77 protein-coding genes are annotated in these 86637 nt (G+C 62.2%); 37 read left to right on the forward strand and 40 right to left on the reverse strand.

Features of this window, described 5'->3' with window-relative positions:
* The 3 genes from ACFWEM_RS32915 to ACFWEM_RS32925 all read right to left on the reverse strand — a co-directional run.
* Positions 1-3261 (reverse strand): isopeptide-forming domain-containing fimbrial protein (locus tag ACFWEM_RS32915; protein ID WP_378539837.1); only part of this gene is annotated, 3261 nt, incomplete at its 3' end.
* Positions 3262-4230: 969 nt separating this feature from the next.
* On the reverse strand, positions 4231-4977 hold the full coding sequence (locus ACFWEM_RS32920; protein ID WP_378539838.1) for a glycoside hydrolase family 25 protein: 747 nt from the start codon (positions 4975-4977) through the stop codon (positions 4231-4233).
* A 56-nt stretch (positions 4978-5033) separates the two neighbouring features.
* Positions 5034-6371, reverse strand: coding sequence for an amylo-alpha-1,6-glucosidase (locus ACFWEM_RS32925; RefSeq protein WP_378539839.1), 1338 nt, complete (start codon positions 6369-6371; stop codon positions 5034-5036).
* Between the two features lie 110 nt (positions 6372-6481).
* On the opposite strand from ACFWEM_RS32925, the gene ACFWEM_RS32930 reads away from it, so the two are divergent.
* The 3 genes from ACFWEM_RS32930 to ACFWEM_RS32940 all read left to right on the forward strand — a co-directional run bounded on the left by ACFWEM_RS32930 (position 6482) and on the right by ACFWEM_RS32940 (position 9678).
* The gene (locus ACFWEM_RS32930) at positions 6482-7180 is read left to right on the forward strand and encodes a haloacid dehalogenase type II (RefSeq protein WP_378539840.1); all 699 of its coding nucleotides are present in this window, start codon (positions 6482-6484) and stop codon (positions 7178-7180) included.
* Between the two features lie 72 nt (positions 7181-7252).
* Positions 7253-8164, forward strand: a complete 912-nt coding sequence (locus ACFWEM_RS32935) for a cation transporter (protein ID WP_378539841.1) — start codon at positions 7253-7255, stop codon at positions 8162-8164.
* A gap of 119 nt (positions 8165-8283) precedes the next feature.
* Positions 8284-9678 carry a DUF222 domain-containing protein gene (locus tag ACFWEM_RS32940; RefSeq protein ID WP_378539842.1) on the forward strand — a complete coding sequence of 465 codons (1395 nt, stop codon included), beginning with the start codon at positions 8284-8286 and terminating at the stop codon, positions 9676-9678.
* Positions 9679-10652: 974 nt separating this feature from the next.
* Here the strand turns inward: ACFWEM_RS32940 and ACFWEM_RS32945 are convergent.
* Entirely contained in the window at positions 10653-11654 is a 1002-nt protein-coding gene (locus ACFWEM_RS32945) for a PHP domain-containing protein (RefSeq protein WP_378539843.1), read from the reverse strand.
* 60 nt (positions 11655-11714) lie between these two features.
* Here ACFWEM_RS32945 and ACFWEM_RS32950 point away from each other — a divergent pair, with 60 nt between their 5' ends.
* Positions 11715-12125: a TIGR03668 family PPOX class F420-dependent oxidoreductase gene (locus ACFWEM_RS32950; RefSeq protein ID WP_378539844.1), complete on the forward strand. Its 411-nt coding sequence runs from the start codon at positions 11715-11717 to the stop codon at positions 12123-12125.
* Between the two features lie 144 nt (positions 12126-12269).
* Positions 12270-13019 carry a cyclase family protein gene (locus ACFWEM_RS32955; RefSeq protein WP_378539900.1) on the forward strand — a complete coding sequence of 250 codons (750 nt, stop codon included), beginning with the start codon at positions 12270-12272 and terminating at the stop codon, positions 13017-13019.
* Here the strand turns inward: ACFWEM_RS32955 and ACFWEM_RS32960 are convergent.
* From ACFWEM_RS32960 to ACFWEM_RS32975, 4 genes are all read right to left on the reverse strand, one after another.
* The gene (locus tag ACFWEM_RS32960; RefSeq protein WP_378539845.1) at positions 13008-14582 is read right to left on the reverse strand and encodes a diguanylate cyclase; all 1575 of its coding nucleotides are present in this window, start codon (positions 14580-14582) and stop codon (positions 13008-13010) included. The genes ACFWEM_RS32955 and ACFWEM_RS32960 overlap by 12 nt on opposite strands.
* A gap of 149 nt (positions 14583-14731) precedes the next feature.
* Positions 14732-15610, reverse strand: a complete 879-nt coding sequence (locus ACFWEM_RS32965; protein ID WP_378539846.1) for a metal ABC transporter permease — start codon at positions 15608-15610, stop codon at positions 14732-14734.
* A gap of 3 nt (positions 15611-15613) precedes the next feature.
* The gene (locus tag ACFWEM_RS32970) at positions 15614-16345 is read right to left on the reverse strand and encodes a metal ABC transporter ATP-binding protein (RefSeq protein ID WP_378539847.1); all 732 of its coding nucleotides are present in this window, start codon (positions 16343-16345) and stop codon (positions 15614-15616) included.
* Complete coding sequence (locus ACFWEM_RS32975) at positions 16342-17268, reverse strand: metal ABC transporter substrate-binding protein (RefSeq protein ID WP_378445174.1); 927 nt, start codon at positions 17266-17268, stop codon at positions 16342-16344. The genes ACFWEM_RS32970 and ACFWEM_RS32975 overlap by 4 nt, the downstream gene beginning before the upstream one ends.
* Before the next feature lie 77 nt (positions 17269-17345).
* Here ACFWEM_RS32975 and ACFWEM_RS32980 point away from each other — a divergent pair, with 77 nt between their 5' ends.
* Complete coding sequence (locus ACFWEM_RS32980; RefSeq protein ID WP_378539848.1) at positions 17346-18023, forward strand: SDR family oxidoreductase; 678 nt, start codon at positions 17346-17348, stop codon at positions 18021-18023.
* A gap of 139 nt (positions 18024-18162) precedes the next feature.
* Positions 18163-19071 (forward strand): TIGR04222 domain-containing membrane protein, encoded by a 909-nt coding sequence (locus ACFWEM_RS32985; protein ID WP_378539849.1) that lies wholly within the window; start codon positions 18163-18165, stop codon positions 19069-19071.
* On the opposite strand, the gene ACFWEM_RS32990 is transcribed toward ACFWEM_RS32985, so the two are convergent.
* From ACFWEM_RS32990 to pdhA, 5 genes are read right to left on the reverse strand one after another with little or no spacing between them, the layout of a single operon-like run.
* Complete coding sequence (locus ACFWEM_RS32990) at positions 19006-20106, reverse strand: Glu/Leu/Phe/Val dehydrogenase dimerization domain-containing protein (RefSeq protein ID WP_378539850.1); 1101 nt, start codon at positions 20104-20106, stop codon at positions 19006-19008. The genes ACFWEM_RS32985 and ACFWEM_RS32990 overlap by 66 nt on opposite strands.
* A 25-nt stretch (positions 20107-20131) precedes the next feature.
* Positions 20132-21511: a dihydrolipoyl dehydrogenase gene (gene lpdA / locus ACFWEM_RS32995; protein WP_378539851.1), complete on the reverse strand. Its 1380-nt coding sequence runs from the start codon at positions 21509-21511 to the stop codon at positions 20132-20134.
* On the reverse strand, positions 21511-22734 hold the full coding sequence (locus ACFWEM_RS33000) for a dihydrolipoamide acetyltransferase family protein (RefSeq protein WP_378539852.1): 1224 nt from the start codon (positions 22732-22734) through the stop codon (positions 21511-21513). Before ACFWEM_RS33000 ends, lpdA begins: the two co-directional genes overlap by 1 nt.
* The gene (locus ACFWEM_RS33005; RefSeq protein WP_378539853.1) at positions 22731-23735 is read right to left on the reverse strand and encodes an alpha-ketoacid dehydrogenase subunit beta; all 1005 of its coding nucleotides are present in this window, start codon (positions 23733-23735) and stop codon (positions 22731-22733) included. Before ACFWEM_RS33005 ends, ACFWEM_RS33000 begins: the two co-directional genes overlap by 4 nt.
* A 2-nt stretch (positions 23736-23737) precedes the next feature.
* Positions 23738-24865 (reverse strand): pyruvate dehydrogenase (acetyl-transferring) E1 component subunit alpha, encoded by a 1128-nt coding sequence (pdhA, locus tag ACFWEM_RS33010; protein ID WP_378539854.1) that lies wholly within the window; start codon positions 24863-24865, stop codon positions 23738-23740.
* Positions 24866-25019: 154 nt separating this feature from the next.
* Here pdhA and ACFWEM_RS33015 point away from each other — a divergent pair, with 154 nt between their 5' ends.
* The 3 genes from ACFWEM_RS33015 to ACFWEM_RS33025 are packed head-to-tail and all read left to right on the forward strand — an operon-like array spanning position 25020 to position 26684.
* On the forward strand, positions 25020-25490 hold the full coding sequence (locus ACFWEM_RS33015; RefSeq protein WP_378539855.1) for an Lrp/AsnC family transcriptional regulator: 471 nt from the start codon (positions 25020-25022) through the stop codon (positions 25488-25490).
* Between the two features lie 46 nt (positions 25491-25536).
* Entirely contained in the window at positions 25537-26361 is an 825-nt protein-coding gene (locus tag ACFWEM_RS33020) for a DUF692 domain-containing protein (protein WP_378539856.1), read from the forward strand.
* Positions 26358-26684 (forward strand): hypothetical protein, encoded by a 327-nt coding sequence (locus ACFWEM_RS33025; RefSeq protein WP_378539857.1) that lies wholly within the window; start codon positions 26358-26360, stop codon positions 26682-26684. The genes ACFWEM_RS33020 and ACFWEM_RS33025 overlap by 4 nt, the downstream gene beginning before the upstream one ends.
* Here the strand turns inward: ACFWEM_RS33025 and ACFWEM_RS33030 are convergent.
* The 8 genes from ACFWEM_RS33030 to ACFWEM_RS33065 form a co-directional block, all read right to left on the reverse strand.
* Complete coding sequence (locus tag ACFWEM_RS33030) at positions 26673-27467, reverse strand: family 1 encapsulin nanocompartment shell protein (protein ID WP_230816233.1); 795 nt, start codon at positions 27465-27467, stop codon at positions 26673-26675. The two genes, ACFWEM_RS33025 and ACFWEM_RS33030, sit on opposite strands and share 12 nt — an antisense overlap.
* Positions 27464-28522 carry a Dyp-type peroxidase gene (locus ACFWEM_RS33035; protein ID WP_378539858.1) on the reverse strand — a complete coding sequence of 353 codons (1059 nt, stop codon included), beginning with the start codon at positions 28520-28522 and terminating at the stop codon, positions 27464-27466. Before ACFWEM_RS33035 ends, ACFWEM_RS33030 begins: the two co-directional genes overlap by 4 nt.
* A 68-nt stretch (positions 28523-28590) precedes the next feature.
* Positions 28591-29547: an SMP-30/gluconolactonase/LRE family protein gene (locus ACFWEM_RS33040; RefSeq protein WP_378539859.1), complete on the reverse strand. Its 957-nt coding sequence runs from the start codon at positions 29545-29547 to the stop codon at positions 28591-28593.
* 33 nt (positions 29548-29580) lie between these two features.
* Positions 29581-30537, reverse strand: a complete 957-nt coding sequence (locus ACFWEM_RS33045; RefSeq protein ID WP_378539860.1) for an alpha/beta fold hydrolase — start codon at positions 30535-30537, stop codon at positions 29581-29583.
* 1 nt (position 30538) lies between these two features.
* Positions 30539-30913 carry a nuclear transport factor 2 family protein gene (locus ACFWEM_RS33050; protein WP_276117230.1) on the reverse strand — a complete coding sequence of 125 codons (375 nt, stop codon included), beginning with the start codon at positions 30911-30913 and terminating at the stop codon, positions 30539-30541.
* Positions 30914-30978: 65 nt separating this feature from the next.
* Entirely contained in the window at positions 30979-31659 is a 681-nt protein-coding gene (locus tag ACFWEM_RS33055; protein WP_378539861.1) for a hypothetical protein, read from the reverse strand.
* Positions 31660-31713: 54 nt separating this feature from the next.
* Positions 31714-33144, reverse strand: a complete 1431-nt coding sequence (locus ACFWEM_RS33060) for an APC family permease (RefSeq protein ID WP_378539862.1) — start codon at positions 33142-33144, stop codon at positions 31714-31716.
* A 98-nt stretch (positions 33145-33242) separates the two neighbouring features.
* Positions 33243-33965, reverse strand: coding sequence for a FadR/GntR family transcriptional regulator (locus ACFWEM_RS33065; RefSeq protein ID WP_133728195.1), 723 nt, complete (start codon positions 33963-33965; stop codon positions 33243-33245).
* Between the two features lie 215 nt (positions 33966-34180).
* Between ACFWEM_RS33065 and ACFWEM_RS33070 the strand changes: the two genes are divergently transcribed.
* The 5 genes from ACFWEM_RS33070 to ACFWEM_RS33090 are packed head-to-tail and all read left to right on the forward strand — an operon-like array spanning position 34181 to position 39150.
* Positions 34181-34987, forward strand: coding sequence for a gamma-glutamyl-gamma-aminobutyrate hydrolase family protein (locus ACFWEM_RS33070; RefSeq protein WP_378539863.1), 807 nt, complete (start codon positions 34181-34183; stop codon positions 34985-34987).
* Positions 34971-35744 carry an SDR family NAD(P)-dependent oxidoreductase gene (locus ACFWEM_RS33075; protein ID WP_378539864.1) on the forward strand — a complete coding sequence of 258 codons (774 nt, stop codon included), beginning with the start codon at positions 34971-34973 and terminating at the stop codon, positions 35742-35744. Before ACFWEM_RS33070 ends, ACFWEM_RS33075 begins: the two co-directional genes overlap by 17 nt.
* Positions 35741-37117: a glutamine synthetase family protein gene (locus tag ACFWEM_RS33080; RefSeq protein ID WP_378539865.1), complete on the forward strand. Its 1377-nt coding sequence runs from the start codon at positions 35741-35743 to the stop codon at positions 37115-37117. The genes ACFWEM_RS33075 and ACFWEM_RS33080 overlap by 4 nt, the downstream gene beginning before the upstream one ends.
* A gap of 31 nt (positions 37118-37148) precedes the next feature.
* Positions 37149-38612, forward strand: coding sequence for an aldehyde dehydrogenase family protein (locus tag ACFWEM_RS33085; RefSeq protein ID WP_378539866.1), 1464 nt, complete (start codon positions 37149-37151; stop codon positions 38610-38612).
* Between the two features lie 19 nt (positions 38613-38631).
* Positions 38632-39150: a hypothetical protein gene (locus ACFWEM_RS33090; RefSeq protein WP_378539867.1), complete on the forward strand. Its 519-nt coding sequence runs from the start codon at positions 38632-38634 to the stop codon at positions 39148-39150.
* A 67-nt stretch (positions 39151-39217) separates the two neighbouring features.
* Here ACFWEM_RS33090 and ACFWEM_RS33095 read toward each other — a convergent pair whose 3' ends face one another.
* The 4 genes from ACFWEM_RS33095 to leuS all read right to left on the reverse strand — a co-directional run bounded on the left by ACFWEM_RS33095 (position 39218) and on the right by leuS (position 45571).
* A complete protein-coding gene (locus ACFWEM_RS33095) occupies positions 39218-40723 on the reverse strand; it encodes an MFS transporter (protein ID WP_378539868.1) in 1506 nt (501 codons plus the stop codon).
* 286 nt (positions 40724-41009) lie between these two features.
* A complete protein-coding gene (locus tag ACFWEM_RS33100) occupies positions 41010-41579 on the reverse strand; it encodes a hypothetical protein (protein ID WP_378539869.1) in 570 nt (189 codons plus the stop codon).
* A 619-nt stretch (positions 41580-42198) separates the two neighbouring features.
* Positions 42199-42579, reverse strand: a complete 381-nt coding sequence (locus ACFWEM_RS33105; RefSeq protein WP_378539870.1) for a hypothetical protein — start codon at positions 42577-42579, stop codon at positions 42199-42201.
* Positions 42580-42724: 145 nt separating this feature from the next.
* A complete protein-coding gene (leuS, locus tag ACFWEM_RS33110; protein ID WP_378539871.1) occupies positions 42725-45571 on the reverse strand; it encodes a leucine--tRNA ligase in 2847 nt (948 codons plus the stop codon).
* A 101-nt stretch (positions 45572-45672) separates the two neighbouring features.
* On the opposite strand from leuS, the gene ACFWEM_RS33115 reads away from it, so the two are divergent.
* Entirely contained in the window at positions 45673-46167 is a 495-nt protein-coding gene (locus ACFWEM_RS33115; protein ID WP_378539872.1) for an SdpI family protein, read from the forward strand.
* A gap of 5 nt (positions 46168-46172) precedes the next feature.
* The gene (locus ACFWEM_RS33120) at positions 46173-47132 is read left to right on the forward strand and encodes a DUF1648 domain-containing protein (RefSeq protein ID WP_378539873.1); all 960 of its coding nucleotides are present in this window, start codon (positions 46173-46175) and stop codon (positions 47130-47132) included.
* Here the strand turns inward: ACFWEM_RS33120 and ACFWEM_RS33125 are convergent.
* Positions 47101-47796, reverse strand: a complete 696-nt coding sequence (locus ACFWEM_RS33125; RefSeq protein ID WP_378539874.1) for a FadR/GntR family transcriptional regulator — start codon at positions 47794-47796, stop codon at positions 47101-47103. The two genes, ACFWEM_RS33120 and ACFWEM_RS33125, sit on opposite strands and share 32 nt — an antisense overlap.
* Before the next feature lie 162 nt (positions 47797-47958).
* Here ACFWEM_RS33125 and ACFWEM_RS33130 point away from each other — a divergent pair, with 162 nt between their 5' ends.
* The gene (locus ACFWEM_RS33130; protein WP_378539875.1) at positions 47959-49128 is read left to right on the forward strand and encodes an MFS transporter; all 1170 of its coding nucleotides are present in this window, start codon (positions 47959-47961) and stop codon (positions 49126-49128) included.
* Between the two features lie 4 nt (positions 49129-49132).
* The gene (locus ACFWEM_RS33135) at positions 49133-50113 is read left to right on the forward strand and encodes a bile acid:sodium symporter family protein (protein ID WP_003942582.1); all 981 of its coding nucleotides are present in this window, start codon (positions 49133-49135) and stop codon (positions 50111-50113) included.
* A gap of 266 nt (positions 50114-50379) precedes the next feature.
* Here the strand turns inward: ACFWEM_RS33135 and ACFWEM_RS33140 are convergent, their stop codons facing one another.
* Together ACFWEM_RS33140 and ACFWEM_RS33145 are read right to left on the reverse strand one after the other, a co-directional pair.
* On the reverse strand, positions 50380-50985 hold the full coding sequence (locus ACFWEM_RS33140) for a YqgE/AlgH family protein (protein WP_378539876.1): 606 nt from the start codon (positions 50983-50985) through the stop codon (positions 50380-50382).
* A 54-nt stretch (positions 50986-51039) separates the two neighbouring features.
* On the reverse strand, positions 51040-51735 hold the full coding sequence (locus ACFWEM_RS33145; RefSeq protein WP_378539877.1) for a TetR/AcrR family transcriptional regulator: 696 nt from the start codon (positions 51733-51735) through the stop codon (positions 51040-51042).
* A 134-nt stretch (positions 51736-51869) separates the two neighbouring features.
* Here ACFWEM_RS33145 and ACFWEM_RS33150 point away from each other — a divergent pair, with 134 nt between their 5' ends.
* The 4 genes from ACFWEM_RS33150 to ACFWEM_RS33165 are packed head-to-tail and all read left to right on the forward strand — an operon-like array spanning position 51870 to position 56440.
* Positions 51870-52811, forward strand: a complete 942-nt coding sequence (locus tag ACFWEM_RS33150; RefSeq protein ID WP_378539878.1) for an NAD-dependent epimerase/dehydratase family protein — start codon at positions 51870-51872, stop codon at positions 52809-52811.
* 53 nt (positions 52812-52864) lie between these two features.
* Entirely contained in the window at positions 52865-53488 is a 624-nt protein-coding gene (locus tag ACFWEM_RS33155) for a TetR/AcrR family transcriptional regulator (RefSeq protein WP_378539879.1), read from the forward strand.
* The gene (locus ACFWEM_RS33160) at positions 53472-55109 is read left to right on the forward strand and encodes an acyl-CoA dehydrogenase family protein (RefSeq protein WP_378539880.1); all 1638 of its coding nucleotides are present in this window, start codon (positions 53472-53474) and stop codon (positions 55107-55109) included. The genes ACFWEM_RS33155 and ACFWEM_RS33160 overlap by 17 nt, the downstream gene beginning before the upstream one ends.
* A 23-nt stretch (positions 55110-55132) precedes the next feature.
* Positions 55133-56440, forward strand: coding sequence for an MFS transporter (locus ACFWEM_RS33165; protein WP_378539881.1), 1308 nt, complete (start codon positions 55133-55135; stop codon positions 56438-56440).
* Here ACFWEM_RS33165 and ACFWEM_RS33170 read toward each other — a convergent pair.
* The gene (locus ACFWEM_RS33170; protein WP_378539882.1) at positions 56424-57875 is read right to left on the reverse strand and encodes a CCA tRNA nucleotidyltransferase; all 1452 of its coding nucleotides are present in this window, start codon (positions 57873-57875) and stop codon (positions 56424-56426) included. The two genes, ACFWEM_RS33165 and ACFWEM_RS33170, sit on opposite strands and share 17 nt — an antisense overlap.
* A 111-nt stretch (positions 57876-57986) precedes the next feature.
* Here ACFWEM_RS33170 and ACFWEM_RS33175 point away from each other — a divergent pair, with 111 nt between their 5' ends.
* The 5 genes from ACFWEM_RS33175 to ACFWEM_RS33195 are packed head-to-tail and all read left to right on the forward strand — an operon-like array spanning position 57987 to position 66310.
* Complete coding sequence (locus ACFWEM_RS33175) at positions 57987-58574, forward strand: NUDIX hydrolase (RefSeq protein WP_378539883.1); 588 nt, start codon at positions 57987-57989, stop codon at positions 58572-58574.
* Positions 58571-60925, forward strand: coding sequence for a DUF6049 family protein (locus ACFWEM_RS33180; RefSeq protein ID WP_378539884.1), 2355 nt, complete (start codon positions 58571-58573; stop codon positions 60923-60925). Before ACFWEM_RS33175 ends, ACFWEM_RS33180 begins: the two co-directional genes overlap by 4 nt.
* A complete protein-coding gene (locus ACFWEM_RS33185) occupies positions 60922-64866 on the forward strand; it encodes a lipid II flippase MurJ (protein ID WP_378539885.1) in 3945 nt (1314 codons plus the stop codon). The genes ACFWEM_RS33180 and ACFWEM_RS33185 overlap by 4 nt, the downstream gene beginning before the upstream one ends.
* Positions 64867-64913: 47 nt before the next feature.
* Positions 64914-65540 carry an RNA polymerase sigma factor SigM gene (gene sigM, locus ACFWEM_RS33190; RefSeq protein WP_378539887.1) on the forward strand — a complete coding sequence of 209 codons (627 nt, stop codon included), beginning with the start codon at positions 64914-64916 and terminating at the stop codon, positions 65538-65540.
* A gap of 53 nt (positions 65541-65593) precedes the next feature.
* On the forward strand, positions 65594-66310 hold the full coding sequence (locus ACFWEM_RS33195; RefSeq protein ID WP_378539888.1) for a hypothetical protein: 717 nt from the start codon (positions 65594-65596) through the stop codon (positions 66308-66310).
* 9 nt (positions 66311-66319) lie between these two features.
* On the opposite strand, the gene ACFWEM_RS33200 is transcribed toward ACFWEM_RS33195, so the two are convergent.
* Positions 66320-66886, reverse strand: a complete 567-nt coding sequence (locus ACFWEM_RS33200) for a helix-turn-helix domain-containing protein (protein WP_020909857.1) — start codon at positions 66884-66886, stop codon at positions 66320-66322.
* A 98-nt stretch (positions 66887-66984) separates the two neighbouring features.
* On the opposite strand from ACFWEM_RS33200, the gene nox reads away from it, so the two are divergent.
* From nox to ACFWEM_RS33220, 4 genes are all read left to right on the forward strand, one after another.
* Complete coding sequence (gene nox, locus ACFWEM_RS33205; protein ID WP_378539890.1) at positions 66985-68196, forward strand: 4,4'-dithiodibutanoate disulfide reductase; 1212 nt, start codon at positions 66985-66987, stop codon at positions 68194-68196.
* Between the two features lie 133 nt (positions 68197-68329).
* Positions 68330-69337, forward strand: a complete 1008-nt coding sequence (trxB, locus tag ACFWEM_RS33210) for a thioredoxin-disulfide reductase (protein WP_347872409.1) — start codon at positions 68330-68332, stop codon at positions 69335-69337.
* A gap of 38 nt (positions 69338-69375) precedes the next feature.
* A complete protein-coding gene (gene trxA / locus ACFWEM_RS33215; protein ID WP_003942530.1) occupies positions 69376-69699 on the forward strand; it encodes a thioredoxin in 324 nt (107 codons plus the stop codon).
* A gap of 128 nt (positions 69700-69827) precedes the next feature.
* The gene (locus ACFWEM_RS33220) at positions 69828-71018 is read left to right on the forward strand and encodes an N-acetylmuramoyl-L-alanine amidase (protein ID WP_020909860.1); all 1191 of its coding nucleotides are present in this window, start codon (positions 69828-69830) and stop codon (positions 71016-71018) included.
* A gap of 21 nt (positions 71019-71039) precedes the next feature.
* On the opposite strand, the gene ACFWEM_RS33225 is transcribed toward ACFWEM_RS33220, so the two are convergent.
* The 10 genes from ACFWEM_RS33225 to rpmH all read right to left on the reverse strand — a co-directional run bounded on the left by ACFWEM_RS33225 (position 71040) and on the right by rpmH (position 79795).
* Positions 71040-71723, reverse strand: a complete 684-nt coding sequence (locus ACFWEM_RS33225; RefSeq protein WP_283305626.1) for a GNAT family N-acetyltransferase — start codon at positions 71721-71723, stop codon at positions 71040-71042.
* Positions 71724-71978: 255 nt separating this feature from the next.
* Positions 71979-73019, reverse strand: coding sequence for a ParB/RepB/Spo0J family partition protein (locus ACFWEM_RS33230; protein WP_378539893.1), 1041 nt, complete (start codon positions 73017-73019; stop codon positions 71979-71981).
* Position 73020: 1 nt separating this feature from the next.
* Positions 73021-74022 (reverse strand): ParA family protein, encoded by a 1002-nt coding sequence (locus tag ACFWEM_RS33235; protein ID WP_003942510.1) that lies wholly within the window; start codon positions 74020-74022, stop codon positions 73021-73023.
* Between the two features lie 81 nt (positions 74023-74103).
* Positions 74104-74784 carry a 16S rRNA (guanine(527)-N(7))-methyltransferase RsmG gene (rsmG, locus tag ACFWEM_RS33240; protein ID WP_019746204.1) on the reverse strand — a complete coding sequence of 227 codons (681 nt, stop codon included), beginning with the start codon at positions 74782-74784 and terminating at the stop codon, positions 74104-74106.
* Between the two features lie 1276 nt (positions 74785-76060).
* A complete protein-coding gene (locus tag ACFWEM_RS33245) occupies positions 76061-76936 on the reverse strand; it encodes a GNAT family N-acetyltransferase (RefSeq protein WP_378539894.1) in 876 nt (291 codons plus the stop codon).
* 236 nt (positions 76937-77172) lie between these two features.
* Complete coding sequence (locus ACFWEM_RS33250; RefSeq protein ID WP_003942504.1) at positions 77173-77736, reverse strand: protein jag; 564 nt, start codon at positions 77734-77736, stop codon at positions 77173-77175.
* A gap of 20 nt (positions 77737-77756) precedes the next feature.
* On the reverse strand, positions 77757-78863 hold the full coding sequence (yidC, locus tag ACFWEM_RS33255) for a membrane protein insertase YidC (protein ID WP_378539897.1): 1107 nt from the start codon (positions 78861-78863) through the stop codon (positions 77757-77759).
* 4 nt (positions 78864-78867) lie between these two features.
* Positions 78868-79248 carry a membrane protein insertion efficiency factor YidD gene (gene yidD / locus ACFWEM_RS33260; protein WP_007729147.1) on the reverse strand — a complete coding sequence of 127 codons (381 nt, stop codon included), beginning with the start codon at positions 79246-79248 and terminating at the stop codon, positions 78868-78870.
* Entirely contained in the window at positions 79245-79625 is a 381-nt protein-coding gene (gene rnpA / locus ACFWEM_RS33265) for a ribonuclease P protein component (protein ID WP_003942450.1), read from the reverse strand. Before rnpA ends, yidD begins: the two co-directional genes overlap by 4 nt.
* A gap of 26 nt (positions 79626-79651) precedes the next feature.
* Positions 79652-79795 (reverse strand): 50S ribosomal protein L34, encoded by a 144-nt coding sequence (gene rpmH / locus ACFWEM_RS33270; RefSeq protein ID WP_003942540.1) that lies wholly within the window; start codon positions 79793-79795, stop codon positions 79652-79654.
* Positions 79796-80575: 780 nt separating this feature from the next.
* On the opposite strand from rpmH, the gene dnaA reads away from it, so the two are divergent.
* The 5 genes from dnaA to ACFWEM_RS33295 all read left to right on the forward strand — a co-directional run bounded on the left by dnaA (position 80576) and on the right by ACFWEM_RS33295 (position 86628).
* Positions 80576-82138 (forward strand): chromosomal replication initiator protein DnaA, encoded by a 1563-nt coding sequence (gene dnaA, locus ACFWEM_RS33275; RefSeq protein WP_003942491.1) that lies wholly within the window; start codon positions 80576-80578, stop codon positions 82136-82138.
* A gap of 584 nt (positions 82139-82722) precedes the next feature.
* A complete protein-coding gene (dnaN, locus tag ACFWEM_RS33280) occupies positions 82723-83907 on the forward strand; it encodes a DNA polymerase III subunit beta (RefSeq protein ID WP_007729165.1) in 1185 nt (394 codons plus the stop codon).
* 44 nt (positions 83908-83951) lie between these two features.
* Complete coding sequence (gene gnd, locus ACFWEM_RS33285) at positions 83952-84860, forward strand: phosphogluconate dehydrogenase (NAD(+)-dependent, decarboxylating) (protein WP_378539898.1); 909 nt, start codon at positions 83952-83954, stop codon at positions 84858-84860.
* Complete coding sequence (gene recF / locus ACFWEM_RS33290; protein WP_378539899.1) at positions 84861-86090, forward strand: DNA replication/repair protein RecF; 1230 nt, start codon at positions 84861-84863, stop codon at positions 86088-86090.
* Complete coding sequence (locus tag ACFWEM_RS33295) at positions 86083-86628, forward strand: DUF721 family protein (RefSeq protein ID WP_003942471.1); 546 nt, start codon at positions 86083-86085, stop codon at positions 86626-86628. Before recF ends, ACFWEM_RS33295 begins: the two co-directional genes overlap by 8 nt.
* Positions 86629-86637 lie beyond the last annotated feature (9 nt).

Genomic DNA, 86637 nt, shown 5'->3' on the forward strand with positions numbered 1-86637 from the left:
AGGATCCACCGGCGGAGTCGTACCCGGAACAACGAAGTTGTTCACGAACACCCCACCGACCACATCGGCATTGACCTTCACCGAATACGTCACCGTCTTCGTTTCGCCGGCCGCCAAGGTTCCCGTCACCGAGAAACCATCAGTGCCCGACATCGTCGCAGCCAACGGAGCCTCAGCCGTCAAACCACTGAGAACACCCTTGTCCACAACCTGACGCAGATCATCGAAGTACGCGACCTCACCCGCACCGTTACCGGTGTTCGAGAACGTGAGCGTGTACTTGATGTCCTGACCGGCAACAACATTCGTTCCCGATGCCGGATCAGAAGACTTCACCACAGCAATCTTCGGTGCCAAGACCGGGTGCTCGGTCGTGACCGGCGGAGGAGTGATCTCCGGACCCGTCGGCGGCTTCGCAGTACCCGTGACCTTGTTGTTGATCAGTGTGCCACCGGCAACACCGTCGTTGACCTTCACCTGATAGGTCAGAACAACCGACTTACCGGCCTCGAGAACACCAGTCCACGAAAGCGTCGTGCCCGAGAGGGTCGGAGCAGCAACAGAAGCACCGTCGACTACTGCCTTCAGTGAACCGTCCACCAGAGCAGCGTTGTCGAGAACCTTCGACAGATCATCGGTCAATACCACCGGATCAAGCGTTGTCTTACCGGTGTTCGTGCCCGTTACGGTGTACGTGATCGTCTGACCAGCATTGACACCGGTACCCGAGGCCGGATCAGCAGTCTTCGCGACAGTGAAACCGGGAACAGAGTGATTCGTCTCCACCGGAGGAGGAGTGATGTCCGGACCCGTCGGCGGCTTCGCGGTGCCGGTGACCTTGTTGTTCAGAACCGTGCCCGCGGCAACACCGTCGTTGACCTTCACCTCGTAGGTGAGGACAACAGACTTGCCTGCTTCGAGAACACCGGTCCACGAGAGCGTGGTGCCTGACAGTGTCGGAGCAGCAACAGGAGCACCGTCGACGGTCGCCTTCAGCGAACCGGGAACGACAGCAGCATTATTGAGAACTGCACCCAGATCATCATTGATCTTGACGGGATCGAGCTTCGTCTTGCCGGTGTTGGCGCCGGTGACGGTGTACTTGATCGACTCGCCGGCCTGAACCGTAGAACCGGAAATCGGATCAGCAGTCTTCTCCAAGGTGAAGCCGGGAACCGAGTGATTCGTCTCCACCGGAGGAGGAGTGATGTCCGGCCCGGTCGGCGGCTTCGCGGTGCCCGTGACCTTGTTGTTCAGAACCGTGCCCGCGGCAACACCGGCATTGACCTTCACCTGATAGGTCAGAACAACAGACTTGCCGGCCTGAAGATTCGCGGACCACGACAAAGTGCTGCCCGACAGAGTCGGAGCAGCAACAGGAGCACCGTCGACGGTCGCCTTCAGCGAACCGGGAACGACAGCGGCGTTATTGAGAACCGCACTCAGATCATCAGTGATCGTCGCGGGAGTCAGGGCCGTCTTGCCGGTGTTGGCACCAGTGACGGTGTACGTAATGGTGTCGCCGGCCTGAACCGTCGAACCGGAAGCCGGATCCGCCGTCTTGGTCAGCGTGAAACCAGGCATGGGATGTGTCGTGCAGAGATTTGTTGCAGGATCACATGTTGTGGGAGGAGTTGTAGTCCCCGGAACCAGATAGTTGTTCAGGACTTTGTTGCCGCCATCTTTGACAGTGACGGTGTATGTGACTGTCCCCTTGCCGCCAGCCGGCAACGTGCCGCCGACCTTGATCTTGTCGGTGCCATTCAATGCGGCGGTGAGTCCGCCGGTTGCGGCCCCGAGCGCGACAGTTCCGTCGTCGATGACGTCAGCGAGGTAGTCCGTGTAGTCGATCGTCGCCGGAGCAGTTCCGGGATTCTCGAAATTCAGAGTGTAGGTGATTGTTTGACCGATATTGACCGTCTCACCGGTAGGTGGTGACGACGACTTCTTCACGAGAACCGGGGTGTTCTTGACCTTGCAGTACACGTTGTCACCCGGTGTAAGTGCTGCCTGCGCAACGTCACCGACCCTGAGTGACTGGGTCACGCCGTTCACCTGGCAATCCCATGACGTCGCGTAGTTCGCGGTCTTGGTCGCCGAGGTAGTGGGCTTCTCCCAGAACGTGACAGGAGTAGGTGTCGTATCTGCGAGGAGCGTCCGCCAGCCAGTCGACGCCGTCGTATCAGTAGCGCCGGTTGTGGTGCTCTTGATCTCGGTAGCTGCAGCGGCGCCCGCATCAGCGTGGTGTCCGGTGCTCATGCCGATAGTGAAATCGTCACCGGGGGTCACGCGCGTGAGGTCCTTGTCGATCTTGACCTTCGACAGCAGCACACCGAACGCCAGACCCTGACGCGAGGTGTCCTGAACGGTATTTCCGAAAGTGGCTGCGAAACTTGTCGGAGCAGTCGATGCGACGACCAGCGTTCCGGGCGAGCGTTCTTGGCCATTGACGTAGTTCCACGAATCGCATCGCACAGTGGTGGCGGGCATAGCTGTCAGCCCACCGTCGCAGGCCTGAATTCCGGGGTAGCCAGGAGCATCGGCACCGACGGTACGTGCAATCTGACGCAGAGACTTGTCCGAACTGAAAGTGAGGAATTCACGGTCGTTAGTACGGTTCACATTCGCGTCTGTCGACTCAGCGTCGGCTGCTACGAGACCGTAGTTGTTGACAGGGCCATTCGGCCCCGTCATCACGATGTTCTTCAGCGACACCGTTCCGCCAGACTGTCCATTCACGGACGACGTCTGGTAGATCGCCGGCTTGATCGTCGTCGGCACACCCGTGTACGCGGAAGTTCCCAACGCCGCATAGCTCAACGTGGGGAAAGCTCTAGTTTCGATTCCCTGGTGAGTCTTACCCGCTACCGAGTCGGTGAGGAAAGCCTTGAAGCTGATCTTGTAGCCGTCGGTGAGCTGGATTTCCATCGACTGCCCGGCCGCAGAAGCAGCCGTGGTCGCATTGAGCGTCGACATATCGATCCAGCAGATGTTCTGCGAGAACGGACCGGTACCAGGGGCGCTGAACGCGCAGCCCTTTGCCGGCTGTTCGTCAGGAAGAACAGCGGCGCGAGCCGGTGCCTGAGCCTGTACGGGACCGCCGAGCGTGGTAGCCGGTTGTGCGGACGCAACGACCGCCGTCGCGCCGGAGATACCGAGAATCATCGCGATGGCGGTCCATACCACCGTCCACGCTCGCACCCAGGGCGGTAGCCCTGCGGTGAAGATGACCGACCTAGTCGGCGGTAAGTCGTTAGGCATTTCTTACTCCCCAGGATGTGCCTGATCGATGTTCAGTGGACTGAGATGCGAGAGCGCTGGCGCGAACTCCCGATTGATCGGTTGGTTCGGGTCGATGTGCCTGCATTCGGCTGATCAACCTCGCACCGGACGCTGCTGCCGGTCCTGTCATTCGAGCTCCTCTTCGGAAACACCTGTGTGTTGGAAGAGCCGCCCTGAACAGGACCTTGGCCCTCGAAATCCATGCAAATCGAGAGCAACCTTCCAGTTATCTGCATCAAGATAACAGATAACCGGGAGCTTGCCCATCGAAAGCGAGACAAAGCGGACCGTTTGACGTTTTCGTTCGTAGATCGGACAAGCTGCGTCGAGCGGAGTTGTTCAGACGGACAATTCGGCCGATTGGGCACACCACTGTGACGCTTACGTTGATTTCGACGTTTTGGCTGAACAGACCGGACGATCGACAACCGCGAGCGGAAGTTAAATCTGGACAAATGACCAATATCTATAACGCCTGTTTGGCGCATCGCATCGACTCAAACAAGGAGCAGACGAACGGAACCGAATAGGGCCCCGGCGACCGCGCAGCCCCCGAAATTCAATGAACTGACTCCGATCGAGCCCAGCCACGGCGGCTGGTAACGAAGCGCGATGAAGTCCCGATATTTGAGTAGCAACGCGCCGAATTTGATAGAAACCGGACGGCCACCCTCGATTCGGACCGAACCTCAAGTCCTTTTTCGGCTTTTTCCCGCGAGGAAGTTTTGCTCGTTTTCCGACGCAGTTACTTTTTAATCACGCTCAGCTGGTCGGATGTTCAGCAACCCGGCTACCCTTCGGCAGAATTCTCGTAACCGGAGAGCAACAACCGGACTAACCAACCAAGCGTCGTAAAGACGCCAAAAAGGGCCCTTCCACATGCGCCGAGATGGATACTTCGAGGGCAGAAGGGCCCGAAACGGGCAAAGCGAGGCCTAGCAGCAGAATCTAGCTGCTACCGAACCCCACACTGTTGGCGTAGCGATCGAAATCGCCCTGGGCTCCGCTGTAGACGTTGATGTCGGTATTCCCATTGATACCGGGGATGCGTCCGGTGCTGGTGTACTGCCAGAAAGTCCAGTTGGACCAACCACCGGGTAGCGGCCCCGGGGCGTTCTGCCCGTTGTAGTCAGCGATCCACAGCGGGTAGTGGTTGAACTCGGTGGTGTTGGCCATCTGAGTGCGCCAGAAGTTGGGGTACGTGTAAATGATGGGCTGCCGCCCGGTAAGTGCCTGGACTGTATTGAGGTAGCGATGAGTCCAGTCGATGACCTGTCCGGCGGGCAGTCCCTTTGCGTCCTCGAGATCCAGAACGGGCGGCAGGTCACCAGGTCCGTTGATACCCAAGACGATCGCCGAGTAGAAGGCGGCCTGAGCTTCGGGGGATTGTCGAACATCCGCATAGTGGTACGCCCCGCGTGAGACGCCGGCAGCACGCATGACCAGGCAATCTTGGATGAAGTACGGATTGACGTAGTTGAGCGACTCGGTGGCCTTGACCATCGCGAACTCGTGCCCTGACGCCTTGACCTGGAACCAGTCGATTCCGGTTCCGTCCACGTGCTGCCACGAAGAGACGTCCGGGCCGCGGGGAGCGTCGGCAGCGGCGAGGCCAGGTGCCGTGATCGCGATGGCAGCAGCCATCGCGATCGGAGTGAACTTGCCCAGTGTCCTGACGATCCGTCGCTCGGCCATTTCACGAGAGTAAGGTCGACTAGTCCGTTTTGTCCGCTAATTCAGGGAATGTTCACTCAACCGAGCCAGTCGAGAACGGCCGCCGCCGTCCACGACTGTTGCATACTCCCCAACGGTTCTCCGGTGAAAGGCTCGTAGTACTCGGCAAATGTGCCGTCGCTGGCCTGTCTCAACCCCTCAGAACGCAAGACGTGCGATCGCTCGGCCCAACCCCGGCGCGCGAACGCCCACGAGAACAACCACGTGATGACCGGCCACACCGGGCCACGCCAATACTCGCGCGGGCGAAAATCACCGGAAACCGGAGACGTGGACGGCGGAACGGCAAAACGCATGTCCGGGTGCCCGCAGAATTTAGGCCCCTCGAAAGTGCGCAACAAAGCGCGCTCGGCATCGCGGCTCAAACCGCCGCACAGCAACGGTGCAAACATCGCGATGGTCTCGGTATGAACCCATCGCCCGATGCGAAGATCGAAATCCTTTGCTGCACCAGATCGTTCATCGGTGGTGGCAATCACGCCCTGCCGGAATCGATCTGCCCAACCGCGCAGATCACGGACGTCGGAGTTCGGCCGCGAATGCTCCTCACCGATAGTTGCCAAGACGTCGCATGCCATCGAGAAGACTGCACTGACAAACACGTCCTCGACGGCAAAACTCATGGCCGTGGCGAGCTGAGAGTCCTCGTACCGCACGGCCTTCATCTCTTCGAGAAGCCAAAGGTAGCGGTCGTATTCGTGATCCGTGGGACGCTGAGACAGGTCCGTCACCACAGCGAGATCAGCACGCTGATACGCAGGCACTTGTCCCGCAACAACATTCGCGTACGCCAGATCCCACCGCGGAGAGTTGTCCATCCCAGATTCCCACCCGTGATAGAGCGCGATACGGCCGTTGCCGTCGAGATCGCGGGCCTCCGCCAACCACCGGTGCCACCGAACCAGATCGCTCCAGCGCCGGTCGAGGAACTCTTCTGCGACCGCACGCGTCGTACGTCCGTGCCGACGCGAATGATCGAGAATCCGCTGCACCGCGATCGCGTGAACGGGGGGTTGGGTGATTCCCGACGTAGCGGTTCCCAGAGGCGCGTGCGCAGCCAAGGCGTTGACGTCCCACCGCGTCGGGCCGGGGAAGTAGCCGTCGACACCGTTCGCGAACACGATGTGCGGAATCATTCCGTTCTTCCACTGAGCCGAGAGCAAAGTATCGAGCTCTACTACCGCCCGTTCGACGCTGAGCGGCGCCAAACCCACCGCGACGAACGCCGCGTCCCAGCTCCACATGTGGGGATACAGCTTCGGGGCGGCGCTGGTCATCGTGCCCAGGTCGTTTCCGCGCAGCAGGTAGGCAGCTCGGGCGGCGAGCTGAGTCGGGGTGAATCCGCGGTCGGCCATAGATGTCTATTTTGCGACGCGTCGAGCCTTTGCGCTCACCGAGCACGAATCGGGCGCGGCAACCGCGCTAGGGTGGCATCACCGTCAGGCGATCTCGGGGTGGAGGCCTTGTGCGCGAGAAGATCAAAGCACTGCTGTTCGACGTGCAGGGCACAGCAACAGATTTTCACAGCACTCTCTGTAGAGAGGCCCGTCGAATCACCGACGCCGACGTCGACTGGTCGCGATTCGTCAATCTCTGGCGCGCTGAATACTTCGCGAACACCTCCGAGGTCGACGACTCCACGGGCGAATGGGTGACAGTACATTCGGTGTACCGCGAGGCTCTGCGCAAGCTGTTGGCCCGCGAGAACATCGAACTTTCCGATGCCGAACAGGAAGAACTCACCACCGCCTGGAAATTCCTGGACCCGTGGCCCGACACTGTCGCCGGCCTGACAACCCTGCGCCAGCAGTACACAATCGCTGCTTTGTCCAACGCTGACGTGAATGCCGCAGTCAGCATCTCCCGGCACGGAAATCTGCCCTGGCATGCCGTCTTCACCGCCGAGATGGCCGGCGTGTTCAAACCCGATCCGAAGATCTACCACCTGGCTGCTCGATACCTCGGCTACGACCCGGCCGAGATCATGATGGTTGCCAGCCACAAATACGACATCCGGGCGGCCAAAGCTCTCGGATTCCGCACCGCCTTCATCGCCCGACCCCTCGAATTCGGAGCCGAGGGCAATCCCGATGTGGCTTTTTCCGACGAGTTCGACATCAACGCCGAGGACTTTCTCGATCTGGCAGCGCAATTGGTGCTCTGATGCCGTGCCCGCGCGTCGTTGCTGGTATTCCTACGTGAAGGAATATCGAAACGGACAGGCGGTTTGGAATTCATGGGCACCAAGGAAGACAGCGCTACCCGCGAACGCAAGGCCCTGCGGTACTCGCTCGTGGTCGCGACGGCGTTGGCTGTACTCGCCGCATTCTGGGGCTGGATCTCGCAGTCCCAGGTGATCCTGCTCGACGGTGTGTACGCCCTCATCGGAATGGTGCTCACGGCGCTGTCGCTGCGGGTCTCGCGGATAGCCGACTCGGGCCCCACCGCACGCTTCCCCTTCGGCAAAGAGGCGTTGATTCCCGTAGTCATCGCCGTCCAGGGCATGGCATTACTGGCGACGCTCGCCTACGCCGCAGTCGAGGCAGTTCGTGTCATCCTCGCGGGCGGGGCCGACGTCACCGCGGGATCGTTGGTGGCATACGGCGCTGTCAGCGCAGTGGTGTCGATCGTCATCTGGCGCTACGTCGGCCAAGTCGACCGCACGTCGGATCTGCTGGTCGCCGAAGCCAGGCAGTGGGGAGCATCGGCTGCCTTCAGCGCGCTGGTTGCCGTCGGCGCTGTCGTCGCAATGATCTTGGGCCGCACAGATTTTTCCGACGCCGACCGATACGTCGACTCCGTCTTGGTCCTCCTCGGCTGCGCGATGTTGGTCCCACAACCGTACGCACTTCTGCGAACCGCACTGATCGAACTCCTCGAAGGCGCTCCCGGAGAACAGGTTCAGACCCGAGTCCGCGAAGCCATTACCGCCGTCCGCGCCGAATTCGGTTTGGACGAACCGACTCTCACGATGAGCAAAGTCGGTCGCAAGCTGTATATCGAAGCGACGTTCATGGTCGCGCCGCACAGCTGGGACATCGACGGTGAAGACGCGGTACGACGCTCGTTCGCCGCCAGCCTCGCCGACCTTCCCTACGAACCATGGCTGAACATCGAACTGACCACAGATCCGGCACTGATGCTCTAGCGACGGAATCTGCTCTCGAACAACAGAATCACGTCCATGCGATCGTCTTCGCCTTCCGAAACAATTCCTTGACTCGAAAGTTTGTTCGAGTAAGATGGGAGATGGAACGGGGGGTTCTCATGACGATCAACATCACCGACGACGCTGTCACTGGCAATGATGCTGTCACCGACGTGGTCAACAGCTCCGCAGTGGGTGTGCGCGCACGATTGTGGCGGCTGCACCCCACCGACGTCCGCGAAATCGCCATCGCTGCATCAGCGGAAATCCTTCGCCTGGAAGCCATTCGAGTAGCCGCCCTCGACACCTTGACGTTGAACCCAGACGAACAAGTGCTCTGCTACCGCGGCACCGGAGAATGGCTCGCACACCACACCATGCTGCAAATCCCCGCCGGCAGAAGAATCGCAGCCCTGGGAAAAGCCCTACGATCATTTCCCGAGATCGAGAACCAATTCGATGCCGGTGACCTCACTTTCGAACACGCAGCACTGATCGTGGCATTCTGCGAATCCCCACCCAAGGCAATGCCCGAAGCCGCACTACCGTACTGCCGCGACACACTCCTCGCCGCAGCATCCGGAACCGAAGCAACCACCGTCAAACTGCGCTACGCCATAAGCGTCCTCGAGCACATGTTCGAATCCGACGACCCACCGCCAAGCGAAGACACCGACCGCAACGAACTCCGCATCTCCCCGACCCTCAACGGTAGAGTCGCCGTCCGAGGCGATTTCGACGGTGTAACCGGCGAAATGCTTCTCTCCGCCCTCTCCAGCCTCTCGATGCCCACCCCCGCCGAGGACGGCACACCCGACAAACGATCCGCCGCCACACGCAACGCCGACGCCATGGCAGAACTCATCCGGCGCTACCTCGACAACGCGGCCACCGGCATCGACGGCGGCCAACGCCCACACCTGAACGTGCACATCAACGCCAAAGACTTGGCCTACCACCGTGAATGCGCCTCCACCACAGGCCACTCAACAGGTGATGCCTCGACACCCGACCCGTCCGACGGTGACGACCTCGACACCCTGGACCTTGGCATGCCAGATCTCGACAGGCAAGATCTCGATGTCGGGCACATGCCCTGGATGGGACCGCTGAGCGTCGGCCGCACCCGCATGATCGCCTGCGACTGCATGCTCTCTAGCGTCCTCCTCGACGAGAACGGTGCCCCACTCGACGCCAGCCCACTGAAAAGGCTTGTCACCGCGGCGCAACGAACCGCACTGATCGCCCGAGACAAAGGGTGCGCCTTCCCCGGCTGCGACTGCGTCCCCGCCTGGACCGACGCGCACCACATCAAACACTGGGCCAAAGGAGGACCAACCGTCATGGACAACCTGGTCCTACTCTGCCGATCCCACCACACCCTGATGCACCGAAAACCCGGATTCACCGGACAATGGGAAATCCGAATGGGCACCGATCACCTGCCCTGGTTCATCCCACCACCGGGCATCGACCCGGACCAGAAACCCCGCCGCTCCACCACACGACTCTGAACCCGGAGGTCACCGAGCAAACGCCTCGGTGACCCATTCCGGCGTGCTTCGGTAGCCGGAAAGGGCGCTGCGGCGACATCCATCCAACTCCACAATCACAGGAGTACCGCCCGATCCGTCAGCCCGTAGGAGGGTTGATGATGCTGTCACAGTCGCGATCTGATCACAGGGTGGAGCGATAGGAGCAGCGGCTATGGCGGCAACCGCGTCTCGACTCTCCGCTTCGGACAAGCGAATAACGTCCACGCCTGTCTGAGATTCATGCCGGCACACGGATAGTCCTGCAACATCAGCGACAGGCGTAGCAAGCTCATTGTCGAGCGGGTCATAGCCTTCACCTCGCTCGAACTGCTCGCGTGCCTTGTCGACTTCTCTGGCATCTGTCCGATCGAATTGACCGGCAGACGAGCGATCGCAATTTGCCATCGTCGGAGAAAGACTCAACGAAGTTCGGACACGTTCGACTTCATGCAGAGATCGAAGCGAATCGAGAGGCCCGATTTGAAAACCGCACGGACTCGACGGCCAGGCCGGAAACATCACTTGTCCGGCACTGTTGGCCATCCACAGCTTGACGGGCACCAGTTCGCTCGCTGCACAACTCGCATCGACATTGTCGGGAAAGCGCTCGGAATCGACACGATATGCATCCTTGACGGCGGCTACGTCACCTTCGAGGCGAACCATGTCGACGGTAAGCGCTCCGGAGGCACCTTCGTCGACTTCGCAACGAAATACTGCCACTGGATCGAAATCAGATGGAGGATAACCTGTTTCGTGTTTCGGATGCGAATACAAATCGACACCGAATAGGCCCCATCCGACATCAATTCCGAGACAGTCGGCAGTCTCGAACACCCGAGCCTCAGGAGGTGTGAAGTACACCGAATCGCGCCAGAAGGGGGTCGAACAAGCGGTGGCCAGGCTAAGCGACGCCACCAACGGCACCATCAGCAGCACGCGTGCCGAGACCGTCAATTGCCCGCCCACTCCAGAAGGTTTTCGGCGGTCCAGGTATTGATCACTCGATCCGCTTCGACGCCGCACTTTTCGGCCCGGTCACAGCCGTAGCCCTGCCAAGCCAGCTGACCAGGAGCATGGGCGTCGGTGTCGATGGAGAAAAGACAATCCAGATCGCGGGCCAACTCGATCAATCGCGATGGCGGGTCACGACGCTCCGGTCGGGAGTTGATCTCGACGGCGGTGCCTGATTCTCGGCAGGCCTCGAACACTTTCTCCGCATCGAACTGCGACTCAGGACGGGTTCCGCGAGCACCCTCGACGAGACGTCCGGTGCAGTGTCCGAGAATATCGACACGCGGGTTTCGCACTGCAGCAAGCATTCTGCGCGTCATCGCTTCGCTCTCTGACCGCAGCTTCGAGTGCACGCTCGCCACCACGATGTCGAGTTCGTCGAGTAGATCTGGATCCTGATCCAATGAACCGTCTTCGAGGATGTCCACCTCGATTCCCGTGAGGATGCGGAAGGGCGCCAGTTCGGCATTCAACCCGGCTATGACGTCGAGTTGAGAACGTAGACGCTCCGCGGACAGCCCGTTGGCAACAGTGAGGCGAGGCGAATGGTCGGTGAGTGCGCAGTAATCGTGGCCCAGTGCTGCTGCGCGTCGCATCATCTCTTCGATGGGGCTTCCGCCGTCGGACCAGTCGGAGTGTGTGTGGAGATCGCCGCGCAGGGCTTGGCGCAACGGGCCGTCTCCGATGGGCTCGGCCTGCTCGCGCAATTCTGCGAGATATTCGGGGACGCCGTCGTACGACTGGGCGATGATCGTTGCAGTTTTGGGGCCGATGCCGGTGAGAGCCTTCCAACTGTCGGCTTTACGGCGAGACTCCTTCTGCTCGTCGGACAATCCTGCGAAGACCTCCGCGGCTCGGCGATAGGCCTTGACGCGGTGCGTTTCGGCGCGTGATCGTTCGAGCCAGTAGGCGATCTCCCGAAGCGCTTCATCCGGTTCCATGAGACCACTGTTCCGTCAGCAGTGGCTCGCGGCAACCCTTGATCCACTTACGCTGTGGTTATGGACGATCCGAGAGCACGATTTGAAGCCGCGCGGGTGGCTCACCTGGCAACGGCCGATGCGGCCGGCGTTCCGCACATCGTGCCGCTGGTATTCGCCCTGGTCGGCGAAACTGTCTATTCCTGCGTCGACCACAAACCGAAAACCACCACCGCGCTTCGCAGGCTCCGGAACATCACCGAGACGGGGCGCGCAAGCCTGCTGGTCGATCATTACGACGACAACTGGTCCGCGCTCTGGTGGGTCCGCGTCGACGGACATGCGGAGGTTCTGGACCCCGGCACCGAGGAGTCCGAGAGCGCGATCGATGCTTTGGCCGCAAAGTATCCGCAGTACGTAGATCACCGACCGCACGGACAGGTGATAGCTGTCCGCGATGTGGAGTGGTCGTCATGGTCCGCAGCAGCCTAAGGTTCTGTCCTAGTGTTCAAGGAGCGAAAGTGATTGCAACACTCTCAATTCGGACAAAATGGTGGGGGATCGATGAAACGACGGCAGTTACTTCAGCGCGCAGCCACAGGTCTGGCGCTGGTAGCGGGACCTCAGGTGATCGACATGGGTAGCAGTTCCGGAAGCAGCCAAGACGCGGCAACGCCGGACGAGCTGTTGTCAGTCGTTTCGCTCTCGCACGTGAACGACCCCGCGACGACGCCGGTGTTTCCCGGCGATCCCGAGTTCACTCTCGACACAGCGGCAACCATCGCAGACGACGGCTACTACCTTCAGTACGTCAAGGAGGGCGAACACACGGGCACACATTGGGGCGCGCCGGCGCACTTCCAGGAAGGCGGCCTCACAGCCGACCAACTCGATCCGGCCGACCTCTTCCTGCCCGCGGTGAAGATCGACATCCGAGACAAGGCTGCGGCCGATTCGGACTATGCGCTCACCGTCGCGGACATTCAGGAGTGGGAGACGCGCAACGGCAAGATCCCCGATGGAGCGGCCGTAGTTCTCTGGACCGGATGGGAATCGCGCTGGGGTAGCGAAGAATATGCCAACACCGATGCGGAGGGCGTCACCCACCAACCCGGCTTCTCGGTGGACGCGGCGCAGTGGCTGATCGACACCGGGCGTCTGGGCACCCGCGGAGCATTGGGAACCGACACGTTCGGTCCCGACCTCGGAAACGACGAGACCTACCCCGTCTCGACGCTCCTGTACGACAAGCATCGAATCAGCCTGGAGAACCTGAACAATCTTGCCGCCCTCCCAACCACCGGGGCGAGCATCCTTGTCGGTGGCGCGATCAACAAGGCCGGATCGGGTTCACCGGCAACGATTTTCGCACTCCTACGGCGCTAGTCTTTGCGGCGGTCGCGATAGACGGCGGTCGCGGTAGACAACGACAGCGCCCTTTCCACTTCTCTTCGCGTCGTACATCGCCGCATCGGCCTGGCGAAGAAGAGTGTGCGCACTGAGTGGTTCGTCCCCGGCCCCGAACTGCGCGGCCCCGAACGACGCGACACCGACGCTCGCGCCTACCGATACCGAAATGTCGCCTGCAATCCCATCACTACTGAGAGCGTCGACGATCCTTCGAGCTACGACGACCGCTTCGTCGATTGAGCCCTGCAGGAGCACTGTGAACTCGTCGCCCCCGAATCGAGCGACAAACGCACTCTCGGGAACCGCTTCGCGCAGACGTGCTGTGAGGGCAACCAGTAAACGATCACCGGCTGGATGCCCGTACTGATCGTTGACCTGCTTGAAATCGTCCAGGTCGACAAGCATCAGCACCCGTTCGGACTTCGTGTGGCGGTAGTCGTCGATGGCACTTGCGAAGTGCTCGTCGAACGCGGCCCGGTTGGCGAGCTCGGTGAGTGGGTCGTGATGTGCTCGGTACCGGAGCTCGTCCTGGGCAGCGGATATCTGTTGGAGGAGCGCGTCGTTCTCGAGGAGAGTGAGTATTTGGCGCACCAGCGCGAGAACCAGCACGACGACGCCGAGTATCACGACCACGGCATCGAGGTTGCCGACGATGAGGGCCTGAACCGTCACGATCGTCGCGATGACCGCGATCAACAGGTACGGCAGCAGCAATTGAGTCCGATCACTTCGCCAATGTTGTTGAGCTGTGCGCGACCGTGGCTTGGCTCGTTCGGTCAACGCCGCCAGCGCGATCAACGGCGGGCCGGCGATGAACCCCGCGTCGGCGATTGTCGGCATACTCTCGGCGCCGATCGCCACCAAGTACGCGTACAGGCTGTCCGAAAGGGAGAGCATCACCAACCCGCACCCGAGGAACGTCAGCGGTTCACGGATCTCGGCTACAGCCTTCGGTCCGATGACCATCAGCAAGACCATCGCGATCAGAACGAAGTCGGTGATCGGATACATCACCGCGACGAGAAACCCGAGAGAGCCAGTCGGACCGGTGTGCACGACGGCGCCGAGGGCAGTCGTCCACGTGAGGATGAACAATCCACCGACCACGACCAGACCGTCGAGCGTCAGCACCATCCAGAGGTGGATCGGACCGATCGCCTCACGTCGGGGTGACTGGCGCACCAACGACAGAAGCGCCGGCACGGCAAACACCGGGAACATGAAGAAACCGATGTCCGCAATCGACGGCGACGGAAGGGGAACATGCAGAACCGAGCGGTAGAACGCCCAGAAGAACATCCCGAGAGTCCAGCCGGCCATACCGAGAGCCATCAGAGTTCGCCAACGACGCTCGACGCCGTGATGGCGCCGCGATGTCCACCAACAGACCGCAGTCGCGGTGGCTCCGCCGACGAGCTGGGCGATATCGTCCACCAAAACCGAAGCTCGTGGGCTTAGCAGCCCGGATCCGGCGAGGGCGATGACCGCGACAACGACGCCGAGAACCAGCCACGTGCGTCGTGCTCGGAACTGCGTCATCGAAGAACCCATCGGTGTTCAAGGCGTCACCACCGATTGTCTTGCGGCCGCCATCGTTGCGGCCGAAATGTTCGTGGTGACGAATGCCCGTACGAACCTACCCGATTTGGTAGCGGATTGTTAACTGGACGAACGATCAAGATCGCTCGCTACGCCACGGCACTGTATTCCACCCGGGCCCTACGCCGCTGCGAAGTCCATTTCGCGATGACCCCTTGCGACGGGCTGAACAGATACACCAGGGCGAACACGATGCCCTGCGTCATCACGACCATGCCACCGGAAGCCGTGTCGAGGTAGTAGCTGACGTAGATACCGGTAATCGCGCATAGTGCGGAGACGACGGGAGCTATCACCAGCATCCGTGAGAACTTGTCGGTGAGAAGGTAGGCCGTCGCCCCGGGGATGATCAGCATCGCCACCACCAGCACAACTCCGACAGCTTGCAGCGCCACTACCGACGTGAGCGCGAGAACTCCGAGGAGTAGGGCGCCGAGGCGTTTGGGGGAGAGACCAATCGCATTGGCATGGACCGGGTCGAAGGCGAACAACGTCAGATCGCGCCGCTTGATCAACAGAATGCCCAGCGCCAACGCGCCGAGTATCGCGACCTGCAGAAGATCTGACGAGCTCACACCCAGCAGGTTGCCGAAGATGATGTGATTGAGATCGGTTTGGCTGGGGGTCACCGAGATGAGAACCAAGCCGAACGCAAAGAGAGTCGTGAAGACGATACCGATCGCGGCGTCTTCCTTGACGCGGCTGGTGTTACGGATCAGTCCGATCAGGGCTACGGCGATCAACCCGAAGATCAAGGCCCCTATGGCAAATGGAGCGCCGAAGACGTAAGCGAGGACAACACCGGGCAGTACGGCGTGCGAGACGGCATCGCCCATCAGCGACCACCCGATGAGCACCAACCAGCAACTGAGCACCGCGCAGACCACCGCCGCCACAACCGCAACGGCCAACGCGCGCACCATGAATCCGTACTGGAGAGGATCGAGTAGCAGTTCTACGATGTTCATCGATCAGGTCCTGTCCATCACGTCGAGACCGAAAGCCAAGGCGAGGTTTTCCGGTTGAAGCACGGTGTCCGGGTCGGAATGCACCAGGACCTTGCGCATGAGCAGAACTGCCTCGTCGCAAAGTTTCGGCACCGCGTGGAGATCGTGGGTCGAGACCAAGATCGATCGGCCGTCGGAGGTCAACTCTCGTAGCAGCGCCGAAATCGTTGCCTCGGAACGCTTGTCGACGCCGGCAAACGGCTCGTCCAGCAAGAGTATCGACGCGTCCTGTGCGATACCGCGTGCGACGAAGGCGCGCTTCTTCTGACCACCCGAGAGCTGTCCGATCTGGCGATCCGCGAATTCGGTGAGTTCCACCCGCTCGAGCGCCTCGGCCACCGCCTCGCGATCTGCGCGCCGCGGGCGCCGCAAAAACCCGAGATGGCCGTATCTGCCCATCATCACGACGTCACGCACGCTGATCGGGAAGGTCCAGTCGACGTCTTCACTCTGCGGCACATATCCGACGCGACCGCTCTTCCGCGCAGCGGCTCCGTCGAGGCCCGCGATTCTCACAGAGCCGTTGTCCGGCTTGATCATTCCCATGATGACCTTGAACAAGGTGGATTTGCCTGAACCGTTCATGCCGATCAGCCCGCAGACGCTACCCGAGTTCAACGTCAGATCGACATGGTCCAGTGCGTGGACCTCGCCGTAGTGAACGCTGACGTTTTCGACGCGAATGGCTTCGTTCATGATTTACCGCCGGTCAGACCGCCGAGGATGACGTCGGTATCGTGGCGAATCATGTCCAGGTAGGTGGGCACGGGACCGTCGGCTTCGGACAGCGAATCGACGTACAGCGTTCCGCCGAACTTCGCACCGGTCGCCCCGACGACCTGCTGCATGGGCGCATCCGAGACCGTCGACTCACAGAAGACGGCGGGAACGGAATTGGCCCGGACGAAGTCGATTGCGGCGATGATCTGCTGCGGCGTCGCCTGCTGCTCGGCGTTGACCGGCCAGATGTACGCCTCGCTGAGTCCCGCATCCCTGGCCAGATAGGAGAACGCACCCTCGCAGCTGACAAGTGCTCGCTGACCTGCGGGCAATGCCGCCAGGCCACTGACCAGGCCGTCTTGCACCGCTTGCAGTTCTGCCTTGTACTTCGCGCCGTTCTCCGCAAATGCCGCAGCATTGTCCGGATCGAGGTCACTGAACGCCGTCACCATATTGTCGACGTAGATCTGCGTATTCAGTGGAGACATCCACGCATGCGGATTGGGCTTGCCAGCATAGGCATCACCGGCGATCGGGATGCCTTCGACGCCATCGCTGACTACGACGTGTGGCACATCCAGTCCGTTGACGAACTTGGCGAACCATGCCTCGAGGTTCATGCCGTTGTCGAGGATCAGGTCCGCCTCGTTGGCGCGGCGAATGTCCCCGGGCGTCGGCTCGTAGCCGTGAATTTCCGCTCCTGCCTTGGTGATCGACTCGACGCGCAGATGATCGCCCGCGACGTTCTGGGCAATGTCCGAGAGCACGGTGAACGTGGTCAGCACTACCGGGCGGTCGTCGTCGGAAGCGGAATTCACTGCCGAACAGCTGGAAAGAAGCAGGGCGGCGAGGGCAGCAATTCCCAGGCGGCGGAAATTCTTCGCGTCGCGAGTCGTCATGTTCAAACTCTAATATGTGGGTAAACAAATACACAAGTTCGTCTCACCGAACATTCCTCACTCGATAGGCTCGGACCATGCGTCCTACTGCCTTGATCACCGGTTCCAGTCGCGGCCTCGGAGCTGCCATCGCACGCGAACTGACGCCGACACACGACCTGCTGCTCGGTGCGCGATCCGCGCAGGCCCTCGAGCCGATCTGCGCCGAACTGCCCGGATCGACGCCTCTGCCCCTCGACCTCACGGACTACGACGCCGTCGCAGTCACCGCCTCCTCCATCACGACGCTCGACGTGCTGGTACACAACGCCGGCGTGGCCGACATCGGAACCATCGAGGAATCCTCGGTCGATCAGTGGCGACGCACCCTCGAGGCAAACGTCATCGCCGTTGCCGAGCTCACGCGTGTACTCCTGCCCGCGCTTCGTGCAGCCGGAGGTCACGTCGTGCTGATCAATTCGGGTGCCGGGCTTCGCGCCAACGCCGGCTGGGGCTCCTATGCGGCCAGCAAGTTCGCTCTGCGCGCTTTCGGCGACGCCCTGCGTCTCGAAGAGCCGTCACTGCGGGTCACCTCGATTCATCCCGGCCGGATCGACACCGACATGCAGCGCGACATCGTCGCCGGTGAAGGCGACGAGTACGACCCGGAGTGCTTCCTGAAGGCCTCCACCGTGGCCCGAGCCGTACGCACTGCCGTCGAAACGCCATCCGACGCACACCCCACGGAGATCGTGCTCCGACCTACCGGCCGGTAAATCCCCAGTTCGCCGGTAACGGAATGGTGACGATGACCATCCGGATATCGCTTTCCACGGGACTGGCCCGATACTGACATCAGTTGTCGGACAAAGAGACTGGATCTGTTCACAGGAGTTCATCGAGAGGTGGTGTGCAATGCATAATCATGCGGATACGTGGGGAATTTCCAGCCAGACCTTCCTTCAGTGGTACCTGGTGGCAGCCGCCGTCGCGATCGGGCTCTCGCTCTACAGCCGAATGTCTGCGCGCCGGTCACCCGTGGTCGTCGACGCCGTTCGTCGACCTCTCACTCCTCCCGAGATCGGCGCTTTGACCAGTGACTACCAAGCGGTGCTGGCGTCAATGGCTATTCTGCGCAGCGCCGAGCTGATCAGCACCGAAGGTAAGACCAAGCTGGCGCTCACTGCCGAGGACAAGAGTCGTCTCGACTGGTTCACCCGCACGGTGCACAAGCGGCTCGGCAACGGAAAAGTCCCGCTGCGGCAAGTGCGTCTGATGGGGCGGCTGAACATCGCACTCGCACAACTACGTACGACGCTGATCGACGAGGGTTACCTGCAGCGCCCGCAGGACGGTCTGACTGCTGCCCTTCGGACCGTTCCGATCGTGGTGGTAATTGCACTCGGCATCGCCCGACTCATCGCCGGAATCGCCGGCGGCAAGCCGGTCGGGTTTCTGCTCCTGACCATCATCGTTCTCGCGCTGATGATTCCGCTTCTACGAATCAAGCGTCGCCGTACGGCGTTGGGCGACAGCGAGCTTCGACGTCTCAAGCACGAAAATTCCTACCTCTCGCCGAAACTGCGACCTTCGTACACCAGCTACGGTCCGTCACTCGCCGGACTCTCGGCAGCGCTCTTCGGTTCGGGCGCTCTGGTTCTGATCGATCCGGCGCTCGCGGGGGCCGTGGCTGCGGGCGCTGCGTACAGCCCGGGCGGTGCCAGTTCGAGCTACTACAGTTGCGGCTCCTCTTCCGGCTCATCCGGCTCGGACGGCGGTGGCGGCAGCGGTAGCAGTTGCGGCGGCGGTGGGTGTGGGGGATAGCCGCGCACGCGCGAGCAGGAGCGCGGCGTCCTCGGTAGTGATGCCACGTTCCTCGCTCAATGAATACACCTCGTCCAACGTCCGGCCGATCCCTCGGGTTCGCTCCACGACGTCGTCTTCGTTCCACCCCAGGACTTCTCGCCCCACGAGGTGAAAGGCTCCGCCCGCATTGGCCACAAAATCAGGGGCACAGAGAACCCCGCGGCTTCGCAGAACCTCGCCGGCAGCCGCGTCGGCCAAGATGTTGTTCGCTGCGCCGACCACTGCGAGAGCCGGAATCGACGCCGCAGCAGCGGAATCGATGATGCCTCCCATCGCGCAGGGAGCAAAGAGGTCACACGGTGTTCGGAGTACCTCGTCCGCAGGAACGACCGTGTGCCCCGCGAGCGACGCCGCCTCGAGGCGCTGCGGGTCCGTATCGGCAACCAGCAGACGTGCCCCAGCCTGCGCCGCGAGGCGGACAACATCGCTGCCGACGGCGCCGAGTCCCTGTACGAGTACCGTTCGGCCGTCGAGTGTTCCGAGTCCACGGCGACGCGCCGTGGCTTTCATCGCTTCGAACACCCCTAGTGCCGTGGCGTGCGCGCTGGAACCGGCGCCACCGTTGCCGACCGAACGCCCGAAGACGTATTTGGTGGTGCGGCTGAGCTGATCCATGTCGGAAGAGTTGGTGTTGACGTCAGGACCGGTCCAGTAGTTTCCTTCGAGCTTGTCGATGTTCTCGGCGTGGATGTCGAGGATACGGGTCCAGGTTGCGGCGTCGATCTGATTGCGCGGTGCAGGTAGCGCTATCACCGACTTCCCGCCACCCATCGGCAGATCGGAGACCGCCATCTTCAAAGTCATTGCGCCGGCGAGCTTCCCGGCGTCCGCCAATGCGTGACCGATGGAGGGATAGTGAGCGGCCCGCGTGCCACCCGACGCCGGTCCCAGGCGAGTGGAGTCGATTCGAATCACGAAAGTCGTGCCGGTCTCACGATCATGGCGTGTGACGGTCAGTTCACCGTCCCAGCGCAGTTCGTCGTCGATACTCATAACAAATCCTCTTCCAGTCTCGGGGTCAGTTGTGCGCGTGCAGTGGTGTTCCCGCGAGTGCGAGCATGGCCTCGCCCAACGCTTCGTTCTGGCTGGGGTGTGCGTGGATGAAACGCCCCACTTCGTCGGGAAGTGCCTCCCAGGCAACGGCCAACTGCGCCTCACCGATCAGTTCGCCGACGCGATCTCCCACCAAGTGGACGCCGACAATTGGGCCTTTCGTTCCGCTGCGAATCACCTTGATTCCTCCGGTGGTCCGCAGGATTTGACTCTTGCCGTTACCCGCCAGGTCGTAGACGACGGTGCAGATGTCGCCGTACTGCGTGCGCGCCGCATCTTCGCCGAGTCCGACTGATGCAACTTCCGGATGTGAGTACGTCACGCGGGGAATCAGATGTTCGGCGACCGGTATCGGATCCTTGCCGGCAATCTGTTCGGCCACAAAGATTCCCTGCTGGAAGCCGCGGTGCGCCAATGCAAGACCGGGCACGATGTCCCCGACCGCGTACACACCGTCCACGGCCGTACGGAGTCGTTCGTCGGCGACGACAAATCCCTTCTCGAGACTGATTCCGTTTTCTGCGAAACCGATACCGCTCGTGCGGGGTCCGCGGCCGACGGCGACCAGCAATACGTCGGTATCGAGTATTGTTCCGTCGCCTAGTTCTATGCGGACCGAATCAGCTGCTTCTTTCGCGGAAACCATCTTTGTACCTGTCTTGCACACGATTCCGCGTTTACGATAGGCCCGTTCGAGCTGCTTCGACGACCACGGATCCTCAGCGGCGATCAGTCGGGGGAGTGCCTCGACGATGGTCACTTCGGCACCGAAGGAGCGCCAGAGGCTTGCGAACTCGACGCCGATGACACCGCCACCCAGCACTGTTGCGCTGGTGGGCACCTGGTCGAGTTCGAGTGCCTGGTCACTGGTGAGGATCCGTCGGCCAAGTTCGATGCCGGGGAGCCGCCGCGGATACGAGCCGGTAGCCAGAACGAGCGACGTTCCGGTGTAGCGGGTTCCGTCGACGTCGATGCGTCGCCCACCGACATACGTCCCGGATCCGTTGACGATGGTGACCTTGTGTTGCGCCAGCAATCCTTGCAAGCCGCCGTACAGCCGCTCGACTGTCCCGTTCTTGTAGTCGTGAACCTGTGCGATGTCGATGCCGTCAAATGATGCACGGACTCCGAATTGCTCACTGGTGCGTGCAGAGTCGGCAACCTCGGCGGAATGCAACAGTGCCTTGGTCGGGATGCATCCGCGGTGCAGGCACGTTCCGCCGACCTTGTCTGCCTCGATCAGCGTGACCGACAACCCGAGTTGGGCGGCGCGTATGGCGCAGGCATAGCCGCCGGAACCGCCGCCGAGGACTACGACATCACTGTGCCGTTCGCCGGTAGTCATCAGAGCCTTCCCAGGACGCGGATCGGGTTCTCGATGTAGTCACCGAACAGCCTCAGGAATCCACCGGCTTCGCCGCCGTCACAGACGCGGTGGTCGAAGCTCAGCGAGATCTGTGCGACCTTACGGACGGTCAACTCGCCGTTCACCACCCACGGCTTGTCGATGATGCGTCCGATGCCGAGGATCGCCGCCTCGGGATGGTTAATGATCGGAGTCGATCCGTCGACGCCGAATACTCCGTAGTTGTTGAGTGTGAAGGTACCGCCGATCAGGCGGGCGGGTTCGAGTTTGCCGTCGCGAGCGAGTTCGGTGGACGTCCGAAGTGCTTGTGCGAGTGCGACGGTGCTCAAAGAATCAGCATTGCGAATAACCGGGACCATCAATCCCTTCGGCGTCTGTGCAGCGATTCCGAGGTTAATGTGGGCGTATCGGACGATCTCGCCTCGAGCAGTGTCGACCGACGAGTTCAGCTCGGGGTACTGCGCCAACGCCGCGGTGGTCAGCCGAGCCAGCAGTGCCATCAGGCTGATCTTGTCGGAATCGGGCAGTGCTTTGTTGATCTCGACACGCGCCGTGAACAGTTCGGTGGCGTCGACGTCGACCCAGGTTGTTGCGTCCGGGATCTCGCGTCGGCTGGTGGACAGCTTGTCGGCAACTACCTTGCGTAGCCCCTTGATCGGGATTCTTTGGTCGGTCGCGTGTGACGTTTCCGTTTCCGGGCCGAAGTTTGCCCCGGCCTCGACGTCGGCGCGCGTGATGACTCCACCAGCGCCCGATCCGGAAATCGTGGCCAGGTCGATACTGTTGTCAGAGGCCAGTTTACGAACGATCGGCGAGATCACACGTACCGACGGAGCAGTTCTGCGGCGGCGCAGAGGTGCATCCTCGCTGGTGCCGTAGCCGATCAGGACGTTGCCCGAACCGGCGCGTTCCTCTTCGCGGTAGCGCTCGTGGTTGGCCGAGACGACCACGTCCGCACTCTCGCTGCCGCTCACAGTGATCAGCGGCGTGCCTACCTTCAGGGTGTCGCCGTCTTTGCCGTGTAGTTCGATCACGGTTCCGGCGAACGGGATGGGCACGTCCACAGCAGCTTTCGCAGTCTCGACCTCGACGACGATCTGATCGATGGTGACCACGTCGCCTACCTTGACGTGCCATTCTGCGATGTCGGCCTCGGCCAGACCTTCGCCCAGGTCAGGGAGCATGAATACCTGATTGGTCACGCCGTCACCGCCCAGCGGGTGTCGGGAGCGTCGTTCCACTGCAGGCGGTCGATGGTATCGAGGACTCGGTCGACGCTGGGCAGGTGGTGACGCTCGAGCTTGGGGGCGGGGTAGGGGATGTCGAATCCGCTGACGCGGAGCACCGGGGCGTGGAGATGGTGGAAGCACCGCTCCTGCACGCGGGCGGCGATTTCCGCACCCACGCCGGCAAAGCCTTGCGCTTCCTGGATGACGATGCAGCGTCCGGTCTTTCGCACCGATGCGGTGACCGTCTCGTCGTCGAACGGCACTATCGAGCGGATGTCGATCACCTCGATGTCGCGGCCCTCGGCTGCTGCGGCGTCGGCGGACTTCAGTGCAACATCCACGGACGGGCCGTAGGCGATGAGCGTCGCGTCACGACCGGGGCGACGGACGACGGCGCGACCGATCGGCTCACGGGCGGTCAGTTCGACATCTGCTCGCGCGAAGTACAGCTTCTTGGGCTCGAGGAAGATCACGGGGTCGGGGTCCTCGATTGCCGAACGTAGCAGCGAGTACGCGTCTTCGACCGTGGACGGCGCCACAACCTTCAGGCCGGGCGTGTGCGCGTAGTAGCCCTCGCTGGAATCACAGTGATGCTCCACCCCGCCGATACCGCCGGCAAAAGGAACCCGGATGACGATCGGGATCGACAGCGCGCCTTTGGTGCGGTTGCGGATCTTCGCGACGTGGGAGGCGATCTGCTCGAACGCCGGATAGGCAAACGCGTCGAACTGCATTTCCACGACCGGACGAAAACCGGCCATTGCCATACCGATTGCGAATCCGATGATGCCGGACTCGGCGAGTGGAGTGTCGAAGCATCGGTCGTCGCCGAAGTCTCGGGTGAGGCCGTCGGTAACGCGGAAGACGCCGCCGAGCGTGCCGACGTCCTCACCGAAGACGACAACGTTGTCGTCCGCGGTCAACGAGTCCCGTAGTGCGGTGTTGAGGGCCTGAGCCATCGTGAGCATGGGCATGGTCAGTTTCCCCCTGTGTCAGCGGCTTCGGCGGCAAGTTCGGTCTCGAGTTGAGCTTGTTGCTCACGCAGCTGCGGTGTCTGCTCGGCGAAGACGTACCGGAACAGATCGAGCGGATCGTGCGGGCGGTCGACATTCATGCCGGCGCGCAGTGTGGCGGCCTCTGCCTCGGCCTCCGCGGTCAGTGATTCCACGAATGCGTCGTCGATCAGATCGTGTGCACGCAGATACTTTTCGAGTCGCGGTAAGGGGTCTCGTCCGAGCCAGGCTTCAACCTCCGCGCTGTCGCGGTAGCGGGTGGCGTCGTCGGCATTGGTATGTGCATCGATGCGATAAGTGTGAGCCTCGACGATCACCGGCCCGTTGCCACTGCGGACGAATCGCGCTGCCTCGTCCATGACGGCCATCATCGCGACGGGGTCGTTGCCGTCGACCTGCTCGCTGCCGATCCCGTAGCCGACGCCCTTGTGCGCCAACGTCGGTGCTGCGCTTTGGCGCGACAGTGGCACGCTGATCGCAAATCCGTTGTTCTGCACCAGAAAGATCACCGGTGCCTTGAAGACGGCGGCAAAATTCAGTGCTTCGTGAAAATCGCCCTCGCTGGTGGCGCCGTCACCGCAGAGCGCCAGCGCGACGGTGTTCAAGCCCCGGCGGGACTCCCCGTAGGCCACTCCCGCTGCGTGCAGCAATTGCGTCGCCAGCGGGGTGCACTGCGGTGCACTGCGAAGTGCGGCCGGGTCGTACCCGCAATGCCAGTCGCCGGCAAGCATGCTCAGAATCTGCACCGGGTCGACACCTCTGGCGGCCAACGCCATCGAATCCCGGTAGGTGGGGAAGAGCCAGTCACGCGGTTCCAGACTCATCGCTGCGGCGATCTGACATGCCTCCTGGCCCCGCGAGGACGGATACACGGCCAGGCGCCCCTGTTTGGTCAGCGCCGTCGCCTGCTGGTCGAAGCGTCTGCCCAGGAACATCTTTCGATACATCTCGATCAGGCGATCGTCGCTCGGTTTTGCGTAGCGGGCCTCGCTGCGCGTCAGTTCTCCGGCAGGGTCGAGGTATTGCACCGCGGAATCGGCCGGCAGGAACTTTTGATAGCGCAGTTCCCCTAAGGGCTCGACAAGTGTCACTTCTACCTCCAGAAGACGTTGTGTCCATCAGTATTCGCACTTGGGCGACGCAATGGCAGAAGGCGTCGAAGATTCAAGACAAACGGCTTATCATGAGGATTCGGGCAGCAATATGTCCATCAACCGACTCGACTACCGAAGCAGGAATGGACAGATGGCCACCGAACCGCACACTCTCGATGCGATCGACCGTCGCATCATCGCCGAACTGGTCGCAGACAGCCGCATCTCCATGCGCGCGCTGGCCGAGAAGGCGCACATATCTCGCGCTCACGCCTACGTCCGCATCGAAAGGCTCGAGGACGCCGAAATCATCACCGGATTCACGACGCGGATCGCCCACGAGAAGGCCGGACTCGGCTCCTCGGCGTACGTGGCGCTCTCGATCAGGCAGCACTCGTGGAGGGGTCTGGCGGCGTCCTTGAAGGCCCTGCCGTTTGTCGAGCACTTCTCCCTTCTCGGCGGCGACTTCGACGTTCTGGTGCTGGTCCGTGCCCCGGACAACCGGGAACTACGCCACACCGTTCTCGAACAACTGCAGGGACTCGACGGGGTGCTCTCGACCAAAACATGGCTGATCTTCGAGGAGGGCAACGGACCGGGACCCAACTGGCTGCCCGCCTGATCCGTCTATAGTCGCCGTTAGCAGTTGCACACGGGAGGTGACTCGAATGACCCTGCACGGCCTGGGAATCGGTTGGCGCCCCGAGGTCTCCGGAATCATCGCTCAACTAGACGGCCTGGCGTTCTGCGAAGTCATCGCCGAATCCATCGGAAACGAGATACCTCAGCACCTCGGCTCGCTGGGAGTTCCGTTGATCCCGCACGGCATCTCGCTCTCGCTGGGTGGGGCCGAGGCGGTAGATCAGGCTCGGGTCGATCACCTCGCGCATACAGCCCAGCTACTGGACGCCCCCTTGGCGAGCGAGCACATCGCCTTCGTGCGGGCGGGCGGCATCGAGGCCGGGCACCTGCTCCCACTGCCCCGCACCTACGAAGCCGTCGACGCCTTGGTACGCAACATCACCCGGACTCAGGACGGTCTACCGGTGCCGTTTGCCGTCGAAAACGTTGCTGCCCTGTTCGACTGGCCGGACGACGAGTTGACCGAAGGGGAGTTTCTCGCGGAGATCGTCGAGCGAACCGGGGCCCTGCTGGTTCTCGACATCGCGAACGTCTACGCCAATGCTCTCAATCGCGGGCGTGATCCGTGGACCGAGCTGAGCCGGCTGCCACTCGAACGAATTGCGTACTGCCACATCGCCGGTGGCAGTCTCAGCGACGGTAAATACCACGACACGCACACCGATCCGGTGCCCGAAGCCGTCCTGGAACTCCTTGCGCAGTTCACCGCCGCCGGTCACCATCCCGCGATCATGCTCGAGCGAGACGGCAACTATCCGCCGGCACTGGAATTACTCGACGAGCTCGACGCCATCGCCGACGCAGCTGGTCTGGATCGCATCACCGCGGGCACCGACTGGTCACGCACATGAGCACGCTCGGTGAGCGTCAAGAAGCGCTGATTCGCGCACTGGTGGCGGGTGGCGAACTACCCGAAGGCTTCGACAAAAACGATGCCGCCGTTGTCTCGGCGGCACTGCTCCGAAAGCGCGCAGGAGAAGTGGCGCACCACCTTCCGGTCGTGCGCCACGCTCTCGGCGATCGTTATCTTCAGTTGTTCACAGCGTGGGCGGACGGACGGCCGAAGACGTCTTCGCGTTCGGATGCCCAGGCCTTTGTCGCCCATCTCCAGGACATCGGCGAACTGCCTCGCCCGCCCTGGTATCAGAGGTTTCGAAAGCTCTCACGCAAGTGAGACAACAGCTTCGCTGGTGTACATGAGGAACGTCATCGATTCCTGGAAGTACAGCTCGACGGAGTTCGCATCGTGCGAGAGATAGCCGATGGACAGGTCCTGGCCGAGGTGCAATTCGTAGTCACCGCCACGCGTCGACAGCAGGAAAGCGCCGTCGATGGCCGGGGCCCAGATGATCTCGCCGTCGAGGACGCGTCGCAGGTGCTCGCGGATGGGGTAGCCGTGATCGGAGGTCTCGTTGATCGCGGTGAACGCATCTGCATTCAGGAGCAGTGAGTACGGTCCGTTGACACCGGCCAGTCGCAGCGACGTGATCGCCTGGCTGATGGCCTCCGGGTAGTCCTTGGCGTCGATGGGTAGCTTCAGTTCCGGGTTGGAACCGCTGGCCCGCACGCCGGTGATGCTGGCTGCGGGGTATCCCTCGAAGATGGCGCGGTCCTCGGCGAACGCGATCTGCTTGGCCGCGTCCTTGACGGGCTGCCAGTCGGAGTCCTTGGCGCCGCGTTCGACGTCGTCGATGGCCTGACGGCTGATGGTGAACGGAACCCGCAGTTCGATGATCGGCTGCGATTGACGAGCATGTGCGATGACACCGTCGGCCAGGGGATTGATCGGCACCTGATGCCCGAGCGGGATCGCCGCGAGATCGTCACCCGACGGCCCCTCCACATCCACGACACGACGACCGGCGACGTGACGCTTGAAGGTACGGCTGGCCTCTTCCTCGATCTCGGCCCAGGCTGCTGCCGAAATGGGTGCTAGGTCGCGGTGCAGGTTTGTCATTGCTGGGCACTCCTTTTGAGGCTGCCGATTCCGAGAGAACCGTCAGAGATGGGCGCTGTGAACGTCGCTTCGGGAACGAGCCTGGTCGGCAAGTCCGGGGGATCGTCGAGAAAGTCCGCCGTCGGAACGAAGAAGTTGATTCCGGTGACGGCGGTGGAGAAATCGAGAATGCGGTCGTAGTTGCCGACGGGATTCCCGATGAACATGTTGGTGAGCATCTGCTCGGTGACCGTCGGCGACGCCGAGTAACCGATGAAGTAAGTACCCATCTCAGCGGAGCCGACGTGGCCGAACGGCATGTTGTCGCGCAGGATCTGGATCTGCTCACCAGATTCGTCTTCGATGACGGTGAGAGCGGTGTGCGAGTTGGCCGGCTTGGCGTCGTCGTCCATCTCGAGATCTTCGAGCTTGGAGCGTCCGATGACGTTCTCCTGCTCTTCGACGGGCAGGGAATTCCACTCCGACATGTCGTGAAGGTACTTCTGGACGATGACGTAACTGCTGCCCGCGAAGTCCGGATCCTCGTCGCCGACGGTGACCGCGACGTATGCGGCCTGCCCGGACGGGTTCTCGGTGCCGTCGACGAAACCCATGAGATCGCGTTGCTCGAAGTACTTGAACCCGTGGACCTCGTCGATCACGGACGCGGCCCCGGCCAACCTGTTGGTCACGACCGTGGCGAACTCGAAACACAGATCCATCTGACGGGCCCGGATGTGGAACAACAGATCGCCCGGCGTGCGCGGGGCGTGGTGTTTGTCACCGGTCAACTCGACAAAGGGATGCAATTCCGCGGGCCGTGGGCCGTCGAAAAGCCGGTCCCACGCATCCGAACCGATTCCGACGACGGCGGCCAAGCCACCTGCGGGAACCCGGAATCCGATCGAGCGCTGCAGCCCGGAAATATCGGCCAGAACGTCGTGAACTGCCTGCTCACCACCCTCGTCGATGGTGAAAACCAGGAAGATCGCAGCTTCTGTGAGCGGGGTCAGCAACGGCTGCGGTATCGCGGGAAGGGCCACTTCGGCCTCGTCGATCTCACTCGTTTCCGCCATGCAGACCAGTATGGACGATTCCGGCAGTCCCGGCATCAGTAGTGGGTAAGTAGAGACAGGGTGTCGCGTTACGGTGTTGCGGCCTGGGCGCCCGCGTCGAAGCCCGCCGGAATCTCGAAGATCTTTCCGTCGAACCCGGCCCGGTAGAGATGCCCGGCCGCGAAACCGGAATTGCCGCGCCCGTAGGTCAACACGCTCGACGCCTGCAGTCCGCTGGTGAGCGAGCAGTACTGGCCGGGGCCGTCGATACGCCACACCTCACCACTGATGTCCGTGGGGACAATGGCGCGATCTCGCGAGTCCAAGGTCAAACCATCTGGGGCAGAGAAGGTTTCGAAACCGCCGAGATCGACCAACGACTCCGAATATCCTGGATTGTCGACGGAGATGCGGCTGACACCCGGGTTTGCGAACGTGCGCGAGACGTAGAGCCAGCGATTGTCGGCACTCAGGGCAGCGCCGTTTGCGCTCGGGAAGGTTGCCCACGCCGGATCGACGGCACCGCCTGGGCTGACCTTTCCGATCAGCGAACCGAAATCGTTGGTGGCGTATATCGTTCCGTCGTGCGCCACGGCGAGGCCGTTTGCAGCGCTCAGACCACCGGCTATCGGCGTCACTGCACCCGAGTTCACGTCGACCCGCGCGACCGACGCAGCTCGCGTCAGATCGCCGATCAGAACACTTGCGTTTGCTCCGGTACCCACCAGCAGTGAACCGTCCGGGCTCCACGCGAGCGCCCCCGCACCGCCGGGAACCGTCGCGATCGGAACTGCAGCCTGACCAGGCGCATCGACGCGGAAGATCCGCCCGCTCACCAGGTCCGTCGTGTACAGGCGGCCCTGTCCGTCCACCGTGACACCCTCGAGAGCCGCGCCCGGAATCTGAGCGCTGAGTATCGCGGGCGACGATCCCGGACAGAGTGGAGCGGCCGCGGCACCGGACACGCCCAGAGCCAGAAGCGAACCGGCAACAAGAGCACCGGTGATACCAACACGAATACCGCGATCGAAGATCTGGGTGCGCATCTGCGCAACGCTAGACCCTCTGCCCGATTTCGCCTAGAGAGATCGAAGGAAAGCGATCAAAAGTTCATTGACCTCGCCGGCGCGTTCCTGTTGTACGAAGTGCCCCGCACCGCCGAGGAGATGCACACCCCGCAGGTCGGGGACGGTGTCCTTCATCCGGTCCAGTGCCTTGGGGCCACTCATCGCGATGACCGGGTCTTCGGCGCCCGCGACGAAAAGCGTCGGAACATTGACGTGCGCACCGTCCAGATCCGCGCTACGTTCCCAATTGGCGTCGTATGCTCGATACCAGTTCAACCCTCCGGTGAAACCTGTTGCAGCAAAGGTCTTTACATAAACGTCCAGGTCGTCCTCGGTGAGCCACGACCAGGGCAGCGCAGGCTCCTCGGGAAGTACGTCGAGGTAGCCGTTGCCTTCGGACGGGTTCTTCCAGACGTCGAGGTACCGGTAAGCCCCGGACAAAGCGTGAAAGAGCCGCTGAAGGAATTCACGTGGACGGGCGTCGAGTTCGCGCTCCGCGACACCCGGTTCCTGGAAATAGTGAATGTGCAGAAAATGCTTGCGCGCCAATGCGGCGTAGATCGTCGAGGGCTTGGCCGGGAACCTGTCCGGCGCATACGGGACTGCCAACGAGACCAGTCCCGCAACACGATCCGGGTGGCGCAGAGCGGTGGTCCACGCGACCGGAGCGCCGAAATCGTGACCGACGAACACCGCTTTGTCGATTCCGAGAGCGTCGAGTAGGTCGATCAACCGGTTCGCGACGGCGTCGTTGGTGTAGTCCTCGATCGCGTCGGGGCGGGTAGTGCCGCCGTAACCCGGCATGTCGAGTGCAATCGCCCGAAAACCCGCTTCCGCCAACGCTGTCGACTGATGGCGATAGCTGTATCCGAGGCCAGGAAAGCCGTGGCACATGACCACAGCTGTCCCGGAACCGGAATCGTCAATCTGCCAACGGAATCCGCCGACATCGATCATCTTCACCGTCATGTCAGGAGGTGATCATGTCTTCCTGGTTCCAGAATGCGCGCATCGACAGGATCTTGCCGTCGTCGTCGAAGGTCATGACGTCGATGGGTGCGATGGTCAGGGTCTGCTCGCCGAGCTTGGTGATCAGCGAGAAGTGGAATGCCGCTTCGTTTCCGGCGATGCGGAGGGTCTGAAGGTGAGCTTCCTGGTCGAAGTTCTCGATCACGGAGTAGAACTCGAGAATGGACTCGCGGGTGGTGCGCACGTCGGTGCCCACCGGATCTTCGACTGTTGCACCCTCGGCATACAGGGCCACAACCTGGGCGGCAGTGCCCGTTGCAACTGTCTCGATGTAGGCGTCGACGGTCTTGCGGATTACCTCTGCGGACGGTGCCATGGTCTACCCCTCGTAGTTAGAACAGGTTCTAATTCTGAGGATAACCTACGTCTCTGATCCACGGGTCAGGTTTCGAGCACCTTGCGCAGCCGGGCCTTCTTCCGGTTCTCCCGCACGATCCAGACGACATCTGCGTCGTCCGACGCCTCCAGGGAGACGAACGCCGGCAGCGCATTCTTCGGATCCGCTGCGACCGCGACGCTCCAGCAGTATCCGAGCGCCTGCCGGAGAGTCCGTGTGTCGGCGTCACGACGGGCATCAGCTGGTTGCGAGACGATCCACTCGGTAGCGTCTCGGCACACCTGAACGGCCAGCGCAGCGTTGGCCTTGTCCTTCAGTAACCTCGGCTCGCAGATCCCGGCAGCGGCCGCGCGCAGCGTCAATGGATGGGTGGAGCGTGCCCACTTCTCGATGATCGTCCGCAACAACTCCGGATCCGCGTCACCTACCGCTTGAACAGCCATCGCGGCAGCTTCACGTGCACGCCACGACGCACTGGTGGTTGCCTCCGTCAGACTGTTCAGAACAGCCTTGTCGTGTGAACGAACAAGGATGAATCCGAGCCCGACGATCCCACAGCAGCGGATGTATTCGTCCTCGGACTCCGCCGCCTGCAGGATATCGTCGTCATCGGCGCCGCGCGCGAACTCGAGCATGAGCGCGAGGTTCGCGCGCGGGCCGGGGAGTCCTGAACGCTCCGTCAGGTAACTCCACAGTTCGTCACCGTCCAGATCCGCGAACGTCATGGGAGTCCTGCTTTCTCGAGTGCGGGTGCACCCATCATTTCACCGAAGGCCCTCTCACGACGGGAGTTCGAAGCTCACTTGCTTCCGTCGTCGCGCATAGAGGAATCCACCGACAAACGCGAGCACCAGTACCCCGGTCATCACCACGGCCAGAACGTTGCCGCCCAGTAGGAGCGGGAGGTTTCCGGCCATGGCGACCGCGAATCCGATCAGCCCGACAAGTCCCAGGCTCGGGGCAAGTTTGGTGTGCCAGAATCGCTGATCGACCTTCGTACGATGAAAGAAGACGAGCACCGCAAGGCACGTGAGCAACATGAGGGCCACGATCCCCACCGTTGCGACGCCGGCAAACCACGCGAAGATCTGTGTCACCGGATCCAGACCGATGACGATGCAAGCTCCGAGAAGTACCAGAGCACAGCAGGATTGCACCACTGACGCGATGTGCGGCGAACCATGCACGCGGTGCGTCCGCCCCCCTACACCCGGCAGAACGCCGGTGTTCGACAGAACAAAGATGTATCTGGCCAAGACATTGTGGAGAGATAAAACTGCCGCAAAGAGACTGGACACCAACAGAATTTGAATCAGGTGGGCTGTCACCGTTCCGGCAAAGTCGGTGGCAGTGGTGATCAGCATGCCGTCGGGGTCAGTGCCCGCAATGTCCACTGCACCCTTGTCGCCCCAGGCAGTCACAACCGCCCAACTGGAGAAAGCGTAGAAGCCGCCGATGAGGATCAAGGCGGCGTATGTCGCTCGCGGGATAGTCCGCGCGGGATCCTTCGCTTCGTCGCGGAAGATCGCCGTCGACTCGAACCCGATGTAACCGGCAAGCGCGAATACCAATGCGACGCCGGGGGATCCGGAGAAGATTTCCGACGGAGAGAACATTGCCGTCGACGGGCCTTCCGGACCACCGTCGGCGATGATAAAAGCGTCGAGTACGACTACGATCCCGACCTCTGCGATCAACAGGATGCCGAGCACCTTGCCCGACAATTCGATATGACGAAATCCGAGGACGGCTACCAGAGCCAACGAGGCGAGCGAGAAGATCCACCACGGCACCTCCGGACCACCGTAGGAGGTGATCAACGAACTCATTGCCGGGCCGAGGTAGCCGTATACGGCCAATTGCACTGTGCTGTAACTGACGAGGGCCAACATCGCACTGCCGACGCCGGCACCTCGGCCGAGACCATGTCCGATGTAGAGATAGAACGCTCCGGTCCCCGGGATGTAACGCGACATCGCGGTAAATCCGACGGCGAAGAGCAGAAGTACACCGGTTGTCACGGCGAAAGTCATCGGGAAGCCCGCACCGTTGCCACCGGAAATACCAAGCGGCACAAGACCACTGATCACAGTCAGGGGAGCGGCTGCGGCAACGACCATGAGGACTATCGAGCCGGTGCCCAGCGAGCCTCGAAGTGTTCGGTCATCGCCGGATGCATCACGTGAAGCATTGACGGAAGTATGGGTCATACCGGCGATGTTAGAACCATTGAAGTCTGTTCGGGACCCAATGCACAAAACTTTTACTTGCGACGAACGGGACGAACCGTCCGTTCTTCGCGCTTTCGTCAGCCTTCTTCCTGCAGCGCCAGCCGCTTGAGCTCGTCTTTTGCGTGCAGAATGTGGCGTTCCATCGCCTCGGCCGCACGAGCGCTGTCGCCTCGTTTGATCGCATCGAAGATCTCCTTGTGCTCCACCCTCGAAGCCTCGACCTGATCTTCGAACACGAGATGATCGACGGGGACGAACATTTCGCCGCGAGCCTCGACCACAGCTGCCTCCAGCCTGCTGTTTCCCGCCGCCCTGGCGATACCGCCGTGGAACCTGGCGTCGCAAGCCCGGAACGACCCCCGACTTCCGGAAACCCCCAATTGCTCAATGGATTCGAGCAACTCGAGAAGATGACCATCGGTTCGCCGGACCGCCGCGAGGCTTGCCGTGCGCATTTCCAGCCCGATACGTAGGTCGACGATCTCGTCGATATCCGCTTCTCGCGCTTTCAACTGGCCAACCCAGTCTTCATAAGGCCTGGTCAACTCCGAAACGAACGATCCGCCCGTTGCGCCTCGTCGCACCTCGATATACCCCATCGCCTGGAGGATTCGGATGGCTTCTCGCACACTGACTCGACCGACTTCGAGCTGCTGAGACAGTTCGCGTTCGGACGGGAGGCGATCACCGGGACTGAGCGCCCCGCTGTGAATGAGCAGTCGCAACCGCCGAGCGATATCCTCCCCCAACGTCGGTGCGCTGACCATGAATTCGATGGCCGGCAGCTTGTCGATCTGCACGTCTCGTACCCCCTACTCGGTGCCTGGACCGACTCTTACACTTCGTCCTCGTACGCTTCGTCGCGGCCTACGAAATCGAACGCGCCATTCGCAACTGTCCTTGAATAGATACAGCAGCAATAAATACAGCAGCGCGCAGCACTTCGAACCCGTTACCCCAACTTTACAAGCCAAACCCTACCGAAAAGCCATTCAATGGTTCTATGCTCGCTCCTATGACCCAATTCACGATGACGGCGGAGACACTCCCCGCCATGCCCCTGATCGGAGTCACCGGCCGCGTCGACCGCGGCGGGCCGTCACTACCCAACGTCGTCGGCGACGCGTTGATGGAAATGTTCTTCACCGATTTTCCCTCGAAAATCCGCGCTGCCGGTGGTCAACCGATCCTGCTGAGCATTCACAGTGATCCGCGCCGAATCGTCGAGCATCTAGACGCCCTCGTCCTCAGCGGCGGATCCGACGTGGACCCCCGGCGATACGGCCGCACCCCCGGGCCCAACTCCTCGCCGATCGACCCGGCTCGAGACGAATTCGAGTTCGCCCTGGTCGATGCGGCTTGGGAAATCGGACTGCCCATCCTGGGAGTGTGCCGAGGACATCAAGTCGTCAACGTCGCGCGCGGCGGCACACTGATTGCCGACCTTCCCACGGATGCCGGTGAGGCGCACAGCTTCTTCGGTTATCCACGTTCCTACCGACCGCAACAGGTCACCCTGGAATCAGGCTCCATCCCATACAGTCTGTTCGGCAACAGCATTCACGTCAACAGCCTTCACCACCAAGCAGTGGATACCCCGGGAAACGGGCTACGGATCGTCGGGCGCGCGCTCGATGGCGTCGCCGAAGCCCTTCAGGCCGACGATCGCCCCGTGGTGGGTGTGCAGTGGCACCCCGAGTTCTTCGTCGACATCGACCCGCTCTTCTCATGGCTCGTCCACGCTGCAACCTCTCGTCAGACCGATCCTTCACGCCAGACCGATCCTTACAGAATGGAAGACAACAATGTCACGTACGCATGAGAACAAGGTCGCCCTCATCACCGGTGCAGGTTCCGGAATCGGTCGCGGCATCGCATTGCGCCTCGCCTCCGACGGTGCCCGCGTCGCGGTCGTGGACCTTCACATCGAAAGTGCGAAAGAGACCGTCGCACTGATCGAATCACAGTTCGGCACACCCGCACTCGCTCTCGAGGCCGACGTGCGTGACCGCGCCGCCGTGAGTGCCGCTTTCGAAGCAACCGTCGCCGAATGGGGACGCTTCGACTACCTCGTCAACAACGCCGGTCTGATCACGATGAGTTCTCTCGAGAACCTCACCGACGAAGAGTGGGACCTCGTCCTCGACGTCAACCTCAAGGGCATGTTCATCGTCACGCAGATCGCCACCCCGTACTTCCGCGACGGCAACAGCGGCGCTGTGGTGAACTTGTCGACGGTGGAAGCGGACGTAGTCGTGTCCTCCCAGGGCTTCGCCCAGGTCCACTACAACGCGTCGAAGGGTGGAGTGAAGATGTTGACGAAGGCTCTGGCCGTCGAACTCTCGCGGTACAACGTACGAGTCAACGCGATCGCCCCCGGGCCGGTCCCCACCGCCTTCCTGCCTGGCATCGACGTCTCCTCCGGCGAAGTTCTCGACTTCATGAAGTCCAGACTCCTGGTGCCGCGCGTCGGGCGCCCCGAGGACATGGGTGCTGCAGTCTCCTTCCTGCTGTCGGACGACGCCTCCTACATCAGCGGAGTCCAGCTGCCCGTCGACGGTGGATGGCTCGCCCGATGAAAGGCCGGCTCACCACGGCCGAGCTCGCCGCGTCCGACATCGACACCGTCCTCATCGCCGGTATCGACCTCTACGGACGTTTGATCGGCAAACGTGTCCCGACACGAATTTTTCTCGGCAACATCGACGAAGGCCTGCACGTGTGCACCTGTGTGTATGCCTGGGATGCCAACCAGCGTATGGACAAACTGGTTGTCGATTACGCCGGCGGACACACCGGCTGGCACGACTTCCGCCTGCGACCTGACCTGGGAACACTACGACGGGCGTCGTGGCTCGAGTCCACCGCCATCGTCATCGCCGACTCGGTCGACGAACACACCGGTGAGCTGGTCCCGATCGCACCGCGCACGATCCTGCGCAAACAGATCGACAAGCTCGAATCCGACGGTCATACCGTCTACGCGGCAACAGAACTCGAGTTCCACCTCTATCGGGGTACCCCCGACGCGTTGAGGCGCAGTGGTTACCGGGATCTCGAACCCACCACCTTGGTGCCCTCGGACTACACCATCACTGCCGGCAATGCGATGGAACCCTTCTTCCGCAAGATACGAACCGCCCTGGAGGAGAGCGCGATTCCTGTCGAGGTCTCTCAGGTCGAATACGGTCTGGGCCAGTGGGAGATCAACCTCGAATACGGAACCGCCCTCGAGATGGCCGACCGCCACGTGCTCTTCAAGCAGGTGGTTCACGACGTCGCTGCGGCAGAAGGGCTCACTGCGACCTTCATGGCACGCCCGAGCACCGACGGCATGGGCTCGTCGTGTCATATTCACGCGTCCATGCGTAGCGACGACACCTTCCCGTTCCACGACGAAAGTGCAGAAAACACCGCGAGCGCCGAACTGCTGCACGCCGTCGGCGGAGTCCTCGAACACTGTCCGGAACTCATGCTGTTCTACACACCGACCGTCAACTCGATGCGCCGGACCCGAGCCAGCCACGACTTCTCGGGGAACGGCTTGACTTGGGGTTTCGACAACAGGACCACCACCTGCCGACTCATCACCGGGGCGCCTTCCGCCAACCGCCTCGAAATGAGACTGCCTGGGGCAGACGCAAATCCGTATCTCGCACTCGCCGCCGTGTTGGCGTCGATGAACGACGGTCTGACACGAAAGCTCGATCCCGGCGCACCGGTACGACGCGACGGGTACAGCGACACAGACACACTCGAGAAGGTGAAGCAGCAATCGCTGCCCAGCACACTCGACGAGGCGGCGCGTGCGCTCGAAGCCAGTGAGTTCGCGCTCGCGGCGTTCGGCACCGACGTCGTGTCGCATTACACGGCAGTCGCCAAGGACGAATGGGATTCGTTCATGTCCGCGGTCACCGACTGGGAACGCGAACGCTATCTCGACAACATCTGACCCACAAACGATTTCGTCACGAAAGACAGCCATGACCACTTCATGCTCACTCGTGCCCCAGAACAACACGATCGACGGAAACGTCGAACCACCGGCGATCGAACTCGGCGAATTTCTCACCGATCCCGACACCGGAGAGAAACTGCAAGCCCAACTCTCGTCTTCCGCCGAACAGGTGGAGAGGGCAATCACCGCCGCGACAGAACTCCATCGATCGGGTGTCTGGACCCGTCGATCGGTAGCCGACCGAGTGCTCTTACTCGAGAGAACTGCCGAACTTGTCGAGGAACGAACAGCGGCGATCGCTCGTGAGGACTCAAAGAACAACGGTCTCCCACAATCGATCAGCACGCTGTTCGCGGGCGGCCTCCCCGATCTGTTCCGCACTGCTGCAAAGCATCTGGAAGACTCCTCGGGGTTCGAGCAATTGACGTCGGGCGCACAACTACACCGGCTGGCCTGGGGGCCGACCGCCGTTGTCGCACCGTGGAATGCACCGAGCTTCATCACGGCCAAGAAGACCGCATTCGCATTGGCCGCAGGCGCTCCTGTCATAGCCAAGCCCTCCAACTGGGCTCCGTCAGGACCCAATGTGCTTGCAGAGGCGATCTCGCGTGCCATCGCCGAACTCGACGCGCCGAAAGCTCTGTTTCAACTCGTTCACGGAGGCGGGGACGTCGGGCATCTACTGGCCTCCGATCGACGTATCCGAGCTCTGGCATTCACCGGAGGTCGAGCAGCCGGCAGCTCGATCGCGGTTGCCGCGTCAAGCGATTTCAAGGCTCTTCAACTCGAGCTCGGCAGCAACAACCCCGTGATCGTCCGCGCCGACGCCGACATCGATCTGACTGCTACCGCACTCGTCGACGGATTCACCAAACTCAACGGACAATGGTGCGAAAGTCCGGGAAGCGTCTTCGTGCCCCCGCACCTTCACGACCGTCTTGTCGACGCACTACTCGACCGCACGGCCGAAATCGCACTCGGCCGAACCGGTGACGACAACAGCAGGATGGGACCGCAGGCGAACGAGCCTCAACTGCAACGAATGCGGACGACTGTCGACTTCCTCCGCGGCGTGGGTGGCACGGCGGTCTCGAGCACCCCCGCCCCGGACCTTCCCGGATGGTTCTTCCCGCCGACGGTGGTGCACGGGATCTCGTCGGAGCACACCAAATCGGAAACCTTCGGGCCGATCCTGACCGTGCACCGCGCATCAACCGACGAGCAGGCGCTGCTCGAGGCGAACGCTCTCGACACCGGCCTGGCCGGATACGTCTTCGGTGCCGACGTCGACGCCGCTCGTGAACTTGCGAACCGGATCGAATGCGGTGAGAACAAGATCAACAGCACCGGTCTCCTGGACCTCGACGACCACTCGACCCAGAGTTTCTGGGGTGGAAGCGGTATCGGCGCACACGGCGACAAAGAGCTTCTCGACTTCTTCCGGGGTTCGAGAATTGTCGGGGTCGATGCCCCCGGTCTGCCTCTATAGGCCGAAGGAGGTCGAGGGAATGGGTGAAGCGACTCGGGTGGGCACCGATACGACTCGGGTGGGCACCATGGTGGTCGAATGCCACGACACCGCGGCAGTTCTCGCTCGCATTTCGTCGCTGGGGTGGAAGCTCGGTGTCGATGTCGTCAGCCTGTCGACGTGGGTGTCCGTGACATCGCCGGGAGTCACCGGAATGTCGATTGCGTACCGTTGTCCGTCAACGATTTCCGACGCCATGTTGATCAAACGTCTCAACAAGATCATCGGGATAGTTCGCATCAAGACGGATCACGGCCCCTTCGTTCCAGTGACCCCACAGGTCGGCCTACACGTCACCGCGACCTTTCAACGTGTCGATCCGGTCGCGCTGGTCGCCTACCGGCACGGCGCTACGGTGTGCAGTCAGGCGAACAACGTTCTGTCGGTTCAACTCACCACCACCCGATCGAACGCGGATACATTCGTCTCTGATCTGGAGCAAGTTGCAGAGCGTCCACTGCGGGGTGAGATCTCGCTGCAGAAGATTCATCTTGCATGACATCAAAGTGCGACCATGGGGATGTGCGGCTACCTGCATTGGCCAGTAGCCGCACATCACCGAGTGGTCAGTGAGCGGGTAGGAGGGACGTCTCCTGCGCCGCGCCGTCTTCTGCGCCGATCTGGACGATGTTTCGCGGCAGGAATACGGCCGCGATTGCACCGAGAACTGCTGCAGCAGCACCGATCAGGAACGCGATGCGCATGCCCTCGTCGGTGTAGAACACCGCGCCCTCCATCGCCATCGCGATGTGCGAGTTCAAGACGGTGAAAGCGATGACGGGAAGCACTGCGGGGAAGATGCTCTGGAAGACCGCAACCATGCTCGCCGTGGTTGCCTGCAACTGCGGCGGCACTGCTTCGATGAGCAGGTTCGGGATGGAGGCGTAGCCCATACCCATACCGACACCGAAGATTCCGGCAAAGATGATGAGCAGCGGCTTGTTGTCGTGAATGGTGGCCGTCAAGGTGAATCCGACTGCCATGAGGATCATTCCGGTGATCATCAGCAGACGCGGTCGGATGTTGCGTCCCACGAGGAAGCCCACAATCAACCCACCGACCACCACCATGCCGCCAAGCGGCGCCTGGAAGATCGCGAATCCCTCTGCCGTGACGCCGAATCCGTATCCCAGGCCGAGAACTGCGGGGGCCATCACCATCATCGGCAGCAAAATCGTGAAGACTCCCGATGCGCCGTAGCAGAAACCGGCACCGACGGCGGTGAGCATCACCGAACGCTTGCCGAAGTAGCGCAGGTCGATCAAGGGCTCGCGGATGGCTCGGGCAGAGGCAACCCAAGCCACCAACAGTGCGACGCCGCCGATCAAGTAGGCCAGTGTCGAGCCGTTCTTCCAGCCCCACGTCGGTCCGAAGCTTACGCCGATCAGAATTCCGGCGATGCCCGATCCGAGCAGCACCGCACCGACCAGGTCCAGCGAAGAGCGCAGTCGCACAGTTGATTCCGCCGTCGAAGCGAAGATCATGCCGCCGAGGAGAACCAGCCCGATGACGAAGAACCAGAAGATGCTCCGGAAACCGTGATTATCGATCAGCCAACCGGTCAGGAACGGCGCCGGGATCGCAATCAAACCCATACCGGAAGTCGCGATACTGACGGCCAAGGCAACAGTTTTCGGCGGAAAAACATCTCGAATGAGGGAGTAACTCAGGAACAGGCAGGGAACGAGCAGACCCGTCAGCGACCGGCCCAGAATCAGGATCGCGTAGCTCGGCGCTATCGCCGAAATGAAGGATCCGACCGCTGCGCCGGCGACAGCAAAGAGCAGGACTTTTCGTTTGCCGTACATGTCGGCGAGCTTGCCGAGCAGAGGAGACGCGACCGCGCCCAGCAGCAGGAACGAGGTGAGCAGCCAGGCTCCCTGCGTCGTTTGATAGTGCACCGAGATGGCAGGGAGAGCAGTGGAGATCATCATGTAGCTCACTGCGAGCATCTCGAGAAGTAGAACAATCGACGCCAGGGAGAACACCAGTCGCGGAGTCCACCGCTCCGGTATCGACGTCGATTCGGGCAGACTGGGAGACGAACCGTCGCTGTGGGCATGAGACGCCATGGCTGGAAGATCCTTTCGGGAACACCTACGAATTCGATTGACCCCCTGTCGAACACCGTCGACGGAGGCCTTGCCGGGAAGTGCGATGGAACGACAGCTACCGACCTCGGTAACGTGTTACCTGCATCACAGCCCTCGCGTCGACCACGCGCTACAGAATGTTCCGCGGAGCGGGACAATCAGGACAACGACTGATTGGCGTCACGAACTCGAAACCGCCCTTGGATTATGAGCAACGGCAACGATTTTCGGTTCGAACTTGAACGTGGGGCGAATTTCCTACCGTTCACCGGTTCGGGTTGGCGATGCCGAGAGGGAAGGGCTCGCCGCCGCGCGCACCGGCTGGGAAACACGGAGACGACGCACTGACAATCAGGTCGCCATTGGTATTCGCAGAGAGATCGAACGCATAGCCGTCGGATGTGCGCGCGGTCGCCGATTTCAGCCCACCTTCGGCCGACAACTGCTTCCATCCGAAGTCCTGCCACACCCGGACGATGGTGTCGAAGTATTCAGCGGACTTACCCGGTGGAATACCGACCACCCAGTACTTGACGATGACGTTCAGCGGCCGGTTTTCGACTGTGTCGTCGTCGATGCAAGGCAGAACAGTTCCATTGCCAAACAATCCGCTGGGAGCTTGCGGATGCTGACGGGACAACGCAGCGTCGCTCGGAGTCTGAGCCAATGTATCGGTCAAATGTTGGATAACAGATTGACGCGCAAGAGATTCGGTCAAATTTCTGTTCACTGATACGCCCTGAACCATGGCTGCACCTTCTACGTCAGCTTCCTTCGCGCATCCTGCCAGTGCAATCAGCACCCCGAATATCGCAGCCGCACAACGCGTAGGCATCGAGATCCTTCCGGTGACATCGATCATTGCGATTCAGTATTCGATATAGGGAGGTCGCCGGAAGCCGGGATACCGATCTGATCGATCTACAAAAGAATGGAATTGAGGTTCTGCGCACGTGACCGAACAGCATTGGTACAGACCTCAAACATCTTCGCCCCCAACAATGCTGTCGAACCCCTGCACGCGACTCAAGATATCAGCTCAACGTACAGGATGCTCCACGCGAACCGCGCCGATCACATTCTTGAACTCAGCTGTCCTCATCCATTTCCTGGAAGTTGCTTGCAATGTCGTAAAGAGTCCGGCCGCCTCGCAGCCATACGCCCGGCCCCGACAGGACGTGTGGCTTCGATTGCGTTGCCTGTTCGATGATGTGCTTTCCAAGGCCCGTAAGAGACCACGATGTACTGTCCGGTTCTGCGCACCAACGCGGCACTTTGGTTGTACCGCCAACCCATTCGGCACGCCCACGGTTCTTGTCTTCCGAAATCCATCGTTCGACATCCGCACGAACGGCAGAATTGACTGATGTGCCTAACTCAAGAGTGAGAAGTTCGCCAGGGTCGATGAGCCCGTATTGCTGAATGATTCAGCGCTGGTAATCGTCGGCATATCGTCAAGTTTCTGCTGATTGCACCAGTCCGCATGCGCTTCGGCCAGCGTATCCATGGTGAATGATGCAACCATTGCGGCGTACGTCAGTGCCTGCAGATGTATCTTGCTGTCGGAGCCGCGCTTTAACTTTTACGACGATCAGTTGGCCAGATGGGTCAAGGGCCAACACATCGAGGCGGGACTTTTCGCGATCGCCCGACGGTAATGCCCACTTGTCATATTGAGTCGCCACTATCTGCACGCCTGTACCGAGAACGTCGGGGTTGGCGACTACCCAGCGCTCTAAATCGGACTCCACCAGATTGTGTCGCTTGAGCGTGGACTGGCCGAATGGGAGGGCGTTCTGGCCATCGATGCAAAAGACCCTCGCAGCATTGAGCACACTTGATCCACTTCTGTTACCAACTGAATGTAACTTCTCTGCTGGACAATATATCTCGCAATCAATCGGGGATCGTCCCCCAGATACACCTGTGCGCCGTTTCGGTAGCGGTAACTACCAAAACGGCGCACAGGGGCCGAAGGCCCTACAGAACTATGTTCACCATCTTGCCCGGCACAACGATCACCTTGCGCGGCGCTTTGCCCTCGAGCAGAGCGACGATCTTCTCGTCCGCCAGCGCGATCTCCTCGACAGCCTTGCGATCGGCATCCGCCGGGACGCTGATGCGGCTGCGGACCTTGCCGTTGACCTGGATCGGGTACTCGACGGTGTCTTCGACGAGCCACTTCTCCTCGACTGCCGGGAAGGGTCCGTGTGCAAGGGATTCCGTGTGACCCAGACGCGACCACAGCTCTTCCGCGAGATGCGGCGCCAGGGGAGCGAGCATCAGCACCAACGGTTCGACAGCAGCACGCGGCGCGCCACCTGGGAACGCCTTGGTGAGGTGGTTGTTGTACTCGATCAGCTTCGCAGCCGCCGTGTTGTCGCGCAGGGCCGTGTAATCCTCGATGACACCGGAAATCGCCTTGTTGAGCGCTCGCAGAGTCTCTTCACCGGGTGCTTCGTCGGTGACACGGGGCTTGCCGGTCTCCTCGTCGATGACGACGCGCCACACTCGCTGCAGGAATCGAGCAGCACCGACGACGTCCTTGGTCGCCCACGGACGCGAGGTGTCCAGCGGACCCATCGACATCTCGTACACACGCAGAGTGTCTGCACCGAACTCGGCGCAGATCTCGTCCGGCGCAACGGCATTCTTCAGGCTCTTGCCCATCTTGCCGTACTCGCGGTTGACCTCGGCGCCCTCGTAGAAGAACTTGCCGTCACGCTCGACGACCTCTTCTGCGGGCACGTAGACGCCGCGGGCGTCGGTGTACGCGAATGCCTGGATGTAGCCCTGGTTGTACAGGCGACGGTACGGCTCGCTCGAGGACACGTAGCCCAGGTCGAACAGAACCTTGTGCCAGAAGCGCGAGTACAGCAGGTGAAGCACCGCATGCTCGACGCCGCCGACGTACAGGTCGACTCCACCGGGATCGTTGGGGCCGTGCAGTTCCGGACGCGGGCCCGTCCAGTACGCCTCGTTCTGCGGGTCGCAGAAGGCGTCCTGGTTGGTGGGGTCGATGTAGCGCAGCTGGTACCACGAGCTACCTGCCCACTGCGGCATGACGTTGGTGTCGCGGTGGTAGGTCTGCAGTCCGTCGCCGAGATCGAGCTCGACGTTGACCCACTCGGTCGCCTTGTTCAGCGGGGGAGAGGGCTCGGAGTTGGCGTCGTCCGGATCGAAGGACACGGGTGCGTAGTCCTCGACCTCCGGAAGCACCACGGGCAGAGCCGAATCCGGCAGAGCGTGTGCGTTGCCGTCCGCGTCGTAGACGATCGGGAAAGGCTCGCCCCAGTAACGCTGACGCGCGAAGAGCCAGTCGCGCAGCTTGTACTGGATGGTGCCCTTGCCCTGGCCGCTCTCCTCGAGGCGGCTGATGACGGTCGCCTTGGCCTCGGCCACGTCCAGACCGTCGAGGTAGTCGGAGTTCACCAGCGGACCGTCACCGGAATACGCAGCCTCCGAAACATCCCCACCGGCAATAACTTCGAGAATATCCAGACCGAATGCGTTCGCGAACTCCCAGTCACGGTGATCGTGTCCCGGAACTGCCATGATCGCGCCGGTGCCGTAGCCCGTCAGAACGTAGTCGGCGATGAAGATCGGAACCTTGTGTCCGTTAACCGGATTGACCGCGTAGGAACCGAGGAAGACGCCCGTCTTCTCCTTGTTTTCCTGGCGCTCCAGGTCGGTCTTGGCGGCAATCGACTTACGGTATGCAGCAACAGCTTCCGCCGGAGTCGTGGCACCGCCAGTCCAGCGTGCGTCGACACCTTCGGGCCACTCGTCCGCGACGAGCTTGTCCACCAAGTCGTGCTCAGGAGCCAGCGTCACGTAGGTGGCGCCGAACAGCGTGTCCGGACGGGTAGTGAACACATCGACGCCGTACTCGCCTGCGGCAAAGGTAACTTCGGCACCGTAGGAGCGTCCGATCCAGTTACGCTGCATGGCCTTGACCTTGTCCGGCCAATCCAGGTACTCGAGATCGTCGACCAGGCGATCGGAGTACGCGGTGATGCGCATCATCCACTGCTGGAGGTGCTTACGGAACACGGGGAAGTTTCCGCGGTCACTACGACCGTCGGCGGTGACTTCCTCGTTGGCCAGCACGGTGCCCAAACCGGGGCACCAGTTGACCATCGAATCCGACTGGTAGACAAGGCGGTACGAGTCCAGAACCTTGGCCTTCGCGGCCACGTCCAACGAAGCCCACTCGCGTCCGTCTTCCAGAGCGCGCTCACCGGAATCGAACTCGGCTTCCAACTCGGAGATACGACGCGCCTTGCCGGCTTCCTTGTCGTACCAAGCGCCATGGATCTGCAGGAAGATCCACTGCGTCCAGTGGTAGAAGTCGACATCCGTCGTCGCGAGGCTACGACGCTCGTCGTGGCCCAGACCCAGGCGTCGCAGCTGGCGCTTCATGTTGGCGATGTTGGACTCGGTGGTGGTCCGCGGGTGGGTACCCGTCTGCACCGCGTACTGCTCGGCCGGGAGCCCGAAGGCGTCGTAGCCGAGGGTGTGCAGAACATTGCGGCCCTGCATGCGATGGAAGCGCGCGAAGACGTCCGTAGCGATGTATCCGAGCGGGTGACCGACGTGCAGGCCCGAACCCGAGGGGTACGGGAACATGTCCTGAACGAAGAGCTTGTCGGCGGGAACACCGTCGGGCGAGGAGAGCGGACCGACCGGATTGGGCGCGTTGAACGTGCCGTCCTCACTCCAGCGGTCCTGCCAGTGCTGCTCGATCTGGCCGGCGAGCTCCGCGGTGTAGCGGTGCTGCGGAGTTGCGTCGGCTGGTGAATCGGGGGACTGCGGAGACTCGGTCACTGTGGTCGCTATCTACTTGGCTGACGGAAATACCGATAACCAGGGTAGAGCCTGTGCGACCCGGGCATACCATCAACTCCACCCGCGCCTATCCTGTATGGGTGATCGTTGTCGCTGTGGTGCTATTCGTGCTCGCTGTCGCCGTCGGTGGAGTTGCTGTCGCCGGGCTGATCGGCAAACTCCCGCGCAACCGCTGGGCCGGTGTCCGCACCGAGGATTCCCTGCGGAGCGATGAGTCGTTCGCTCTCGCCAACAAGGTGGCCGGTCCGACCATGCTCGCGGCCGCCGGAATGTTGGTCATCGGCGGAGTCGCAGCACTGACCATCGGCGGAGTCTTCGGTGTCGCAGTCGCGATCATCGCCGTCGTCGTCGCCGTCCTCACTGCCGGTTTCGGTGGAGGCATCGGCGCGCGCGCAGCCGCCGCACTCCCGCAGCAGAGCGGATGCGGTAACGACTGCAACTGCGGCGGCCACTCCGAGCCTGCCGCAGACGAGCCGGTGGCAGAGACCCCCGAGGCCAAGGCGAACGCTGCCGCTTGCGGTACCGCTTCCTGCGGTGCCTGCGCGCTCAAGGATGCTTGCCAGCCGGCTCATTGATTCACGTGAAACATCGCGTGATCGACCCGGCCGGGGTCGTATTCGGGCTAGTGGTTCCGCTGCTGTGTGCGGTCTTCGGCTTCGTCCTGACCAAGATTTGGGAGCCTCGCCTCCCGGAACAGATCGCAACTCACTGGACCACCACCTCGCCGGACGGCTTCTCCACCCCGTCGGCCAACGCATGGACGATTGCACTTCTGACCCTGCTTTTCGGTGGGGGTCTCAGCGCGATTGCCGCTCTTGCACCGGCGATGTTGATGATGCGTCGCTTCATGTTGGTCGTCGGGCTGAGCGTGGTCGGGCTCATCACGAGCGTGAACTTCGCATTGCTCTACAACCAACTCGATGTCGCCGATCCGTCCACGACGTCACTCCCACTGTGGTCTATCGGTGTCGGCTTTGGCGTGGGCGGGGTGCTGGGGTGGATCGGCGCCTCGTTCCTGCGTGACTACCGCGTCCGCACGGGTGCCGCAACCACACCCTCGGCTGGGTTGCCGCGAAGCAGCGGCCCTCTACCCATCTCCGACGACGTCGGATTCAGCGCCAAGGGGTCGGTGATCCTCACGGCGATCACTCTGTCGCCCGGAGTTGTCATGGCACTGGGGACACGGTCACTCTGGCCGCTGTTCATCTTCGGGGCACTCGGCCTGCTCGTCGTCAGCCTGGTTCGCTTCCGGGTGATCGTCGACGACCGGGAGATCCGGGTGATCAACATGGGGATGGCTGCGATGACCTACGGCATCGACGAAGTTGTCGGAGCCGACGTCGCGGAGATCAAACCGTTCGCGGACTTCGGCGGCTGGGGACTCAAGACCAAGGGTCGTCGCAACTACGGCGTCGTCACCCGCACCGGGCCAGCGGTGGTCATCACGTTCGCCGGTGGCGACCGACTCACGATCACGACGCCGAAAGCCGAAGACATCGCCGGGTCCCTCAACCGACTGGCCGACGCCCGGTCTCGGTAGCCGCCGAGCCCGAACCGATCGCTTCCTGAGTCTTCTCGAGATACCCGCATGCCGCCGCTCTGGCTTTGGTGACATCGCGTTCGGCAATGGCTTCGGCGACTCCCTGATGATGTGCCGACGTCAGCGACGGCGGATGCACCCCTTCGGTCACCTCGTACGTGGCGCGGACGGTTTCGAGGATTCCGGCAAACAGATCTTTCAGCACGGGATTGTGGGCGGCATCGACGACGGCAATGTGAAACGCGAGATCGACGTCGACGAAGTTCTCGGCCGGAACGTCACGCTTGGCGGCCAGCTCACGAAGTATCCGGACGTCGTCGTCGCTGCGACGCTCGCACGCCAAGCGGACTGCTTCCATCTCGAGCGCACGACGCACTTCGAAGACGTATTTCATCTCGTCGACGGACGCATGCTTGCCGAGCAGGCCGCCGATGTCGGTCCGAGCGCGCACGAAGGTCCCTGATCCGCGACGAATCTCCAGAACTCCCGTGGAGGTCAATGTCTTGATCGCTTCGCGCACGGTGTTCCGGCCTACGCCCAGAACACTCATCAGCTCCGGCTCGGTCGGAACACGGTTGCCGACGGTCCAGGCGCCGTCGGAGATCTGCGCGCGCATCCAGTCGAGGGATTGCTCGTACGCGGACTCCTTGCGAACAACGGTCATCTACTCATCCTCACAGCATTCGCGGCGATCATTCCACTCACCTACGATACGTAGGACGACCCATGTATTTTCGAACTCTGTCATCAGGAGGGGCTTCCCACGTCCGCCACAGCTGTCGCCACCGAAGAAGGCACACGCCGCACCAATCGACACTTCTACGGCGTGGGCTACGTCCTCACCGTGATCCTTCTGGGCGCGAACATGCCCACCTCCGTCTACGGGCTGTACCGGACCGAGTTCGGATTCACGCCCACCATCCAGACGCTCATCTACGGCGTCTACGTCGCCGGCCTCGTTCCGGCGTTGCTGTTCTTCGGACCGCTGTCCGACGCCCTCGGCCGACGCACCGTGCTTCTGACTGCACTCGCGCTGAGCGTCGTCGGCACACTCGTTCTGGCATTCGCCGACGCGACGGTGTGGTTGTTCGTAGGCCGTGTCGCTCAGGGAATCGCGGTGGGCGCGGCCAGTGCCGCAGGCAGTGCCGCGCTGGTGGAGCAGGAACCGAAGTTCGATCACCGACGGGCCGCGCTCGTCTCGACGGTGACGGGCGCTTTGGGCGGTGCACTCGGACCACTCGTGTCCGGTGCGATCGCCCAGTATCTTCCGCAACCTCTGCGGTTGCCGTATCTGATCTTCCTCGTCGCGTTCATCCCGGCACTGATCGTGTTGCTGCTGCTGCCGCGGATCGGGGACGTCACACGCCCGAAGTGGTTCTTCCAGATGCCACATGTTCCCGCCGCCATCCGAGAGACGTTCTGGCTGAGCTCGCTCGCCGTCGCGCTGTCGTGGGGCGCAGTCGGGCTCTTCCAGTCGGTGGTCCCGTCATGGATGACCGACCTGCTGAACATCGACAACCTTCTACTCGGCGGTGGGGCGGCTGCGCTGGTGATGATCTGTTCGGTGATCGCGCAACTCGGCGGAAGTCGCATGGACCCACGCACGTCCGTCACCGTCGGCCTGGGAATCCTCGCCCTCGGAATGATCGGTTTGCTCGTGGTCGACCTCGTCCCGAGCCTGGCACTGCTGAGCGTCATCACCGTCGTGGTCGGTGCCGGACACGGTCTGGCCTTTGCCGGCGGCATGAAGCGCGTCAACGCGGCCGCCCGAACCCACGCTCGCGAGAGCCACGGCGGAGTTCTGGCCGCGTTCTTCACCGTCAGCTACGCGGGACTGGCGATCCCGTCGATCATCGCGGGTATCGCCATCACGATCCAGGGAATGCAGACGGCCATCATCGAGCTGTCGATCATCGGAACGCTGCTGTGCCTGGCCGTGATGGGCTTCAACCTTCGTGGGGCTCGAGAGCCGGCCCGAGCACGCCGTTATCCTTAGCCAGGTGAAGTTTCTCAGCAGGTTCTACATCGACGGGTTCATCCTCGGCATCATCATCGCCGGCGTGCTCGGAAGTGTGTTCCCGGTATCGGGTACCGCGGAGAGCATTCTGAACTGGGCCACCAAGATCGCCATCGGCTTCCTGTTCCTGCTTTACGGCGCACGGCTCTCGCCGCAAGAGGCGTGGAAGGGCGTCAAGCACTGGCGACTGCACACCGTCGTCCTCGCGGCGACGTTCGTGCTGTTCCCACTGATCGGCCTAGCACTGCGATTCCTGTCGCCGACGCTGATCAGCGACGAGCTCTACACCGGCATCCTCTACATGTGCCTGGTTCCGTCGACGGTTCAGTCCTCGATCGCGTTCACCTCGATCGCCAAGGGGAATGTCGCGGGCGCGATCGTCAGTGCGTCGTTCTCCAACCTGATCGGCGTCTTCGTCACACCGTTGCTGGTGGTTCTGCTGATGAACACCACCGGCCAGGCGACGGTCGACTTCTCGTCGATCCTCGACATCGTCGTGCAGTTGCTGATCCCGTTCATCGTCGGTCAGCTGATCCGCCCGCTGGTGATCGGATGGCTGCAGAAGTACGCCGAACCCACCAAGTACGTCGATCGCGGATCGATCCTCCTCGTTGTCTTCGCCGCCTTCAGCGAAAGCATGAAAGAGGGGATCTGGAGCACCATCACGATCTGGCAGATCGTGATCCTCACAATCGTGTGCTGCCTGATTCTCGCGCTGGTTCTCGGCGTGACAACTCTCGCGGGGCGCAAGCTCGGGTTCGATCTTCCCGATCAGATCGTCATCATCTTCTGCGGGTCGAAGAAGTCCTTGGCAACGGGCCTACCGATGGCGGCTGTACTGTTCGCGGGCCAGCCCGTCGGCCTGATCGTGTTGCCGCTGATGATCTTCCATCAGATCCAACTGATCGTGTGTGCTGCGATGGCGCAACGCTTCGCGAATCGGGATCCGGTCAGCGTCAGCTAGCGAGCAACTCGCCTCGGGTCGCGTCGACGCAGCCGCAACCGCCCTGCAGTTCAGCACAATCGATGGACAGCGCATGGCGGACCGATGCCAAGTCGACGCAGTTCACGCCGGTGCATTCGAGTGATCCGTCGGCATGTCGCAGCAGACAATCGTGGCTGTGATCGACATCCGAAACACAGTCCGCGCACTGGATCTGACGCTCAACGATCATTGCTGCCACCTCTCTCGAAAACGATGACACAGGAATATCATCGACCTCCGACAGGTCAGTTCCGTTCAACCTCGATGGGGTGGCTGGCCAGCATCGCTACGGGGAGCGGTTGGCGTCGCAACACCCGCGCCCAGACGTCGACTCGGGGCGGCGTCAGCACATCCGAGGGCAGTGAGCTGATTACCATCCAATCCTCACGCTCGAGCTCCGAATCAAGCTGCCCCAGAGTCCAACCCGAGTAACCGGCAAAAATGCGGATCCCTTCGACCAGGGGAGCGATGACCGCCGGGTCCGAGTCCAGATCCACCATGACTACCTTGCCGTCCACCCGCCGCAGGCCGGCGACGCCGTCGATCCGTGCACCGTTGCGAGCGATGCCCAGGCAAAGCGCCGAGTCACGCTTGACTGGTCCACCGATGTACAGGGCCGAAGGATGCGCGGTCAGCGGTGACCACTGCGGCAACACGTTCTGCACGGCCGTCTCACTCGGCCGATTGACGACGACGCCCAGGCTCCCGGCGTCGTTGTGCTCGATCATGTAGATGACGGTGCGGCGAAATGCAGGTTCCGTGAGATCGGTCGACGACACCAACAAACTGCCCGGACGAACCTCCGGTTCTATCCAGGCCATTCGATCCTCGGGTTCTTCTGCGTGCGGCACAAAGACATCATCTCACCGACGACTGCATGCAGTGGAACGCTGACACAGGCGTGTTCAGGTCAGACCCGCCACATCGGCAAGTAGTGCCAGATGCCGCTCGAAAATCTCACTCGCATCGGTGAACGTATCGCTCCCGTACTGCCCGAACACCTCGAAGTTCACCGAACCGAACAGCGATACCCAGACGAGAGTTGCGCGCACTGCGGCATCCGGCGGAAAGTCGGTGCCCAGTTCTTTCCGCACTCCCTCGAGGTCCGCTGCCAACGTGTCACTCAGGTCCGGGCCCTCTCGCACCGTGAGTGCACCCGCGCGATGGGCGCCGTCGATGATCCCGATCAGCCGGGTCACGACGAGGGTGCCAGGGCCGGTGGTCTGCTCGCCCGGAGCGTCGTAACCGGGGACTGGGCTGCCGAACAACAGACCGTAGCGGGCCGGTTCCCGGATCGCCCAGCTCCGGACGGCGCGCCCGAGCGCAATGAACTGCCCGCGAAAGTCCTCTGCTGCAACGGCATCCACGGCAGCGTCCACCTCAGCGCCCAGTTCCGTGTACCCGTCCACCACCAACAAGGTCAGCAGTTCGTCGCGACTGGCGACATAGCGGTACACCGCTGATGACACGACTCCCAGATCACGTGCGACGGCCCGCAGAGACAAGGCTGCAGCGCCGACGGCAGCAAGATGCTCGCGCCCGATCCGGGTGATGTCCTGCAGGGTCTGTTCGCGCGCCCGCTCACGGGGAGTTCCAACCATGAGTCCATCTTGCCCCATTCCCGAGAGCAGTATCAACAAAAGAGAGCACTGCTCTTGACAGCACTGGAGCGCGGGTGCATTCTTGAAAACGAGAGCAGTGCTCTCAGTTCATCCGAAACGAGAAGGAGCACACCATGTCGAACCTCGAAATCGTCACCGGAGCAGGACCCGTCGGATCCGCCGTCGCGCTACAGCTCGCCGAGCAGGGAATCAACGTCCGCATCCTGACCAGGTCCGGCAGCGGGCCCGAACACCCGCTCATCGATCGCCGACGCGTCGACGTCTCGGATTCCGAAGCCCTGCGCTCGGTCAGCGAAGGCGCCACGGCGATCTACCACTGCATCCACGCCGCCTACAACGCAGCCGATTGGGAGAGGGAACTCCCGGCGGCCGAGAAGGTTGTGCTCGACGCGGCCGCATCCATCGGTGCCGTCGTGGTTTTCCCCGAAAGCCTCTACGCCTACAACTCCGACACCCTGATGACCGAATCCGACCCGCGCAACGCCACTGGCGGCAAGCGCGGAGTGCGCACCGCACTGCTGCGTGCTCGCGAGGCCTCGGCAACACCCACCGTCAGCGTCGTGGCCTCGGACTTCTTCGGTCCTCGTGTCCGGACCGCTCACGCCGGCGAACGCATGGTTCCGAAGGTCATGGCAGGTAAGAAGATTCGAGTCATCGGTTCCGCAGATCAGCCACACTCCTTCACCTACATTCCCGATCTCGCAGCAGCCATGATCGCGGCAGCACACAACCCCGAACTCTGGAACTCCGTCCTCCACGCGCCCACTGGCCCCGCGCTCACCCAACGCAAGATCGCCGAGGCCTTCGCCCGCGCCGCCGGGGCGTCCCCCGCCAAGGTGGGCGTCCTGCCCGCCTGGGTGCTCGACGCCGTCGGCAAGATCAACACCGACAGCCGTGAACTCGCGGAGATGAACTACCAGTTCACCAAGCCGTTCGTCATGGACTCGAGCGCCAGCGAAGTGCTGCTCGGACTCTCGCCTACGCCGCTCGATCAGGCTGCCGAAGAGACCGTCGCCTGGTGGCGCGCGGAACAGGCTCGCACCGTTGCTGCCTGAACCTGCAGGTGGGTCCCTTGACCCAAGAGCGGAACGGGTGTTCACTTCTTGACATGGCCTATCGCCGCACTCCGGCAGTACAGGAAAGACTGGACGCCCAACGCGCCCGACTGCTCGAGGCCGCCACGACGGCAGTGGCAACCCACGGCTATTCGGGGTGTTCCATCGCCGCGGTGGCCAAGAACGCCGGCGTCGGCACCGGGACGCTGTATCGACACTTCGACGGCAAGGGCGAATTGTTCGCCGAAGTGTTCCAATCAGTCTGCAGCCGTGAGGTATCCGCAGCCCGGGACGCCGGAGACAGCGCCCGACATCTGGAAGGCAACCACCGCTCCGCGGTATCGGCGTCGGTTCGGATCTTCGCCGAACGTGCCATGCGTGCACCGGTTCTCGCCTATGCACTGCTGGTGGAACCGGTAGATCCTCTCGTCGACGAACAGCGGTTGATGTTTCGCGAATCGTTCCGCGATTGTCTGGCCACCGCAATTCGTTCGGCAGTCGACACCGGTGAGATACCGCCACAGGACGCCACCCTGACGGCAGCGTGCATCGTCGGGGCAATCGGCGAGGCCCTGATACTTCCACTGCGCGGCGGCACCACCGATCCCGCTGCGATCGACGCCATTCTCGCCTTCACCCTTCGATCGTTAGGGAGCTTCGATGACACCCACGCATGAAGTCACCAATCAGGTTCCGCCCCTGATCGATTACGACGCAGCCGAATACGCGCCGATCCTCGAGGCACTACATCGCGAAGGAGCATCGGACGCACTCGAGGAGGTTCATCGCGTCGGGATCCGCGCCGGCAGCGCGCAAGCTCAGGAGTGGGGCGATCTGGCCGAGGAGCACCCACCCGTACTGAGAACCCACGACCGCTACGGCAACCGCATCGACGAGGTTCGCTACGACCCCGCCTATCACCAACTCATGAGCACCGCAGTGGAATTGGGACTGCACGGCGCTCCGTGGGTTGACCCGAATCCACACGCACACCTCGTCCGCGCCGCGAAGATGGCCGTGTGGGGTCAAACCGACGCCGGTCACGGCTGCCCCATCTCCATGACGTACGCCGTGATTCCCGCGCTGCGGCACAACACGGATCTGGCCGCGCAGTACGAACCCCTCCTGACCACGCGGCACTACGATTCGGCGCTGAAAGCTCCCCTCACCAAACCCGGATTGATCGCCGGTATGTCGATGACGGAAAAACAGGGCGGTTCGGATGTTCGTGCCGGAACCACAAGGGCAGTGCCACAATCCGACGGCAGCTACCTCTTGACGGGTCACAAGTGGTTCACCTCCGCGCCGATGTCGGACGTGTTCCTCGTCCTCGCCCAGGCGCCGGGCGGTCTGTCGTGCTTCTTCCTTCCTCGGGTCCTGCCGGACGGCTCGCTCAACAACATGTACCTGCAGCGCCTGAAGGACAAGTTGGGAAATCACTCCAACGCGAGCAGTGAGGTCGAGTACCGCGACGCTCTCGCATGGATGGTCGGCGAAGAAGGCTGGGGCGTGCGCACCATCATCGAGATGGTCAACATGACCCGGTTGGACTGCACGATCGGCACGGCCACCGGCATGCGTGTCGGCACCATGCAGGCAGTTCACCACGCGACGCACCGAAGTGCTTTCGGCGCCAACCTGATCGACCAACCCTTGATGCGAAATGTTCTGGCAGATCTGGCGGTGGAATCGGAAGCGTCCACCACCGTCGCGATGTGGCTGGCCGCTCTGACCGACCGCGCACCCGCAGGCGATGCCCACGCCAGCGCACTACGACGCATTTCGTTGGCCGTGAGCAAGTACTTCGTCTGCAAGCGCGGACCGATCCACGCTGCCGAGGCACTCGAGTGTCTGGGCGGAAACGGATACGTGGAGGAATCCCGGATGCCGCGCCTCTATCGCGAGGCTCCGCTGCTCTCGGTGTGGGAAGGGTCCGGCAACGTCGCGGCGCTCGACACACTGCGGGCGATGGCGAAACAACCCGAAACGCTGCAGGTGTTCTTCGACGAACTGAAACAAGCGAGTGGACTGGACAGCCACTTCGATCAGGCAGTGCGAGATCTTGAAGCGGCATTCGGCGATTTCGGCGACATCGAATATCGGGCGCGAAAGATCGTCGGTGACATGGCACTCGCGCTGCAAGCCTCGCTGCTGCTCCGTTACGGGCACCCTGCGGTGGCCGACGCGTTCTGCGCGAGTCGGCTCGGAAGTAGCTGGGGGAGCGTATTCGGAACGCTGCCGAGGGGCGTCGACGTCGCGCCGATCCTCGAGCGGGCCACCGTCAAGATCGGCGCCTGACCCACCCATTACAGTGACCGCTTATGAACCGAGCCTCGAACCGCCGCGAGGCCTGGCAGCGCGTACTGCACACCCTGCGTGAATCACCAGGCCTCGGAAGGCTGGCGCTCGTCCGCTTTTCCAGCCAGTTCGGCGACGGAATGTTCCAGGCCGCGCTCGGTGGCGCAATCCTCTTCAACCCGGAACGCGAAACCGATCCGGTGGCGATAGCGGCCGGCTTTGCCGTACTGCTCCTTCCCTATTCGGTGATCGGGCCCTTTGCCGGGGCTCTGCTGGATCGCTGGGACCGCCGACTGGTGCTCCTGTGGGCGAGCGTGCTCCGCGGGCTCTTCATCCTGACCACCGCGGTGCTGCTGGTCGCCGGCGGTGGCGACACTCTTTTGTTGACGTGTGCACTGGCTGCGATCGGAATCAGCCGCTTTGTCGGGGCAGGCGTATCCGCAGCCCTGCCGAAGGTCGTCCGACAATCGTGGTTGGTGGCCACCAATTCCGTTCTCACAACGGCTGGTTCGGTGGTGGCCGCCCTAGGCGCTTCGGCAGCGGTGGCGATCATCGGTGTGATCGGCGCGGGCGATCGAGCGTCAGGCGCAGCCGTGGCGGTCGCAGCACTGGGATCGGTACTCGCTGCCCTCGCCGCGGCCAGGTTCACCGCCCGCTCACTTGGTCCAGTGGCCGACGAAGTGGTCCGTGCCAGCGCCGTTCGTTCGGTAACAGCCGGACTGCGAACCGGTGCAACCGCTGTCTGGGAGGCGCCCGGCGTCACCACGGCAATGATCGGAATCGGAGCGCACCGCATCTGCTTCGGCATCAACACCCTCATCATAGTGCTGGTCCTACGCGACACCTCGAACGGCTCCCAATTGCCTGGAGGGATGGCCGGATTCGGCGTCGCCGTCGGCGCCACGGCAATCGGAATGCTGATCGCGGCGTTGATCACACCGTTCCTGATCCCGCGAATCGGCCGTTCACGGACGATCACGTACGCCCTGGTGTGCGCGGTTCTCGTCCAGCTCGTCTTCGTGACCACCCTGACTCAGGGATCGCTGCTGATCGCTGCGTTCCTGCTCGGCATCGCCGGGCAGTCCGTGAAACTCAGCGGCGACGCGGCGATGCAGATCGACATCGACGACGACCGTCGGGGCCAGGTATTCGCCTTGCAGGACACCGTGTTCAACGTCGCGTTCATCGGTGCTATCGCGGCAGCGTCGACAGTGATCGCACCCGACGGCAAGAGCGGCGGCCTGGCCATTGCCGGTGCGGGCGTCTATGCCGCCGGCTTGTCAGCGGTGTTGATCAACCGCAAGAAACGAGAAACTACCCCTGCTGGGTAGCCCACCACTTCAGCAGTTCGGCTTCGGCCTCGTCACGATCGAGCGGGCCGCGATCCAGACGCAGTTCCTTGAGGAACGTCCATGCCTTGCCCACCTGCGGGCCCGCCGGGATGTTCAGCAGTTCCATGATGGCGTTACCGTCGAGGTCCGGACGCACCCGAGCAAGGTCTTCCTGCTCCGCGATGCGCGCGATCCGCTCTTCGATGTCGTCGTACGTGGCCTGCAACTGCGAAGCGCGGCGCTTGTTACGCGTGGTGCAGTCGGCCCGGACGAGCTTGTGCAGCCGGGGGAGCAGCTCGCCCGCGTCGGTGACGTACCGCCGCACGGCCGAGTCGGTCCACTGCCCCTTGCCGTAGCCGTGAAAACGCAAGTGCAGGAACACGAGCTGAGAAACATCGTCGACCATCTGCTTCGAGAACTTCAAGGCACGCATACGCTTGCGCACCAGCTTGGCACCGACCACCTCGTGGTGGTGGAAGCTGACGCCACCGCCTGGCTCGTTGCGCTTGGTATCCGGCTTTCCGATGTCGTGAAGCAGTGCGGCCCAACGTAATACGAGGTCCGGGTCGCCTTCTTCGAGATCGATCGCCTGCTGGAGCACCGTGAGGGAGTGCTGGTAGACGTCCTTGTGCTGGTGATGCTCGTCGATCTCGAGCTTCATCTGCGGAACCTCGGGCAGCACATACGCGGCCAGTCCGGAGTCGACCATCATGTTGATGCCGTCAACCGGGTACATGCCCAGCATCAGTTTGTTCAGCTCCACCTGCACGCGCTCGGCGGTGATTCGCTCGATCTGCGACGCCATCTCCTTGATGGCCTCGAAAACGCGATTGTTCAACGTGAAACCAAGCTGCGAGACGAACCGGGCTGCGCGCAGCATCCGCAACGGATCGTCGTTGAACGAGTTTTCCGGCGCCGACGGCGTATCGAGTTCCCCGGCCAGCAGAGCGTCCATGCCGTTCAGCGGATCGACAAACGTGTAGGAACCGTCCGCGCCGATCTTCATCGCCATCGCATTGACGGTGAAATCGCGGCGCACCAGATCGTCGGCCAACGTCGTGCCGTACTCGACTATCGGGTTACGCGAGACACGGTCGTAAGCGTCGGCCCGGAAGGTCGTGATCTCGATCTCCTGGCCGTGCTTGATGGCGCTGATGGTCCCGAACTCGATGCCGGTGTCCCACTGCTTGTCCACCCAGCCCTTGAGCAGAGCCTGCACCTTCTCCGGCCTGGCGTCCGTCGTGAAGTCCAGATCGCCACTGAAGCGGCCGAGAATTGCGTCGCGAACACTGCCACCCACCAGGAACAGCTCGTGACCGGCCGCAGCAAAACGCTCACCGAGCGGGTTCAACACGTCGGACAACGTGCCGAGCGTTGCAGTGGCGTCGGCAAGCAGTCGTAGGCGGCGATCAGCGTCGGAGGTAGGGACAGTCACGTGAAAGGAGCTTACTTAAGGTGCGCAAATAGCAGAACGCGCATACGAACGCGATAGACCGCTTTGCGCGGGTTACCGGGCAACGCTGCAAGGCCAACTAGTATCGATGAGGTGTCTGGTGCCGAACGAACAAACAGGAGTCGCCGCAACCCGCGGCGTCGACCTGCCGTCGGCAACCCCGATAAACCTTTGATGCGAACCGTCCGTGAAACTTCTGCGGGCGGCTTGGTCGTCGACGGCTGGGGCGGACCTCCCGAACGCCTCTGCGCTGCACTGATCGGCCGAACCGACCGGCGAGGACGCCTGCTCTGGTCGCTACCCAAGGGCCATATCGAGCAGGGTGAGACCGCCGAGCAGACCGCGATGCGTGAGGTCGAAGAAGAAACCGGTATCCAGGGAACCGTCCTGGCACCGCTGGGCAGCATCGACTACTGGTTCGTGACCGAAGGTCGACGCGTCCACAAGACCGTGCACCACTATCTCCTCCGCTTTCTCGGCGGTGAACTCTCCGACGAGGACATCGAGGTCACCGAAGTCGCCTGGGTGCCGCTGACGGAACTGCACTCGCGACTCGCTTACGCCGACGAGCGCAAACTCGCAGAACTCGCGTCGCAGATGATCGCCGAGATGCCGAGACCTGAAATCCAGCGACCTGAGATTCTGCGAACACAGCACCCGAAGGAACCGGACGCCGGATGAGAATGGCTCTGCGGCGGGCCGGTGTGGCCGCTCTGGTGATGGCCGCTGTCGGTTTCGGGCCTGCAACGACGGCCGTCGCAGGTGCAGCACCGGCCAGCCAGCCCAGTGAGCGCGCCCCGGCGCGAAACACCAACGATGCCAAATTTCTGCAGCTGACCATCGACTCCACCGCACCGACCACGGTGACGACCACCAGCGACCGCAACGTCGTCGTCAAGGGCACGGTGAAGAACGTCGGTGACCGTCCCGTCGAGGACGTCGGAGTGAGGCTGCAGCGCGCTCCCGCGATCGACTCCAGTTCGGACGTGCGCGCAGCACTCGACTTCGACCAGGCTGTTTTCGACACGGTCGGCGAATTCGACACCGTCGCCACCACCCTCGACACCGGCCAGTCCAAGCAGTTCACGCTCACCCTGCCGCTCCGGAGCACAACCGGGTTGTCTCTCGACATCACCGAACCCGGCGTCTACCCGATGCTCGTCAACGTGAACGGCACCCCGGAGTACGGCGGTGCCGCCCGACTCGACGACGCACGCTTCCTGCTCCCCGTCCTCGGTGTGCCGGCCGCAGCCGAATCGAACGCCACAGCCGGAACCCCCAGTTCGTCCGCCACGGCGGTCGTTCCCCCCGACACGTCCGCCCCGATCGGCGTCACGCTCATGTGGCCGCTGGCCGACGCGCCACGACTCGTCGGCGGAATCCCCGGCGCGGTCAACGAGCCCGTACGCCTGATCGACGACGAACTTGCCACCGAACTTTCCGACGGCGGCCGTCTGGACGCGTTGGTCGATGCGGTGGAGAACGCCACCAAGCCCGAGAGCGATACCGATCGCCGCGTCACGGATGCGCTCTGCCTGGCAATCGACCCCGACCTTCTGATCACCGTCGAGAACATGACTCGCGGATACCTCGTGGCCGACAACTCGTCCGACCCCACCGGGCCGTCGCACGAAGGCCGCGGCAGCGACGCCGCCAACCAGTGGCTCGGCCGGGTGAAGACGCTCGCGTCCTCGATGTGCACGACGGCGGTTCCGTTCGCGCAGTCCGATCTCGCCGCGGTCACTTCGGTGGCCAATCCGGAGTTGACGGCTACCGCGCTCACACGGCCGGCGGACATCGTCGACAACATCCTCGGCGTGACCTCACTGCGAGATTTCGTCTGGCCGGATTCGGGTGTCCTCGACTCGGCCACCGCAGAGGTGCTGAGCGTGAATCCCACCACAGCGATGGTGGCTGACACTTCCGTCGACTCGGCAGCTCCGCAGCTGTCGTCGCGGATAACCGGCTCACTCGACGCGCTTGCCTTCGACACCTCGGCGGCAGCGGCGCTGGCCGCCACCGGCTCGGAGCCGCAGGTCCCGTCGTACATCCCCGACGACACCGCGCCGACCATCGACATCGAATCGCGCAGCGCCCGGCGTCAGGACGCGCTGGGGGCGATGGCCTGGGCCGCGCTGACGCCGACGTCGCTGCCGCGCAATCAGATCTTCGCGCCGCCGCAACTGTGGACCGCCGACAGCAACGACGCCACGGCGGTGCTCTCGATGCTCGCGACCCTCATCCGGTCCGGGCTCGCCTCACCTCAGGCCCTGCCGGCACTGCTCGGCAGGCAACCGGGCGCGACGGACGCCGCCACTCTCGACTACCCGGACCGGGCTACCCAGGACGGTCCGCAGACGTCCGTCGTCGAGACCGCAACCACCCAACTTCCGCGTATCGACGGGCTCGAAGCTTCGCTCGTGGACGATCCGGCGGCTTCGCTCACCCCCCGGGGATTCACGGCGCCGCTCCGCGAAGATCTACTCCGTTCGATGACCTTGGCCGATCGCCGCAACGTCGACTCCGCGTCGGTCAATCGGGCGGAGCGGGCCGCGACCATCCGCGCCGACAACGTCACCGAAGCCGTCGACGGGATGTACCGGGCCGTCAGTGTGGTGTCTCCGGGCGGCGTCTACACCCTCGCGTCGGGGCAGAGTCCGCTCCTGCTGGTGGCGCGCAACGAGCTGCCCATCGCCATCAACGTCGACCTGCGTGTGGAAGCCCCACCCGAGATGCAGATCAGTGACATCGGTCCCAAACAGCTTCCGCCGCGAGGTAGCCGACAGTTGACTGTGCCCGCGGAAATGAACGATTCTCGCAAGCTGGAAGTCAACTTCTCGCTGACCACGACAGATGGCCGCCAATTGGGTACGCCGACCAGCGTGACCGTACGGTCGAATGCGTACGGTCGTCCCCTGGCCGCCGTGACGGCGACAGCGGGAGGGTTGCTGCTGTTCCTGGCAGGGCGACGGCTGTGGCATCGATTCAAGGGTCAGCCGGACCCAGCAGATGAAGGGTACGAACGCTCATGACCGGGAATCCACCCGAGGAGGGTCGCCGCTCGGCGATCACCCGCAAGAGTGCCACGACCCGCTCGCATCCTCGGATGCCACCGTGGGAGCGCGGTTACCCGATCCAGCCGGTCAACCCGGACGCACGTTTCGACGACGCACCCACCATGACCATCCCGGTGATCCGCGACTACCCCCGGTACCGCGAAGCCGAGATGGAACTCGCCGACCGGCAGACGACCACGTCGGACGAGTTCGACACCGACGCCCATGTTCAGGTCGGGGAACGCAAGGAGACCAACTCTCGACTCCTCGCGGCAACCGGTTCCATCGCGATCGCGACGCTGACGAGCCGCATCACGGGGTTCGCCAAGCAGTTGATGATCCTGATGGTCCTCGGCCCGGCCATCGCCAGTTCGTTCACCGTGGCCAGCCAGATCCCGAACATGATCGCGGAGCTCGTCTTGGGCGCCGTTCTGACCGCGATCGTCGTCCCAGTGCTGGTCCGCGCCGAGCGGGAGGACGCCGATCACGGCGAAGCATTTGTCCGACGCCTCTTCACGGCGTCGCTCGTTCTACTGGGCATGGCCGCGCTACTCGCGACCCTGGCAGCGCCCGTACTCACCAAATACGTCTTCCTGTCCGAAGACGGCAAGGTCAGCACCGACCTGACCACGGCGCTGTCGTATCTACTTCTGCCGGCGATCCTGTTCTACGGGCTGTCGGCACTGTTCACAGCGTTTCTGAACACCAGGCAGATCTTCAAGCCCGGAGCCTGGGCTCCTGTACTCAACAACGTCGTCGTCCTCGTGGTGCTCGTGGTCTACCGCCTGACTCCGGGCGAGATCTCGCTTGATCCGGTCTCGATGGGCGACGCCAAGCTGCTCACCCTCGGCATCGGCATCACCATCGGCGTCATCGTGCAGGCAGCCAGCCTGATCCCCGCACTTCGCCGCGAGAAGATCTCGCTCAAGCCGCTATGGGGCCTCGACGATCGCCTGCGCCAGTTCGGCGGCATGGCCGTCGCCATCGTCTTGTACGTCCTGATCAGCCAGATGGGCATGATCTTCGCGACCAAGATTTCCTCACATGCCGACGAAGCCGGCCCTGCCATCTACAGCCAGGCCTGGTTGCTCCTGCAACTCCCGTACGGCGTGCTCGGAGTGACGGTTCTGACCGCGATCATGCCGCGCCTGAGCCGCAACGCTGCGGCCGACGACACCCCGGCCGTCGTGGACGATCTGTCGGTCGCAACACGTCTGACCATGATCACGCTGGTTCCGATCATCATGTTCCTGACCTTCATGGGTCCGCAGGTCGGTGAAGCGCTCTACGGTTACGGCCGCTTCGGACCCGAACAGGCCGAACGACTCGGCACCGCCGTGAGCTGGTCGGCATTCACGTTGATTCCGTATGCACTCGTCCTGATCCAACTTCGAGTGTTCTACGCCCGCGAACAAGCCTGGACGCCGACGTGGATCGTTCTCGGCATCACTGCAGTGAAGATCGCATTCTCGGCACTGGCTCCGGTCTTCGCCTCCAACAGCGATCAGGTCGTGATCCTGCTCGGTGCGGCCAACGGCCTCGGCTACATCACCGGCGCCGTCATCGGCGGATACCTCCTGCATCGCAGCCTCGGAAACCTGCAGATGTCCAACGTGGGCAAGACGGTCTGGTCCGTAGTACTCGCCTCGCTGGCCGGTTCGCTGACCATGCTCGCGGTCGACCGGGTCCTCGGATTCGATCAACTCACCGAGCGTTTCGGCGGACCTGGCTCGATGGTTCGCGTCGCCGTCGGCGGCATTCTGATGCTCGCGATCACCTTCACGATTCTCTACTTCAAGAAGGTTCCGGAAGTTCTGTCGGTAACGGTTGCGGTCTCCCGCAAGATTCGTTCACTGACAGGTCGCGCCGAACCGGACACACGTAACAACACTGACGACGACGTCACCGAGCTGATTCCTGCAATCAGAACGGGATCAAACGAGCAAGAACGACCGGGTGCGCTCCCGTACCCTGGTCATGGGCGTACAGGATCGCAACCCGCGCGTATTCGGGGACGGGCTATCGATGGAGAAGGAGCGAGGGTGAGCGACGACAACGTTTCCGGCAACAAGAGTGCCGGGACTTCTGCCGTGAAAGCGTCCGAACAGAAGTCAACGGCATCGTCGGGCACACCTGCATCCACGAGTTCCTCCGCATCTGTCGGCCAGAAGCCACAGCAGGGTCAGAAGCCACAGCAGGGTCAGAAGCCACAGCAGCCGGTGCAGAAGGCCGCTCCGCCGGTGCCTCCGGTCAGTGTGTCCAAGACACCTTCAGCACCTGTGTCGAAGACACCTGCTCCGGACAAGAAGGCACCCGAATCTCCGAAGACGGCTGCCGCTCAGACTCCGCCCGCTGCGCCTCGTTCGTCTGCCGCCGGATCCGCATCACGACCGGCACAGCGACCGATGCCCCGTGGACCCAAGCTCATCCCCGGCGCATCTGTCGCCGGCGGACGCTACCGTCTGCTTGCCCCGCACGGCGGAACCCGCGGGCTGCAGTTCTGGGAAGCTCTCGACGTCAAGCTCGACCGTGAAGTAGCCCTGACGTTCGTCGACGCCGATCAGCGCGGTGACGACGACAGCCAGTCCGGACCGCAGGCAGTTCTTTCACGCACTCTGCGCCTGGGACGAATCAACTCGCCTGGTCTGGCTCGCGTCCTCGACGTCGTCCGCGGAAGCTCGGGCGGCATCGTCGTCGCCGAATGGACTCCCGGCCGCTCGCTGCGTGAAATGGCCGAGACGACGCCGTCGCCGATCGGTGCAGCGCGCGCCATCCGCGCTCTCGCGGCCGCTGCCGAGGCCGCTCACCGTACCGGCGGTGCGCTGTCCATCGATCACCCTGACCGCGTTCGCATCAGCATCAACGGTGACGCCGTACTGGCGTTCCCGGCGACGCTCGCCGACGCCGATTCCACCAGCGACGTCCGCGGCCTCGGTGCCATGCTGTACTCGCTCATCACGGCGCGCTGGCCGCTCGCCGAACCGTCCGCCGGTCCCGTCGGTGGTCTGCTTCCCGCCGGCCGCGGCGCCGACGGCAACATCGTCGAACCTCGAGTCGTTCGTCCGGAGGTCCCGTTCGACATCTCGGCCGTTGCGGTTCGAGCTTTGCAGTCGGAGAGTGGAATCCGCACTGCTGCCACCGTGCAGCACATCCTCGATCAGGCGTCCGTCGTCAACGACAAGACGGAAATGATTCCGGCACTTCGTCTCGGCCACCGCGAACAGGGAGCGTCGGGTCATGCACTGAACGACCCGGAAGCCATCGAGGCCGAGAAGAAGAAGTCGACGCGGATGCTCGCGGCACTGACGGCGCTCGGCGTCTTCACCGTGATCGTCCTGATTCTCCTTGTGGTGTGGGTTGCGAGCTTCCTCTCGGGCGGCAGTAACGACACCCCGCTCAGCGAGCAGAGTTTCGGATTGACCACCGAAGCCACTGCGCCCGAGAACAATTCACCCGCGCCCGCACCGGCGGCAGCAACGGTGCCGGTAGCTGCCTCGGCCGTAACGGTGTTCTCACCCCAGGGCACGCCGGACCAGCCGGCGACGGCGAAGAACGCCATCGACGGCAATCCAGCCACCGCATGGTCGTCGGACTCGTACTTCCAGCCCTTCCCGTCACTGAAGAACGGCGTCGGCCTGATGGTGACGCTCGCCGATGCGGCAAACCTGAAGAACATTGCGATCACGTCTGATTCGCCCGGAACCGTCGTTGAAATCCGTTCTGCCCCTTCTGCGAATACTTCGTTGGATCAGACCAAGGAAATCGGATCCGGTGTACTGAAGAACGGTGTGACCGACATTCCGCTCTCGTCGGACGGCTCGGGTCAGTATGTCCTGGTTTGGATTACGCAGCTCAGCACCGAATCCGGACAAAACCAGACATCCATCTCGGAGATTGCATTCACTGCTGCAAAGTGATCGCCCTTGGCCCTTCTGAAACCTACCGACTGGGCTAATATCCGCCCGTGCACAGTTATCGGGGGGGCACCGGGGGCGGAGCCGGAAAATTCGAATCCAGAAGTTTCGAGAACACAAATCTCGAGACGACGGATTTCGAATTGTTGACTGCTCATGTGGCAGGCGATCGCCATGCGTTCCGTGAACTTCTGACCCGGCATCAGGATCATCTATGGGCCGTTGCCCGGCGTACGAGCTACTCGGACGAGGACGCGGCAGACGCGCTCCAGGAGGGTCTGCTGTCCGCGCACCGCAAGGCGGCGAAGTTCCGCGGCGACGCGGCGGTGCGAAGCTGGCTCCACACCATCGTGGTCAATGCCTGCCTTGACCGGATCCGACGCAACAAATCACGCGCCGCGTTCTCTCTGTCTTCCGAGAATGCGGAGGAACCTCGAGATCACCGCGACTACGCAGCGACAGTGGACATGAGCCTGACCGTCGAACAGGCACTGGCATCGCTGCCCCCTGAGCAGCGCGCTGCCGTCGTCGCCGTCGATGTCGAGGGGTATCCGGTAGCCGAGGCCGCCGAAAGATTGGGAGTGCCCGTAGGGACCGTGAAGAGTCGCTGCGCCCGCGCCCGAAAGCGCCTCGCCGCCCAGTTGGAGGACTTTCGCGAAGGCGGGAACCATTCGTGAACCGGCCGCGTCCTATCTTGTAAGCGTCCACACCGACTGCCGAGGGAGGGTTCATGACAGATCCGTCTGTCCGCGTTCCGTCTCCTCCGTTTTCGGAAGACCTCTTGGCGGATCTTCACGCCGGGGTTCTCGATCCCGAAACCAGTGCATCTCTGTGGCCGCTGGTACACGCCGACCCAGCCGCCCATGCATTTGTCACCACTCTCGACGGCGTCACAACATCACTTGCGGCACTGAACTCACGCGAGACCCCTCACGACCGGATCCCGAATTTGCTTGCCGAGCGGATCAATTCGGCACTCGATTCACAGCCCAGCCACGTCGAGGCGCCTGCAGAGACAACCGTCGTACCGTTCCGGCGGCGCCCACAAGCGTGGGTTCTCGGTGCCGCAGCAGCCGTAGCGGTGGCCTTCGTGATCATTGTGATCGGAACCCGAGATTCCGAACCTCCCGAAAGCGTTGTTGCTCAACCGAGCACACCGGCGACGTCGGCTGTCGACGATCCGGATTCGGTGTCGCTGCTCTCACTCATCGGATCCAAAAATCTTGGACCACTGGATGATCCGTCCAAACTGGCCGGCTGCCTACGTGCCAACGACATCGACGAGGGCAGGCCCCTGCTCGGTTCGGGTGAGGTTCGCATCGACGAGGCACCGGCGATAGTCCTACTCTTCGCGGGATCACAACCGCGTCAGATCACTGCTTTGACTGTCGGCACCGACTGCAGCGAGGGCAATCCGAATACGTTGTCGGTCAAGAATATCGGCTGACCTCGAGGGTCAGCGCGGCGTTGCGGCGGGTAGCAGGAGTTCGAGAATTCTCCCGCGCAATGCATCCGTATCGTCCTCGACCGCTATCAGACTCGAGAACATCGCTGCTCCGGCCGCCAAAACCAGCACGGCCTTGGCGTCGAGCAGCGCCGATTCGGGATCTTCGGCGTTCTGAAGGAAGAGTTGCGTACTCGGCCCACTGAACCCGCGCCACAATTCGTTGCGCAGATCGTCATGGTCGCGCAATGCTGCCAGCAGTCCCGGCGACGCGGCGCGAACCTCGGGCCGCGAGAAGAGTTGGGCACTTCCCTCCACCACCCAACGGATCCAGCCGTCGCGATCGGTGCCCTCGAACGGCGTCAGGTCAGGTGTTGCGCCCAGGATCGATCCGAGAACGAGGTGCGCCTTCGACGGCCATCGCCGCGACATCGAGGCCCGACTGACCCCTGCCCGTGCCGCGATCGCCCGGAGGCTGAGTTGCTCCCAACCGACCTCGAGGAGCATCGCTCGGGTGACCTCGAGAACTGTGTCGTCGATGCGTGGGTCTCGTGGGCGACCTGATCCTGTGGCATTCATCGTGTCGAATTGTCGGACAGATTGGGAGAAGGCGCTATATCGTCATATATACGAGTCCACTGGCATCGTAATGATCAGGCCGCCGCAGGAAGCAGAAAATGACCACAGCGCCCACACCGTCGATATTCGAACCCGCACGTCTCGGCCCCCTGACCTTGCGCAACCGCATCGTCAAAGCTGCCACGTTCGAGGGCGTCATGCCCAGGGGAGCGGTCTCCGACGATCTGATCAACTTCCACGCTGAAGTGGCCCGCGGCGGAGCCGCGATGACCACCGTCGCCTACTGCGCCGTCTCACCGGGTGGACGAGTGCACCGCGACACCCTTGTCATGGACGAGCGCGCACTACCTGGGTTGCGCAGACTGACCGATGCCGTCCACACCGAAGGCGCACTGGCCGCGGCGCAGATCGGCCACGCGGGGCTGGTCGCCAACACGCTCTCCAACAAGACGAAGACTCTGGCGCCGTCGACCCGGCTGAGTCCGCCGGCGATGGGCCTCGTCAAAGGCGCGACACTTGCCGAACTCGACGGTGTCGTCGCCGACTTCGAACGGACCGCCCGCGTCGCCGTGGACGCGGGATTCGACGCCATCGAGGTCCATCTCGGTCACAACTACCTACTCAGTTCGTTCATGAGCCCCAATTTGAACAAACGCCATGATCGATACGGCGGCAGCGTCGCCAAGCGCGCGGAGTATCCGCGTCGAGTCATCGAAGCGGTGCGACGAGCTGCTGGATCCACCGTGGCGGTCACCGCGAAATTCAACATGTCCGACGGGGTTCCGAAGGGTCTGTGGCTCGACCAGAGCCTGCCGATTGCACAGATCCTCGAAGACGACGGGCATCTTGACGCGATGCAATTGACCGGTGGCAGTTCACTTCTCAACGGAATGTACTTCTTCCGCGGCGAGGTCCCACTCGCAGAATTTGTTGCTTCCCAACCCAAGCTCGTCGGGTACGGGCTGAAGTTCTACGGTCCCAAAATCTTTCCGACTTACCCGTTCGAAGAGGGATTCTTCCTTCCATTCGCCCGTCAGTTCCGGCAAGCGCTGAACATGCCGCTGATCCTGCTCGGCGGCATCAACCGCGTCGACACCATCGAGCGCGCGCTGGACGAAGGGTTCGAGTTCGTCGCCATGGCGCGTGCGCTCCTCAGGGACCCACAGCTGGTCAACAAATTCCAAGCCGAGAGCGTCGACGAGGGGCTGTGTATCCACTGCAACAAGTGCATGCCCACCATCTACACCGGCACGCGCTGTGTGGTTCGGGACGCGCTGGTGGTTCGGGAGGCACTGCGCCCTGCCCAATGAACCCCGCCCAGTGAGTCCTGCGGACTGTGAGCCACTTTCCAGCCGGGTGCGGGAACAACACCCCTTATCCTGGTGTTGATCGGTACGGCTCTCCAAGAAGCGGAGGGTCTGCACTCACTATTGGAAGGCTCGCATGACCACCCAGCTGGAAAACACGCCCGCGGTCCATGACGTCATCATTGTCGGTTCCGGACCGGCCGGTTACACCGCTGGTGTCTACACCGCGCGTGCTGAACTCCAGCCCGTGCTCTTCGAGGGCACCCAGTTCGGTGGCGCCCTCATGACCACCACCGAGGTCGAGAACTTCCCCGGATTCCGTGAGGGAATCATGGGCCCGGACCTGATGGAACAGATGCGTGAGCAGGCACTGCGCTTCGACACCGACATCCGCACCGAGGACGTCGAAGAGATCGACCTCAGCGGCCCGATCAAGACGGTCGTCGCGAACGGCGAAACGTACGCCGCGCACGCGATCATCCTCGCCATGGGCGCGGCAGCCCGTTACCTCGGCATTCCCGGTGAAGAACGCCTCCTCGGCCGCGGCGTCAGCGCCTGCGCCACCTGCGACGGCTTCTTCTTCCGCGACCAGGACATCGTCGTGGTCGGCGGCGGCGACTCCGCGATGGAAGAGGCAACCTTCCTGACCCGCTTCGCTCGCTCAGTCACCCTGGTGCACCGCCGCGAGGAATTCCGCGCCTCACGGATCATGCTCGAGCGCGCCAAGGCGAACGAGAAGATCCGCTTCCTCACCAACGCGGAGCCCGTCGAGGTCCTCGGCGAGAACAGCGTCACCGGGCTCGTCGTTCGTGACACCGTCACGGGTGAGACCTCCACACTCGAGATCACCGGCATGTTCGTCGCCATCGGCCACGACCCGCGCAGCGAGCTCGTGAAGGGCCAGGTCGATCTCGACGACGCCGGATACGTGCGCGTCGCTCCCGGTTCTACCGCGACCTCCGTCGACGGCGTCTTCGCTGCCGGTGACCTGGTCGATCACACGTACCGTCAGGCGATCACCGCTGCCGGCACCGGATGCTCCGCAGCAATCGACGCCGAACGCTGGCTGGCCGACCGCGGCGACATCACCGCCAACACGCTCGACGCTGCCGGCCATACGGTCGACGTCGTCGGCGCTCCCTGATTCATCAAGCTGTCGTACCCAACCCTCGAGGAGTAACAGTGTCGAATACCGTCACCATCACCGACGATTCCTTCAAGCAGGACGTCCTGGGCAGCGACAAGCCCGTTCTGGTCGATTTCTGGGCAACCTGGTGCGGCCCGTGCAAGATGGTCGCCCCGGTACTCGAGGAGATCGCCGGCGAGAACAGCGAGAAGCTGACCGTCGCGAAGCTCGACATCGACGCCAACCCGGCGGCCGCCCGCGATTTCCAGGTCATGTCGATCCCGACGATGATCCTGTTCAAGGACGGCAAGCCGATCAAGACGATCGTCGGCGCCAAGGGCAAGGCTGCACTGCTCAAGGACCTCGCAGACGTTCTCTGACGGCTGGTTAAGCATCGTGGATTCTCGCAATCCACAGAATTTCTGAGATAATCGATCGATGTGCCTGATCGGGTCTACGACCAGGCACATCGATCGAATTCGTTAACCGATCCGAGAGGCTTTCACGCATGCACAGACTCCGACACGGCGATCACGGCCCGGCCGTCGCCGAGATTCGGGGCACATTGACGAAGCTGGGATACCTCCATCACGGAACTTCCGGCATTCGACGTGAAAGCGCCGACGGTGCCCACTGGGTTGCGCCTGACGCCATCTTCGATCATCAACTCGACAGCGCCGTTCGCGCCTTCCAGCAGCAGCGTGGGCTCCTCGTCGACGGCATTGTGGGTCCGGCAACGTATCGCTCACTTCGCGAGGCCTCGTACCGCCTGGGTGCCCGTACGTTGATCTACCAGCTGTCCGCGCCGCTGTACGGCGACGACGTCGCAGCTCTGCAGGCAAAATTGCAGGACCTCGGCTTCTATGCGGGCCGGGTCGACGGTTTCTTCGGTCCGCAGACCCACGAGTCTCTCTCGTCTTTCCAGCGTGAAATCGGTATCGCCGCCGACGGTATCTGCGGTCCGCAGACACTGCGTTCGCTGGAACTGTTGGGAACCCGCGTCACCGGTGGTTCCCCGCACGCCATCAGCGAAGAGGAATTGGTGAGGCGCAAGGGCCCGCAGCTGGGCGGCAAGCGCATCGTCATCGATCCAGGCCTCGGTGGGCCGTCCACCGGCAACATCGTCAACGGCATCTCCGAAGCCGACATCCTCTGGGATCTGGCCATGCGCCTCGAGGGACGGATGGCGGCAACCGGGATGGAAACTTTCCTCTCCCGCCCGCACAACGCCGATCCGACCGAGGCCGAGCGCGCGCTGACGTCCAACGCGTTCGACGCCGATCTGATGATCTCCTTGCGTTGCGACAGCAACTCGAGCCCGTCGGCAAACGGTGTCGCGAGCTTCCACTTCGGTAACTCGCACGGTTCGGTCTCGATGATCGGTCAGGTGTTGACCGGATTCGTTCAGCGCGAGATCGTTGCGCGAACTCCGTTGCGGGACTGCAGAACTCACGGACGTACGTGGGAGTTGTTGCGCCTGACCAACATGCCGACGGTGCAGATCGATCTCGGCTACCTGTCCAACGCGTCCGACGTTGCGGTACTGACGAATCCGCGGATGCGTGACACCATCGCCGAAGCCATTTTGATCTCGGTCAAGCGGCTGTATCTGTTGGGCCAAGATGATCAGCCGACCGGCACCTTCACCTTCGCCGAGCTTCTCGCAGAAGAACTTTCGGTAGCCGACCGCATTTCGTAGGTCCTGCGGTCGGCACCTGGCTCACACTCTGGCGAGCTCGCTGATCTCCACCATCTCGAGAGCTGCAGCCTTCAGTAGACGGTCGAGGGCTTCTTCGACGTCGACTTTCCATTCGTGGTCTCGATTGAGTTCGAGACGAAGCCGCGGATAACGATGGTGCGGAGCCACGACCTCGAAACCGTAATCCTCGAGGAACTCGGCACTGATCATGCATTCTGCGGGTGAACATTCCAAAGCTGCGGTTGCGCTGGCCACGTCGGACGCGGGCCCCAGGCCGTCGCTGCGGATACCGAATGCCTCGAGCGCACGAACTCCGCGTCGAACCAGATCTGTCACGACAGCGGCCAGCAGGCTCGGCCCAAGTTCTTCTTCGATGCCCGAAGGCTCGAGCCGAAGGCTTGTCAGGAGCACTGCGTCCGAACTGACCGGACTGGTCGGAAACAGCTGCGCGCGCGGGATCGTGCGGGGAGGGGCGTACAACGCACTACCGAGCGGCTTTCCGTCTCGGACGGCGACCTGTCCGCACGAGCCCCACTCGAGCATGACCATCGACAGCCATGCTTCCTTCTCGAATTCCTGATCGCAGAATCCTCGGGCGTCGTGAAGCGCGCCCGGATCCATCTCCCAGAACACGCAACGACGCGCATGGGCGGAAAGCTGATCGAGGGTGTCGAGCGTGAGCGAGGTGATGACGTGAGTCGACACTGACTAACTCACTCTCCGTAGGTCCCCGAAGCGGTTTTGATGCTCGCCCGCCGCTTTTTTCTTCTCCAGGATAGGCCGGCTGCGACAAGTCGGCAGTGGCACGAGAGTTGATCGCCCTAATGTATTGCTGTTCAACATCTTTCGTCCCGGTTCAAGATTTCGAGAAGCTCGGACCACCTAGATTTGTCACAGTGACGAAAATAGGTGGTGTGCCCGGTCATCGTCATTACGTCACCAAACGGGCTTCCGAGTTCACTACGTCGATTTCTGCGCTTCCATCATCCCGACGATGCGTTGCAGGTCGTCGACCGAGCCGAATTCGACCACAATCTTTCCCTTCCGCTTGCCCAGACTGACAGTCACCCGGGTGTCGAACGAGTCCGACAACCGCTCGGCCACATCCTGCAGACCCGGCATCACGATCGGCTTCCGCTTCTGCTGAGGAGCGATCTCATTGTCCGCCCGGTTGGCCAGAGTGACTGCTTCCTCCGTCGCACGAACCGACATTCCTTCGGCGACGATGCGCGCCGCCATAACCTCCTGGGCGTCGGCACCCGCCTCGAGGGACAACAGTGCGCGCGCATGGCCGGCCGAAAGTACTCCAGCCGCAACGCGGCGCTGAACCGCCACCGGCAGCTTCAGCAGACGAATCATGTTGGTCACGACGGGACGCGAACGTCCGATCCGATTGGCCAATTCTTCGTGGGTGACTTCGAACTCCTCGAGCAGCTGCTGATACGCCGCTGCCTCCTCGAGGGGGTTCAACTGCACTCGATGGATGTTCTCGAGGAGCGCGTCGCGCAGCATCGAGTCGTCATCTGTTTCACGAATGATCGCCGGAATCTTCTCCAGCCCGGCTTCCTGGCTCGCGCGCCAGCGACGCTCACCCATGACAAGTTGGTACTTGTCACCGTGACGACGGACCACGATCGGCTGCATCAAGCCGAACTCGTGGATCGAGTGAACCAACTCCGCGAGTGCTTCCTCGTCGAAAACGCTGCGAGGCTGCTTCGGGTTCGTCTCGATCAGGCTCGGTTCGATCTCGAGATAGACCGCGCCGGTCGGCTCGAGTTCGGTCTCCGGCTCAGCTTCCACCGGAGCCTTCGCAGCCGACGACTTGGTGGCTTTCGGCGTTTTCGGGGCCGCCTTGGTCGGTGGGGGAGGGGAGGGGTTGCGCTTGTCGACGCCGATTACGACGTCCGCTGCAGCCGATCCCAGACCCGGCGCCGTGGCCGGCCCGGTGGGGATGAGAGCAGCCAAGCCGCGGCCCAATCCACCCTTGCGTGCTTGACTCATCTCACTGCTCCTGGGTCGTCGTGGTGGCAGAGCGGGCGGCAAGTTCACGGCCGGCGTCGAGGTAACTCATGGCGCCACGTGAACCCGGGTCGTAATCGAGAACTGTCATCCCGTATCCGGGAGCCTCGGACACCTTCACGCTGCGCGGAATCACAGCGCGCAGGACGGCCTCACCGAAGTGCTTGCGTACTTCTTCGGCGACCTGGTCGGCCAGCTTGGTGCGCCCGTCGTACATCGTCAGAAGGACGGTGGAGACATGCAGATCCGGGTTCAGATGAGCCTGGACGAGTTCGATATTGCGGAGCAACTGACCGACCCCCTCGAGGGCGTAGTACTCGCACTGGATCGGGATCAGAACTTCCTTGGCAGCGACCATCGCGTTGACGGTCAGCAGTCCCAGCGAAGGCGGGCAGTCGATGAGAACGAAGTCGACGTCGAGTTCCGCGAGCACCTTGTCGTTGAGCGCGCCTTTGAGTCGATTCTCGCGGGCAACCATGGAGACCAATTCGATCTCGGCGCCCGCCAGATCGATCGTTGCCGGGATGCAGAGAAGGCGCTCACTGTGCGGACTGGTCTGGATCGCCTCCGGGGCCTTCACTTCGCCTATGAGCAACTCATAGCTGGAGGGGGTGCCCGAGGTATGGACGACGCCCAGAGCCGTGCTGGCGTTGCCCTGAGGGTCCAAATCGACCACCAGGACCGTGAGGCCTTGAAGTGCGAGCGCCGACGCAAGGTTCACTGTGGTCGTCGTCTTACCGACGCCACCCTTCTGGTTGGCGATGGTGATCACGCGGCGGAACGCCGGCTTCGGCAGCGTCACCGAATGGGGATGAAGCACTTGGCTCGCTCGGTGCGCGGCCGCCCCGATGGGGGTCTCCTCCGAGGAGATCGCCGCGTAGGGGGCGGTGAAATTGTCGTCGTCATTGACGATCTGATCCGCACCCGCACTCGTGTGCTGCTTCGGTGTTTCACGTGAAACGGCGGATTCAGATCGACCCGACATTGACTGCTCCTTCGATTGGGAATCGATCACTAGGTGCTCTCATCATCTGTACATTGCTCTCGATTGCATGCGTGTAAATCATCAACGCTGGCGGCGCTTCGGGAGACGTTCGGCCTTCACCACAACAGTGGGGGTGCGGAGAATCTTGGCTCCGCATTCGAGTATTTCCAACTTACCTGCGCCCAACTTGGTGAGCGCCGTACGGTCCCGCTCGATCTCCTCGGCGGCGCTCGAACCCTTGAGTGCCAACATCCGGCCGTGCTCGTGAATGAGTGGGAGGGACCAACGTGCGAGCTTCTCGAGAGGCGCCACAGCTCGCGAGGTGACTACATCCGCGCCGCCCGCTTCCTTCACAACACCCGATTCCTCGGCTCGCCCTCGGACAACCAATACGTCCAATCCGTTGGACTCGATGAACTCCGCGAGGTACACCGAGCGTCGAAGCAACGGTTCGACCAGAGTCACCTTCAAGTCCGGGCGGGCGATTGCGAGAGGGATACCGGGTAGGCCGGCGCCGCTTCCAACGTCCACAACCGACTCACCTTCGGCGATCAACTCACCGATGACGGCGCAATTGAGAAGGTGGCGCTCCCACAGTCGAGGAACTTCACGGGGACCAATCAGCCCGCGCTCGACACCATCCGTCGCCAGGGATTGGTAATACCGTTCCGCGATCTCATATCTGTCACCGAACACTGCGCGCGCAGTCTCTTGTTCGTCCCAGTCAACCGACGCCGCACCATTCTGTTCCACGTGAAACATCCTCCCGCGTAAACCGCGAAATCAACAATCAAGACCGAAATCATTATCCGCTCTGGAGCCGACATGTGTTCGCTTCTGCACACCGACTCGCTGTGAGTCTGCCGACTCGTTCATTCTTTGGGAAGTATTCGGCCCAAAATTCAAGCGGGGGAGGGGAGGGGTTCACGTTCCACGTGAAACATCGCGCTGACAGATCTTCCAATTCTGACGCGTTTCACGTGAAACATAGCCGGCCGGCCGAATGCCGATAGCAGCGCAATTCTGAGTATCATCACAGTGACGAAACTGCCGTGGGTAGTTACATGGATGGAATTCTGAACCAAAATGGTCAATTTTCAACGAAAAGTGGTTGCCGAAAATTGCTGCCGTCGGACAGCCGGACGGACTCGTTAGTCTGACCCAGTCTATTTTTGGACTCGGATGATCTTCGAGTTCAAGTCCCGGACAGTTTCGGTATCTCATCGCCGGTTGCTGCGAGCCATTCATTCGTCGACTTGACTCTCCTGTTGCGGTAGGCCGGAGTCTTGGCATCACAAACCGAGAATCAATCCAATGAGCTTCGCACCAACCGATGCGCATCGAAGAGTTCGCCCTCGCCTCTGGACTGACAGTAAAAGCACTCCGGCTCGACACTGGGTTGGACTCCAACCCGAAATCCGGAACCTCGCAATCGAAGTTCTGTTCTGCCGGCCGACTGCCCAGTTTCCCGCCGAGCCAGTTGGCATCTCCGAAACGATCGTCGAATCCGGCACGCGCCCGGCACGCAACGAACTCTTCGTGACACTCGAAACATCCAACGACGATTCCGAGTTCGGACTGAAGTTAGTTCACGGCAGCATCCGTCAAGTTGGGTTCTCGCTGACGACGGCACACCCTTAGGCCATTGAATTCGTGATTGCCATCCAATTGGCGTCCAGTACCAATCTGGAATCGAGATCGAGGGCTCGGGGCAACAACCATCGATCCGGTTTCACGTGAAACGAAGGGCCGACTATTCCGGCCGGGGGAGGGGAGGGGATCGCCGCCCGCCTGCGAGAGATGTTCGGGATCGAAGTCTCGGTCGCTGCCGACCTCTGTTCCGACTCCACCGTGGCGGCGGTGACGATGCGAGTGACCGAGCGTATCGCCGAATTTGCCAAGCCGGATCTGGAGACCTCCATTTTTGTACGACACCGTTGTAGCAGGGTATGCGGGCCGAGTTGTCGGACAAGCTGGACAGAAAGGCCCGAGCCGGCGCGAGCCGGCGACGGCAGCGAACCTCCGATTGACGCCCGACTCAGCCCGCCGGGGCCTCGAACACCATCCTGACCTCGGTCACCCGGTAGTTCGCCCGCTTGAAGGCCGCGACCATGGGCGTGTTGGGCACGTCCGTCGTCGCGGTGATGCGATTGGCGCCATCGGCTGCGTGAACGCGGGTGATCTCGCAGAGGATGTCGTCCACATAGCGGCACCCGCGCAGCTCGGGCACTACTCCGAGGTATCCGACGTTGCGGTCGTAGGGCGTCGCGGACGGGATCGCGAAGCCGACCAGCGTCCCGTCCATGGTCTCCGCCAGCCGCCACCACGATCGTTCGCCGGGGCACGACCGGTAGAACTCGAGATCGTCCCGGGCCTGGTTGACGATGTCCGTGGCCGCGATGCCTCGTTGCGTGGCGACGTCCAGGCTGCCGACAGCGACCCGCTGGAACACCGCGAGGAACTCCTCATCGGAGGTGGGACGGAACATCAGACGCTCGGAGGGGGCGGGCACACCGGCCGCAGGCGTCCACTCGAAACGCAGCCGCTCGATGATCTCGGTCAGTCCGGCCGCCTGGGCCGCCTCGCGACGCCAGGACACGGCGTCTGCTACGGCGGAATCCGCGTCCTGCCCGGCGGTCGGCACGACCAGCACATACTCGGGCTTCGCGTGGAACTCGGTGTGCGCCCGCGACATGAGTTCGGCGGCAAGCGCGGCACGATCCGGCACGTCAGCCAGCACGTGCAGGAAATCAAGGGCGAGCGGACGCTCGCTGTCCTCACGCCCCCACCACAGGGCACGCGCGACGATCCTCGAGCCGTCAACGGCGAACCAGGTCCATTCCGGACGAAGTCGTCCGGCCGTCACCTCTTCCCGGAGCGAGTCAGCGTCGACGAACCCGACCGGATCGTTCATCGCGAACCCCACGGGCTCTTCCAGCTCGGCCCGTGTCGCGGGTCGTATCAGCAAGATTGCTTCCCTTCACGACGCTTCATTGACGACAGATTCCGAAATAGAGACAGGCTGTGTCCGACAACGATAAGCACCTGACCTTCACCGTGCCGCCGGATTCGGTTTCACGTGAAACACCTCTCGGACACAAAAGCGGGCCCCGGAAAATTCGGGGCCCGCATTCGATCAAAGGGGGAGTGTCAGTCCTTGAGGACAACTACTCGGCGAGACGGCTCAGCGCCTTCGCTCTCGCTGGAAACACCGGCGACCTTGGCGACGGCGTCGTGCACGATCTTGCGTTCGAACGGCGTCATCGGAGCAAGCTCTTCGCGTTCGCCGGTCTCGAGAACACGCTGTGCAGCTTCCGCACCGAGAGCACTGAGTGCCTCACGACGGCCCGCACGCCAGCCGGCGATGTCGAGCATCAAGCGGCTGCGCTCTCCGGTCGACTGCTGAACTGCCAGACGAGTCAACTCCTGGAGAGCATCCAGAACCTCACCCTTACGTCCCACGAGCTTGGTCAGGTCGTCGCCGCCGTCGATGCTGACGATCGCCCGATCGCCCTCGACGTCAAGGTCGATGTCTCCGTCGAAATCGAGCACGTCGAGCAACTGCTCGAGGTAGTCGCCGGCGATCTCGCCCTCTTCGATCAGGTCGTCATCGGAATCGTCGATGTCTACATCCACATCGGTAACCGGCGCAGTGGTCTCGGTGCTCACGTCTGCGTTCTCTCCATCCACAACGATGTCAGCTTCACTGGACATTGGTCGTTCTCTTTCCTGGATCAGCGCCGTTTATTGCGCTTGGGGGAGTTGCCGCGGTTGCTCTGTGGCCGGTTCTGTTTGGGTTTCGACGTGGAACCACCACTGGAACCCGAGGGCTTCGGCTGTGGCTTCTTGAGCGAAACTTCCGGGGCATCGCCGTCGTCGTCAGCTGATTCCGCGGTCTTCAACGCAGCCGGGGATCCCTTCTTCTTATTGGGATCCGGACGGGCACCGGGCTTGGGCGCATTGTCGTTTCGGCGAGTGATCGCTTCCTGCTTCTTGGCTTCTTCTTCGGCGTCGATCTTGCGGAAGACGAGGTGCTGCTGACCGTAGGTCCAGATGTTGTTCGACACCCAGTACAGGAGGATCGCGATCGGGAGGAACGGTCCACCGACCAGAACACCGAGCGGGAAGACGTACAGCGCGAGCTTGTTCATGATCGCGGACTGCGGGTTCGCGGCAGCTGCTTCGCTCTGACGGGCAACGGAAGCGCGTGAGTTGAAATGCGTCGCGATGCTGGCGATGATCATCAGCGGAGCGGCCACGAGAATGATGTTCAGGCGTGACGGAAGCTCGGGAACGTTCTCGGTGACGTAAGCCTGAAGCTGCGCAACCGGCGTCGTGATCGCGGCCGAGATGGGCGCGCCGAACAGACGAGCATCCAGGAACGACTGGACGTCAGTGGCCGAGAAGACGTAGTTCGGGGTGTTGAGGTTGTCCTCGGCGCTCATGCCCAGCTGGCCCATGCCGGTGCCGGTGCGGTTGAACGAGCGCAGGACGTGGAACAGACCGATGAACACCGGAGCCTGAGCCAAGACCGGGAGACAGCCCATGATCGGGTTGAATCCGTGCTCCTTCTGGAGCTTCTGCATCTCGACGGCCTGGCGCTGACGGTCGCCCGAATACTTCTTCTGCAATGCCTTGATCTGCGGCTGCAGTTCCTGCATCTGACGCGTCGTGCGGACCTGCTTCACGAACGGCTTGTACAGAACCGCACGCAAGGTGAACACCAGGAACACCACGGAGAGCGCCCAGGCTATTCCGTTGTCCGGGCCGAGAATGAACCCGAAGACCTTGTGCCAGACCCACAGAATCGCGGATACCGGATAGTAGATGAAATTGAGCACGGCTCTAAGTACTCCTCTGTTCGTCCGTCGGACTGTGACACGCTGCGCGTGCTTCCGGACAGCTATGGCGGCTACCCGCATCACGGTCACGACGGGCAGGGACAGGGTCCCACCCTCCAGAATGCCAGGGGGCACACTTCGCCAACCGCACCACAGTCAAGAAAAGGCCTTTGATCGCCCCGTGAGTGCGCAGCGCTTCGACTGCGTATTCACTGCAGGTGGGGGTGAACCGGCAGGTCGGCATCCTCAAGGGCGACACATACGTCCGGTACAACTCGATACAGAAGATGAGAACAGTGGCGGGAGCGCGACGCACAGCCTTCAACACCGTGATGACACGGGAGGCTCTGGGAGTCTCGATCTGCTCAGAGAGCGGAGTACTCATGGCTCTTCACTTACCGACACCAATAGGTTCATTTTGGTCAGGCCCCCACGCAACTGCTTGGCCAGTTCGGCTGAACTGGCGGTAGCTGCGCCCGGAAGTGCGCGGATAACCACGTCTGTCTCCGGCGAAACCTGTCCGACGAAATCTGCACAGATATGACGAAGCCGGCGTGCGACTCGATGTCGAATCACCGCCGGCCCGACAGCCTTGCTCACGATCAGCCCGAAACGGGGACCGTGATTTGTTACTACCAGCGCCTCTACTTGCTCGCGATCGAACGCGTGCACGACAAGGTCGCGTCTTCCCATACGACGCCCACGTCGCACCGCCACGGAGAAATCCGCGTGGCGACGCAACCGGAACGGCTCAGGCAACACCCCGAGCTCCTGAACTCGAAATCAGATCAGGCGGTGAGAGAATCGCGGCCCTTACGGCGACGCGCCGAAACGATTGCACGACCCGCACGGGTACGCATACGAAGACGGAAGCCGTGAACACGCGCGCGGCGGCGATTATTCGGCTGGAACGTCCGCTTGCCCTTGGCCACGGTCAACACTCCTCGAAGTTCATTGACGCCTCCCGGCGTCATTCAGTGATCGACGCCTTACGGCGCCTTTGGATCCAACAGGTACAGAACAATCAACTTCACTCGTTGTGGCTTGGAAGACCGATCCGACCTGACATATGTAGCCAGCACGAAGCGATCACCACCAGCGGGTGACCGTTCGAGGTTACTTACCACCGTTGCCAAGGTCAAACCAGCCCGATTCGAAGCCCTTCCGCGGCAACTGCGACGACACGCCGACAGTTGCATTATTCCGCAGATTCCCATTCCGGTGTGCATACGGCCGTGACCTCGAGCGAGGCGGCAAGTGTGACCTTGGCAACAGTTCCGCTACGGACTGCAGGTGGCCTGAAGGCAAGCCGGACGGTTCCACCGGCGCATGCTCGCGACAAGGCCTCATCAGCACATACGGGCATGAGCGCCGGACGCGACCCCGAATCCCGAGTTTCCACATTCATCCACAGGGCTGTGAGTGTTGACGCATCCCCGACACCAAGTGGCGAACGCCTCGAGTTCCAACAAAGTTGCAGGTAGATCAATTTCTCGGTCACTTCAGCGAATTTGGTTGACGAAAAAACCGACTCAGTGCAGGTTTGTCCACATCTGTGGATAATTGTGTGGAAACACAGCCCAGGTGGCATATTCGTAGCCTGTTACGGGGTTCTCACCCCGGGTGGTAATCCACCGAATCATTCGACGCCGCAGCCATACGCTCGGCAGCTGCAGCACACCCACTGTCGGCGAAACACGGGAAGGAACCACGTGAACGACGATCCCAACGCGCTCGCACGGGTCTGGGTCGACGTGGTTGCAGAACTCACGAGTGATGACCCCGGAAGTAATCTTCCGGCTTTGAGCAGTAAGCAGAAGGCGTTTGTCCGTCTGGTGAGGCCTCTCACACTTGCTCAGGGTTTTGCACTCCTCTCGGTTCCATCGCCATTTGCTCAAGAAACGATCGAGCGCGATCTACGCGAGCCGATCCTGCAGGCACTCGGACGCCATCTCGGCGGCCAGGTCGAAGGACTCGGTGTCCGCATCGCACTCGAAGACGATGCCGACGCACCCGCCGAACCTGTCGAGGAGCGCACGGGCAGCCGTCAGTTCGAGTCGGTCAACAGCTCGGGCGCATACCGTCGTCGCAGATTCACCGAAGGTGACGGCGAACCCTCGGACTCCGAGACTGCCGAGACCGAAGAAGTCGACGACGACCGCGAAGCACTCGCGAGCGTTCACGAATCGTGGCCGTCGTACTTCACGAAGCCGCCCGCTACTCCTTCTGCTTCGGGGTCCGGCGCGAACAGCCTCAACGCGAAGTACACCTTCGACACTTTTGTGATCGGTTCGTCCAACCGATTCGCCCATGCCGCTGCCGTCGCGATCGCGGAGGCGCCGGCGCGTGCCTACAACCCCTTGTTCATCTGGGGAGCTTCGGGACTGGGCAAGACGCACCTTCTTCACGCCGCCGGCCACTACGCACAGCGTCTGTTCCCCGGCATGCGGGTGAAGTACGTCTCGACCGAAGAATTCACCAACGACTTCATCAACAGTCTTCGTGACGACCGCAAGGTCGCGTTCAAGCGTCGCTACCGGGAAACGGATGTCCTGCTGGTCGACGACATCCAGTTCATCGAGGGCAAGGAAGGTATTCAGGAGGAGTTCTTCCATACCTTCAACACCTTGCACAACGCGAACAAGCAGATCGTCGTTTCCTCGGACCGTCCGCCCAAGCAGTTGGCAACCCTCGAGGAGCGTCTGCGGACGCGCTTCGAATGGGGCCTGATCACCGACGTTCAGCCGCCTGAGCTCGAGACGCGTATCGCGATTCTGAGCAAGAAGGCAAGGATGGATCGCCTCGAGGTCCCGCACGACGTCCTCGAGCTGATCGCCAGCCGTATCGAGCGCAACATTCGTGAACTCGAGGGCGCGTTGATCCGCGTCACCGCTTTTGCCTCGCTCAACCGTCAGCCGTTGGATCTGACGTTGGCCGAGGTGGTCCTGCGAGATCTGATGCCCGATTCGTCGAGCCTCGAGATCAATGCGGCGACGATCATGGCTGTGACGGCCGAATACTTCAACATGTCGATCGACGACCTGTGTGGGCCGGGTAAGGCCCGGCCGCTCGCTCAGGCCCGCCAGATCTCGATGTATCTGTGCCGTGAGCTCACTGATTTGTCATTGCCGAAGATCGGTCAGACGTTCGGCCGTGACCACACGACGGTCATGTACGCCGACAAGAAGATCCGTAAGGAAATGACGGAACGCCGCAAGGTGTACGACCAGGTTCAGGAGTTGACCGCAAGGATCAAGCAGCGCTCCAAGCGTTGACCTGCACTTATTTCGATCAATGCCGCTCGAGGCAGAGGTTTCCCTCGAGCGGCATCGGTGTTTTCGAAGGGTTCACGTGCGATCCCCTCGAGGGCGGTTGTCCGCCTCGAGGGACGACACGCCGGAGTTGGACACGCCGATGAGAACAAACTCTTCGTTTCTTGTGAAAAGTATTCACATCTGTGGATAACTGTGTTGATAACTCTCGAAGTCTGTGGAGTTCTCGAGGAGGAATCCGAAAACTTTCAGAGAGTGCACAGAGGGGGTCGATTGGTCCTCGAGTCTGTCCTCGAGAAGTGCACAGGCCCTCGAGGGGACCTACCAGCGTCGACAACCGTTGCTCCACAGATTGCACAGGACTTATTACTACTACTGAGAATTTCCTAGGAAAAGCTCTTTGAAAATAGTTCTGGGGACAACTCCTGTTGAGAACCTCGCCTCAGGCTGCGCTCATCCCGGCTTCGGCTTTCCACTTGCGCCCTCGAGGGCATACGGTGGGCATCGCTTGGTCTGTGTCAGACTTCAAGTGAGCTGATGCAGATCCGCAGCAGACGAACATGCCTACCGAGAGGAATAACCCGGCGATGGAGCTTGGAAGCCTGAAGTTTCGCGTTTCCCGGGAAGAGTTCGCTGATTCAGTAGCGTGGGTTGCTCGTAGCCTGCCCTCGAGGCCGCCCGTGCCGGTTCTCGGCGGAGTTCTTCTCGACGCAACCGAGGCCGGCCTCACTGTTTCCGGGTTCGACTACGAGGTATCCGCGCAGGTCCGCGTCTCGGCAGATGTCACAACTGCAGGTCAGGCACTCGTCTCCGGTCGCCTCCTTGCCGATATCACCAAGTCGCTTCCCAACAAGCCGGTCGATGTGACCCTCGAGGGCACTCGCGTGCTCATCTCGTGCGGAAGCGCCAAGTTCTCCCTGCCCACCATGCCGGTCGAGGACTACCCCCAGCTTCCGACGCTTCCGCAGCAGTCCGGGTCCATTCCCGTCGACCTGTTCTCCGAAGCCATCAGCCAGGTAGCCGTTGCAGCCGGCAAGGACGACACCCTTCCGATGCTCACGGGTATCCGTGTCGAGATCGAACAGAATTCGATCGTCCTCGCCGCTACCGACCGCTTCCGTCTCGCTGTGCGTGAACTCGAGTGGACTCCGGCCAATCCCGACGTCCAGGCTGCTGTTCTCATCCCGGCCAAGACTCTGTCCGAATCCGCGAAAACGCTTGCCGGCAATGCAAATTCGCCGGTCGAGTTGGCTCTCGGTTCCGGTACGACCATCGGAAACGACGGACTCCTCGGCATCGTCAACGACGGACGCCGCACCACGACGCGTCTCCTCGACGCCGAGTTCCCGAAGTTCCGTCAGCTGCTGCCCGCTCAGCACACCGCGATGGCAACCGTCGAGGTCACGCCTCTCATCGAGGCCATCAAGCGTGTAGCACTCGTCGCCGAGCGTGGCGCACAGGTACGCATGCAGTTCTCCGCTGACGGCCTGCTCCTCTCTGCGGGTGGCGACGACGCCGGCCGCGCGGAAGAGACGCTCAACGCGTCATTCCAGGGCGAAGCACTCACCATTGCGTTCAACCCCGGTTACCTGATCGACGGATTGAACTCGCTTCACAGCGAAAACGTTCTGTTCGGCTTCACCACTCCCAGCCGTCCGGCTGTTCTTCGCCCCGCGGCCGAGGAAGAGCCCACGGCAGACGAGTCCGGTAACTTCGCTGCGCCCTCGAGCGAATACACGTACCTGCTGATGCCGGTTCGCCTTCCGGGCTGAGTGGTACCCCGCACTTCAGTTCGCGCCTGACCAGGGAGAACAGTATGAAGATCGGACTCGTAGGTCTCGGCAAGATGGGTTTCAACATGCGTGAGCGCTTGCGCGCGCATGGCCTCGAGGTAATCGGATACGACCCTCGACCGGAAGTCACCGATGTCGGGTCACTTGCCGAACTCGCTGCTTCCCTCGAGGGACCTCGAGTCGTCTGGGTGATGATTCCGGCTGGTGACATCACCCAGAGCACCATTGCCGAACTGGCGGATGCCCTCGAGGGCGGCGATCTGGTCATCGACGGTGGAAACTCTCGCTACACCGACGACGCTGTCCATGCGGAGCTGTTGGGCGCCCGTGGGATCGGTTTCCTCGACTGCGGTGTCTCCGGTGGCATCTGGGGCCGTGAGAACGGCTACGGCCTGATGGTGGGCGGATCCGAGCCCGACGTGGCGAAGGCAATGCCGATCTTCGACGCTCTGCGCCCCGACGGCGACGCTGCCGACGGTTTTGTCCATGCCGGCCCGGTCGGTGCTGGGCACTACGCGAAAATGGTGCACAACGGCATCGAATACGGGCTGATGCAGGCATATGCCGAAGGGTACGAGCTCCTCGAGGCGGAAAGCCTGATCGCGGACGTTCCGGGTGTTCTCCGAGCTTGGTCGAAGGGAACCGTCGTACGTTCGTGGTTGCTCGATCTGCTTGTCGACGCCCTCGAGGAGGATCCGGAGCTTGCGCAGATCACAGGCTATACCGAGGATTCCGGTGAGGGCCGCTGGACCGTCGAGGAAGCCATCAAGCACGCGGTCCCCGCTCCCGTCATCTCCGCTGCTCTGTTCGCGAGATTTGCTTCACGACAGGATGATTCACCGGCCATGAAGGCGGTGTCGGCTTTGCGTAATCAGTTCGGTGGTCACGCGGTCAAGAGCGCTTCGCCCAAGAATTCGGCTTCTGGAAGCTAAGTGTTCGTTCGTAGATTTTCGCTGCGGGACTTCCGATCCTGGGATTCGCTGACGCTTGACCTCACGCCGGGAACAACCGTGTTCCTCGGTTCCAACGGGCACGGTAAAACCAACGTCCTCGAGTCGCTCGGGTATCTGTCGACGCTGTCGTCACATCGAGTGTCCGCGGATGCACCGATGATCCGCAGCGGTTCCGCCAGTGCCTTTGCCGGTGCAACGGTGGTCAACAACGGGCGTGAACTGACCATAGATGTCGAACTGATCGAGGGAAAGTCCAACCGCGCCAGGATAAATCAGTCTCCGACGCGTCGACCGCGTGAAGTGCTGGGGATTCTGCAGTCGGTGATGTTCGCGCCGGAGGATTTGTCGTTGGTACGCGGCGATCCTGGTGATCGTCGACGCTATCTCGACGAGTTGTTGACGTCCCGGATTCCCCGAATGGCCGCTGTCCGTGCGGATTACGACAAGGTGCAGCGCCAGCGTTCGGCGCTGCTCAAAACTGCCGGTGCGGCTTTGCGCAGAGGTTCTCGAGGTGGCGAGTCCGACAACGTCCTCTCCACCCTCGAGGTGTGGGACGGGCATCTGGCCGCTCACGGCGCACAATTGTTGGCCGGGCGCCTCGAGTTGGTCCATGATCTGGCGCCGCATCTGGCGGAGTCGTATCGTTCCATCGCACCCGAATCCCGGCCGGCGTCGATTCGATACAAGAGCAGTCTGGGGTCCTCGTTGGATCCCGAATTCACCGACCCTGCAAGGATTTCCGGTATCGACGACGTTGCGTACCTTGAGGAGAGATTCCATCTCGAGTTGGCACAGATGAGGTCGAAGGAAATTGATCGCGGAGTGTGTCTGGTCGGTCCGCATCGGGACGATCTGGAGCTGATTCTCGGCGATAGTCCGGCGAAAGGCTTTGCCAGCCATGGTGAATCGTGGTCTTTTGCGCTTTCGCTGCGACTGGCAGGTTTTGCCTTACTGCGTGCAGACGGCAGCGACCCGGTCTTGATGTTGGACGACGTGTTCGCGGAATTGGACCGTCGTCGCCGTCGAGCGCTCGCCACTGTTGCCGCTACCGCCGAACAGGTACTGATCACGGCTGCTGTTCCCGAGGACGTCCCGGACGAACTCGAGGCGGCCAAGTTCGGCGTCGAAGCCTCCGATACCGGAGACGGTCGGATATCTCGGATAGTGCCCGTAGGCTCGACGGATCAGGAGGTCGAGTTCGATGACTGAAGACAGCAGCGCGGCTCCGGAGCCCGAGCTCAAAGGGATCGATCTGGCGCGCCGTGCCCTCGAGGAGGCGCGCGCGACGGCCAAGGCCAACGGCAAGGCCGTCGGTCAGGGGCGTTCGTCGCCCAAATACGGAAGCGGCCGCCCGCGTCGGCGCAGCGGTTGGTCCGGCCCCGGCCCGGATGCGCGGGACCCTCAGCCGTTCGGTGCCCTCACCAGTGCGATCTCCAAGTCGCGTGGGTGGTCCCCCAAGGTGTCCGAGGGCACGGTCCTCGGCCGGTGGCCGCAGGTCGTCGGTGAAGACATCTCTGCCCATGCCGAGCCGATTTCGCTGAAAGAAGGTGTACTCAGCATCTCCGCCGAGTCGACGGCGTGGGCGACCCAGTTGCGCATGATGCAGTCGCAGATCCTGGCGAAAATTGCCGCTGCCGTGGGTGACGGCGTCGTGAAGACGCTGCGTATCACCGGACCGAGCGCGCCGAGCTGGCGCAAGGGTGAAAGGCATGTGAAAGGCCGCGGACCTCGCGATACGTACGGCTGAGGAAAACTC

This window comes from Rhodococcus sp. NPDC060176, from assembly GCF_042728675.1.
Lineage (GTDB): Bacteria > Actinomycetota > Actinomycetes > Mycobacteriales > Mycobacteriaceae > Rhodococcus_F.

Bases quoted from the DNA above. Each gene is read 5' to 3' on its own strand.
- ACFWEM_RS33165 (WP_378539881.1), top strand. From the start codon at position 55,133: ATGAACCGAGCCTCGAACCGCCGCGAGGCCTGGCAGCGCGTACTGCAC.
- ACFWEM_RS33045 (WP_378539860.1), bottom strand. From the start codon at position 30,537: ATGACGGTGAAGATGATCGATGTCGGCGGATTCCGTTGGCAGATTGAC.
- ACFWEM_RS33070 (WP_378539863.1), top strand. From the start codon at position 34,181: ATGACCCAATTCACGATGACGGCGGAGACACTCCCCGCCATGCCCCTG.
- ACFWEM_RS32935 (WP_378539841.1), top strand. From the start codon at position 7,253: ATGGGCACCAAGGAAGACAGCGCTACCCGCGAACGCAAGGCCCTGCGG.
- trxB (WP_347872409.1), top strand. From the start codon at position 68,330: ATGACCACCCAGCTGGAAAACACGCCCGCGGTCCATGACGTCATCATT.
- ACFWEM_RS33015 (WP_378539855.1), top strand. From the start codon at position 25,020: ATGGCCACCGAACCGCACACTCTCGATGCGATCGACCGTCGCATCATC.
- ACFWEM_RS33085 (WP_378539866.1), top strand. From the start codon at position 37,149: ATGACCACTTCATGCTCACTCGTGCCCCAGAACAACACGATCGACGGA.
- ACFWEM_RS33250 (WP_003942504.1), bottom strand. From the start codon at position 77,736: ATGTCCAGTGAAGCTGACATCGTTGTGGATGGAGAGAACGCAGACGTG.
- ACFWEM_RS33030 (WP_230816233.1), bottom strand. From the start codon at position 27,467: ATGACAAACCTGCACCGCGACCTAGCACCCATTTCGGCAGCAGCCTGG.
- ACFWEM_RS33080 (WP_378539865.1), top strand. From the start codon at position 35,741: ATGAAAGGCCGGCTCACCACGGCCGAGCTCGCCGCGTCCGACATCGAC.
- ACFWEM_RS33040 (WP_378539859.1), bottom strand. From the start codon at position 29,547: ATGCGCACCCAGATCTTCGATCGCGGTATTCGTGTTGGTATCACCGGT.
- ACFWEM_RS32925 (WP_378539839.1), bottom strand. From the start codon at position 6,371: ATGGCCGACCGCGGATTCACCCCGACTCAGCTCGCCGCCCGAGCTGCC.
- ACFWEM_RS33095 (WP_378539868.1), bottom strand. From the start codon at position 40,723: ATGGCGTCTCATGCCCACAGCGACGGTTCGTCTCCCAGTCTGCCCGAA.
- ACFWEM_RS33060 (WP_378539862.1), bottom strand. From the start codon at position 33,144: ATGACCCATACTTCCGTCAATGCTTCACGTGATGCATCCGGCGATGAC.
- nox (WP_378539890.1), top strand. From the start codon at position 66,985: ATGACCACAGCGCCCACACCGTCGATATTCGAACCCGCACGTCTCGGC.
- ACFWEM_RS33075 (WP_378539864.1), top strand. From the start codon at position 34,971: ATGTCACGTACGCATGAGAACAAGGTCGCCCTCATCACCGGTGCAGGT.
- dnaN (WP_007729165.1), top strand. From the start codon at position 82,723: ATGGAGCTTGGAAGCCTGAAGTTTCGCGTTTCCCGGGAAGAGTTCGCT.
- ACFWEM_RS32920 (WP_378539838.1), bottom strand. From the start codon at position 4,977: ATGGCCGAGCGACGGATCGTCAGGACACTGGGCAAGTTCACTCCGATC.
- ACFWEM_RS32960 (WP_378539845.1), bottom strand. From the start codon at position 14,582: ATGACGCAGTTCCGAGCACGACGCACGTGGCTGGTTCTCGGCGTCGTT.
- rsmG (WP_019746204.1), bottom strand. From the start codon at position 74,784: ATGTTTCACGTGGAACAGAATGGTGCGGCGTCGGTTGACTGGGACGAA.
- ACFWEM_RS32940 (WP_378539842.1), top strand. From the start codon at position 8,284: ATGACGATCAACATCACCGACGACGCTGTCACTGGCAATGATGCTGTC.
- ACFWEM_RS33005 (WP_378539853.1), bottom strand. From the start codon at position 23,735: ATGCCCATGCTCACGATGGCTCAGGCCCTCAACACCGCACTACGGGAC.
- ACFWEM_RS33150 (WP_378539878.1), top strand. From the start codon at position 51,870: ATGTCGAACCTCGAAATCGTCACCGGAGCAGGACCCGTCGGATCCGCC.
- ACFWEM_RS32965 (WP_378539846.1), bottom strand. From the start codon at position 15,610: ATGAACATCGTAGAACTGCTACTCGATCCTCTCCAGTACGGATTCATG.
- ACFWEM_RS33245 (WP_378539894.1), bottom strand. From the start codon at position 76,936: ATGAACGATCCGGTCGGGTTCGTCGACGCTGACTCGCTCCGGGAAGAG.
- ACFWEM_RS32970 (WP_378539847.1), bottom strand. From the start codon at position 16,345: ATGAACGAAGCCATTCGCGTCGAAAACGTCAGCGTTCACTACGGCGAG.
- ACFWEM_RS32985 (WP_378539849.1), top strand. From the start codon at position 18,163: ATGCATAATCATGCGGATACGTGGGGAATTTCCAGCCAGACCTTCCTT.
- ACFWEM_RS33295 (WP_003942471.1), top strand. From the start codon at position 86,083: ATGACTGAAGACAGCAGCGCGGCTCCGGAGCCCGAGCTCAAAGGGATC.
- lpdA (WP_378539851.1), bottom strand. From the start codon at position 21,511: ATGACTACCGGCGAACGGCACAGTGATGTCGTAGTCCTCGGCGGCGGT.
- ACFWEM_RS33050 (WP_276117230.1), bottom strand. From the start codon at position 30,913: ATGGCACCGTCCGCAGAGGTAATCCGCAAGACCGTCGACGCCTACATC.
- ACFWEM_RS33160 (WP_378539880.1), top strand. From the start codon at position 53,472: ATGACACCCACGCATGAAGTCACCAATCAGGTTCCGCCCCTGATCGAT.
- ACFWEM_RS33155 (WP_378539879.1), top strand. From the start codon at position 52,865: ATGGCCTATCGCCGCACTCCGGCAGTACAGGAAAGACTGGACGCCCAA.
- ACFWEM_RS33090 (WP_378539867.1), top strand. From the start codon at position 38,632: ATGGGTGAAGCGACTCGGGTGGGCACCGATACGACTCGGGTGGGCACC.
- ACFWEM_RS32990 (WP_378539850.1), bottom strand. From the start codon at position 20,106: ATGAGTATCGACGACGAACTGCGCTGGGACGGTGAACTGACCGTCACA.
- ACFWEM_RS33055 (WP_378539861.1), bottom strand. From the start codon at position 31,659: ATGACGTTCGCGGATCTGGACGGTGACGAACTGTGGAGTTACCTGACG.
- ACFWEM_RS33200 (WP_020909857.1), bottom strand. From the start codon at position 66,886: ATGAATGCCACAGGATCAGGTCGCCCACGAGACCCACGCATCGACGAC.
- ACFWEM_RS32955 (WP_378539900.1), top strand. From the start codon at position 12,270: ATGGGTAGCAGTTCCGGAAGCAGCCAAGACGCGGCAACGCCGGACGAG.
- ACFWEM_RS33020 (WP_378539856.1), top strand. From the start codon at position 25,537: ATGACCCTGCACGGCCTGGGAATCGGTTGGCGCCCCGAGGTCTCCGGA.
- ACFWEM_RS33035 (WP_378539858.1), bottom strand. From the start codon at position 28,522: ATGGCGGAAACGAGTGAGATCGACGAGGCCGAAGTGGCCCTTCCCGCG.
- ACFWEM_RS33230 (WP_378539893.1), bottom strand. From the start codon at position 73,019: ATGAGTCAAGCACGCAAGGGTGGATTGGGCCGCGGCTTGGCTGCTCTC.
- ACFWEM_RS32945 (WP_378539843.1), bottom strand. From the start codon at position 11,654: ATGGAACCGGATGAAGCGCTTCGGGAGATCGCCTACTGGCTCGAACGA.
- yidD (WP_007729147.1), bottom strand. From the start codon at position 79,248: ATGAGTACTCCGCTCTCTGAGCAGATCGAGACTCCCAGAGCCTCCCGT.
- ACFWEM_RS33100 (WP_378539869.1), bottom strand. From the start codon at position 41,579: ATGCCTACGCGTTGTGCGGCTGCGATATTCGGGGTGCTGATTGCACTG.
- ACFWEM_RS33235 (WP_003942510.1), bottom strand. From the start codon at position 74,022: ATGTCGGGTCGATCTGAATCCGCCGTTTCACGTGAAACACCGAAGCAG.
- ACFWEM_RS33195 (WP_378539888.1), top strand. From the start codon at position 65,594: ATGACAGATCCGTCTGTCCGCGTTCCGTCTCCTCCGTTTTCGGAAGAC.
- ACFWEM_RS32975 (WP_378445174.1), bottom strand. From the start codon at position 17,268: ATGACGACTCGCGACGCGAAGAATTTCCGCCGCCTGGGAATTGCTGCC.
- ACFWEM_RS33180 (WP_378539884.1), top strand. From the start codon at position 58,571: ATGAGAATGGCTCTGCGGCGGGCCGGTGTGGCCGCTCTGGTGATGGCC.
- ACFWEM_RS33025 (WP_378539857.1), top strand. From the start codon at position 26,358: ATGAGCACGCTCGGTGAGCGTCAAGAAGCGCTGATTCGCGCACTGGTG.
- gnd (WP_378539898.1), top strand. From the start codon at position 83,952: ATGAAGATCGGACTCGTAGGTCTCGGCAAGATGGGTTTCAACATGCGT.
- ACFWEM_RS32980 (WP_378539848.1), top strand. From the start codon at position 17,346: ATGCGTCCTACTGCCTTGATCACCGGTTCCAGTCGCGGCCTCGGAGCT.
- ACFWEM_RS33220 (WP_020909860.1), top strand. From the start codon at position 69,828: ATGCACAGACTCCGACACGGCGATCACGGCCCGGCCGTCGCCGAGATT.
- ACFWEM_RS33125 (WP_378539874.1), bottom strand. From the start codon at position 47,796: ATGACCGTTGTTCGCAAGGAGTCCGCGTACGAGCAATCCCTCGACTGG.
- ACFWEM_RS33185 (WP_378539885.1), top strand. From the start codon at position 60,922: ATGACCGGGAATCCACCCGAGGAGGGTCGCCGCTCGGCGATCACCCGC.
- ACFWEM_RS32950 (WP_378539844.1), top strand. From the start codon at position 11,715: ATGGACGATCCGAGAGCACGATTTGAAGCCGCGCGGGTGGCTCACCTG.
- ACFWEM_RS33145 (WP_378539877.1), bottom strand. From the start codon at position 51,735: ATGGTTGGAACTCCCCGTGAGCGGGCGCGCGAACAGACCCTGCAGGAC.